The following is a 112,580-nucleotide window of genomic DNA, read 5'->3' as shown; positions in this document are numbered from 1 at the left end:
GCGGGATCCGGCTACCGGCGGTGGACGGGGTGGACGCCCTTCACGTACCCCTTCAACATGACGCAGCAGCCGGCCGCGACACTGCCCTGCGGGACGGATGCGCAGGGCCTGCCGATCGGGGCGCAGCTGGTGGCGGCGCGCCACGGCGACGCGCTGGTGCTGCGGGCGGCGCACGCGCTGCGCTGAGGATCCCGCGGCGCGCCGCGGGATCCTGTAAGCGGCTCAGGCGCGGCGGAAGTTCAGGGTCTCCCCGAGGGCGCCCGCGCGCCACAGGTCCTGGCAGGCCTCTGCCATCTCGTCGAGGCCCTCGACGATCGAGCCCCAGACGATGCCGGGGACCCAGCCCTGGTCGCCGTTGATGAGCAGGTTGTTGCGCTCGTAGAAGAGGGCCAGGTCGACCACCTGGGCGCGGCCCTGGTGGGCGGCCGACTGGTCGTAGCCGGCCGCCGCCTGCTCGTAGCCGTACGACTTCGTGCCCAGCTGGGTGTCCGTGAAGGTGAAATAGCAGAGGTCGCCCGGAATGGGAGTGATGGTGGGATTTTCGAGCGGGGGCTCAGAGGGCGCGAAAGTGGGGATGAGGGTGTAGATCTCGTTTCGGGCGTACTTTGCGTGGTAGACGTCACCACCCAGCGGAAGGGCGTTCCAGACGGCGTCGCAGGTGATCGGGGCGCGGTCCTGGAGCAGCTTCGCCGTACAGGTCACACCCCTCTTGGCCAGGGAAACTTCGATGAATCGGTCGGTCACAGCCGCTACCTCCCTCGACGGCCATGGTCACGAGCAGATCGCAGGCTGAAAACGCTCCGCATATCTTCAGCCAAGTCGGGTAGTCGCGCGGCCATGGCTCCACCACTGGACAACAACAAGGGAATCACACGGAGAGCACTGTCCCGGCGATCACTGCTTGCCGGAGCGGCGGCTGTCGGTGGGCTGGGCGCGCTGGGTGCGGCCGGCTGCAGCCGGGTGTCAACTGCGGGTGAGGAGGAACCGGGCGATCTGCTGGAACGGCTGCGCGCGCAAGGCGTGGCCCGCATCGGCATCGCGGGCGAGATTCCGTTCGGATACATCGACAAGGACGGCAATCTCACGGGCGAGGCCCCCGAGCTGGCCAAGATCATCTTCAAGCGGCTCGGCGTCGACAAAGTGCAGCCCGTGCCGCAGGAGTTCGGCTCGCTGATCCCGGCCCTGCAGAGTCAGCAGCTGGATGTCGTCTCCGCCGGCATGTACATCAACAAGGACCGCTGCTCGCAGGTCATCTTCTCCGACCCCGACTACCGGATGAAGGACGCCTTCATCGTCCCCAAGGGCAATCCGAAGGGGCTCCACAACTACAAGGATGTGGTGAAGGCGAAGGCGAAGCTGGCGACCGGCCCCGGGTATCTGGAGATCGGCTACGCGGCGGAGGCCGGGTACAAGGAGAGCGAGATCCTCATCGTCCAGGACCAGGTCGCGGGCCGTAACGCGGTCGAGGCCGGCCGTGCGGACGTGTTCACCGGCACCGCGCTGACCGTCCGCGAGGTCGTCAAGACGAGTCGCAAGGTCGAGGCCACCAAGCCGTTCGCGCCGACTGTCAACGGCAAGCCGCACGTGGACGGCGGGGGATTCGCGTTCCGCTCCGGGCAGACCAAGCTGCGTGACGCCTTCAACGAGGAGCTGCGGAAGATGCGGGAGAGCGGTGAGCTCTTCCGCGTCCTGAAGCCGTTCGGCTTCACCAAGGACGAGATGACCAAGATGACCGCGAAGGAGTTGTGCGAAGTATGACTTCCGGTCTGTGGGAAATTGTCCTGAAGGGCGCCTGGGTCACCATTCAGCTGCTCGTCTTCAGCTCGTTGATCGCCACCGCCGTCGCCTTCATCGCGGGCACCGGCCGTACGTCCCGGCTGCGGATCGTCCGCTTCCTCGCGGGTGCCTACACGGAGATCTTCCGCGGCACCTCGGCGCTGATCATGATCTTCTGGGTCTACTTCGTATTGCCGCAGCTGATCGGCTGGCAGCTGGTGCCGATGTGGGCCGGCAGCCTTGCGCTCGGCCTGACCTACGGCGCGTACGGCGCGGAAATCGTGCGCGGCGCACTGCAGTCGGTGGACCAGGCGCAGCAGGAGGGCGGCGTCGCGCTGTCCTTCTCGCCGGTGCAGCGGCTGCGGCTGATCCTGCTGCCGCAGGCGGTGCCGGAGATGATCCCGCCGTTCTCCAACCTGCTCGTGGAGCTGCTGAAGGGCACCGCACTGGTATCCATCATCGGCATGGCCGACCTTGCCTACAGCGGCAGCCTGGTCCGGCTCGCGCTGCAGGAGAGCAAGGAGATCTACGCCTACCTGCTGGTCATCTACTTCATCATCGCCTTCCTCCTCACCCGTCTGATGCGCGGCCTGGAGCGGAAGCTGAAGGCGGGCATCGGCAGGCCGGTGGAGAAGGGCTGGATCGCACGCAAGCTCAGCCCGCAGAGTGATGTGGACCAGGCGGCGCGGCGGACGCCGGTCGGCGGAGGTGTCTCATGAATCGCTGGGACTGGAACAACGTCAGTGACTTCATGCCGCACTTCTGGGACGGCGTGCTCGTCACCCTGCAGATGCTGGTCCTGGGCTCGCTGGTCTCCTTCGGCCTCGGCCTCGTATGGGCGCTGCTCATGCGCACCGGCACCCGCTGGGTGACCTGGCCGCTCGGCCTCGTCACGGAGTTCATCCGCAACACCCCGCTCCTGGTGCAGCTGTTCTTCGCGTTCTTCGTCTTCCCCGAGTGGAACATCACCTTCTCGGCGGAGACGACCGGCGTGCTGGTGCTCGGCCTGCACTACTCGACGTACACGATGCAGGTCTACCGGGCGGGCATCGAGGCCATCCCGGTCGGCCAGTGGGAAGCGGCCCGGGCGCTCAGCCTGCCGCTCTCCCGTACGTGGATGGCGGTCGTGCTCCCTCAGGCCATCCGGCGTGTGATCCCCGCGCTCGGCAACTACGTGATCTCCATGCTGAAGGACACCCCGATCCTGATGGCGATCACTGTGATGGAGATGCTCGGCGAGGCCAAGCAGTTCTCGCAGTCGAACTTCACGTTCGTCGAGCCCCTCACCATCATCGGCATCGCCTTCATCGTCATCTCTTACCCGGCATCTGTCCTCCTGCGAGCTCTGGAGCGTCGTCTTGTCTACAAGTAACAGCGAAACCGACAACCCCGCCGTCGACGGCAGCGAACTGATTCGCTTCGACAAGGTGACGAAGCGCTACGGCAGCAACACCGTGCTGGACGAGCTGGACTTCAGCGTGAAGTCCGGCAAGCACATCACCCTCATCGGCCCGTCCGGATCCGGCAAGACCACGATCCTGCGGGCGCTGATGACCCTGGTGACTCCCGAAGAGGGCACCATCAAGGTCGGTGGCGAGTACCTCTTCCACGAGGAGAAGAACGGCAAGCTCGTCAAGGCGGGCGAGAAGCACATCCGCGAGGTGCGCAAGAACATCGGCATGGTGTTCCAGCACTTCAACCTGTTCCCGAACATGCGGGTGCTGCGCAACATCACCGAGGCTCCGGTGCACGTACTCGGCATGTCCAAGGACGAGGCCGAGCAGCGGGCCAAGGAGCTGCTGGATCTGGTCGGTCTCACCGAGCACATCGACAAGTACCCGAACCAGCTCTCCGGCGGTCAGCAGCAGCGTGTCGCCATCGCCCGGGCGCTCGCCATGCGCCCGCAGGTCCTGCTCCTCGACGAGGTCACCTCCGCGCTCGACCCCGAGCTGGTGGCCGGCGTCCTCGACGTGCTCCGGGACATCGCACGGTCCACGGACATCACCATGCTCTGCGTCACCCATGAGATGGGATTCGCGCGCGACATCTCCGATGACGTACTCATGTTCAACGAGGGCAAGGTCATCGAGTCCGGGTCGCCGGAGAAGATCTTCAGTGAGCCGGAGCACGAGCGCACCAGGGAGTTCCTGAGCGCGGTCCTCTGAGTCGGGTCAAGCTCACGGCAAACCGGCTTATGGCCGGGGCATATGCCACCAGGCGCGCTTCCGTCAGCGGACGGGAGCGCGCCTGGTTTTGTGCGCAACTGCCGCCCGGCTTGGGCATATTCATCGCTATCGTGGTTGTGTCATCGCCGCGTCACGCTCGGTCAGGGGGATGCTGTGGCTGTCAAGCCGGAACCCACGGCGCCGTTCCACTCGGTGCAGCACGCCTTCCGCGTGCTCGAGTCCGTAGCCAGGCACGGCGACGGCGTCACCGACGCCCAGCTCGCCCGCGAGACCGGCCTGCCCGTCGGCCACCTCGCGCACATGATGCTGATGCTGCGCCGCGAGGGCTATGTCGAGCAGGTCGCCGACGGCGCCTACGTGGTCGGCGAGTCCCTCCTGCTCCTCGGCTCCTCCGCCGACCGCGAGCGGGCCCTGCGCGAGAAGCTGCAGCGGTCGCTGGACGAGCTGCGCTCCGCGGCCGGCGCGGCGGTGTACATGTGCCGGTACGACGACGGCGAGATCACCGTCCAGCAGTACGCCGACGGCCCCGCCACCCCGCGCGTCAACGAATGGGTCGACTTCCGCTCCGCCGCCCACGCCACCGCCATCGGCAAATGCCTCCTCGGCCAGCTCGACCACGACGCCCGCCGCGACCACCTCTCCCGGCACAAGGTGGCCCGCCTCACCTCCCGCACGATCACCGACGAGCGCGCGCTGCTCGCCTCCCTCGACCGGCATCCGGCCACCGTCCCGGCGCTCGACCTCCAGGAGTACGCCCTGGGCACGGTCTGCTCCGCCGTGCCGCTGACCGCCGGCGCGAAGGTTGGCTGCCTCGCGCTGTCCCTCCCGGTCGAGCACGCCCACCGGCTGCGCAGCGCGACTGACGCGCTGAGCAAGCAGGCGTCGCCGATGCTGCTGTCGCTGGCGCTGTGAGTGGTGCTGTGAGTGCCGCTGTGAGTGCCGCTGTGAGTGGTCAGTAGCACCCCTGCGGAGCAGGTACTATTGGTCGCGCAGGCGCCGTTAGCTCAGTTGGTTAGAGCAGCTGACTCTTAATCAGCGGGTCCGGGGTTCGAGTCCCTGACGGCGTACCAAAAGCAAAGGCCCCGGCCGGTGTGACCACACCAGCCGGGGCTTTTGCCATGCGGGGTTGCGGCCGCTGGGACAATGGTGGGTGGCCAGACACAGCAGGAGGACGCGCATGACCGAGCCGGAGGCTCACCGAAAGACGCCCCGCCGCCCCGCCTCGCTCATCTTCGAACCGCCCGAGGCCGTCACCGACCCCGAGCACTTCTTCGGCCTCGAGGCGCTGGAGGACCCCCGCGAGCTCCTCGCCCGCGCCACCGACCTCGCCCTCGCCTTCAGGGCCGCCACGGACCGGGCCCTGGAGTACCAGGCGGTAGCCGCCGCCCAGCTCGCCGACCCCCGCCGCTTCGACCGCCTGCCCCCGGCCGCCATCGCCGAGCGGGCCGACTGGTCGGTGGACTATGCGGAACGGATGATCGAGTTCGGCCGGGACCTGATCAAGAGCGGGGAGAATCCCGAGACGGACGGCTAGCCTCGCCGGCCGGAATAAACCGGAGCCCGTCTCCAGTTCTCCTCCTCGTAGAGGCCGAACCACCTGGAGGCGCACCCCATGACCGTCCCCCTCTCCGTCCTGGATCTCGCCACCGTCGGGACCGGGCGCACCGCCGCGCAGGCGCTGCAGACATCCGTCGAGCTGGCGAAGCTGGCGGATGACAGGGGGTTTACGCGGTTCTGGGTGGCTGAGCATCACTCCATGCCCGGTGTTGCCAGCTCCTCGCCTGCGGTGATCCTTTCGCATCTCGCCGCGCACACCGAGCGGATCCGGCTCGGGTCCGGGGGTGTGATGCTGCCGAATCATGCGCCGCTCGTGATCGCCGAGCAGTTCGGGACCCTCGAAGCGCTCGCGCCCGGCCGTATCGACCTCGGGCTCGGGCGGGCGCCCGGGACCGATGGCGCCACCGCCGCCGCGCTGCGGCGCACCGATCGGCTCAATCCGGGGGCCGACGACTTTCCCGAGCAGCTCGCCGAGCTGACCGCGTTCCTCGATGACGACTTCCCCGCGCGGCATCCGTACGCCGCCATCCACGCCGTCCCCGGCCCGGTCCAGGGCACCGCCGACGGCGGCGTGCAGAGCTCCGACCGGCCCGATATCTGGCTGCTCGGGTCCTCCGGGTTCTCCGCTCAGCTGGCCGGGCAGCTCGGGCTGCCCTTCGCCTTCGCGCATCATTTCTCCGCCGCCAATACGCTCCCGGCGCTCGAGCTGTACCGGGAGAGCTTCCGGCCCTCCAAGGCGCTCAGCGAGCCGTACGCGATGATCGGCGCCTCCGCGCTGGCCACCGACGACGCGAAGGAGGCGTACCGGCAGGTGCGCACGCACGCGCTGTCGATGGTGCGGCTGCGGACCGGGAAGCCGGGGCTCGTGCCGTCGCCCGAGGAGGCGGAGGCGCACTCCTGGAGCCCGATGGAGGAGGAGTTCGCCGGCAGCTGGCTGTCGAATGTCTCGTACGGGACGCAGGACGAGGTGCGCGCCAAGCTCGACGCGCTCGTCGCCCGTACCGGCGTCGACGAGCTCATGATCACGAGCAATGCGCACGACGGCGACGTCCGCCTGCGCTCGTACGAGCTGCTCGCCGACGCCTACGGCATGCCGACGGCCTCCTAAACCGTCGCCACGCCTTCCACCCCCAGCAGCTCCGACACCCGCTCCGGCGCCACCGCCCGCGAGTAGAACCAGCCCTGCGCCGTATCGCACCCGATGCGGCGCAGCCGCTGTGCCTGGTCCTCGCTCTCGACGCACTCCGCCGTCACCGAGATGCCGAGCTGGTGGGCGAGGTGGACGAGGGCCTCGACGATCGTTTCGTCGGCGGGGTTCGGGTGCTCCGCCGAGCGGAAGCCACGGACGAAGGAGCCGTCCAGTTTCAGCGTCGTCACCGGGAGCCGGCTCAGGTACGCGAGGTTCGAGTAGCCCGTACCGAAGTCGTCGATGGCGATCCCCACGCCCATCTCGTGCAGGTCCTGCAGCGCCTGCAGCGGGCGGCCGGCCGAGCCCATGACCGCCGATTCCGTCAGCTCCAGCTGCAGCAGCCCGGGCGGCAGGCCGGTCTCCGCGAGGATCGCCGCCACGTCCGCGACCAGGTCGGAGTCCCAGACCTGGCGTACGGCCACATTGACGCTCACGAAGACCGGCTCGTGCGGGCGCGCCCGCTGCCACTCGCGCGCCTGCCTGCACGCGGTCTGCAGGATCCAGCGGCCCAGCGGGACGATCGCGCCGTTCTCCTCGGCCAGTCCGATGAAACGATTTGGCGCCAGCGCGCCCAGCGTCGGATGCCGCCACCGTACGAGCGCCTCCACGCCCCGCACCGCGCCGTCGCCGAGGCCGACCAGCGGCTGGTACTCCAGCGCGAACTCGCCGCGCTCGACCGCGGGCCGCAGCGTGGAGGAGAGGGCCTGGCGGGTCATGCGGTGGGCGTTGCGTTCGGGGTCGAAGAGGGTCCAGCGGGCTTTGCCGTCGGCCTTGGCCCAGTAGAGCGTGGTGTCGGCGGCCTGCATCAGGGCGGTGGCCGTGGTGCCGGTGGCGGCGCGCTCGACGACGCCGATCGACGCGGACAGGGCGAGCCGCTGGCCGCCGATGTCGAAAGGCTTCTGCAGCGCGGCCAGGACGTCGCCCGCGAGGTCGCAGAGCTGGTCGGTGCCGGTGGAGTCCTCGACGAGGACGGCGAACTCGTCGCCGCCGAGGCGGGCCACGAGGTAGCTGCCTTCGGCGGCGAGGTCGGTGAGGCGGCGGCCGACGGCGGTGAGCAGCCGGTCGCCGACGCGGTGGCCGAGGGTGTCGTTGATCGCCTTGAAGCCGTCGAGGTCGAGGTAGGCGAGGCCGATGCGGCTGCTGCCGTGCTCGCGGGCGGCCTCCAGGGCGGCGGCAAGGCGCTCGAAGAACAGCGCCCGGTTGGGGAGCCGGGTGACCGGGTCGTGCATCTGCAGGTGGCGCAGCCGGGCGCGCAGCTCGCGGGGCTCGCTGACGTCGGCGACGGAGAGCAGCGCGCCGCCTTCGGTGAGCGGGGTGACGGTCACCTCGTACCACGCGGGATGGCCGGTGGCGGCTTTGAGGCGGCGGCTGACCCGGAGCTGCGGGCGGCGGCCCTGCAGCACGTCGAGGAAGCAGCCCCAGGTCCAGGAGTCCTCGCGGAGGGCGCAGAGCTCGGCGGCGGAGCTGCCGGCGAGGCCGTCGGGCCGGCCGGCGCCGAAGAGGGATAGGAGGCGTTCGTTCGCGGCGCGTACGAGGCCGTCGCTGCCGATGACCGCCATCGCTAGATGCGCGGTCTCGAATGCCGCGCGGAAGTCGGCCGCGCCTTCTCCGGGGTCCGCCGCCGCGAGATGACGCTCCGTGACCGTCTGGAGAGTGGTTCCGGGCCCGCAGACGGACCCGGGGGGAGTTCCGTTCACCGCTTGCTCCCGTCCGTGGGGAGTTCGTTTCGAGTCGCCACCGCCTACTTAAAGTAGGCCGATCATAGAGGCTTTGCGGCGGACCGTTCCAGCAACACGTCGCTGTGGCAGGCACCTTATCGGTGGACCATGCCCGAAGCGGTCCGAATCTGTCTGCGGCCGCACATCACCCGATCGATTGTGACGCAGCGTAGCCCCGCTTGGTTCCGCTTCTGGAAAACCTCGTCACCCTTCCGGTGCATCGGAACAGGACGAATCGCCCTATATAGACACAGGGTGGGCTTAATCCGTTCCGACGCGAAGCCTGCGAGGTCGATGTGGGGCACTCAGAGATATCCGGGACCCGGGCCACCCACCGGCGGCTGAAGCCGCGGCGGCTGCGCGCCGGTCTGGGCGTGGGCGGCGTCGTGGGCGCCGTCGTGGCCGGGTCCCTGATATCCGCGTCGGCCGACGCCGACGTGCCCCGCCCGTGCGCGCTCACCCGCACCGACGCGCACCACTCCGAGGGCGTCTCCACCTGGAACGCCGACTACCCCCGGCCGCACAAGACACTGCGCGCCGGGATGGTCTTCCTGTCCTTCCCGGACTCCGAGCCGGTCACCACGCCGCGCGAACTGGCCGCGGACCACTTCCCGGCCACCTCGAAGTTCTTCGAGCGCTCCAGCTACGGCCGCTTCAAGCTGCGCGCCGAGCCGCAGCGCAGCTGGATCAAGATGCCCCGCAAGTCCACCTCGTACGGCATCCAGCGGGACTGGGCCCCCGACAAGCGCGCCCGCTATCTGCGCGACGCGATATCGGCCGCCGACAAGAAGACCGACTTCAGCGACTACGACGTGGTCTACCTGGTCGCCGACCCGGACGCCCCGGGCGTCGACTCCGACGCCACCAAGGTCGTCAACTTCGACCAGCCGATGGTCGCCGACGGCACCGAGTTGCGCCGCATCGTCACGGTCTTCGAGCAGCATCCGCCGGACCGCAATGTCCTCGCCCACGAGACCGGCCACGTCTTCGACCTCCCCGACCTCTACCACCGCCCCGAGGACGGCAAGGGCGACTGGGACACCTACGTCGGCGACTGGGACCTCATGGGCAGCCAGTTCGGCCTGGCGCCCGAGCCCTTCGGCTGGCACAAGTGGCGGCTCGGCTGGATCGCCGACGGCCAGGTGGACTGCGTGCCCCAGCGCGGCTCCAGCACCCACGCCATAGCGCCGCTCTCCCGTACGGCCGACCGGTCCGCGCTGCGCGACACGCGGCTGGTGGTCGTACGGACCTCCAGGACGTCCGCGCTGGCCATCGAGGCCAGGGAGCGGTCCGGGAACGACACCCAGTCCTGCACCGAGGGCGTCCTCGTCTACCGGGTCCAGGCGCAGGCCGCCTCAGGCACCGGCCCGATCGAGGTCCTGGACGGCCATCCGGGCAAGGAGGCCTGCTGGGACACCTCGGTCTATCCCGATCTCGCGGACGCCCCGCTGGGCGTCGGCGAGAGCATGGACATCGAGGACGACGGGGCGCGGGTGACGGTGACGGGGCGGGGTGCGGGCGGCGCCTGGAACGTACGGGTGGACCGCCGCTAGCCCGGCCTGGGCCGGCCCCGCGCCGGCCCAGGCCGCCCCGCGGAAAGCTTGCTCCCGGGCCGTCTGCCCCTCGGCCCGGGAGCAACGGGAAAAGGCCCCTCGCTCTCGCGAGGGGCCTTTCCTGCACGTACGCCGTCAGGGACTCGAACCCCGGACCCGCTGATTAAGAGTCAGCTGCTCTAACCAACTGAGCTAACGGCGCCTGGTGACGTGAAAACTCTAGCACCCGGTCGGCCGAGATCGAAAATCGATTAGCGCGGGGGGTCGGGTCAGGGGCGGCCTCGGCCCCCTCCGCGACCTGCGTACGGGCCTTGGTGCAGGCCCACAGCAGCACCTGCGGCCCGGGCAGCCAGGGGTAGCGCACCTCCGGCGCCACCAGCCACCGCACCCGCGCCGCGCCCTTCTGCAGCGGCGGGATGGTGACGGCGTCGCCCTGGCCGTGGCACAGCGGCGCCGGCGCGGACCGCGCCTGGCCGTCGGCGGAGCCCGTACGACCCCACTCCTCCCAGCGCAGCAGGGCGGGCAGCCGGTCGGCGGTGCCAGGGGCGGCGAAGATCATGATGCGGTCGGGCAGCGCGGCCACGGGCCCGCTGCCGGGGCCCTCGGTCCACAGCAGGTCCAGGACCCGGCGGGCATAGAGGTCGGGGAGGCTGACGACGTCGAAGACGGTGCCGGTGGGGAGCACCGTCGGCGCGCTGGGCCGGGCGCTCCACAGGGCGCGGACGCTGCGCGGGAAGGGCGAGGCGGAGGTGAGCCAGGCGGCGCCGGACGGGGTGACGTCCGCGGCGGCTCGGGCGGCGGTGGTGGTCCCGTTCCCCCGGCGTGAATCGTTGGTCATGCCAATACGATTGCGAGGGCGCGCTTTCCGCCTTCCCGGATCGCCGGAAACCGGGACAGGACGGGGGTACGGGGCGTAATCTCCCCGCCCTGCTGGCGAAGCCGACGACACTTGCTGGTGCGGCCGGTGGGACTCGAACCCACATGGGATTTCTCCCACAGCATCCTAAGTGCTGCGCTTATACCAGTTCAGCAACGGCCGCCTGCTGCTGAAACATGCTACCTGGCCAGGCGCCCTCGATCAGGGGCTACCCGGGGCTGGCTCGCCGGCCCCGGCCCCGGCACCACGTGGCCGTGATCGCGTGGCAGTTCGGGCACAGCAGTCGAAGGTTCACCGGGCGGTTATCGCTCGGGTCGCCATTGATGTGGTCGATCTCCAGTGTGATGGGCTTTCCTCGCCAGCTCGGCGGGCAGCCGCACTCGGCGCACTGTTCGGGGACTCCGACCTGCGCGAGCGCCCGGCGGAGTAGATGGGTCTTAGTCCGCGAGCCAGTGCCGGCCCGAACGAGGATCTCGTCGGGGCGCTTGCGCCGCTCAATGATGATCTTTCCGCGCCCGTGAGCCTGCCCCAGGAATCGGGAGGTGCTGATGCCGGCCTCGTGTGTCCATTTCCTCAGGCTTGCCCGTTGGCTCGCGCTATCGGGTCGCTGCAGTCGGCGGAGAACCCCAGCGATGGATGTGGATTGCGCGACTGCCTCGCGGAGCTCGTCATCGCTTGGTCGCGGCAGCCGCCGGTTGGGACGCGGCAGCCAGTGGGAGGTGTCGATGCCGTAATGCGCGAAGCGGCGGAGAAGGTACTTGCGGAGCTGGGGTTGGGGACTGACCTCGAAGAAGATGAGGACGTCATCGATGGACCCGCAGGCTGAGGCCGCTGCCTGCAGGGACTCCTTGGTGTATCTGACTCCATTCCTCAAGCTGCCCTCCGGCGCTTTCCTCGGCCGCGGTACGTGTCGGTGGCCGCATGGCAGTTGGGGCAGAGCAGCCGCAAGTTCTCAGGCCGGTTGTTCCTCCAGTTGCCGTCGATGTGATCTACCTCGAGCGCGAGCGGCTCGCCGCGCCAGGCAGGGCCGATACCGCATCCTGCGCAGCGCTCGTCGGAGCCCAGGAGTAGCAGAGCACGCTTGAGTCGGTCGGGTTTCACCCGCCCCCTCGTGCCTGGCTCCACCTCCACCAGTAGCTCGTCGAGGCTGCGGTTCCGACTTGGTCTGCGCGACGTGGTGGTGAAGTGCGAGGTGTCGATGCCGAATGCTTGGATCTTGCGGCTGATGTGCGTGTGGTGGCCGCCGACCATATCCAGGCCCAGCCGCTGGAGCACTTCATTCACATTCTTCGACCCGGCGACGGCAGCGCTGAGGACCTCGCGGGTCCATCGCACGCCTTCCCGCTCGAAGTGATCTGTCGCCACTCCTAACCGGCGCATCCGCGCCTGGACGTACTTCCGTGTCGGACTCCGCGGATCCACCCCCAGCCGCTCCAGCGCCTCCGTCAGCGTCCGCGATGTCTGCGCCGCCGCCTCCAGCCGCTCACGCGTGTACGGGCTTGTCCTCATGCCGGTCTCCCCTCCGACTGTTCCGGTTTCGCACTGATCAACGAACCGGTTATCGGACAAGTCACGCTGAAGTGGGAGCGTCAGCGGATCGTGTGCGCCCCCAAGTGCGCCAGTACCGCCTGATTTGCCTCCCAGCCGTCTGGGAATTTGATCGGGGCGCCTAGGCGGACCGGCTCTGTGGAGGGGTGGGCGTCCAGGAGGGAGGGGATGCCGGCTCGCGAGATCACGATGCAGGCGTGGCGGTGGCGGGAGGTCAGGACGCAGAGGCGGCCGGTTTCCAGGTGGAAGGCGGTGGCGTCGGGGCGGCCTGACAAGGGGTGGAGGATGACTGTGGCGTCGTATTCGCGGCCTTGTAGGCGGTTGGCGGTGTCTACCGTTACGCCTTCGACCTCGCGGGCTGCCAGGGCGGTTCGTACCGCTGCTGCCTGGTCGCGGTGGGCTGTGCCTACTGCGATGCGGTCCGCCGTTAGCGGGGTTGGGCCGCCGCCTCGTTCGCTTCTTGTCTCGCCCTCGCGGGCCAGGAGGCGGTCGACCACGTCCGCTACCGCCGCGATTGCCTCCGGGTCCGTGCGGGGCGTGACCGCCTCCGGGAGTTCCAGCAGGGCCCAGCCCGAGGCTGCGGCCTCGTCCACCGCGCGGTCGGCTGGTGAGTCCGTGGAGGGCTCGTTGAAGGACAGGTGGCGGTCGTCCGGGCCCGTTCCGGCGCGGAAGGGGGTGTACGGGTAGAAGGCCTGCGACACCAGGGGGGCTGCGGATGCCGGGAGGCGCCAGGAGACCGGGAGGCGGTGTTGGGGGAGGTCCGGGTTGTGGGCCAGGAGGGTCGTGACCGCGCTCGTCGAAGGGTCGTACGACAGGCCTGCCCACTGTTCCGCGCCTACCACCGCGAAGGGGTCCAGCTGGCCCGGGTCGCCTACGAACAGGGCGCGTTCGAAGAGGCCGCCTACGGCCAGGAGGGCGTCCGAGCGCATCTGGTAGGCCTCGTCGATGATTGCGTGTGGCCAGCGTTCGTCCAGGTCGGCGGATTTTACGTACGCCCATTTTGCGGCCGTTGAGACCGTGACCGGGAGACCTGTCAGGTCTGCGAGGGACGAGGCCGGGCGGACCTGTTCGTGGGTGTCCAGGATGGGGTCGTACGGGCTCGGGTCGCTGCTGTGCAGGCGGCCGATGGGGAGGTTGGGGGCCGCTGTGGCGAGGCGGTCTACTAGGTCGTCCACCTGGGCGTTTGTTTGCGCGACGATCATTAGGCGGCGGTTGGTGGCGGCGATGCGCTGGGCGGCCGTGACGACGAGGGTGGTTTTGCCGGCGCCGGGTGGGGAGTCGACTACGACGCCTCGGTGGGTGCCGTCGAGGGTGTCGGCGAGGATCGCTTCGGTGGCGGCCTTGGCCGCTTGGGCGGCCGGGGTGGGCGCGGCGGGGCCGGTGGCGGTGGGGCCGTCGGCGGTGGTCGTCACAGGAAGTCCTCCGCGGTTGGGGTGTCCGCTGCCTCGGCGGTGAGTGCGCCCGGTGGGCCGCCGTGGGTCCAGGGGGTGTCCTCGGGGTCCGGGAGGCCGGGGCCGCCGCGGGGGGCGTGTTCGAAGAGCGTGAAGCAGAGGCGGTCGCCGGGGTCGGGGATGCTGCCCGGGTCGGGGTCCTTGCCTCGGCCCATGCGGTCGGTCAGGCGGACGGTGATCGTGTCGTCCGGGTCGTACGACACCACCTCCGCCGTCTGCGGCTTGCCTGCCGTCGTGTCGCGGTAGACGCGTGTGCCCTCCGCGAGGTGGGGGGTGTCTTCCGTACGGATCGTGAGCAGGGGGCGCGGGCGGGGGCGCTTGGCTTCTGAGTACGCCATGACGACCTCTGTCACCTCGCCTGCGAAGGCCTCGCCGGTGAGGCGGCGGCCTGCCATCACCAGGGGGTCGTCCAGGGCTTCCTGGGCGTCGAGTTCTGCTTGGGCGCGTTCGCGGGAGGCGAGTTTTCGGGCGGCTGTTACCGCGTCGTCGCGGCGGGGTTGTGGGGGTTCGCCGGCGCGGATGCGGTCGCGGTGGCCGGTGTAGGACCAGCGGTCGCCGCGCCAGCGGGCTTCGGCGCGGGGGGCTTCGGGGAGGGTGTGGAGCAGGTCGAGGCCGGTCCAGACGGCGTCCCAGGTGGGGCGGAGGACGCTGTGGAGGAGGTCGGCGATCTCCTTTGCGGCGGTGGGGACTTCGGCGTCGTAGCGGGCCATTGCGGGCGCTAGGAGGCGGTTGTCGAAGGCGGGGTCGGTGGCTGGGCCTGCGGGTGGGGTGAGGAGTTGGCCGCGGGGGTCGCGGGCGAGTTCGGCGTGGGTGGCGTCCTCGCCTTGGAGCCAGGCCAGGAGGGCGCCCAGGTGCTGGTCCTCCAGGTGGCTCTGGCCCGTCGTCCAGTGGCGGGTCAGGAGGCCGGTCATGGAGAGGAGGAGGCAGGAGCCGGGGACTCGGGCGCGCTCTGCGTAGTGCGTCAGCCAGCGGCCCAGGAGAGGGACGCGGGGTGGGGCGGGGTATGGGGTGTCCGGGTCGTCCTCGGCTGTGCGGCGGAAGCGCATGGAGCGGCCCAGGAGGCGGATGTAGTCGACGCCGGGGGAGTTGGGGACGATCAGCTGGGGGGCGTCCAGGCAGAGTTCGAAGTCTTCGCCCTTGCGGGTCTCTGTTTCGGTGTCGTCTGCGTACGAGTCGATGTGCGGGAGCACGATCTCCGCGAGCTCGGCCAGGAAGGCGAAGCGGAGGTCGCGGTCGCGGGGTTGGGGGACCGTGAGGAGGGTGGGGTGGTCGCGGTCGGTGCCGACGAGGGCGCCGAGCGGGGCGGCTGCCTCGCCGGCGGCGGTGAGGGGGATGAGGACGAGAGGGCGGTTGGAGAGGTGGCGGTGGCGGACGGTGGCCTGCGGCTGGGCGCGGCCGGTGGCGGCGGCTTCGGCGCGGGCGAGGGTGGTGAGGAGGGTCATTTGTGCCCACCCGCCCGCCCGATGCTCTCGCGGGCAGGGGGTGTGGTTCCTGCGGCGCCCAGGGCCTCCGCGCGGAGCGCGGCTGCACGGCGGAGGGCTTGCGCGGCTGGGTCGGTTGTGGCTGGGCTGGGCCCGGCTGGCCCGGTCGCCTCGGCTGGCCCGGCTGGTCCCGGCGCCCCGCCGGGTCCGGTCGGCTCCGCTGCTCCCGCCAGCCCAGCTGACCCTTGCTGCCCGGCTGCGAGTTCAGCGGGTGGGTGGGTGGGGGTGGCTGCCGAGAGGACCTCCGCGATTGTGCGCAGTGAGCCCAGCTCGCCTCGGATCGACCTGCCCAGCGCCACCACCTCGCCCGCCTCCCGCGCCCGGGACCTGCAGTGGAAGGCCAGTTCGCACGACGACAGGCACTCCGGGGCGTAGGCCGCGTGCACCGTCGACACCGACTCCGTCAGCTCCGCTGCCGGGCGCGACACATCGAAGGTCACGCCGTCCGGCAACCCCGCCGCGATCGACTCCAGTCGCGTCAGGCGGGCCAGTTGGCGGCGGGTGACGGCCAGTTGGGGGCGTACGTCCATGGACTCCGCCGCCGGGAGGTTGGAGAAGTCCTTCGGGCAGACCAGGAGCACGTCGCTGCGCACCGAGGCGTCCGGGAGCGCGTCCAGCGCCAGTACGTACACCGCCGACTGGCGCGCCGCCGCGCCCACCTTCGCCGCGTCCGCCGCGCCGTCCAGGATGGGGAAGGACTTGATCTCGATGACCGTCCAGGTGCCGTCGGGGGCGACGATCAGGGCGTCCGGCTCCAGGAAGACCCCCGAGCCCGCCACCTCCAGCCGCAGCAGCGGATGGTCCAGCAGCGTCCACCCGCCGTCGCCCGCCGCGGCCAGCGCCTGCCGGGTGCGCTCCGCGCGGCCCTCGGGGCCCGGTGCGGTCAGGTCGGGCGTACGGACCTCCTCCGCCGGAGGCGGCTCCGCGCCGCCGGCGATCCGGGCGCAGTACAGGCGCAGCAGCTCCGCGCCGCCGTCCGCCTTCACTCGCGCCTCGAAGGAATTGCCGCGGGCGAAGGCGAACTGGGACTGGCCGAAGGAGGACGGGCTGCCCAGGGCCTCTGCCAGCGCCGCCTTGTCGACGCCCGCGCCGTCGAGCAGCGCGCGGCGTTCGCAGCCGGGGTTCGCGGCGAGCGCGGCCAGCGCGCGGGCGTCGAGCGGGCGCGGGAGGACGCCCGGGCCGCGCAGGTCAGCGAGCCGCTGCCGGAGCGCTGCCGCCGTCGGGCGCGGTGGTGCCTGCGGGGCCGCCTGTGATCCTGCCTGCGGTGTCGCTGGTGATCCTGCCTGCGGCGCTCCCTCCGGAGCCGCCCGGTCCTGCTGCGCCGGAAGCGTCCGCGGGGGTACGCGGTCTGGGGATGTGCGTTCCACGCGCCGCAGTCTTCCATCCCCCACCGACAACGACGATGGAACCCTGCCGCACCGGCACCCGCCGCCGCCCCGGCGCCAGCCGCGTCCGCGCGAGCTGTCCCAGCGCCGGTCCCGCCTGCGCCTTCACCAGGTCCGCGGCCCGTACCAGCGGGCCGGCCGCCAGATAGCCGGCGCCCATGACCGCCACGCCCGCGACCGCGTCGAGCAGGTAGTGGTTGGCCGTGCCCATCACCACCAGCGCCGTCACCACCGGATACGCCAGCGCCAGCACCCGTACGGTCCGCGAGCGCGCATGCCGCCACACCACCAGGCCGCACCACAGCGCCCAGCCGACGTGCAGGCTCGGCATCGCCGCGTACTGGTTCGTCAGCCCGCCGAGGCCCCGGGGGGCGCTGGCCTCGCCGCCCCACCAGCCGTATGAGGAGTACTGGGCCATGGTGTCCACGAAGCCGTGCTCGCCGGCGAGGAGCCGCGGCGGCGCGGTCGGCAGCAGGACGAAGCCGACGAGGCCGATGAGGGTGGAGGCCATCAGCCAGCTGCGCAGCCGCCGGTAGTGCTCGTGGCGGCGGCGCCAGACCCAGATCAGGACGGCGGGCGTGACTATGTAGTGCAGCGTGGCGTACGCGAAGTCGGCGGGGACGCCGATCGCGGCGTGTGCGGTGAAGAGGTCGTTGAGGGGCGACTCGGCGTGGAGGTAGAGCGCCTTTTCGAGGTCGAGGATGGCGAGGCCGTGGTCGTTGGCCTGGGCCACGCTGCCGGTGGCGAGCAGCCGGCCGGCCGAGTAGAGCGCGTACACGATCGCGATGAGGATGAGCTCGGCCCACCACTTACGCCTCGGCTCGTACGCCGCTGGCACCGGCCCCTTCATCGCGTTCTCCTGTCGCCCCGGACCGCCCGTTCGTGCTCGGCCCGATCTTCCACTGTACGGCGTACAGCTGGCGGTGAGCACATCGTCTTGGCTGCAGGAGACGCACTTCACCGCACCTGGGTTGAGCGCGGGAGAGGAGGTGACAGGTCCGGTTGAGGAGATTCGGGTGTGGTGCCGGGCCTCAGGCGGGGCGCGGCGCGAGCGCGGCCGTCTGGTGCCGGTCGAGGAAGCCCGCCACGGAGGCGTTCGCGGAGTGCGGCCGCAATGCGTGCGCCGTGGACTTCAGCATCGCGCGGATACGGGACGACTTGACCTGGTCGAGCAGTCCGACGACCCGGGTGGCCGCCGCCGCCGCCTCGTCGGCGGCGCCGCTCGCGGCGAGGTCGGCGGCGAGCTGGGCGGTGTAGAGGGCGATGTTGCGGGTGAAGTGCGGGTCCTGGAGCGCGATGGCGCGGCGGGTGTGCCCGGCGGCGCGGGCGTGGTCGCCGAGCCTGGCCCAGCACTGCGCCTCCAGACCTGCCAGCTCGGCCTTGCTGAAGAACGACATCCACTCCGGATCGGCGTCCGAGGTCCCCTTGTCGAAGTACGTCTTCGCTCGGGTCAGCGCCTCCCGGCAGGCCGCCCGGTCGCCGACGCCGGCCCAGCCGCCCGCCTCCCGCAGCGCCAGCAGGGACAGCAGCCGGGCGGAGCCCAGGTGCCGGGCCGCCTGCTGCGCGGCCTGCGCGGCCCGTACCGCCTCGTGCGGACGCCCTGCGTCGCGGGCCAGGAAGGCCGTATTGCAGAAGGCGTGGGCTTCGAGAGCCGGGTCGGCGGCCATACGGGCCGTGGCCAGGGCCTCGGCGTAGTGCGAGCGGGCCTCGGCGAAGCGGCCCGAGTCGTGGGCGAGCCAGCCTACGGAGATGGCGAGCTCGCCGGCGCCGGCGTGCAGGCGGTCGTTGATGTGCCGGCTGCGGGCGCCCTCGTCCAGGAGGGAGAAGGCGGCGCGCAGCGAGTGGCCCGCCTTCTCGTACAGGGCGTCGGCGCCGTGCCGGTCGTCGAGCAGGCGGATGCGGCGGACGGCGTCCTCCAGGGCGGCGGCGTCGGCGCTGCCGGGGCGGCGGGCGCCGCCGGGGTGGGCCGCGGCCTGCGGGGTGGCGGTGGCGCCCACGGCCAGGGCGGCCACGGCGGCCGGGCCGCCGGTCATGAATGCGCGACGTTGCACGTCGCTCTCCTCGGTAGTGCTGTCGTTGCCAGGTGCCCCGTACGGCTGAGCCTCGGTGGGGCTCGCGGGAGCCGCCGGGGGCGTGCTGCTTGCCGCGCGCGCCCCGCGTCCGCGTACGGACTCGCGGGTCGCGAAGCCGAGATCGGTCAGCGAGTACCCCGGGAACATGTGCAGGAAGACTCGCTCGTAGGCGTAGTTCGGGCAGCGGATCTCGCCGGACTCGACCCGGCCGATGTAGCGCGCGTCGCAGGAGACCTGCTCCCCGATCTCCCGGCCGGCGCGGCGCACGGCCGCGGCGAACTCGCCTGGTGAGCGGTGTCCTCGCAGCCTTCTGAAGGCGGCGTTGGGCGTCACGTCGTCGGTCGCCACGTCGGTGCCCCTTGCAAGTGCTGTGCAGTATCGGTAATTCCCGGTGGCACCGTACTGGTTGTGACGGGGCGAACACGGTGGGTTTGCCGGTAAATCGCTGACAAACTGGATATCTCATCGCTGATTTGCCATGAAGTGCCATGCGTTGGAGCGGTGTTGTGCCGTAGCCGTTGACGCGGCCGTGCGTTGTTCAAGTTGACAGGGACGACGTGGCTGGACTGCGTAAGGAGGGGTTTCCCTTGGTGGAAACCGGCCTGGACGATGCCGCCCCCGCGACCGTGCGGCGGGACGGTGTGTACTCAGCGGACGCGGCGGCGCCCTGCGACCTCGTCACCGTGCCCGCGCGGCATGGCCTGGAGGCCGTCGACATCATGCGCCTGCGCACCTCGGTGGGGCCCGTACTGCACGATGGCGGCTTCGACACGCTCGGCTTCGTGGTGCCTGCGGGTACGGCCGAGGCGTGGGATGTGCCGGGCAGCGCGTGTACGCGGATCCTTGGGCGGGGGCCCGGCAGGGGTGCGGCTGGATGCTGCTGGCAGGCTTCGCCGCCGGTGTCCGGTACGCGGTGGCTGGTGGCTCCTGAGGAAGCCGCGCCGGTTACGGATCCGCAGGTGCTGCGGGAGGCGCTGGGGGAGGCCGTGAAGACGCTTGAGGCCGCGGATCGCTGAGCGCTTGGCTTGGGCGTGCGCGCCTGCGGCGCGGTTTCCTGCGCTTCGCGCGGAAGTCCTCAAGCGCCGGACGGGCTGAATGTGCGTTCGCCCGCCGCCGAAGGCGATACTGACTCCATGGCCAGCGGCAGGCGCACCCGGACCCGCGGCGCGCGGGAAGCCGTCGTCGCGGAGGTCGGCGGTGGGACCGCCGAGCTGCGGCCCGATCCTGATCGGGCTCGGGCCTGGACGCTTCTTGTCGACGGTGCGCCGCAGTCGCATGTGGATCTTGATGATCCCGGGTTTCTGCAGTTCGAGTATCAGCGGCGGCTCGGGCATGCCATCGATCTGGCGGCGCCCGCCGGGCGGCCGCTGCGGGTGGTGCACCTCGGGGGCGGGGCGCTGACGCTCGCGCGGTATGTGGCGGATACGCGGCCGCGGTCCGTGCAGCAGGTCGCCGAGATAGATGCCGAGCTGGTCGCCTTCGTACGGAGCCGGCTGCCGGTCGCCGACGGGGTGCGGATTCGCGTACGGAACGGGGATGCGCGCGCGGTGCTCGGGAAGGTGCCGGACGACTGGGCGGATGTGGTCGTGGGGGATGTCTTCCGGGTGGCGCGGACGCCGGCGCATCTGACGAGCGTGGAGTTCGCGGGGGAGGTGCGGCGGGTGCTGCGGGCCGGGGGGCTTTACGCGGCGAATCTGGCGGACGGGCCGCCGCTGACGTATCTGCGGGGGCAGATCGCCACCGTCAGGGAGCTCTTCCCCGAGCTGTGCCTGACCGCCGACCCGGCGGTGCTGCGGGGGAAGCGCTTCGGCAATGCGGTGCTGATCGCGTCGGACCGCGAGCTGCCGGTACGGGAGCTGACCCGGCGCGCGGCCACGGATCCGCATCCGGGGCGGGTGCTGGCGGGGCGGGACCTGACCGACTTCATGGCGGGGGCGCGGCCGGCGACGGATGCCACGGCGAGGGAGTCGCCGCTGCCGCCGCCCGGGGTCTTTCGCTGACAGCGTTTGATTACTGCGCGTTCTCGTCCGTCTCCACCGAGGGGGCGCCGCTTTCGTCCCACCGGCAGAAGACCATGTTGCGCCGGTCACCCTGGGTGAAGTCCACGCGGATCCAGCTCGGGTCCTTCCACGTCTGCATGGCCCACCCCGAGTTCGGCGTCGCCGACACGAGCTCGCACCGCTCCGAGTCGATCGCGAAGGACACCCGCCCCCCGGAGACCGAGTACGTCTTCACCTTCCCGCCGCTCGACTTCGTGGGGCCCGCGGCCGCGCTCGTAGCGGAGGGGCGCGGGGAATCCGACTTCTTCGAGGGCGACGGGGTCCGCCCGGCCGACGTGCCCGACGAGGGCTCGCGCGAGGACGCGGAGTCGTCCTGCGAGGGTGCGCGGGAGGTGCCCTCCGGCAGCTTCGAGCCCGCCCCGTCGCCGTCGCCCGGCTTCCGGCCCGCATCCGACAAAGGCAGCGTGCGCTGCGGATATGCCGTGTTGGACAGCACCGTGTGGACGCCGAACCAGGACAGCGTGACCGCTGCCAGAGTCGCCAGCGTCCAGGCCGCCGCGGTAACGAGTCGTCGATGCATCGGGCACATACTGTCGCACGTGCCACTTGCGTGTACCACCACGGGTAAGCGCGAGCCAATATGCGCCGCTTGCACTACCCTCCGCCACCTCCCCTCGTCAACAAGGAAGACTCCGGACGCTCATTTGGCGTACGTTGCCGCTCATGGCAAGTGTGCTCGTGGTCGAGGACGACCAGTTTGTGCGTTCGGCGCTGATCAGGCACCTGAGCGAGGCGTCCCATACGGTTCGTAGTGTCGGCACCGCGCTGGAGGCGCTGCGCGAGGTCGCGCATTACCCGTTCGACGTGGTCATTCTTGATCTCGGTCTGCCCGATTTGGATGGTTCCGAGGCGCTGAAGATGCTGCGCGGGATCACCGATGTGCCTGTGATCATTGCCACGGCCCGCGACGACGAAGCCGAGATCGTCCGCCTCCTGAACGACGGCGCCGACGACTACCTCGTCAAGCCCTTCTCCGTGGAGCACCTCTCCGCCCGCCTCTCCGCCGTCCTCCGCCGCTCCCGGGCCCGCGCCGACGCCGGGCCGCCCGAGCGGGTCCTGCGGGTCGGCGGCCTGACCGTCGACCCGCTCCGCCGCCAGGCCGAGCTGGACGGTACGGCGCTCGACCTCACCCGCCGCGAGTTCGACCTGCTGGCCTTCCTCGCCCAGCGGCCCGGCGTCGTCGTGCCGCGCAAGGAGCTGCTCGCCGAGGTCTGGCGGCAGTCGTACGGCGATGACCAGACCATCGACGTGCACCTGTCCTGGCTGCGCCGCAAGCTCGGCGAGACGGCCGCGAAGCCGCGCTATCTGCACACCCTGCGCGGTGTGGGAGTGAAGCTGGAGCCGCCCCAGTGAGATGGGCCCTGGTCAAGGTGTGCCTGGCGGTCACCGCCATGGTGGTGGTCGCCTTCGCCGTGCCGCTGGGGCTTGTGGTGAAGGAGATGGCCCGCGACCGCGCCCTGACCGCCGCCGAGCGGCAGGCCTCCGCGGTCGGCCCGGCGCTGGCGATCACCACCGACCCGGGCGAGCTGGAGCGGGCCGTGGGCGCCACGGAGGCGGGGGCCGAGGGCCGTATCGCCGTCTACGTACCCGGGGGCAAGAAGCGCGCCGACGCCGTCGACATCGGCCAGCCGCGGGCCAGCCGGGGCGATGTGAACGACGTCTCCAAGTCCGGCCGCGCCCGCCTGGTGGCGGCGGTCGGCGGCCACGCCTTCCTGCAGCCCACGGCGGTGGACTCGGGCCGGGTCGCGGTGGTCGAGGTCTTCGTGCCGGACGGCGAGCTGACCAAGGGCGTCGCCATGTCCTGGGCGGTCCTGGCCGGGGTCGGGCTCGGCCTGATCATCGGCTCGGTGGCGGTCGCGGACCGCCTCGGCACCCGCATGGTGCGCCCGGCGGAGCGCCTCGCCGGGGCCGCGCACGAGCTCGGCGAGGGCAAGCTGGAGGTCAGGGTCGAGGAGTCGGGCCCCGCCGAGCTCCGCTCCGCCGCCGCGGCCTTCAACTCCATGGCGGACCAGGTCGTCCAGCTCCTGGCCGGCGAACGCGAGCTCGCCGCCGACATCTCCCACCGCCTCCGCACCCCCCTCACGGTCCTCCGCCTGAACGCCGCCTCCCTCGGCGACACCCCCTCCGCCGACCAGACCCGGCAGGCGGTCGCGCAGCTGGAGCGCGAGGTGGACGAGATCATCTCGGCCGTACGGGAGCAGAAGAACGTGCGGTCGCGGCCGCCGGGCGAGGAGTCGGGATCCGGCTCCGGCCCGGGCCCGGCCGCCGCCGGGTGCGACATCAGCGAGGTGACGAAGGAGCGGATGGCCTTCTGGTCGGCGCTGGCCGAGGACGAGGTCCGGGAGGTGCGGATCGCCGGGGTGGAGCGCCCCGTGCGGGTGCCGGTGGCGCGGTCCGAGATGGCGGCGGCGCTGGACTCGATGATCGGGAACGTCTTCCGGCACACGCCGGAGGGGACGGCGTTCTCGGTGGACATCCACGATGCGGGGAACGCGGTGATCATGCTCGTATCGGACGCGGGCCCCGGGATCGCCGATCCCGACGCGGCGATGGAGCGGGGCCGGGGCCACGGCGGCCCGGGCTCGACGGGCCTCGGCCTGGACATCGTGCGCCGGGTCGCGGAGTCCACCGGCGGCGATGTGCGCATCGGCCGCTCGATCCTGGGCGGCGCGGAGATCCGCCTGTGGCTGGCGGCCGACGGGTCGGCGGCGGTGCCGGAGGCACGCAGACGGCGCCACCGGGTGCCGAGAAAGGCACCGAAGACGCCGTCCGCGTGAGGCATACGCGGCTACACCGCCGCCCGCCGCTTCCGCAGCAGCAGCCACCCGAGGAGCACCGCCAGCACTCCCACACCCGCCGCGGCCCCGCCCGCGGTCACCAGCTCCGTCTCCAGCGCCGGATGCTTGAACTTGCTCACGTCCGAGGGTGCCGCCATCGTCTTCTTCCCCTTGTACGCCACCGGCCCCGCGGCCACCTTCGGCGGGCTCCCGGCCGCCCGTACCGCGGCCGCCGCATTGACCTGACCGGCGCCGACCAGCGGATTGTGCCCGCCCGGCGGCCGCTTCGCCGTACGCATCAGAATCGACCGCACCTGGGCGGGGGTCAGCTCGGGGTTCTTCGCGCGCATCAGGGCGACGACCCCCGACGTCAGCGCGGCGGCCGGTGAGGTGCCGTCGATCGCGTAGTAGCCGCCGGTGTTCTTGGCGCTGGCGATCCGCACGCCCGGTGCGGCGACGGTGTTGTGCGTACGCATCGTGGAGAACTCGGCCCGGCCGCCGCCCGGGGTGGTCGCGGCGACGGAGATCACGCCCGCGTAACCCGCCGGGAAATTGCCGTCGTTGAGCCCGTACTTGCCACCGCTGTTGCCGGGCGCCGCGACCAGCGTGATGCCCGCCTGCAGGGCGCGGCCGATCGCGGCCGTCTCGTCCTCGTCCAGGTCGGGGAAGAGGACGCTGCCGAAGGACATCGAGATGACGTCGGCGCCGTTCTCCACCGCGAAGTCGATGCCCTGGGCGGCCGCGCTCTTGCCGCCCTTCTGCCGCTGGGGCCCGTCGCCCTTCTCCTCGCCCGCAGGGATGTCGTCGATGACGCGGGCCGAGATGATCTTTGCTTTGGGGGCCACCTTCAGCACGTCGGAGGCCATGGCGGTGCCGTGGATGCCGTACTTCGCATCGCCCTCCTTCAGCCCGTCCGAGTCGAAGATGTCGGGGCTGACCTTGGTGACCCGGCCCTTGAGTGCCGGATGGCTTCGGTTGACCCCGCTGTCGAGGACGGCGACGGTGACGCCCTCGCCCTGCGCGCCGCCGCGCTGCGCCGACGGCAGCCCGAGGGCGGCGGATTCCCAGCTGGGCGGGGCGTTCTCGGCCGCGGCGGCGGGGGCGGCGCCGAAGGCGAAGGCGGCGCCGAGGAAGCCGGACAGGGCGGTCGCGAGGATCCCGGCGGTGCGCGTACGGGAAGCGGTGCGCGTACGGGAAGTAGTCCGGGTCATCGCAGGTCTCCGTTGCGCAGTTCGAGCATGTGGGTGGCGAAGAGCTGGGTCAGGTCCTTGGCGTTGGCGTGCCAGGCGTCGCGGTCGGTGTCCTGGTCGCGCTCGCTGTTGACGTACTGCTTCGGGAGCTGACCCGCGATGTAGCCCTCGGCCGAGCCGATGCTGGCGCCGACGGTGTACGGCATGTACTCGCCGAGGACGGTCTCCATCCAGGCGCCGTTGCGGTTCTCGAACTTGGCGGCGACGGTGCCCGGCACCGCGTACGGGACGATCGCGCCGTCGATGAGCTTGTTGTCGTCCCAGGCCTTGTGGACCTTGTTCTTGGGGCCCTCGTCCTGCGGGCCCTCGGGGAGCACGACGATCGCGACGGTGGCGACCATGTTGCCGGTGGGGTCGGCGTACGTGGCGCGCAGCACCGCCTTGCAGCCGAGCTTCTTCGCGGCGGCGCGGACGTAGTCGGTGAGGGCCTTGTCGCAGGCGGTGCCGGAGTCGATGCCGACGCGGTTCCAGCGGGCGGTTTTACGGTCGTACAGCGACTCGCGGTCGTCGGGGGTGCCGCCGAGGCGGGCGGGGAAGAGCTTGTCGGCGGGCTCGTTGCGCCACATTTCGGCGCCGTACTCGTCGTTGGAGAATTCCTGGCGGCTGTTGCTGTAGGCGTGCTGGATCAGGAAGCCGCCGGCGAGGAGGCCGAGGACGCCGGCGATGACGAGCAGGGTGCCGAAGGCCTTGCGGGCGCCGCCGGGGCGGCTGGGGCCGCCCGGGCCACCCGGGCCGCCGGGTATGGGCGGCGGCGCCCCCGCGGGCATCTGCGGCGGTGCGCCGAAGCCCGGCTGCTGTGGGTGTGACATGAACTTCCCTTCCATGGACAACACATGGTGGGAGTAGCCACCCTCCCCCCGTACGCCACAGAGAACCCGATGGTCACAGCCGTTGCAACTCGCTTTCGGATCACGAGCGGCTGTGCAAGAATATTCCGTATGGCACATGACTATGCGGAGATCTCCTGGCCCGCCGGCTTCCGCGGCTACACCGCCCACGGCGGCATCCGCGACAGCGGGGACGACATATCGGTCGTCGTCTCCGACCTGCCCGCGGCGAGCGCGGCGATGTTCACCAAGAGCCACTTCGCGGGCCCCGCGGTGGTCCTCAGCCGCAAGCACGCCGCCGCCCGGCGGCTGCGTGCCGTCGTCACCCTGGCGCAGAACGCCAACGTCGCCACCGGCCGCGCGGGCCACGAGAACGCCGCCGAGGTCACCGCCCGGGTCGCCGGGCTGGCGGGCGTCGCCGCGGAGGAGGTGCTGATCGGCTCGACCGGAGTGATCGGCCGCCCGCTGCCCATGGGCGCCATCCGCGCCCACTTCGATACGGCCGGGGGCGCCGCCTTCACCGCCACCCCCCTCGACGTCGCCCGCGCCATGATGACCACCGACACCCGCCCCAAGACGGCCGAGCGGCAGGTCGGCGCGGCCCGTATCACCGGTGTCGCCAAGGGCGTCGGGATGCTGGAGCCGGACATGGCGACGATGCTCGCCTACGTCTTCACCGACGCCGAGGTGGCGCCCGCGGACCTCGACGACGCGCTGCGCAAGGCCGTAGAGCCCTCCTTCAACTCCCTCAGCGTCGACACCGACACCTCCACCTCCGACACGGTCGCCGTGCTCGCCAACGGGGCGGCGGGGCCGGTGGACCCGCAGGAGTTCGCCGCCGCCCTCGCCGACCTGTGCCTGGACCTCTGCCTCCAGCTCGCCCGCGACGGCGAGGGCGCGACCAAGCTGCTCACGGTGACGGTCACGGGCGCCGCGGACGACGCGCAGGCCAAGCGCATCGCGAAGAGCGTGGTCAACTCGCCGCTGGTGAAGACCGCCGTGCACGGCGCCGATCCCAACTGGGGGCGGGTGGCGATGGCGCTCGGCAAGAACACGGACGAGCAGGGGATCGACCCGGAGCGGATCGCGGTGCGGTTCGGGGATGTCGAGGTGTATCCGTCGGAGCCGGACGGGGGCACGCTGGAGCGGCTCACGGAGCTGATGCGCCGGGATGAGGTGACCATCGGCGTCGACCTTGGCAATGGCGGCCCGGCGGCGCCAGGCGGCGAAGCCACCGTCTACGGCTGCGACTTGTCGGCGGGGTACGTGCGGATCAACGCGGACTACACCAGCTAGCCATGGCTACGGCGACAGCGGCGCGGACTGCCGTACGGACGGAGCTGGTCAGCGGCCTCCAGGAGCGCGCGGCGCGGGCGCTCCCGGCCGAGCGGCTTCAGGTCGTGGACGGCTGGTGGCTGCGGGAGGCGCCCGGCTGCTCCTGGTGGCTCGAGTCGGTGCTGCCGCATGCGGACCACGGGCCAGCGGGGCTGGCGCGGCTGGTGGCGGCGGCGGAGCAGCACGCGGCGGTACGGGGACGTGCGGCCTGCTTCCAGGTGACGCCGGGAGTCTGCCCCGATGCGCTCGACGGGCTGCTGGCCGAGCGGGGGTACGGGCTGGAGTCGGCGGCGTCGCTGCGGGTCGCGCCCGCGGCGCGGGTGCGGGATTGGGGGGTCTTCCCACCCGCCCGCCCGTTGCTCCGTGCGGCATGGGGGAGGGCGGGCTCTCCTTCGGAGTCGGCCGAGGGGTGGGCGGGCTCTCCTGCTGAGCCGGCTGAGGCGTGGGCGGGCGGGAGTTGTGGCGCGGCCCTCGACGTCCGCGTCGATGCCCGCCCGCACCAGGCCTGGTTCGACGCCTGGGCGCAGGTCTCCGGGCGCGGATGTGATGCCGCCGCCGAGTGGGCGCTGCTGGAGCGCATCGAGCAGCCGACCGGGTACGCGTCCGTGCTGCTCGACGGCCAAGTGGCCGCCGTGGGCCGGGCGGTGGCGGACGGCGGGTGGGCGGGGCTGTTCGGGATCGCCACGCTGCCGCACGCGCGGCGTCGCGGTGCCGGGCGCGTGCTGCTGGGGGCGCTGGCGGGGTGGGCGCAGGACGCGGGGGCAGCAGATCTCTATCTGCAGGTTCAGCGCGCCAATGCCCCGGCGCTGCGGCTCTACGACAGCGCGGGCTTCAGCGAGGCGGCCGCGTATCACTACCGGCGGGCGGCGCACTGAAGTCCTGCGCGGCAATAATGTCCCGCATGATCTCCCCCGACATAGCCGGCGCCGTCTTCATCGACATCGACGGCACCCTCGTCCCGCACCCGGGATCCGCCGTCTACGTCTCCCGCTACCTCGGCTGCGAGCAGGCCATGGCGGCGGCGGAGGAGGCGTACGCCGCCGGGAAGCTGACCAACCCGGAGGTCGCCGAGGCCGACGCCCGCACCTGGGCCGGCTTCAGCGAGAAGGAGATCGACGCGTGGCTCGAAGGCGTGCCGCTCGTCGACGGCATCGCCGAGACCGTCCACTGGTGCCGTGCCAACCGCCTCGAACCCGTCCTCACCACCCTCGCCTGGCAGCACATCGGCGGCCACCTCGCCCGCCGCTTCGGCATCGACGCGTACTGCGGCCCCGAACTGGACACCGCCGACGGCCACTTCACCGGCCGGGTACGGGCCGCCTTCGACGAGTACGGCAAGCGCGACTTCGCCCTCCGCCACGCCGCGCGCCGCGGCCTCGCGCCCGGCCAGTGCGCGGCCATCGGGGACAGCCGCTCCGACCTGCCGCTCTTCGCGGAGGTTGGTCTGGCGGTCGCCTTCAACGCCGACCGGCAGGCCCGCGCGGCGGCCACCACCGCGGTCGACGGCCCGGATCTGCGGGCGGTGCTGCCCGCCGTCACGGGCTGGCTCGCCGGCGTCTGAGAACACCCGGCCGGGGCACGGCCCGTGGGGAGGCCGGCCCCGGCAGGATGCCATGGGGGATCAGCGGCCGGGCATCAGCCTTCGTAGGCCGCGAAGGCCTTCGTGAAGTCGTGCGCGCCCTGCTCGATCGAGCTGCACGTCGGCTGCGCCGAGTCGGCCGCGCCGCCCTCACAGGCCTTGTCGCGGTTGGCCGACCACATCGACAGGCCGCCGAGCTTCTTCTCCTTCGCGAAGGCGACCAGCTCCTTGGCGTCCGCGACGGTGAACTTCTCCACCACCACGTCGTTCACGCCGATCATCGGCGTCACCGCGACGGCCTGCCAGGCGGCGGTGTCCGACAGCCCGAAGGCCTCCTTGACCTGCTTCTGCGTGGCGGTGGCGGCCTGGGTCGCGTACTTCCCCATGTCGCCGTCGTAGGACGGGCCGTAGTCCATCGCCATGATGTTCACGGCCGAGACCTTCACGCCCTTGTCCTTGACCGTCTTCAGCAGATTCACGCCGTCCTGCGTCAGGCCCTCCGGCATGACCGGCAGCGTGAAGGTCACGTCCAGGCCCGGGTGCTCCTTCTGCAGCTGCGCGATCGCCTCGGCCCGGAGGGTGTTGGCGGCGGTGTCGGGCAGCGCGCCGCCCTCGATGTCGAAGTCGACCTTCTTGAGCTTGTATTCGTCGATGACCTTCCCGTACGCCTCGGCCAGCGCGCCCTTCGACTCGCATACGAGCCCGAGCTCGCTGCCCGCCGCGCCGCCGAAGGACACCCGGGCATCCGCGCCCGCGGCCCGCAGGTCGCCGATCTTCGCGGCCACCGGATCCTTGCCGAGCTCGGTGACGCCACCCCACTTGGGGTCACAGCCGCCGCCACCGGTGATAAAGGCGAGGTTGAACTCCTTGACGCCGTGGTCCTTCGCGGCGCCGACGACGTCGTACGAGGGAGCGAGCGAGGTGTCGACATAGGGGGCGAAGCCGGGGGCGGCCTCCTCCGCCGCCTTCGACTCCTGCCCGGCCTGTGCGCCACCGCTGAGCAGGAAGCCGCCGCCGGCGGCCAGTGCGGCCGCGGCGGCGGCGACGGTCAGCTTCACGGTGCGGGTGCGGTGGCGGCGGTGGGTGGTGGGGGGAGTGCTCACGTTCTCGCGTCCTTGCGTTGGGGGACTGGGACGGCGGGAACGCTAGCGGTGGAGAAACGGACAAAATGCCTGATCAGGGCCCTGTGGAGGAGGCTTAAGGCGCCCTTCAGGCCGAGATCGGCGGCGATTAAAGGGTCGCCGGCGTCGACGCCGTCTCCAGGTCCCGGGTCGCCGCGATGAGGGCGGCCAGCGACGTCCGGGTCTCCGCGAGGGCGTTGAGGCGGGAGTCCAGGCCCTCCAGATGCTCCTCCAGCGTCTCCAGCTTGCACTCCGCGACCGTGCCGTCCTGGCGTACGCATGGCAGCAGGTCGCGGATGACCCTGGTCGGCAGGCCGGCGTCCAGCAGGGCGCGGATGCGGGCGACCACGGCGGGGGCGCTCTCGCCGTAGCGGCGGTGGCCGCTGCTGAGGCGGTGGGAGTCCAGGAGGCCCTGCTCCTCGTAGTAGCGGAGCAGGCGGACGGACGTGCTCGTCGCCGCGGCGAGATCGCCGATCTTCATGTGACGCCCCTCACACACCCTTGAAACTCACATTGATGTCAGATTCTAGCCTGAGGTCATGACCAACACCGAACACCCCATCTCCCTCTACGGCTTCCTCCGCCCCCGCCCGGAGCGCGCCGACGAGGTCCGGCACATCCTCACCTCCCTCGTGGCACCGTCCCGGCAGGAGCCGGGCAACCTCCAGTACCACCTCCACGAGCACGAGGACGGCCGCTTCTTCCTGTACGAGATCTGGCGCAGCCAGGAAGACCTCGACCGGCACAACGAGACGCCGCCGCTGCGGGCCTTCCTGGAGAACCTGTCCACCTATCTGGTGGCGGACCCCGAGGGCTACTTCAAGACCATGATCAGCCCGTACCCGGCCGCGTAGCCGCGGACTTCACTCCTCCCCCAGCCCCGCCAGCCGCCCCGTCCGCGCCACCCTCGCATACCACCGCGCACTCGACTTCGGCGTCCGCTGCTGCGTCGCATAGTCCACGTACACCGCGCCGAACCGCTTCTCATACCCGTACGCCCACTCGAAGTTGTCGAGCAGCGACCAAAGGAAATACCCCCGCACATCCGCCCCGTCCCGCATCGCCGCATGCACCGCCGCCAAGTGCCCGTGCAGATACGCGATCCGCTCCGGATCATGCACGCTCCCGTCCGGCTCCGGCTTGTCGTCGTACGCCGCGCCGTTCTCCGTGATCAGCAGCGGCACGCCCGGCGCCTCGCGCGAGAAGCGCTGCAACAGGTCGTACAGGCCCGTCGGGTCCACCGACCACTCCATCGCGGTGCGGTCCCCCGGCGGCTGGTGGAAGGCGACGTGGTCGGCGGCGGGCCACGGGGAGTGGTCGCGGGCGCCGTGGCCGTCGCGGCGTTCGCGGCGGGCCGCGGGGCCGTCCACCGCGGAGACGAGGGAGGGGGTGTAGTAGTTCAGGCCGAGGAGGTCCAGGGGCTGCTTGACCGTCTCCAGGTCGCCGTCCCGGACGAAGGACCAGTCCGTCAGGCGGGCGGTGTCCGCGAGCAGGTCGTCGTCGTAACGGCCATGGAAGAGGGGGCTCGTGAAGACGCGCGTCGCCAGGGCGTCGATGCGGCGGGCCGCGTCCCGGTCCGCCTCCGAGGCGCTGCGGGGGCGGACGGTGGCCGGGTTGAGGCTGATGCCGACCTCCGCGCGGGCCGGCAGCACGCGGCGCAGCTCGCGGGCCGCGAGGCCGTGGGCGAGGTTGAGGTGGTGGGCGGCGCGGAGCGAGGCGGCCGGGTCCGTACGGCCCGGGGCGTGGACGCCTGCCGCGTAGCCGAGGAAGGCGCTGCACCACGGCTCGTTGAGGGTGATCCAGGTGCCGACCCGGTCGCCGAGCGCCTCGCCGACCAGGGCCGCGTATTCCGCGAAGCGGTACGCCGTGTCGCGGTGCGGCCAGCCGCCGGCGTCCTCCAGCTCCTGCGGCAGGTCCCAGTGGTAGAGGGTGAGCGCCGGGGTGATGCCCTTCTCCAGCAGCTCGTCGACCAGCGCGCGGTAGAAGTCGAGGCCGCGCTGGACCGCCGGGCCGCGGCCGGTGGGCTGCACCCGCGGCCAGGAGACCGAGAAGCGGTACGCGGCCAGGTCCAGGTCCGACATCAGCGCCACGTCGTCGCGGAAGCGGTGGTAGTGGTCGACGGCGACATCGCCGGTGTCGCCGCCCGCCGTTCTGCCGGGCGTGTGCGAGAAGGTGTCCCAGATCGACGGCGTGCGGCCGTCCTCGCTCGCCGCGCCCTCGATCTGGTACGCGGCGGTGGCGGCGCCCCAGATGAAGTCCGGGGGGAAGCTGAGCGTGACGTTTTCGGTCATTATGGGAGCGCTCCCAAATCAGTCGTTACGTAAGGAAGTCGTGCACTGCCGGGGAGGCAGGAGAGTTTGGTCAGCCCTTCACCGCGCCCTGCATGATGCCGCCGACGATCTGCTTGCCGAAGATCGTGAACGCCGCCAGCAGCGGCAGCGTCCCGAGCAGCGCGCCCGCCATGATCACGGACCGGTCGGTGGCGTAACCCTGCGGCAGGCCGGTCAGCGCGACCTGGACGGTCGGGTTCTCCTGGGTCAGCGCGATGATCGGCCAGAAGAACTCATTCCAGGCCATGACGAAGGTCAGCATCGCGAGCACGGCCATCGCGGGCCGGGCGATCGGGAAGACCACATGCCACACCACCCGCAGCGACGACGCCCCGTCCACCCGGGCCGCCTCGATCAGCTCGGTGGGCAGCGCCTCCACGAGGTACTGCCGCATGAAGAAGACCCCGAAGGCGCTGACCAGACCCGGCAGGATGACCGCCTGCAGCTGGTTGGTCCACTGCAGCTCGGCGATGGCCATGAACAGCGGCACCACGCTGAGCTGCGGCGGCACCATCATCGTGCCGATGACCAGCAGGAGCAGCAGCGTCTTGAAGCGGAATCTGAGCTTGGCGAAGGCGAAGCCGGCGATGGTGGAGAAGAGCACCGTGCCCAGGGTGATGGCCCCGGCGACGATGACCGTATTCCACAGCGCCAGGCCCATGTTGGCGCCGTCCCACGCCTCGCCGAGGTTGTCCATGAGATTCCCGCCGAACCAGAACGGCGGCGGCGTCTCGGACAGCCGGGTCGAGGTCCTGGAAGCCGCGATGGCGGTCCAGACCAGCGGGAGCAGCGAGCCGAGGGTGAAGACGGTCAGCACGGTGTACGTGATCCAGCCGCCGTGCAGCTGCTTGCCCGCTTTTCGTACGCCGCGTACGCGCGCAGCCATTTACGCTCCCTCGCTCTTCTTGAGCCGCCAAGAGATCAGCCAGTTGATCAGCCCGATCACGATGAGGATCAGGAACATCGTCCAGGCGATGGCCGAAGCCCGGCCCAGGTTGAGCTCGAACCAGCCCTTCTCGTACAGGAAAAGACCCAGCGTCTGGTACTGGTGATCAGCGCCGCCCGCCGCCCCCGAGGTGCCGCTGAAGAGCAGCGGCTCGCCGAAGAGCTGGGTGGCGCCGATGGTGGAGACCACCACCGTGAAGAGGATCGTCGGGCGCAGCGACGGGATGGTGACATGGATGAACTGCTGCCACCGCGAAGCCCCGTCGAGCGCCGCCGACTCGTACAGGTCGTGCGGCACGGCCTGCATGGCGGCGAGGTAGATGAGCGCGTTGTAGCCGGTCCAGCGCCAGATGACGATGGTGGAGATGGCGATCTGGGAGGTCCAGTCGCCGTTCTCCCAGTCGACGTTGTCGATGCCGACCAGGCCGAGCGCCCAGTTGATCATCCCGTAGTCGCGGCCGTAGAGCATCGCGAAGACGAGGGTGGCCGCGGCGACGCTGGTCGCGTACGGGGTGAGGGCGGCGACGCGGAAGAACATCGAGCCGCGCAGCCGGTAGTTGAGCATATGGGCGATGCCCAGGGCCATCAGCAGCTGCGGGACGGTGGAGATGATGCCGATGGTGAAGGTGTTCTGGAGGGCGTTCCAGAAGAACTCGTCGTCCAGCAGCCGGGTGAAGTTGTGCAGCCCGGCCCACTCCATGTGGTTGGGGTCGTTGAGGGAGACGCGGTGCAGGGAGGCCCAGCCCGTGTACAGCAGCGGGAAGAGCCCGAAGGCCCCGAAGAAGATGAAGAACGGGGCGATGAAGGCGTACGGGCTCCACTTGACGTCGCGCTGATAGCGCCGGCTGCGCCGGGCCGCGCGCCGCTCGTCGCGCTGTGCGCCGGCCGGGACCGCGCCCTCCTCCCCCTTGGAGGGCGCGGCTGTCTCGGTCAGTTCAGTCACGAACTCACTGCTCCAAGAGGTCGTCGATCTTCTTCTCGGCGGCCTCCCAGCCCTCTTCGGGCGACTTGCCCTGCTGCTCGACCTGGAGGATGCCGATGTCGGTGATCTGCTGGAGGATCGGCTGGTCCTTCGGGCCGAGCACCAGGGTCGGGATGGACTTGGCGGCGTCGGCGAAGATCTTCCCGATCGGGGCGTCGTCGAAGTAGGCGTGCTTGGCGTCCGCTACGGCCGGGAGGTCGAAGGCCGCCTGCGAGCTGGGGAAGCTGCCCTGCTTCTCGAAGAGCTTCGCCTGCTGCTCAGGTGCGGTCAGCCAGGCGGCGAGCTTGGCCGCCTCCTCCTTGTTCTTGCCCGCGCTCGGCACGGTGAGGAAGGAACCGCCCCAGTTGCCGGGCTTGGGGGCCGGGGCGACGTCCCACTGGTCCGCGGCCTTCTCGCCGGCCTTGTCCTTGATGTAGCCGAGCATCCAGGGCGGGCAGGCGACGGTGGCGAACTTGCCGTTCGCGTAGCCCTGGTCCCACTGCGGGGTGAACTGCTTGTACTTGGCCGTCATCTTGCCCTTGATGGCTTCCATGGCGAGGTCCCAGGAGGCCTGGACGCCCTTGCTCGTCTTGTAGATGACCTTGCCGGACTTGTCGTAGTAGCGGGTCGCGTAGCTGGAGCTGGAGCCGTTGTAGAGGCTGGCGCCCGAGTCGACGAAGGTGGTGCCGTCGGGTGCCTTCTTCATGAAGTCGGCGCCGGTGTCCACGTACTTCTGCCAGTCGCCGGCCCACAGCTTGCCGACCTCTTCGCGGTCGGTGGGCAGGCCCGCCTTCTTGAAGTGGTCCTTGCGGTAGCAGATGCCCATCGGGCCGATGTCGGTGCCGAGGCCGATGGTCTTGCCGTCCTTGGCGGTGGCCTGGTCCCACTTCCAGGGCAGGAAGCTGTCCTTCTCGACGCCGGGGGCCTTGCCGAGGTCCTCGAACTTCTGGGCGTGCTGGGTGACGACCTCGTTGATGTTGTTGACCTCGACGGCCTGGATGTCGGCTAGGCCGCTGCTGGACGCGAGGTGGGTGAGGAGCTGCGGGTAGTACTGGTCGACGCGTTCGATGGAGTTCTGCTTGATGACGATGTCCGGATTCGCCTTCATGTACTCCTTGTAGAGCCCGGCCTCCTTGAGGCCGAAGACGCCGAACACACCCACGGTGATCGTGGTCTTGCCCTTGCCGCCCTCGCCGGAGCTGCCGGGCTCGTCGTCGTCGCTGGCGCAGCCTGCGGTGAGTCCGGCGGCGAGAGTGAGTGCGGCCAGACAGGCTGCTGCTCTGTGGAAGGTACGGGGCGTACGGGTGCTGACGGCCATGCCTAACGCTCCTTGCGGCTTTCGACGGCTTGATGGGACGAGTACGTTGGGAGCGCTCCCAGTTGTGATGTGTTTAAGACTCTCGCTCCGTGGCGGAGTGTCAAGGGATCCGACAGATTTTGTCTTCGGAGGTGTCGATGGATCAGGCGCGGCGGATGGGCGGGAACGGCGGCCGGACACGCGGCGGTTCGGCCGGCAGGAGCGGCCGCCGAGGGGGCCGGCCGACCCTTGAGGAGGTGGCCGCGCGGGCGGGCGTCGGGCGCGGCACCGTATCCCGGGTGGTCAATGGATCGCAGCAGGTCAGTCCGGAGACGAAGGCGGCGGTGGAGCGCGCGATAGCCGAGCTCGGATACGTACCGGACCGCACCGCGCGGGCGCTGGCGGCGGGCCTGACGGACGCGGTGGCGCTGGTGATCCCGGAGCCGGAGGAGCGGCTGTTCTCGGAGCCGTACTTCGCGGCGATCATCAGCGGCGTGAGCGCGGAACTCGCCGCATCCGACAAGCAGTTGCTGCTGACGCTGAACCGGGACGCGCAGGAGCGGCGGCGGCTCGGCCAGTACCTGAGCGGCCACCGGGTCGACGGCGTGCTGCTGGTGTCCGTACACGAGAATGAGCCGCTCCCCGACCTGTTGCGGCAGCTCGAGCTGCCCGCTGTGCTGAGCGGGCGGCGGACGGCCGGGGAGGCGGTGCCGTACGTCGACTCGGACAACGTCGGGGGCGCGCGGGAGGCGGTGGCGCACCTGGCGGCGCGGGGGCGGCGGGCGATCGCGACGATCGCGGGGCCGCGGGACATGTACGTGGGGCAGGCGCGGCTCGCGGGCTACCGGGAGGCGCTAGGGGAGGCGGGGCTGCGGGCGCGCGAAGACCTCGTCGCGTACGGGGACTTCACCGAGGCGGGCGGGCGGGCGGCGGCGCGGGGGCTGCTGGGCAGGGCGCCGGAGCTCGATGCGGTCTTCGCCGCGTCGGACCTGATGGCGGCGGGTGCGCTGCGGGAGCTCCGGGCGGCCGGGCGGCGGGTGCCGGAGGACGTGGCGGTGGTGGGCTTCGACGACTCGGCGGTGGCGCGGCATACGGAGCCGGGGCTGACCAGCGTGCGGCAGCCGGCGATGGAGATGGGGCGGGCGATGGTGCGGCTGCTGCTGGCGGAGATCGCCGAACGGAGCGCGGAGCCACCGCATTTGGTGCTGCCCACGGAGCTGGTGGTGCGGGGGTCGTCGTGACGGGAGGGTCTGTGCAGTGCGTCGTGACCTGGGGGCGTAACCCTCAGGTATGAGGCGTGGACCGCGCGTTGGCGGACGCTTATCGTTGGCGTGCCCACGACACGGGCACATCCGTGGGCACACCCCCCACCCGTACCACGGCACCAGGAGGCCGTATGCGTACGAGACTTGTCCCGACCGCGATCGCCACCGCCCTGGCCGCGACCGCCGCCTGCGGCGTGCTCGCCTTCCCGGCCGCCGGGCTGGACGCGCAGGACACCAGGCCGCCGCGGGTCGAGGTGCTCGAACACGGCTCCGCGCCCGACACGGCCGTGGTCAGTGGCATGAACGAGCCCGGCACCAAGTTCCACGTCGAGGCCGCGGACACCGCGGCGGCGAAGACCCTGGAGATCGACTACCAGGTGCAGGAGACCGGCTACTGGTGCGGCCCCGCCGCCACCCGCATCGCCCTGTCCGCCCGCATCGCCGCGCCGAGCCAGGCGGACCTGGCGGCGCAGCTCGGCACGACGGAGGCGGGTACGGACCACATCAGCCAGGTCACGGGCGTGCTGAACGCGAACCTGGGCACCGGCTGGTACGAGACGAAGGAGATGCCGAACGACCCGCCCACGCAGGCCCAGAAGGACCTGCTCTGGCAGGACATCGTGACGGACATCGACAACAACTACCCGCTCGTCACCAACATCGTCGCCCCACCCGGCAACCAGCCGCCCGGCTACCCGCCGGACCAGACGATCTACCACTACTTCTCGGTCATCGGCTACGACGACGCCCAGCGCACGGTGCTGATCGCGGACCCGGCGTCCTTCGGCGGCAATCAGATCTATTGGCTGTCCTTCGACCAGTTGTCGACCCTGATCCCGCCGAAGGGGTACGCGGCGTAGGCAAATCCGATGGAGCGGTGCGATCGGGCGTCGGTACCGTCCCTGGGTGACGTATCTGAGCGGACTGGGGTATCTGCTGGGGCTGGAGGGTGTCGCCCTGCTGCGTGGGCTGCGGGAGGGGAGCGCCGACCGGGACTTCGTCGAGGCGCGGATCGCCGAGGTCCGCAAGCTGCTCGACACTCCCGGGCTCACCCGGGCCGCATCGGTGGAGGCGGCGACCGGAGCGGTCAGCACGGCCGAGGTCTACCGGGACTGGGCGGCGCACTACGACGCACCCGGCAACCAGATGATCGACGTCGAGCAGCCCGTCGTCCAACGCGTCCTCGACGGGCTGCCGGTCGGGAGGGCGCTGGACGCGGCCTGCGGCACCGGCCGGCACACCGCCCACCTGCACCGGCTCGGTCATGACGTGACCGGCGTCGACGCCTCGCCGGAGATGCTCGCCCAGGCCCGCCGGCGGCTGCCGGCCGAGATAGGCCTCTGCCGGGCCGACCTGGCCCGACTGCCGCTGGCCACCGACTCGGTCGATACGGTCGTCTGCGCGCTCGCTCTGACGCACGTGGCCGAGCTCGGCGAGGTGTTGGCCGAGTTCGCGCGGGTGCTGCGCCCCGGCGGCCACCTGGTGCTCTCGGACGCCCACCAGCTCGCCTCCTACCTCAGCCCGACCCTCGCCCGCGGCCTCGACGCGACCGGCCGCCCGGCCCTGCTCACGGAATACCACCGCCCGCTCAGCGCCTACCTGGCCGCCGCCCTCCCGCTCGGCTTCCAGGTCCGCCACTGCGAGGAACCCACCCGCCCGCGCCCGGGCATCGACGCCACGATCGACGCCACGGGCCCCCCGGACCCGCTCCCGACGGAGATGTCCTGGGACCTCCCGTATTGGTGCCCAGCGGCATCAGCAGCAGCCCTGGACGGCTCCCCGCTCGTGGTCGTCTGGCACTTCCAGCTCGCATGATCCTCACGCAGCGCCTCCGGCTGGAGCCGGTCGGCCCCGACAAGGTGGCTGACCTGTGGCTCGTACACAGCGACGACGCGGTATGGCCGTGGTACGGCAGCAAGCCGCCGACCTTTCAGGAGATGGAGCGGCGGGCCGCGTCCATGGGCGACTCATGGCGTCTCCACGGCGTCCACAAATGGATCGCCTACGACCGCGTGACCGGCGAGGTCGTAGGCCGCGGCGGCCTGTCACGCACGCCGATCGACGACGACTGGGGCCAGCTCTACGCCTTCCTCCCACCCGAGCCGTGGGTCCACACCGCGCACGAGAGCCGCCACCCCTTCCCCGCCCACGCCCACTGGGCCGAGCTCGGCTGGGCGGTCCGCCGCAAGTTCTGGGGCAGCGGCTACGCAGCCGAGATCGGCCGCGCCGGCCTGACCTACGCCTTCGACACGCTCGCCATGCACGCCGTGATCTCCTGCACCCTCCGCCACAACACCCGCTCGCGCGCCGTAATGGAACGCATCGGCATGCGCTACGCGGGCGAGATCCGCAGCCGCGGCCTCGTCAAAGGAGCCGAGGGCGAACAGGACGACGCCCCGTACGCAGTCTGCGTGCGCCACCGAGAGTGACGGCCAGCCGCTCCCCGCGCCTCGCGGACCACCTCGTCGTGGGGGACGGTGTCAGCATTGCCCATGACAGTCCGCGGTGGACCGCGGGTGGGAGGAAACGATCAAGGCCCCGCCCCGGATTTCCCGGGGTGGGGCCTTGATCACTAAGGGTGAGTGACGGGACTTGAACCCGCGGCCACCTGGACCACAACCAGGTGCTCTACCAACTGAGCTACACCCACCATGTCCGCCGCGACGTGCGCAGCGGCCGAGTAGAAGTGTACAGGGTCCGGATGGGTGCTCGCCTCCGGCTTTAGGCGTCGGGGGTGGGGGGTGTGGCCTGGCGGGCTGCGATGGAGCGGCAGGTTTCGGAGTCGGGTCCTGGCTGGGGGACGAAGATCGCCTCGCGGTAGTAGCGGAGCTCGGCGATGGATTCGCGGATGTCGGCGAGGGCGCGGTGGTTGCCCGCCTTGTCGGGGCTGTTGAAGTAGGCGCGCGGGTACCAGCGGCGGGCCAGCTCCTTGATCGACGAGACGTCCACGATCCGGTAGTGGAGGTAGTCCTCCAGCGTCGGCATGTCCCGGAAGAGGAAGCCGCGGTCGGTGCCGACCGAGTTTCCGCACAGCGGGGCCTTGCCGCGGTCCGGGACGTGCTTGCGGATGTACGCCAGCACCTGCTCCTCGGCGTCCGCCAGCGTCGTACCGCCGTCGAGCTCCTCCAGCAGCCCGGACGCGGTGTGCATCTGGCGCACCACGTCCGGCATCGTCGCCAGCGACTCGGCGGGCGGGCGGATCACGATGTCCACGCCCTCGCCGAGCACATTCAGCTCCGAGTCCGTGACCAGCGCCGCCACCTCGATGAGCGCGTCCGTGGTCAGGGAGAGCCCGGTCATCTCGCAGTCGATCCACACCATCCGGTCGTTCATGAACTTCACCTTATGCCGCGGTCGCGCTGCGCGGGGACCGTCGGGCGCGCGGGACCGCCGCCGGAGGGGCCTCCGGCGGCACTTCCGGTGTGGCTTCCGTAGCCGCCCCCGACGCCTCCTCCGCCGCCTTCGTACGTGTCCTTGTCCGGCTTCTCGCCGGAGCCGGCCCCCGACCCGCCCCCCGACTCCCCGGAGCCCGGATTGCGCGCCCTGAAGGCCGCCCGGTACGCCGCCGGCGACGACCCGAGCTGCCGCCGGAAGTGCCCGCGCAGTGCCACCGGCGAGCGGAAGCCGCAGCGGCCCGCGACCTCGTCCACCGAGAAGTCCGACGTCTCCAGCAGCCGCTGCGCCTGCAGCACCCGCTGGGTGATCAGCCACTGCAGCGGCGCCGAGCCGGTGAGCGTACGGAACCGGCGGTCGAAGGTGCGCCGGGACATGTACGCGCGGGCCGCGAGCGCCTCCACGTCGAACTGCTCGTGGAGGTGCTCAAGCGCCCAGGCGACCACCTCGGCCAGCGGATCGCCGCCGATCTCCTCCGGTAAAGACCTGTCCAGGTGCCGGTCGGGCGCCGCGCCGGCGCCCGAGCCCGCGGTCGCGGCGGCACCGGGCGCGGTGCGGCGCCCGGGGACCACGAGGCGGCGGGCGAGCGTGGCCGCGGCCTCGGGGCCGTGGTCCGTACGCACGATGTGCAGGCAGAGGTCTATCCCGGCGGCCGTGCCCGCCGAGGTGAGGATGTCGCCGTCGTCGACGTAGAGCTCGCGCGGGTCCACGTGCACCGACGGATAGCGCTTGGCCAGCGTCGGGGCGTACATCCAGTGCGTGGTCGCGGGGCGGCCGTCCAGCAGCCCGGCGGCGGCCAGGGCGAAGGCTCCGGTGCACAGGCCCGCGATCCGCGCGCCCTCGTCGTGCGCCCGGCGCAGCCCCTCCAGGGCCGCGGCGGGCGGCGGCTCGGTGATCGAGCGCCAGGCCGGTACGACGATGGTGCCGGCCTTGGAGAGCGCCTCCAGGCCGTGCGGGGTGGCCAGCTCCAGGCCGCCGGTCGTATGCAGTGGCGGCTCCTCGCCCGCGCAGACCAGCAGGCGGTAACGGGGCCCGGCGGCGTCGTGGCGGCCGTCGCCGAAGATCGAGAGGGGTATGGAACTCTCAAAGATCGGACCGCCGCTGAACAGCAGCACCGCTACCACCTCGCGTCGCCGGCGTTCGCGTACCGCCGTGGTGGTGCTGGTGGTTCCCGGTGCAGACGCTGCCGCCCGCCCGCCGTGCGGCGCGGCGGTGGAGTCCTGGCTCATTCCGCAAAGCCCCCCTCGGTTGTCCCGTCCGACGCGATCGGCCTGCAAGATCAAATCTACTGTGTCCCCAGGGGCCACCGGGACCAGTTGACCATCGCGTGCTTAGTCGACATGGAAACTTGGCGCGAAGCATTCGATCACGAAGCGTTGCACCACTCGCGCTCGGTGTGAAGTGCGCCTTTCATAGCGGGCGACCCTTGCGGGCTTCGTGCGCCCGCAGCGCGCCGGTACGACCAGGTGGCAGCACTCTTGACGACTTTGGGCATCAACTTCCGTAAGTAGAAGGGAAGTTGGCCGAAAAATGCGGGTCGCAGGGGTACTTTGGGCCGCTTCTCGACCGCTTCTCTGCACAGGTGGCATTCTCAGGCCGCCGAAATGGACCCGCCGGCAAGCCCGCGGACCAGCCGGGGGGCGCGGCGAAGGCGCACGGGAGCGCGGGGGGCGACCGGGCGGACCGCCCCCGACGGGACCCGGGGCATTGCGCGAACCGCCTGAGTCGGGCATGCTCCCGTAAACCCCTCGCCGGGGCGTCAGGCAGCACGCAGGTTTGAAGCTCTGTGCAGGCGGGGAGTGTCGCCGTACCCTTGGGGTAAGGGCTTGGGAAGATGCTTCCCGGACACTGCGGCCGTTGTCGTACGTCAGGAGAGCAGACCCCCTCCATCAAGCCACCAGCACGCTAGGAAGAGTCAACAGCCCTTTCCTTCCGCTCGCATGAGGACTCCCTTCGCAGAGACGACGATGGCCGGTCACGAAATTCCCGAACCCGCGGACCGCAAGCAGTTTGCCGACCTGACGGCGGACTTCGATGCGGTGATCGAAGCTGAAGCCGAACCGCGCCGGACCTGCGATCCGGCCTTCAAGCACGGAGTGGTGGTGGGCTTTGACGGCTCCACCTCCAGCGAGCGCGCGCTGGCGTACGCGATCGGCATGACGCGGCGGTCCGGCTGCGGCCTGATCATCGTGCATGTGGCGAACCGCCTGCCGACCACGGTCTGGGCCGGCTGCGAGCCGCCCGTCTTCGTGGACGTACCCGACCACCGGACCGAGGTGCTGGGCCTGGAGCTGGCCTGCGCGGACTATTTGTCCGAAGTGTCCTGGATTCTGGTGGAACGTGGCGGTGACATCTGCCACGAACTTGAGGAAGTCGGGCGGGAGTACGAGGCCGACGCGATCGTCGTCGGCTCCACGCACGGCGTCGTCGGCCGGATCTTCGGCTCGGTCTCCGGGCGGCTGGCTCGGCGCGCCAAGCGGCCGGTCGTCGTCATTCCCTGACGGGCGGCCCTGCCCTCTTCTCCCGTACGTCAAGCATCCGTTGACCGGACGAAAAATACCGACGCGTAGATGTTGTTTGTGAATTTGTGAGGGGCATATAGGGGGAAGCACAACAGCACAGCACGGAAGGGAGCCCGCCGTGGACAAAGACGTCTCTGCGGGAAGCACCACCTCATCGCTCGGCTACCTCCTACTGGGCCTGACGCTGCTGTCGTTCGGCCTGGTGCACACCGATGTGATCAGCGGCACCGGCGCCGCTGACGTGACGGATCTCGCGCTGTACGTGGGGGGCGTCGCCCTCTTCGTCACCGGACTGCTGGAGCTGCGCTCCGGACAGTCCTTCACGGGTACGGCCTTCGCGGGCCTCGGGGCGTTCTGGTTCACGTGGGCCAGCGCCGCCGACGCCTCACTGTCGGCCAACGCCGCCGGACTGTTCCTGCTGATGTGGGCGGTCCTGGCGCTGAGTCTGGCCTTCGCCTCGGCCTCGGCCGGGCGACTGACCGAAGTCGTCTACGGGCTCCTCTTCATCAGCCTGCTGCTGATGGCCATCGGAAGCCTCGCCGACGCGGGTGACCTTTCGAAGATCGGCGGGTGGGCCGCCGCGGTGTCAGGCGCGACGTCTTGGTACGTCGCGACCTCGGCGCTCGCGGGCTGGCCGGCCTCGCTGCCACGACGTGCTGCCGACCGGGAGGTGACGGTCCCCGGATAGGCAGCCGCACTGCCGGCGTAATGGGCGACGCCGGCACAGGGGAGGCGACCCCTCGCGCGCTCTTGGTGGCTGCGCGTGAGGGGTCGCTCGCCGTTTGCGGGACCGGCTCCGGCCCTACTCCACCGTCACCGACTTGGCCAGGTTCCGCGGCTTGTCGATGTCCCGGCCCAGGGCGAGGGCCGTGTGGTACGCCAGCAGCTGGAGCGGGATGCCCATCAGGATCGGGTCCAGCTCGTCCTCGTTCTTCGGGACGATGATGGTGTCGTCGGCCTTCTCCTGGTCCTGGTGCGCGACCGCGAGGATCCTGCCGCTGCGGGCCTTGATCTCCTCCAGGGCGGCGCGGTTCTTCTCCAGCAGGTCGTCGTCGGGGACGATCGCGACCGTCGGCATCGCCGGCTCGATGAGGGCGAGGGGGCCGTGCTTGAGCTCCGAGGCCGGGTAGGCCTCGGCGTGGATGTACGAGACCTCCTTCAGCTTCAGCGAGGCCTCGCGGGCCACCGGATAGCCGCGCACCCGGCCGATGAAGAGCATCGAGCGGGCGTCGGTGTACTGCTGCGCCAGCTTGGCGATCTCGTCCTCACGGGCGAGGATCTCGGTGATCTGCTCGGGCAGCTTGCGCAGCCCCGCGATGATCCGCTTGCCGTCGGCGACCGAGAGGTCGCGGATCCGGCCGAGGTGGAGGGCGAGCAGCGCGAAGGCGACGACCGTGTTGGTGAAGCACTTCGTCGATACGACACAGACCTCGGGCCCCGCGTGCACGTACACGCCGCCGTCCGTCTCGCGGGCGATCGCCGAGCCGACCACGTTCACGACGCCCAGGACGCGCGCTCCCTTGCGCTTCAGCTCCTGCACGGCGGCGAGGACGTCGTAGGTCTCGCCGGACTGGGAGACGGCGACGTAGAGGGTGTCGGGGTCCACCACCGGGTTGCGGTAGCGGAATTCGGAGGCGGGCTCGGAGTCGGCCGGGATCCGCGCCAGCTCCTCGATCAGCCCGGCGCCGATCTGCCCCGCGTGGTACGACGTACCGCAGCCGAGGATCTTGACCCGGCGGATCTTGCGGGCCTCGCGCGGGTCCAGGTTCAGGCCGCCCAGGTGGACGGTGGAGAAGCGGTCGTCGATGCGGCCGCGCAGCACGCGGTCGACGGCGTCGGCCTGCTCGCTGATCTCCTTGTGCATGTACGTGTCGTGGGCGCCCATGTCGTACGACGCCGCCTCGTACTCCACCGTCTCCGGCGAGGCGGCCGTGCGGGAGCCCTCGCGGGTGGTGTAGGTGCGGTAGTCGTCGGCCTTGATGGTGGCCATCTCGCCGTCGTCGAGGGTGACGACCTGGCGGGTGTGGGAGACGAGCGCGGCGACGTCCGAGGCGACGAACATCTCCTTCTCGCCGATGCCGAGGACGACCGGGGAGCCGTTACGGGCGACCACGATCCGGTCCGGGAAGGCGGCGTGCAGGATGGCGATGCCGTACGTGCCCTCGATGTGCCGCAGCGCGTCGCGGACCTTCTCCTCCAGCTTGTCCGCCTGGGAGCGGCCGATGAGGTGGGCGAGGACCTCGGAGTCGGTCTCGGAGGCGAACTCGACGCCGTCCGCCTCCAGCTTGGCGCGCAGCTCGGAGGCGTTGTCGATGATGCCGTTGTGGACGACGGCGACCTGGCCCTCGGCGTCCAGGTGCGGGTGGGCGTTGACGTCGTTGGGGGCGCCGTGGGTGGCCCAGCGGGTGTGCGCGATGCCGGTGGTGCCGGCGAAGCGCTTCGGCAGCCGGGAGTCGAGGTCGCGGACGCGGCCCTTGGCCTTGGCCGTCTTCAGGGTCGCCGCCTTGCCGGAGGAGGGCTTCGAGGTGATGGCGATGCCCGCCGAGTCGTAGCCGCGGTACTCCAGGCGCTGCAGGCCTTCGAGGAGCAGGGGCGCTACGTCGCGCTTACCGATATACCCAACGATTCCGCACATACCGTTCCTTGTTTGTAGATGGAGTGGCTTAGGTGGCGAGGGTCAGCCGTACACGATGCGACGCAGCTGCCGCTGCGACAGTTCCGGTGCCGCGACCGCCCGGTGGGGCAGCTCCTGTGCGATGCGGCGGAAGATCTCGTCGTTGACGAAACCCTGCGCCTTCAGCTCGCGGTGGCGCCTGCGGACGTACTCCTCGGCCGGCTCGTCGAAGTACGCGAGCACGTCCTGGATCACCCGGGCGGCCTCGCCGCGCTGCAGGGGCGCGCTGCGCACCAGGTGATCGATGAGGTCGTCGTGCATTCGTCGATACTGCGCGAGGATCTCGGGCTTTCGCAAGAATCCTGCCCGATATCGGGCAGGAACGTGTCCATTCCGCTTCCGGGGTGGGGTTCATGGAATGGTCTACACCTTGACGGCATCGGTGCGCGGGAGTACGCATATGGATGCTCCGTCGTGCTCCATGCCCATGACAGTCACGCAAGTTCACGCACCGCGGCTCCCCTCGGAAGGGATTCCCTGTGAGACGTCGTACTGCCCGTACTCGCTTGCGCCACCTGCTCTGCGCCCTCCTGCTGACCACCGGCACCGCCGTAGGCGCCACCGGAGCCTCCGTCGACGCGGCGGCACCCGCCGCCTCCGCCGCCGCGCCGCCCTCGCTGGGGAACGTGATCCCGGCGCCCACATCCGCCAAGCCCGGCGGCAGCCCGTACGAGATCAGCGCGAAGACCGTCATCCGCACCGACCGCACCGGGGCCCCGGTCGCGCGGCAGCTGGCCGAGCTGCTGCGGCCGTCGACCGGCTACGAGCTGCCGGTCACGACGAAGTCCGGCGACAGCGGCATTCAGCTGCGTACGTCGGCCAAGGAGCGCCCGCTTGGTGCGGAGGGGTACCGGCTGAAGTCCGGCCGGGCGGGTGTGGTCATCTCCGCGTACAAGGCCGCCGGGCTCTTCCACGGCATCCAGACGCTGCGGCAACTGCTGCCCGCGGCGGTGGAGTCGGGCTCCGTCCAGGCCGGTCCGTGGAAGGTCGCGGGCGGGACCATCAGCGACAAGCCCCGTTATGGGTACCGCGGCACGCATCTGGACGTGTCCCGGCACTTCTTCAGCGTCGACAAGGTGAAGAAGTACATCGACCAGATGTCGCTGTACAAGATCAACCGACTGCACCTGCACCTCTCCGACGACCAGGGCTGGCGGATCGCGATCGACTCGTGGCCGCGGCTGGCTACTTACGGCGGGTCGACGCAGGTGGGCGGCGGAGCTGGTGGTTACTACACCAAGGCCGACTACAAGGAGATCGTGCGGTACGCGGCCAGTAAGTACCTGACCGTGGTGCCGGAGATCGACATGCCGGGGCACACGAACGCGGCGCTGGCCTCGTACGCCGAGCTGAACTGCGACGGCGTCGCCCCGCCGCTGTACACGGGGACGGACGTCGGCTTCTCGTCCCTGTGCGTGCCGAAGGAGATCACGTACGACTTCGTGGACGACGTCATCGGCGAGCTGGCGGCGCTCACGCCCGGCGAGTACATCCACATCGGCGGGGACGAGGCGCATTCGACCAGCCATGAGGACTACGTGAAGTTCATGAACCGGGTGACTCCGATCGTGGCCGAGCACGGCAAGAAGGTCATGGGCTGGCACCAGATCGCTGCCGCGGATCCGGTCAAGGGTGAGTTGGCGCAGTACTGGGACACGACGGGGGCGGCGAGTGCGGATGTCGTCGCGGCGGCGAAGGCGGGTACGAAGTTTGTGCTGTCGCCGGCTAACAAGCTGTATCTCGACATGAAGTACAACAAGGACACTCCGCTGGGGCTGAGTTGGGCCGGGTATGTGGAGGTCCAGGACTCGTACTCCTGGGATCCCGGCAACTATCTGCAGGGTGTGCCGGGTGACGCGGTGGCGGGGGTTGAGGCGCCGCTGTGGTCGGAGACGCTGTGGGAGAGCGACCAGGTGGAGTTCATGGCGTTCCCGCGGCTGGCGGGGGCGGCTGAGCTGGGGTGGTCGCAGGCGTCGGCGCTGAGTTGGGACTCGTACAAGGCGCGGGTCGGGACGCATGGGCCGCGATGGACGGCGATGGGGATCGACTTCTACCGGTCGCCTCAGGTGCCTTGGTCTTGATGATTGGTGCCCACCCGCCCACCCACCCGCCCGTTGCTCCGTGCGGCGCTGCCGCGGGGGCTTTGGGTGGGTGGGCCGGGGTGGGGTTCCACGACACCACCGAAAAAACGCTGTGGTCGGCTGCCGCTGGGGACGCTGGGTTTTTTCGGCGGCGTCGTTCCACCCCACCCCTCCTACCGCTGCCGGCAACGGGCGGGCGGGTGGGTACAGCCCCGGCGCGAAGCGCCGAAGGGTTTTACGCGGCCTCGGCGCGCAGGTCGTCCTCCGAGGCTCCGCGGCGCCAGTAGCCGGTGAACGAGACCGCGCGGCGGTCCACGCCGCACTCTCCGACCAGGTGGCGCCGTAGCGTCTTCACCATCCCGGCCTCGCCTGCCAGCCAGGCGTACGGGCCGGGGCCGCCCGGCAGGGCGGACTCCCGGAAGGCGGTCGTCAGGGCGGCCTGGCCGCCCTCCGTGAGCCAGGTGATCTCCGCCTTCGCGGGCGCGGTGAGGGGCAGGCGGTCGTCCGGGTGCGGGACCGTGAGCCAGGCCCGTACCGGGATGTCGTCCGGCAGCGACTCCAGGATGGCCGCCGCGGCCGGGAGGGCCGTCTCGTCCGCCGCAAGCAGCACCTCCGAGGCGCCATCCGGCAGGCGGAAGCGGACGCCCGCGTTGTCCGGGACCGCCGGGCCCAGGAAGATCAGCCGGTCGCCGGGCCGGGCCGCCGCGGCCCACGTCGCCGCCGGCCCTGCCGGCTCCGCGTGGAGCACGAAGTCGATGTCGACCTCGGTCGCGCCGCCCGCGGCGGATCGCTGGGCGCGCACCGTGTATGAGCGGAGGATCGCGCGCAGCGCGGGGTCCATGGCCCGGTACGCGTCGAACCAGCCCTCGCCGGTCGGCATCACCGGCGCCTGCTGCCCGGGGTGGGGCAGGAAGAGCGACAGGCTCTGGTCGCGGCCGCCGGCGGCGAAGCCTGTCAGGCCCGGGCCGCCGAAGGTGACCCGGACCAGCGACGGGCTCAGCTGCTGTGTCCGTATGACATCGGCGTCGAAGAAACGGAAGGGCTCCGTCATCCTCAGCTGACCTTCTTCGCCGACTCGATCGCCTTCGCCAGGTCCTCGAGGATCGGGGCGCACGCCTCGTACGAGTAGATCGGCTCGGTCACGCGCGGGATGACCTGGCCGGCCTTCACCGCGGCCAGCTTCTTCCAGGTCGGCTTGGCCTCCAGGGCCTTCGGCTGGAGGGCCTGGGTGCGGTTGTCGAGGAGGATGATGTCGGCGTCGTACTTGTCCGCGTTCTCCCAGCTGAGCTCCTCGAAGAAGCCGTCGGCGGAGAGCTTCTTCGGGACGACGATGTTGACGCCGAGCTCCTGGAAGTAGCGCAGGTCGGCGGAGGGCTTGGGGGCGGAGACGTAGAAGAGGTCGTCGCTGCCGGAGCCGACGAGGACCTTGATGTCCTTGTTGGCCTTGGCGACCTTGCGGAGGCGCTCGGCGGCGTCCTCGAAGCGCTTCTTGGCCTTGGTGACCTTTTCCGCCTTGAGGTCCGCGCCCAGCGACTCGGCGAGCTGCTCGTGGCGGCGCAGCGGCTCGGTGAGGGTGGTCTCGGCGACCATGAGGCCGACGCTCGGGGCGAGGGAGTAGATCTTGTCCTTGCTGTCGTCCGGGACGGACCACAGGGTGTCCTTGAGGAACATCGAGCTGACCAGCAGGTCGGGGGAGAGGGCGGCGTACTTCTCGATGTTGAACTTGCCCCAGGCGTTGCCGAGGATCTCCACCTTGTCGACGGGCAGGTTGCCCGCCTGGACGTCGGGCTTGCCGCCCTTGGTGGTGGTCGGGCCGAAGACCGCCTTGCAGAGGATGCCGTAGTCGTAGAGCGCGGCGGCGGTGCCGGTGAAGGCGACGATGTTCTTCGGCGTGGAGTCCGCCTTCGCGGTCTTGCCGCGGTCGTCCTTGAAGGACCAGGGGCCGGACTCCTTGCCGCCGCCCGAGCCGCCCTCTCCCTTCGAGCCCTTGTCGTCGCCGCAGGCGGCGAGCAGGGACGTCAGGCCGAGTGCGCCGCCGGCGGCGAGGATGCCGCGGCGGGAGAGGGGGCTGCGGGGGGCGTTGGGCATGGCTGCGCTGCTTTCGCTCGGACGGGTGCAAGTTAGGGGAGCCTAACCTATGTGCCCGGTCCGTCAGAAGGGGAGCCCGAGATCGCAGCGCACCGGAGCGGGGTGGGCGGGGTCGAGGGCGTTCTCGACCATGGTCCGCACCCCCGCGTCAAAGGCGAGCCCGACGTGTCCCACGCGATCCCAGGGGCAGACGTCCTGGACGGTGATGTTGCGCACGCCCGGTTCGTTGATCGCGGCCGAGGCATTCGGGGTGATGGCCTCGTCGTAGCGGCTGATGATCGTCGTGTAGTCGATGCCGGGCTGGGCGATCGGCCCGGTGTTGAGCTCCTTGACGATCGGGGAGTCCTTCATGACGTCCGTACAGGCCTGGCCGCAGGTGTCGGAGATCTTGTCCCGCAGGTTCAGCAGATCGACGATCGAGATGACGCCGAACAGGTCCGTTCCGTGCGTGGGCGGGGCGAGGGCGACCACCTTGCCGACCTTGCCGGAGGCGCCGGGGATCGCCTTGGGGACGTACTCCACCAGGAAGCCGCCCTCGGAGTGCCCCACGAGGTCCACCTTCGCGGCCCCGGTCTGCGTGCGTACGGTGTCGATGAACTTCGCGACCTGCTGCGCGGAGTCGGCGATCGGCGCGAGGCCGTTCGCGAAGCTGTCCGGGGCGGTGCCGCCGTAGTTCAGTGAGTAGACGCAGTAGCCCTTGTTCGCCAGGCTGGGGCCGAGGTAGGACCAGCCGTTGTACTGGTTGCCGCTGAGCCCGTGCAGCAGGATGACGGGTTCCGGATGCGCGGCGGACGGGCGGCAGCCGGGCACGTTGACCCCGTTGGCGGGGCGGGCGGCGTTCTGGCCGCTCAGCAGCCAGGCGGTCTCGTTCGCGCTCATGGTGACGAAGCCCTCGACGCGGTACGGGGGTGGGCCCTCCGCGGCGGCCGTCGCGTCGCCGGCGTTCAGGGCGAGGACGGCCGCCGCCGCGACGGCAAGCGAGATCAGCTTTCTGTTCACGCGTACTCCTCTCAGGCCGGCGGCGCTTCGCCGACCTTGCGGATGACGGGGAGGTAGAACAGGTAGGTCGGGGCGGGCTTGGGGGAGCCCCAGGTCTGCTGGGACATCGTCCGGAGCCGGTGGTCCAGGGCGCGCTCGGCCCGGGGCTCGCTCCAGGACGGGTCGTTGAACCAGAGGGAGATCTTGGAGCCGAGGTTGCCGCCGGGCTGGGTGACGCGGCTGCCGTCGACGAAGACCGACGGATCCCAGCCGTCGTAGAGCGCTGCCTCCGGCGCCGTCAGCAGCTGCCCGAGCGCGTCCGTCGTGTAGTACGTCGGGGTGTAGGCGGCGTTGAGGACCCGGTGGCCGCGGGCGGCCAACTGCGGTGCTGTATAGGCGGGGCCGGTCCAGGGGAGCGCGCCCAGGCCGTGCTGGGACCAGTGCTCGACGACGACGTCCGGGTTGACGGTTACGGTGCCGCCGGGCCGGAGGCCGTCGTTCCAGACCCGCGTCGTCTTACCCGCCGTCTGGACCAGGCCGTCGGCCCAGTTGATGTAGCGGCGCAGCGCGTCCTGGGAGGCCGTGTCCTGCAGGTATTCGTCCGCGCCGACGTGGAAGTAGCGGCCGGGGAACAGCGGCAGGAACTCCGTGAAGAGGTCCCTCAGGAGGTCGTACGTCGCGGGCTTGCTCAGGTCGAGCATGCCCGGGGCGAGCTTCAGTTCGGGGTGCGCCGCCACGACCGGATCGGCGTGGGCGGGGAAGTCCAGCTCCGGGATGATCTCGACGTTGTAGTCGGCGGCGTACGTGATGAGGTCGCGGATCTCCCGCTTGGTGTAGTGCTGGTCCGCGACGATCTCGGGGTGGGTGCCGCTCTCCAGGCGGAAGCCGCCCGAGTCCGACAGGTGCAGGTGGAGGACGTTCAGCTTCAGATAGGAGAGTTCGCGGATACGGGCCCGGAGGAAGTCCGTCGACAGGTACTTGCGGCCGAGGTCCAGCATCAGCCCGCGCTCCGGGTACGCCGGCCAGTCCACGATGGTCCCGGCGGCGATCGCCGGGTTCTGGTGGATGAGCTGGAGGACCGTGCGGGTGCCGTTGAAGACGCCGTGGTCCGTGGCCGCACGGATGGCCAGGACCGATCCGATGTCGGCCCGGTACGCCTCGCGGCCGGCGTGGCCGGGGTCGGCCGTCCGGAGGCTGATGTCGCCGGGCGATGCGCTTCCGACAGCCGTACGGACCCGTACCCCGGTCATCGACGCCAGATCACCGGCCAGCCGGTCCGCCGTACGCCCGAGGACCGGCGCGTCGGCAGCGGACAGGACGACGCGGGTGTCCTGGCCGAACCGGTAGGAGGCCCCCTGCCCGGCGAACCACTCCTGCACCGCCGGGATGGTGACCGGCGGCGCGGAGGCAGCCGCCGCCGGGGCGGGGAAGACGGCGGGTGACAGCAGTGCCAGCGCGGCACCGACGCCGATAAGTAAACGTCTCATAGCCACCATCCATGCTCGGGGAAGGTTTCAGCGCGCCGAAGTAAAGCACTGATGGCTATTGATTGCCAGTATGTGAATAAGCATTAGGTGGATGGTTGCGGATTAAGATGTCATCGATGACCACCGAGGAGGCACGCCGCCGGCCCCGTGACCGCAGGGCGAGCATCGTCGCGGCCGCGGCGGCGCAGTTCCACGACCGCGGCTACGCGGCCGTGACGATGGGCGGCCTCGCCGCGGAGGTCGGGATCACCGCGGCCGCGCTGTACCGGCACTTCCGGGGCAAGCAGGAGCTCCTCCAGCAAACGGTCCTCGACGGGCTCGGGGGCTTCCTCGGACCCGCCGACGCCGCCGCCGACCTCGACACGCTGATCGAGGCGTTCGCGCTCGCGTCGCTGGACCGGCGGCGCCTTGCGGCGCTATGGCTGCGCGAGGCAAGGCACTTGACCCACGATCAGCGGGCAGAGGTCAAGCAGCGGTTCAGCGCCGTCGCGTCGCGCGTGGCCGCTTTGCTGGCCGAGCGCCGCTCCGACCTGTCAGCGGCCGACATCGACCTTCTGGGCAACGCCGCGCTGGCCGTGCTCTCCAGCCCGGCGCAGCACGGCATTGAGCCGCCGCGAGCGCAGTACGCCCGGCTGCTCGCCGCCATGGCCGCGGACGTTATGGAGGCGCCGGCGCCCGGGATCGGGCCGGGTGAGCGGGCAGCGGCGCCGGTGCGGGTGCCGGTCCCGGAGTGGCGCCGGACCTCGCGGCGCGAGGAGTTGCTCGCCGTAGCCGCCCACCTCTTCGCCGAATGCGGCTACCCGGCCGTGTCGATGGAGGACATCGGCGCGGGCGCGGGCATGGCAGGCCCCAGCGTCTACAAGCACTACCCCGGCGGCAAGGCCGAGATCCTCGTAGCCGCCTTCCAGCGCGGCCACCAAGTGCTGCAGTACGAGATGGCCCGCGCGCTTGCCGCCGCGGAATCGGCCCGCGACGGCCTCGAACGGATCATGCACTCCTACGCCCGGCTGGCTGTGGAGAGCGTCGACCTGGTCGGCGTCCTGACCACGGAGGCCGGGCACCTGCCGGCCGACGCCCGGCAGCAATTCCTGCGCGACCGCCGCGACTACCTCGACGCCTGGGTACGGCTGCTGACCTCATCCTGGCCCGGCCTGGACACCGTCGACGCACGGCTCCGCGTCCATGCCGGCCTGGCCATCGTCAACGACTGCGTCCGCACGCCGCACCTGCTCCCCATCGCCGGACTGGACGTGGCGCTGGCGCGCCTCGGGCTGGCGGTCCTTACGCCGTAATGGTCCTTCCGCATTCAGATGACTACACAGAGTTGCGGAAGCGTAATTCCGGGAAGTATAATTCCGTAAATGCGAAGCAGTGTGCGGTTGGCCAAGCCGGAGGACATGTTCGATCGCGAGTGGGAGTGGAGCGAGCTCACCGCTTTCGCCGCCGACACTGCCCCGGGGGCGACGCTGGGTGTCATCTCCGGTCGCAGGCGACAGGGGAAGTCCTTCCTGCTGGACGCTCTCGCGCGAGCGGCCGGAGGCTTCTACTTCTGCGCGTACGAGGGCACCCAGGCGGAGTCCTTGCGCCGCTTCGGTGATGAGCTCGGGCGCTATCTGGGGAGCGTCGCACCCATGCGGTTCGAAAGCTGGGAGCAGGCGGTGGATGCGCTGCTGGCCCTGGGGCGGGACCGGCCGCTCCCCGTAGTGCTCGACGAATTCCCCTACCTGGCCCGGCACACCCCCGCCCTCCCCTCCATCATTCAGGTGGCCTATGGGCCGCGGCGGCCTGAGCGGATTGAGTCGCGCACCCGCCTGCTGCTCTGCGGCAGTTCGATGTCGTTCATGGGCGGGCTGCTGAGCGGCACCGCGCCACTACGTGGCAGGGCGGGTCTGGAACTCGTCGTGCAGCCTCTGGACTACCGGCAGGCGGCGGCGTTCTGGGGCCTCGAGGACGACCCACGGCTCTCCTTTCTGGTGCACGCTGTCGTGGGCGGCACGCCCGCCTATCGCCGGGAGTTCGTACGCGATGACGCCCCGTCCGGCATGGATGACTTCGATGCGTGGGTGTGCCGGACCGTTCTGTCGCCGAGCTGTCCCCTCTTTCGCGAAGTGCGCTACCTGCTCGCCGATGACGCTGATATCCGGGACCGCGCGCTCTACCACTCCGTACTGGCCGCATTGGCGAACGGCAACGCCACATCGGGACGCGTCGCCAGCTACCTTGAGCGGCCGGCGAGTGACATCACGCACCCGCTCACGGTGCTGCGCGACTGCGGGCTCGTGGTGAAGGAAGCCGATGCCTTCCGGCGCAACCGCCAGACGTATCGCGCGGCCGATCCGCTGATCACCTTTGACCACGCCATGGTTCGCCCGAAACTCCCCGCGCTGGAGCGGGGAGCGGCGGATCAGGTGTGGCGAGAGGGGCAGGCGAAGTTCCGCTCGGCGGTCGTCGGGCCGCACTTCGAGCAGTTGTGCCGCGACTGGGTGGCGCACTTCGCGGCCACGGATACGTTCGGCGGCATGCCGATCGACGTCACCCACGGGATGGTCCCTGATCAGGCGCGGAAGATGTCCCACGAGGTGGACGTGGTGGTGCGCGGCGCCGTAGGACAGGACAGCGGGCTGCTGCTGTCGGTGGGCGAGTGCAAGTGGGACACGGTGATGGGCACCGGACATCTGGAGCGGCTGCAGCACATCGTCGGCCTGCTCGACAGGCGTGGTGAGAACATCTCCCATCTCCGCCCCGCCTGCTACAGCGGCGCGGGCTTTACGCCGGAACTGTGGGCGGCGGAGCGGAGGGGTGAGGTGGTGCTCGTTGATCTGGAGCGGCTGTACAGGGGTGAGTGAAGTCCGCGGATCGGCTACGCCGAGACCCCCAGCTCACGGGCGATGAGCATCCGCTGCACCTCGCTCGTCCCCTCCCCGATCTCCAGGATCTTGGAGTCGCGCCACATGCGGGCGACCGGGTATTCGTTCATGAAGCCGTAGCCGCCGTGGATCTGGGTGGCGTCGCGGGCGTTGTCGACCGCGATCGTGGAGGAGTAGAGCTTGGCCAGCGCCGCCTCCTTCTTGAAGGGCTCGCCGTGGACCAGGCGGGAGGCGGCGTCGCGCCAGGAGACGCGGGCCGTGTGGGCGCGCATTTCCATGTCGGCCAGCTTGAACTGGATCGCCTGGTTGGCGCCGATCGGCTTTCCGAAGGCGTGGCGCTGTTTGGCGTACGTCACTGACTCGTCCACGCAGCCCTGGGCCAGCCCTGTCGCCAGCGCCGAGATGGCGATGCGGCCCTCGTCCAGGATGCGGAGGAACTGCGCGTAGCCGCGGCCCTCCTCGCCGAGCAGGTTCGCCGCCGGGACGCGGACGTCGGAGAAGGACAGCTCGCGGGTGTCCGAGGCGTTCCAGCCGACCTTCGAGTACGGGGCCGCGACCGTGAAGCCGGGGGTGCCGGACGGGACGATGATCGTGGAGATGCGGGGGCTGCCGTCCTCCTTGCGGCCCGTCACCGCGGTGACCGTGACCAGGCCCGTGATGTCCGTGCCGGAGTTGGTGATGAAGCACTTGCTGCCGTTGATCACCCACTCGTCGCCGTCGCGGACGGCGGTGGTGCGGGTGCCGCCGGCGTCCGAGCCGCACTCGGGTTCCGTAAGGCCGAAGGCGCCGAGCATTTCGCCGGAGCAGAGCTTCGGGAGCCACTCCTGCTTCTGGGCGTCGGTGCCGTAACGGAAGATCGGCATCGCGCCCAGCGAGACGCCGGCCTCCAGGGTGATGGCCACGGACGAGTCGACACGCGCCAGCTCCTCCAGCGCCAGGCCGAGGGCGAGATAGTCGCCGCCCATGCCGCCGTACTCCTCCGGGAAGGGCAGGCCGAAGAGGCCCATCCGGCCCATCTCGCGGATGATCTCGTACGGGAACTGGTGGTTCTCGTAGTACTCGCCGATCTTCGGCGCGACGACGTCGTGCGCGAACTGCTCGACCGTGCCGCGGAGTTCTTCGAGCTCGGCGGGGAGGCGGTGATCGAAAGTCATGGCGGTCAGGACTCCTTGTGGGGCTGTGTTTGCTGCACCGAGAGTGCCGTTACGGTGCGCGACGGGCTCGGGCGGCCGAGGTGGGCCGCCATCCACGTGCTGGTGGCGACGAGCTGGTCGAGGTCGACGCCGGTCTCGATGCCGAGGCCGTGCAGCATCCAGACGAGGTCTTCGGTGGCGAGATTGCCGGTGGCGCTCTTCGCGTACGGGCAGCCGCCGAGGCCGCCCGCGGAGGCGTCGACGACGGCGACGCCGTGCTGGAGGGCGGCGAGGGTGTTGGAGAGGGCCTGGCCGTATGTGTCGTGGAAGTGCACGGCGAGGTGGTCGGTGGGGACGCCTTCCTGGTTGAGCTGGGAGAGGAGCTCCTGGACGTGGCCGGGGGTCGCCACCCCGATGGTGTCGCCGAGGCTGAGCTCGTCGCAGCCCATGTCGGCGAGGGCCTTGGCGACGGTGACGACCCCGTGGAGCGGGACCGGGCCCTCCCAGGGGTCGCCGAAGCACATGGAGAGATAGCCGCGGACGTGCAACCGCTCCTCCTTCGCCTTGGCCACGACCGGCTCGAACATGGCCAAGGACTCGGCGACCGTGCGGTTGAGGTTGCGCTTGGCGAAGGTCTCGGTGGCGCTGGCGAAGACCGCGACACCGCGGGCGCCGAGAGCCTGGGCGCGGTCCAGGCCGCGGGAGTTGGGGACGAGGACGGGGAGATGGGCGTCGATGTCGGCGAGCTGCGGGAACAGCTCCTCGGCGTCGGCGAGCTGCGGGATCCACTCCGGGCGGACGAAGCTGGTGGCCTCGATGGTGGTGAGGCCGGCGGCCGCGAGGCGGTGGATGAACTCGGCCTTTACGGGGGTGGGGATGGCCTGCTTCTCGTTCTGCAGGCCGTCGCGGGGGCCGACCTCGTGGATACGGACCCGGGCCGGGAGGCCCGGCGCCGGGAACTGCATGGGGAGTGCGCGGTCGGTCATGCGCCGGGCTCCTTCTCGTCGAGCTCATCGGGCTGTACGACGGCCAGGACCTGATCCATGGCGACCGTGCTGCCGGGGGTCACGTCGAGTTCGGTGACGGTGCCGGCGTGGGGCGCGGCGATAACGTGCTCCATCTTCATCGCCTCCACGACGACGAGGCTCTGCCCGGCTTCGACGTGGTCGCCCACGGCGGCCTTGACGACGGTGACCGTGCCGGGCATGGGCGCGGTGAGGGCGTCGGCGCCCTCGGCCACGGCCCCCTGCAGGGAGGCTGTCACCGGGTCGTGGTCCTGGAGCTGCCAGGTGTCGCCGTCGCGGGCGATCCAGACGCCGTCGCGGTCGGGGACGACGGTCCGCAGGGGCCGGTCGGAGCGCACCGCGACCCCGTCGACCTGCGCCTCCTGGCCGCGAAGGCGGACCTCGACGGGCTCGTGCCCGGGGACCCGGAAGTGCCGTACCGTCCACGCCGGTTCGCCGCCCAGCCGCCAGCCGTCCGGCACCGAGAACGGGTCGACCCAGCCCTCGCCCGCGGGCGCCTGGGGAACGCGCGCCCGCGCGGCCGCCACGTACACCTCCTCCGGGACCTCCCCCGGAATCAGCCCCGCCGCGACCCGGTCCACCAGCCCCGTATCCAGGTCCCCGGCCACCACATCGCCCTGCGCCAGCAGCCGCCGCACGAAGCCGACGTTCGTATCGACCCCGAGGATCACCGTCTCCGCCAGCGCCGCCCGCAGCCGCCGCAGCGCCGTCGCGCGGTCCGGGCCGTGGGCGATCACCTTCGCGAGCATCGGGTCGTACGAGGTCCCGACCTCCGAGCCCTCGTAGAGCCCGGAGTCGACGCGTACGCCCTCGCCGGACGGCTCCCGCAGCATGCGGATAGTGCCCGCCGACGGGAGGAAGTCCACTCGCCCGTCCGCCGACACCCGCGCGACCTCCGCGCACACCCGCGCCTCGATCGCATGGCCGGTCAGCTCGATGTCGTCCTGCCCGAACGGCAGCCGCTCGCCCGAGGCGACCCGCAGCTGCCATTCCACCAGGTCGAGGCCCGTCACCAGCTCCGTCACCGGGTGCTCGACCTGGAGCCGCGTATTCATCTCCATGAAGTAGTACGAGGCGGGGTCGTCGCCCGGCACGATGAACTCCACCGTGCCCGCGCCCACATACCCGCACGAGCGCGCCGCCTCCACCGCCGCCGCGCCCATCGCCGCGCGCGTGGCGCCGTCGAGGAGCACCGACGGCGCCTCCTCCACGATCTTCTGGTGCCGCCGCTGCAGCGAGCACTCGCGCTCGCCGAGGTGGATCACGCCGCCGTGGGCGTCCGCCAGCACCTGGATCTCGATGTGCCGGGGGCGGTCGACCCAGCGCTCGACCAGGAGGGTGTCGTCGCCGAAGGACGATCGCGCCTCGCGCCGGGCCGCCGCGATCTCCTCCGCGAGCGCGGCCTCGTCCCGTACGAGCCGCATGCCCTTGCCGCCGCCGCCAGCCGAGGGCTTCAGCAGCACCGGCATGCCGATCTCGCGGGCCGCGGCGGCCAGTTCGGCGTCGGTGAGGCCGCTGCCGGAGGAGCCGGGGACCACCGGGACGCCGGCGGCCTTGACCGTCTCCTTGGCGCGGATCTTGTCGCCCATGAGCTCGATCGCCTTGGCCGGCGGGCCGATGAAGGTCAGCCCCGCGTCCTCGCAGGCCTGGGCGAAGGCCGCGTTCTCGGCGAGGAAGCCGTAGCCGGGGTGCACCCCCTGCGCGCCGGCTTCCGCTGCCGCCCGTACCAACTCATCGGCCGACAGATACGACTCGATCCGTACCGCCGTGTCGGCCTCCGCCACATGCCGGGCCGAGGCGTCCGCGGCTGTGAAGACCGCCGCCGAGCGCACGCCGAGGTCGCGGAGGGTGCGCATGACGCGGACGGCGATTTCGCCTCTGTTGGCGACCAGAACTGTCTCGAACATCCTCATCACATCCGGAAGACGCCGAAGGCCGGGTCGCCCAAGGGGGCGTTGGCGCAGGCGGTCAGGGCCAGGCCGACGGCCTGGCGGGTGTCCAGCGGGTCGATGACGCCGTCGTCCCAGAGGCGGGCGGTGGCGTAGTAGGCGTTGCCCTGCGATTCGTACTGCTCGCGGACCGGGGCCTTGAAGGCCTCCTCGGCCTCCGTCGGCCAGTCCTCGCCGCGGGCCTCCAGCTGGTCGCGCTTGACCGTGGCCAGTACGGAGGCGGCCTGCTCGCCGCCCATGACCGAGATCTTCGCGTTCGGCCACATCCACAGGAAGCGGGGGGAGTACGCGCGGCCGCACATCGAGTAATTCCCCGCGCCGTACGAGCCGCCGATCACGACCGTCAGCTTCGGGACCCGGGTGCAGGCCACCGCCGTCACCATCTTGGCGCCGTGCTTGGCGATGCCGCCCGCCTCGTAGTCGCGGCCGACCATGAAGCCGGAGATGTTCTGGAGGAAGAGGAGGGGGATGCCGCGCTGGTCGCAGAGCTCGATGAAGTGGGCGCCCTTCTGGGCCGACTCCGAGAAGAGGATGCCGTTGTTGGCGACGATGCCCACCGGGTGGCCGTGGATCCGGGCGAAGCCGGTGACCAGGGTCTGGCCGTACTCCGCCTTGAACTCCTGGAAGCGGGAGCCGTCCGTGATCCGGGCGATGACCTCGCGGACGTCGTACGGGGTGCGGGAGTCCACCGGGACCACGCCGTACAGCCCGGCCGGGTCGTGCTTCGGCGGCGTCGCCGGGCGTACGGACCAGGGGAGCGGGCCGCGCTCCGGGAGCGTGGCGACGATGTTCCGTACGATCCGCAGCGCGTGCGCGTCGTCCTCGGCGAGGTGGTCGGTGACGCCGGAGGTGCGGGAGTGCACCTCGCCGCCGCCCAGCTCCTCGGCGGTGACGACCTCGCCCGTGGCGGCCTTCACCAGGGGCGGGCCGCCGAGGAAGATCGTGCCCTGGTTGCGGACGATGACGGCCTCGTCGGACATCGCGGGGACGTACGCGCCGCCGGCCGTGCAGGAGCCGAGGACGGCGGCGATCTGGGGGATGCCGGCGCCGGACATGCGGGCCTGGTTGTAGAAGATCCGGCCGAAGTGCTCGCGGTCGGGGAAGACCTCGTCCTGCATGGGGAGGAAGGCGCCGCCGGAGTCGACGAGATAGAGACACGGCAGCCGGTTCTCCAGGGCCACCTCCTGGGCGCGCAGGTGCTTCTTCACTGTCATCGGGTAGTACGTGCCGCCCTTGACCGTCGCGTCATTGGCGACGATCACGCATTCGCGGCCGCTGACCCGGCCGATGCCGGCGATCACGCCCGCGGCCGGGGCGGCGTCGTCGTACATCCCGTTCGCCGCCAGGGGGGCCAGCTCCAGGAACGGGGAGCCGGGGTCGAGGAGCCCGTCCACCCGGTCGCGCGGGAGCAGCTTGCCGCGGTCGGTGTGGCGCTTTCGGGCCTTCTCGCCGCCGCCCTCGCGTGCTTTGCTCAGCTTGGTGCGCAGCTCGTCGACGAGGGTGTGGTGCGCCGCCTCGTTGGCCTGCCACGCCTCGCTCGCCGGATCGGCGGTCCCGGCCAGCACCGGTGCGTCGTCCACTTCGGCCCCTTCAAGTTAGTCGCCGTTAACCAACCGGCTTCAGGTTAACGCTCACTAACGCGCGTGTCTACAATGGCCTTCATGACCACGAACGCCGCACCCGCCGGCTCCGGCCTCAGCCGCCGCGAGCAGATCCTCGGCGAGGCCGCCCGGCTCTTCGCCGAGCGCGGCTTCCACGGCGTCGGCGTGGACGAGATAGGCGCGGCCGTCGGCATCAGCGGCCCCGGGCTCTACCGCCACTTCGCGGGCAAGGACGCGATGCTCGCGGAGCTCCTGGTCGGCATCAGCGAGCGGCTGCTGGCGGCGGGCAAGCAGCGCACGGCGGCGGCCGAGGGCGACGCCCTCCTCGACTCCCTCATCGAGGGTCACATCGACTTCGCCCTGGACGACCGCTCGCTGATCACCCTCCACGACCGCGAGCTCGACCGCCTGCGGGACGAGGACCGCAAGCTGGTGCGGCAGCTGCAGCGGCAGTACGTGGAGCTGTGGGTGGACGCGGTCCGCAAGGTCCACCCGCGCCTGGCCGACCCGGAGGCCCGCACGGCCGTGCACGCGGTCTTCGGCCTCCTGAACTCGACGCCGCACCTGAGCCCGCGAGCCTCGCTCCCGGGCCGGACGGAGACGGCAGCGCTGCTGTACCGAATGGCGAGAGGCGCATTCGCCTGCGCGACCGGTGGGTCAACGTCGAGCTGATGTGCAGGAACCGGACCCGCTGAGGCCGCAACGGCCTCACGCGCAGCCGCCCTCCATCTTCGGCCAGGCCTCCACGCCGTCCGGCGTGCGGATGTATGCCGTCTGCTTGTCGGCGGCGAGCCAGAGCTTCCAGTGCTTGTAGCGATAGCCCGTGTTGCGTGCGTCGGGCGGCAGGGTGGCGTCGCCGTCGTACGGAGAGCTGAGGGCGTCCTTGCCCAGGACGCCCTTCGGGTCGCGGGCGTAGTGGGTGTCGTTGCTCATTGCGATGAAGTGGGCGCTCTGCCAGTCGCAGTGCTCCGGGCCCGGGTTACTCTCGATCTTTGTGGTCGGCACCCGGTGGCCCTCCCGGTCCACCCAGATCTCCAGCCCCATCTTCTTCGTCACCGCCGGCGCGAACTCCGCCGGATCGCACTGTGCCGCCGTCTCCGGACCCCAGCCCGGCCGCTGCGACTGGTCCTCGGCGACCACCACCGCGTGCTTGGTGCGGCCTCGCACGTCGTACGAGAAGAGGACCCGGCCGTCGCGGCGGGCCTCGATGCGGAAGGCGTAGGGCGGCTCGTCGCCGCCCTCGTGGTCGAAGTAGTTCGCCAGGCCCTCCTCGGGGGAGCTGCCGCCGTCCTGCTTGCTCCAAGGGTCGGATTCGCCGCCTGAGTAGAGCTTGCCGTCGCACTCCAGCGCCTTGCCCGCGGAGCCGGCCATGATCAGCATCTCCTCGGGGTTCGGCTCCTCGCCCTTGGGGTCGACTTCCCGGCCCTTGTCGTCGAGCCGCCCGGCGTACGGCGCCTTTGGCGCCTTCCCCTTCGCTACCAGCGGCGGGCCGTCGTCCCCGCAGCCGGCCAGCGCCACCGTCAGCAGCCCCGCCGCCAGCACCGCCCCGTAAGCTCTCGTCCGCATCCGCCCCTCCCGCCCGTCCCGCTGCCGGTCGGACGTGGGGCGCGCCACGCTGGTTCCCCCTGGACAGCCGGGATAACCCACGGGTAGCTTCGGCTGAGCAAGCGCTTAGGTGGGCGCGTCGTCAGCATGGCCGGAGGTAGACGTGAAGCGGACCGTATTCAATGAGGACCACGAGGCGTTCCGGGAGACCATCCGGGCCTTTATCGAGGCCGAGGTCGTGCCGGTTTACGAAGAGTGGTTCGCCGCTGGTCAGGCTCCGCGGGACTTCTACTACAAGCTGGGTGAGCTGGGGATCTTCGGCATCAATGTGCCGGAGGAGTTCGGGGGTGCCGGGCTCGACACGCACAAGTTCGAGGCCGTCCTGTACGAGGAGACCGCCCGCGCCGGCGTCCAGTTCGGCGGCTCCGGCGTGCACGTCCTCCTTGCCCTCCCGTACATCAAGATGCTCGCTGACGACGAGCAGAAGAAGCGCTTCCTGCCGAAGTTCGTCTCCGGCGAGGAGATGTGGGCGCTCGCCATGACCGAGCCGGGCACCGGCTCCGACCTCGCGGGCATGAAGACCACCGCCAAGCTCTCCGAGGATGGCACGCACTACGTCCTCAACGGCTCCAAGACCTTCATCACCGGCGGCGTGCACGCCGACCGCGTGATCGTCTGCGCCCGCACCGCCGCGCCCCGAGAGGACGACCGGCGCTACGGCATCTCGCTCTTCGCCGTCGACACCAAGGCCGAGGGCTACTCCATCGGCCGCAAGCTCGACAAGCTCGGGCTGCGCACCTCCGACACGGCCGAGCTGGCCTTCGTGGACGTGAAGGTCCCGGTCGAGGACCTGCTCGGCGAGGAGAACAAGGGCTTCTACTACCTCGGCCAGAACCTGCCGTCCGAGCGCTGGGGCATCGCCTTCGGCGCGTACGCCCAGGCCGCCGCCGCGGTGCGATTCGCGCAGGAGTACGTCACGGACCGGACCGTCTTCGGCAAGACTGTCGCGTCCTTCCAGAACACCAAGTTCGAGCTCGCCGCCTGCCAGGCCGAGGTGGACGCGGCCCAGGCCGTCGCCGACCGCGCGCTGGAGGCCCTTGACGAGGGCGAGCTCACCGCCGCCGAGGCCGCCTCCGCCAAGCTCTTCAACACCGAGGTCGCGCACCGGGTCATCGACCGCTGCCTGCAGCTGCACGGCGGCTACGGCTACATGAACGAGTACCCGATCGCCCGCCTGTACGCCGACAACCGCGTCAACCGGATCTACGGCGGTACCAGCGAGGTCATGAAGTCCATCATCGCGAAGTCGATGGGCCTGTGATCCTTCCTTCATGAGCGAAGCACTGAACGACCTGCTCGATCTGCTCGACCTGGAGCGGATCGAGCAGGATATTTACCGGGGCCAGTCCCGTTCCGCCGTCGTCCCCCGCGTCTTCGGCGGCCAGGTCGCCGCGCAGGCGCTGGTCGCCGCCGGACGCACCGTGCCGGACGGCCGCCCCGCACACTCCCTGCACGCGTACTTCCTGCGCCCCGGCGACCCGGGCGCGCCGATCGTCTACACCGTCGACCGGATCCGCGACGGCCGGTCCTTCACCACCCGCCGGGTGGTCGCGGTCCAGCACGGCAAGCCGATCTTCCACCTCTCCGCCTCCTTCCAGGCGGCCGAGGAGGGCATGGAGCACCAGGAGCCGATGCCGGCCGCGCCCGACCCGGACACGCTGCCGACGGCCGAGGAGTCGCTGCCGCGGTACGCGCATCTCTTCGCGGACCCCGGCATCGTCGACAAGATCCTCGAGGTGCGCGGCGCCGTCGACCTGCGGTACGCGGAGCCGCCGCCGTTCGTCACCGCCGGGCAGCCGCGCGAGCCGCGACTGCAAGTCTGGTTCCGTACGAACGGCAAGCTGCCGGACGACGCCGACTCGATGCTGCACATCTGCCTCGCCACGTACGTCTCCGACATGACGCTGCTCGACTCGGTGCTGCTCGCGCACGGCCGCGGCGGCTGGGCGATCGGCGACGTGGTCGGCGCGAGCCTGGACCATGCGATGTGGTTCCACCGGCCCTTCCGGGCCGACGAATGGCTGCTGTACGACCAGGAGTCGCCGACCTCGCAGGGTGGGCGCGGGCTCGGCAAGGGGCGGATCTTCAGCCGGGACGGGCGGCTGGTGGCGTCCGTGATCCAGGAGGGTGTGGTGCGGGTGCCGCGGGGCGCGTAGCCCCGCGGGCCTCAGCTCGCGTAGCCGTGCAGAAAGGCCCGCACGCCCTGGCGCACCGCATCCGTGAGCTGCTGGTCCGTCACCTTCTGCACCCGGAATGACGGGCTCGTCGGCGACGTGAGCAGCGCCAGGTGCAGCGACGCGCGCTCCGGGTCCGTAATGCGCAGCAGGCCGCGGTCGGCCAGCTCGGCCAGCCGGTCCGCGAGGGCGCGGTGGACGCGCAGCGGGCCGGCCTCCTGCCAGGCGTCGATGGCGGCGCGGGGGATGTGGTCGGCGTCCGCGTTGATGTGCTGGACGAGCCGGAAGTGGCGGGACTGGGCCGGGTCCGGGCGGTGCCAGTCCAGGCCGAAGTCGATCAGGTCCGGCTCGAGGTCGGTGACCTTGCGCAGATGCCGGTCGATGATCGCCAGCTGGGCTTCGGCGACCCGGGTCGCGCTGTAGAGGATCACGTCCCCGAAGAGCGTCGCCTTGTCGGTGAAGTGGTTGTAGATCGTGCGGGTGGAGACGCCCGCCTCCTTGGCGATGGTGTCGATGCCGGCGCGCGTATAGCCGTCGCGGGCGAAGACCGTGAGCGCGCCCTCCAGCACCGCCTGGCGTTTTTCCGTGCCGCGTCGCGGCGTATCCGTGCTGGTCATGGCGGCTCCCTGGCTTCTAAGTACAACGCTCGTTGCATTAAGTGCAATGTTCGTTGTACTTTACCTGAGGAAGGCACTTCGACACGACTGCCAGGAGCTACTCATGTCCCGTAACCCCCTCCGCATCGCCCTCGTCATCGGCAGCACCCGCCCCGGCCGCCGCGGCACGCTCGTGGCCGACTGGGTCGCGGACGTGGCGCGGCGGCATCCGTCCGCGGAGGCCGGCGAGGCCGTCTTCGAGACCCTGGATCTGGCCGCGTACGAGCTGCCGCTGCTGGACGAGGCGATCCCCGGCATCTTCGGCGACTACCAGAACCCGCACACCCGCAAGTGGGCCGAGATCATTGCCGGTTACGACGGCTTCGTCTTCATCACCCCCGAGTACAACCACTCGGTGCCGGCCGCCCTGAAGAACGCCATCGACTACCTCTTCGCCGAGTGGAACGACAAGGCGGCGGGCTTCGTCAGCTACGGCATCAACGGCGGCGTGCGGGCCGTGGAGCACCTGCGGCTGACGCTCGGCGAGCTGAAGGTGGCCGATGTGCGTACGCAGGTGGCGCTGTCGATGTTCACCGACTTCGTGATCAGCGACCCGCTGGAGGCCGGGGTCTGCGCGCCCGGCGAGCACCAGGAGCCGACGCTGAACGAGATGCTGGCCGAGGTCGTCGCCTGGTCCGGCGCGCTGCGCCCGCTGCGCGAGCGCGCCCGGGAGACCGCGGGGTCCGTGTCATGACGGCCGGGCGGCGCAGGCGCAGCTCCGCCGCGACGCTCACCGTCGTCCTGCTGGGCTTTCTCACCCTCCCCATGTCGATGTCCGGGACCACGGTCGCCGTCCCCGGCATCGGCCGGGACCTGGACGCGTCCGGCGGCTCGCTGCAATGGGTGGTCACCGGCTACTTCCTGATGGCCTCGTCCTTCATGCTCGTGGCCGGCTCGCTCGGCGACCTCCTCGGCCGCCGCCGGGTCTACCGGGCCGGGGCGCTGCTCTACGGCGCGGGCACCCTCGCCAGCGCGGCGGCGCCCGGCGTCCTCTTCCTCGACGTGGCCCGGTCGGTGACCGGCATCGGGGCCGCCGGGGTGATGGCGGGCGGCGGCGCCATCCTCGCCGCGACCTTCGAAGGCCCGGCCCGCACGCGGGCGTTCGCCGCCGTCGGCACGACCGCCGGGGTCGGGCTGGCCGCCGGGCCGACGTTCGCGGGCTGGCTGGTCGGCGGGGTCGGGTGGCGCGCCACCTTCGCCGTCTTCGCGGTGGTCGCGGCGCTGCTGCTCGCCGGTACGTTCGCGATGCCGGAGTCGCGGGCGGGGGAGCGGCCGAAGGTGGACTGGGCCGGTGCGGCGCTGTTCATCGGCGGTCTCGGCGCGGTGTTGTATGCCGTGACGCGGGGTGCGGATGCCGGGTGGGCGAGCCCCGGCGTGGTCGGCCCGCTGGCCGCGGGGGTGGCGCTGCTCGCGGTGTTCCCGCTGGTGGAGCGGCGGGCGGTGCGCCCGGTGCTTGATCTGAGCCTGCTCGGCAACCGCCGCTTCATGGGCTGGATCCTCGCGGCTGTCGTGATGGCGCTGGGGATGGCGGGCGTGATCGCGTACCTGCCGAGCTATCTCCAGGGCGCGAGCGGCCTTACGGCCGGGGGCGCGGGGCTGGTGATGCTGATGCCGTCGGCGCCGATGCTGCTCGTGCCGCCGCTCGCAGGGCGGATGATCAACAAGGGTGCACCGCCGCGGCTCCTGATCACGATCGCCCTCGCGGCGATCGCCGCGGGGAACGCGTGGCTGACGGTGCTCGACCCCGACCTCGGTCCGTACGGACTGCTCGGCCCGCTGGCGACGATCGGCGCGGGAGCGGGGCTGGCCGCGGGCATCATCGACGCGCAGGCGATGAGCCATGTGCCGGAGGAGCGGGTGGGGATGGCGTCGGGGCTGCTGAACACGGTCCGCGGGGGCGTGAACGCCCTGGCGATGGCGGTGTTCGGGGCGGTCCTGGTCGGCCTGCTGAGCGGTCGGCTCGGGTCGGGATCGCTCGCGGGCGAGGTGGCGGCGGGGGCCCTCCCGGGCCAGGGCGCGCGACAGGACGAGCTGGCCGGCCAGCTCACGGGCGCCTGGCAGACCGCACTCTGGGGCGTGGCGGGCCTGGCGGCCCTGGGCGCAGTGGCAGCGTGGATGCTGCTGTCTCCCGCCGGGCCGCCGCGAGTGGCGGCCGGTGCGAGCCGCATCGGCGGCCGCCGGAAACGTCCGGGCCCACCCGTCCCGCCCAGCGGGACGCCTGCCCCCGGTGAGGCCGTCCGCTAGTCCGCCAGCCCCGCTGCCTGCAGCAGGTATGCCGTCATCGGCGCGTAGAAGCGCGGGTCGACCACGTGGTCGTCCAGCGGGACCGTCACCGACACCGTGCCCTCCGCCTCGCCGCAGAACAGCGCCGGGTCGTTGCTGTCCGCGAAGGACACCGTGTCGAGGCCGCGGCGGCCCGCGCAGCCGGCCCAGCCGTGGTCGGCGACGACCAGGTCCGGCAGCGGGGAGCCCGCCGCCTCCAGGCCGTCGAGGATCGCCGTCATCGGCTCTGGGGCGTGGGTGTGCCACAGCGAGGCGCCGCGCTCCAGCACCGCCACGTCGCAGAACTGCTGCACGTACCCGAACGACTCATCGCTGCCCGGCCCGACCTGCAGCCCGACCGGGATCTGCACGATCTCGCACCCGGCCGCCGCCAGCGCCGCGGCGATCGACCGGTGCACGTCGAGCAGCCCGCCGGGGTGCCCCGTCGCCACCAGCACCCGCTGCTGCGCCGCGGCGGCCTTGCGCAGCGACGTGGCCATGCGGTGCAGGCCGTCGACCGTGAGCTCGGGGTCGATGGTGTCGGCGCCGGTCTCGTGTGCGGGGTCGGGGTTCACGCCGACCCGTTCGGCCATGAGCGCCAGGACCTGGGCTTCGGACCAGCGCTCGGGCAGGTCCTCCAGGCCCAGCAGGTAGCGGCGGTTGCCGCGGGACAGCTCCAGGTAGTTGTTGCGGTTGTGCTGGCGGGTTGTGGCCACGTCGCCCGCGATGCGGGTGCGGACCAGGTGGTCGATGAGCTCGGTGCGGCTGGGGGCGGGAGCGGCGTTTATCGGCATGCCGCCATTCTTGCCGATACTGACGCCGATCCCGCGGCCAACCTCGACGCCGACCCGGCCGCCGCCATCCGCCGTACGCCCCACACCGCCAGCCCCGCCGCCAGCACCGGCGCGACCCGCCGCGCGAGGATCCCGTTGCCGTCCTTGCTCATGCCCTGTCCCGGCAGCATGCCGACCCGCACCGTCAGCTCCCGGTTCGCGAGGTCGCGGAGCACCGTGCGGAGCTGGTCCACCGTCGAGTTCCCGGCGATCATCAGCTCAAGCGTGCGCCGCGCCACCTGCTCCTTGGACGCCAGGTCGCGGACGAGCTCCATCATGACGTCGCCGAGCGCGTCCTCGAAGACCTCCAGCGCCGAGAGCTCGGGAGCCACGCATCGCACCGAACCCTCGATGTTCGCGACCGACTTCCCGAGCATGCCGATCATCGGGCTCGTACGGATCCCGCGCTGGGCGGCCGAGCGCAGCACGGTGGTGAGGGTGACGCCGAAGTTCAGCTCCTCCAGCGTGGCGGAGCTCACCAGCGGCACCAGCCGCGTCATGTCCTCCTGGAAGCCCGCCAGATCGGCCCAGGGCGTCGCCCGGCCCAGCTCCGTCCAGGCCGAGACCAGTCAGCGCGCGTCGTTCTGGGCCAGGCTGGTCAGCGCCATAACGCCCAGCGAGCCGAGGTTGCGGTCGACGCGGCCGACCATGCCCCAGTCGATGAGGGTGGCGCCGTGCTCCGCGTCGACGAAGACGTTGCCCGGGTGCGGGTCGGCGTGGAACATGCGCTCCACGAAGTAGCCCCGGTACATGAAGGCCAGCAGGTCGCGGCCGAGCTTCCGGCGCTCTTTCTCCGGCATGTCCGACAGGTCGGCCTGCCGCAGCGACTCGCCCGGAGCCAGGCTCTGCAGCAGCACCCGCGGCGTCGCCAGATGCACATCGGGTACGTGGATGCGCTTGAAGCCGCGGGCCATCCGCCGCCCCTGCCGCATGTGCGCGGCCTCGGCGGTGAAGTCCAGCTCCGGCTCCATACAGTCGAAGACGCTCTGCAGCGTCGCCTCCACGTCCAGCACCGAGTCGATCCTGGGCACCGCCTTCCCCGCGATACGGGCGGCCCGGCGCAGGGCCGCCATATCCGCGTACACCCGCTGCCGGGTGCCGGGCCGCTGCACCTTCAGCACGGCCGTCCGCCCGTCGGGCAGCACCACCCGGTACACCTGCGCCAGCGACGCCGACCCCATCGGCGCATCGGTGTCGATGTCCTTGAACTCGCCGCGCCAGCGCGGCCCCAGCTCCTCCTTCAGCACCGGCTCGAAGAGCCGGAACGGGTCGACGTGCACCGCGTCGTGCAGGTGCCCCAGCTCCCGCAGCACGGTGTCGGACACGACATCCGGCCGAGTAGCCAGCACCTGGCCGACCTTCACCCAGAAAGGCCCGAGCCCCTCGATCTCCTCCCGGATGCGGCGCGCCCGCCGCGCCCGCCCCGCGAGCCGGGCGGCGTCGACGTCGATGCGCTCCCGCGAGGAGAGCACGTCGGCGACGAGCAGGGCCGTGAGCCGGGCCACCCGGCGGTTGCGGCTCACCGGCTCACCGGCCGAACAGCCGGGTGCCCGCGGTGGCTTCGCTGCGCGCGGTGAAGAACTGCACCAGGGCGTCGGTGAACTCCGGCTTGGTGAGCTGCCCGTCGCCGTCCGCGTCGATCTCCGTGAAGCCCTGGTTGAGATCGGCCGGATGCAGCTTCGGCCCGAACACCTGCCGGTACTCGGCCATGTCCATCCGCCCGCTGCCGTCGCTGTCCGCGGCGTCGAAGACCGCGCCCATGGCCCGTACCAGACCGTCCCTGAGCCGCCCCGGATCCGCATCGGCCGACGCCACGGCGCCCGCCACGAACTCGGCCCTGGAGATCCGGCCGTCCCCGTCGCCGTCCAGCGCCAGCAGCCCCTCCCACCAGGCGTCGAAGGCCTCGTAGACGCGCTGCTCCCGCTCCGCGGTCAGCTCCAGCTGCCAGCACACCGTCCGTACCATCGCCCGCAGGTCCTCCCGGCCGATGAAGCCGTCGCCGGTCTGGTCGAGGACATCGTCGAAGAACCGGCCGGCGCGCACCGGGCGCGGGTCGCGCGAGCGCGCGCGGCGCGGGGCGGGGAGCCGGCGGCGGGCGGCGCGCGGCTCCAGCGGGCCGCCGGCCAGCGCGGCGGCGGCGAGCGGGAGATAGCGGCGCCGCCGCGGGAGTACGGACATGAGCAGCCGGGCGCCGCGGTGCAGCAGCCAGGACAGGGCGCGGTCCCGGCGGCTTGCGGTGAGCCCCAGGCGCGTGCGGTACGGCCCCGGCAGGTCGGCGCGCAGGACGGCGCCCATCGCCGCGCCCGCGACCTTGCGCAGCACGCGCCACAGCAGGGCCGGGCAGCGGGCGAGGGCGGGTGGGCGCGGCATGTCGGCGTAGAGGGCGCCCATGAGGTGGCGGACTTCGGCGTTGTCCTCCAGTACGTGCTCCACCACCTGCTCGAAGCGGGCGTGGCAGGCCGCGAGGTCCGCCGGGACCGCCTGCTCGGCCATGCCGAAGCCCACCATGACCGGCCGCCACTCCGCGTACAGCTCCGCCTCCGCCTCCGGCGTGAGCGGCCGGCCGCCGAGCCGCTCCATCGTCACCATCGCGTCGAAGAGGGTCAGGACGATCCAGGTGCGGCTGTCGTCGTCGAGCCCGTCGTAGCGGCGGCCCTGCTCGTCCGTGCCGTTGATGTGCCGGTGCGCGCGGCGGACGCGGGCGAACTCGCGCTCGCGGGTGTCCGCATCGCCGTACGTCACGCGCTGCAGGCTCTCCAGGGTGATCTCGAGGCGGCGCAGCGGGCGGGTCCGGTACGTCGAGTGCTGCGCGAGTGCCGCGCCGCCGGCGGGCAGCGCGGCCTCCAGGACGAGGGCCCGGCCGGCGACGAGCAGCATGCGCACTTGGCCGAATAATTTCCAGCAGTGGGATTCAGGGTCTGGCAGCGGTGGAGTGGTCACGCATTCCATGCTCCCTGGGGGAGCGGGCCCGTAAACATATTCCATGGAAAGCGTTAGGGCGGCGTACGGCGATTGACGGCCGCGAGGCCTGGGCAGGCAATGTCCTGTGTCCGCAGAAATGGTCGAAATCCTCAGGCAGAACAGCCGGACCTTCTTCCTTCCCATCATGCGGCTCGACGGGCCGCTCCGGGACACGGTCGCGGCCTACTACCTCGCCAACCGCGCCCTCGACGAGATCGAGGACCATCCCCGTATCGCCGCAGGTGACAAGGCAGCTCTGCTGCGCGGCATCAGCCGCCTGCTGCAGCAGGGGAGCTTCAGCGGGGCCGACACCGAGCGCCTCTTCCGCCCGTACGCGACGGACCTGGCGCCGGTCACCCACCGCTTCCACGACTGGGCGGTGACATTTCCCCCGAACGAAATTGCGCCCCGCCTCTGGGATTCACTGGCCGCGCTCGCGGACAGAATGGCTGACTGGGTCGCCGCGGATTTCCGTATTCACGACGAGAAAGACCTTGATCGCTATACGTTCGCGGTGGCCAGCGCCATTGGATTAACCCTGTCCGACCTCTGGAACAGGCATGCGGGAATCGTCACTCCGCAGCCCGAGGCGGTGGCTTTCGGCCGTGCCGTGCAGGCCGCGAACATCACCTGGAACCGCGCCGACGACCTCGCGCGCGGCGTGGACTTCTTCCCCGCCGGGTGGAGCACGCGGGACATGTGCGGCTACGTGCGGCGGCAGCTGCCCGGCGCGTGGGCGTACGTCGAGGCCGTCCCGGCCGGCCATCAGGTCCGGGACTTCTGCGGGATCACCCTCGACATCTGCACCACCACCCTGGCCGCCATGGAGCAGGGCACCCAGGTCGACCGGGCCGCGATCACCGCGATCGCCGCCCGCTACGCCGGGCGGGACTGAGGGCGGGGCTCAGAGCGGGACTGACCCCCGGGACGTCGTACCCTCGAACGCATGAGCAGCAGCAATGACGCCGCCACTCGCGGCCCCGTCGGACCCGTCGACTCCTCCCGCATACCGCGCTACGCGGGCCCGGCCACCTTCGCCCGGCTGCCGCGCGCCGACGAGGTGCCGGCCGCGGACGTCGCCGTCGTCGGCGTCCCCTTCGACTCCGGCGTCTCCTACCGGCCCGGCGCCCGCTTCGGCGGCAACGCCATCCGCGAGGCCTCCCGGCTGCTGCGCCCGTACAACCCGGCCCAGGACGCGTCGCCCTTCGCGCTGGCGCAGGTGGCGGACGCGGGCGATATCGCGGTGAACCCGTTCAACATCAACGAGGCCGTGGAGACCGTCGAGGCCGCCGCGGACGAGCTGCTCGGCGCCGGGTCGCGGCTGATGACGCTCGGCGGCGACCACACCATCGCGCTGCCGCTGCTCAGGTCCGTAGCCAAGAAGCACGGCCCGGTCGCGCTGCTGCACTTCGACGCGCACCTGGATACCTGGGACACGTACTTCGGCGCGGAGTACACCCACGGCACGCCCTTCCGGCGGGCGGTCGAGGAGGGGATTCTCGACACCTCGGCGCTGTCGCACGTCGGCATCCGCGGGCCGCTGTACGGCAAGCAGGACCTGACGGACGACGAGAAGATGGGCTTCGGCATCGTGACCTCGGCCGATGTCATGCGCCGCGGCGTGGACGAGGTCGCGGACCAGCTGCGGCAGCGGATCGGGGACCGGCCGCTGTATGTGTCGATCGACATCGACTGCCTGGACCCGGCACATGCGCCCGGCACGGGGACGCCGGAGGCGGGCGGTCTGACGTCCCGCGAGCTGCTGGAGATCCTGCGCGGGCTGGCCGGCTGCCATCTGGTCTCGGCGGATGTGGTCGAGGTGGCGCCCGCGTACGACCATGCGGAGATGACGACGGTGGCGGCTTCGCACACGGCGTACGAGCTGACGACGCTGATGGCGCGGCAGATCGCGGCTTCTCGCGAGGGGCAGAGCTGGACCTAGAGCTCCTCGAGCAGCTGCTCCAGGAAGCGGACCGTCTCCTCGTGGGTGTCCGCCTCGGCGGACAGGCGGTCCATGACCACCATGTAGTGCTCCACGTCGTCCCGCTTGTCCAGGTAGAGCGCGCTGGTCAGCTGCTCCAGATAGACGATGTCCGGGAGGTCCGGCTCCTCGAAGCGGAGCATGGTCAGCGGGCCGCCCGCCGCGGCGAGGCCGCCGATGTTGAACGGGGCGACCTGCAGGGTGATGTTGGGCCGCTGGGCCATCGTGAGCAGATGCTGGATCTGCTCGCGCATCACCTCGGGGCCGCCCAGCGGCCGCCGCAGCGCGCCCTCGTCCACCACGGCCCACAGCCGCGGCCCGTCCGCCCCGTCCAGCATCTGCTGGCGGCGGATCCGCAGGTCCACCCGGCGCTCGAGCTCACGCTCGCTGGCGCGCGGGTGGCCGAGCAGGGTGACCGCGCGGGCGTACTCGGCGGTCTGCAGCAGGCCGGGGACGAACTGCACCTGGTAGGTACGGATCACCTTGGCGGCCTCTTCGAGGCCGAGGAGCGTCTCCAGCCAGCTGGGCAGCACATCGCTGTACTTGTGCCACCAGCCGGGGTTGGACGCCCGGCGCGCCAGCTCCAGGAACTCGGCGCGCTGCTGCTCGTCGGTGACGCCGTAGAGCGTGAGCAGGTCGGAAACGTCCCGCTCCTTGTAGCCCACCCGGCCGAGCTCGAGCCTGCTGATCTTGGCGTGCGAGGCACGGATCGCGTCGCCCGCCGCCTCGCGGGTGATTCCGCTCGCCTCGCGCAGCCGCCGCAGGTGCGTGCCCAGCACGATGCGCAGCACGGTGGGTCCGCCACGCGTCCGCGTCGCGCCCAGCGCACCCACCGAGGACTCTCCATCCGCCCTGGCCGACATCACAACTGGCCTGCTCCCCATGTCCCTTGTGCTTGTCGAATGTGTCTGTCGATGACGTTCCAGCGCGTGCAGTCTCGCACCAAGTAGCCGGTCGTGTACAGGTGTGCAGCTCAGCGCTCGAGTCGCCGCACGAGGCGCGGGTGGTTCAGTGTGCGAGGTCGAGGAGATCGTCGAAGTCGCCGTCCTTCGCGCCTTGTATGAAGGCTGCAAGCTCCGACTGGGTGTAGACCAGCGCGGGGCCGGAGGGATGTCGGGAGTTGCGCACGGCGACGTCGCCGCCTGGGAGCCCGGCCACTTCGACGCAGTCTCCCGAGGGGTTCGACGCACGGGCCTTGCGCCAGGGAACGTTGCCCAACTGGGGCGCCGGAATGCCGTTGTCGTACCGCTCCTGGTGCATATGTCGCCTCTTTCTCACGCAGCGCACGGGTGTGCTTGCATTCGGTATTTGCATCCGTGCTTGCATCTGTACTTGCAGCGGTAAGTGCACATGCTTCAAGATGTCTACGCAAGCCTGTTCGCTCAACAACCAGACTTTCCTGGGGAGTTCGGCATGACGGCATTAGCGCAACTGGCGGCGGGAGCGGTCCAGGACTGGACCGCTGCAGCGGAGTTCGCCGCCTGCACGCTGGAGGCCGAGCCCCGGTCCATCGGTGCGGCCCGCGAGTTCACCCGCTCCACGCTGGACTGCTGGGACCGAGCGGATCTGGCGGACGGGATCGAAGTCGCCGTCTCCGAGATGGTGACGAACGCGCTCCGGCACGGGCTGAGCCTCGCCCCTGTCGAGCCCCCGCCCCACCCCGTCGTCCTGAGCCTGCTGCGCCAGGGTGACGACGTTGTCATCGCCGTCTTCGACCCCGGCGGCGGTGTGCCGCAGGTGCGCGAGAGCGGTCCATTCGCCGAGTCGGGGCGCGGCCTGCACGTGGTCAGCTGCCTGAGCGACGCCTGGGGCTGGTCCGCTCCCGGCCCGTACGGCAAGGCGGTCTGGGCACGCTTCTCGCCCGTGGGTCCCGGTGCCGAGGTGGCTGCGGCATCGGGACCCGTACGGACCCGCGGCGAGCGGGCGGGCGCGCACGAAGATCCACTGGACCGGCTGCTGGTGCTGGTGGAGATCCTCACCGGATCCACCCCGGCCCGGCTCTCACAAGCGGAGGCAGCATGACCTGCGATCCGTCCTGGTAGGCAGGACGTCCTAGGCCCACGGGCCTGCTTCATATTGCGTACGCACTCCTGAAACAAAACCCGGCCGGTTGTGGTTGTCGATCGTGGCGTAAGGCGACGATCGGAGGCTGACGGGTGAGTGCGACACACGACGGGTGGGGGCGGCGGCTGCTGCGGCAGTGCCTGCGCTACCGGCGCAACGTCCTCCTTTCCCTCGGGGCCTCCCTCGCCGGCATGGGGATCATGGCGCTGGTCCCGCTCATCCCGAAGCTGATCATCGACGACGTGATCGTCGACGGCAGCCGCCCGCTGGCCCCCTGGGCCACGCTGATGATCATCGCGGGCATCGCGGTCTACGCCCTCACCTATGTCCGCCGCTATTACGGCGGCCGGCTCGCCCTCGACGTCCAGCACGACCTCCGTACGGAGATGTACGACGCCATCACCCGCCTCGACGGCCGCCGCCAGGACGAGCTGTCGACCGGACAGGTCGTGGGGCGCGGCACCACCGACCTGCAGCTGATCCAGGGCCTGCTCTTCATGATCCCGATGATGATCGGGAACGTGCTGCTCTTCGCGGTCTCGCTCGTCGTGATGTTCGTGCTCTCCCCGCTGCTCACAGTCGTGGCGCTAGCCGTCGCCCCGCTGCTGTGGTGGATAGCCTCGCGCAGCCGCGTCCGCCTCTTCCCCGCCACCTGGTACGCCCAGCAGCAGGCCGCCGCCGTCGCCTCGGTCGTGGACGGGGCCGTGGGCGGCGTGCGCGTGGTGAAGGGCTTCGGGCAGGAGGAGCAGGAGACCGGAAAGCTCCGCAAGATCAGCCGGGAGCTCTTCGCGGCCCGGCTGCGCACGGTCAAGCTGAACGCCCGCTACACCCCCGCCCTCCAGGCCGTCCCCTCGCTCGGCCAGGTCGGGATGCTGGCGCTCGGCGGCTGGATGGCCACCCGCGGGCAGGTCACGCTGGGCACCTTCGTCGCCTTCTCCACCTATCTGGCGCAGCTCGTCGGGCCCGTACGGATGCTCGCCATGATGCTGACCGTCGGCCAGCAGGCGCGGGCCGGCGTCGAGCGGGTCTACGAGCTGATCGACACCGAGCCCGAGGTCGAGCAGCGTCCCGACGCTCAGGCGCTGCCCGCGGATGCGGAGCCGGTGGTCGAGTTCGAGGACGTGACCTTCGGGTACGACGCCGAGCACCCGGTGCTGCGGGACTTCTCGCTGACGATCGAGCCCGGCGAGACGGTGGCGGTGGTCGGGGCTTCGGGCAGCGGGAAGTCGACGCTGTCGCTGCTGATCCCGCGGTATTACGACGTGAGCGCGGGTGCGGTGCGGGTCGGCGGCCATGATGTGCGGTCGCTGACGCTGGAGTCGCTGCGTGGTGCGATCGGGCTGGTGCCCGAGAATTCGTTTTTGTTCTCGGAGTCGATCCGCGACAACATCGCGTACGGGCGGCCGGACGCCTCGGACGAGGAGATCCGGGCGGCGGCGCGGGCCGCGCAGGCCGATGGCTTCATCGGGGAGATGGCCGAGGGCTACGAGACCGTGGTCGGTGAGCAGGGGCTGACGCTGTCGGGTGGGCAGCGGCAGCGGATCGCGCTGGCGCGGGCGATATTGACGGATCCGCGGGTGCTGCTGCTGGACGATGCGACGTCGGCGGTGGATGCACGGGTCGAGCATGAGATCCATGAGGCGCTGCGGGGGGTGATGGCGGGGCGTACGACGCTGCTGATCGCGCATCGGCAGTCGACGCTGGCGTTGGCGGACCGGATTGCGGTGGTCGAAGCGGGGCGGTTGGTCGATGTCGGCACGCATGAGGAGCTCGAGGGTCGGTGCGAGCTGTACCGACGGCTGCTGACGCACCCGGACGAGCTGGCAAACGTGGAGGCCGACCCGGCCGGCCTTTCAGCCCGGCCGGCGCTTGAGGTCACCGCGCGCAGCGCGGTTCGGGGGTCCGGGGCGAATTCCCTCCCGGAGCCCACGCCCGAGCTCTGGATCCGCCCGGACCGCACGAAGACGAAGCCCGGCGCCGAAGGCGCCCCCGCGGCGGAAGGCTTTGCCGGGATGCTCGCCTCCGCCCCCGCCAGCGAGGACCTCCTCGCCAAGGTCGCGGCCCTGCCACCAGCCACCGAAAAGCCCGGCATCGACGAGGACCAGGCCGCCCGCCCCGAGAAGTCCTACGGCCTCCGCCGCCTCCTGAACGGCTTCGGCGCGCCCCTGGCCATCGCCCTCCTCTTCGTCGCCCTCGACGCCGTCGCCGGCCTGGCCCTCCCCATCCTCATCCGCCACGGCATCGACGAAGGCGTGCAGCAACTCGCCCTCGGCGCGGTCTGGGCGGCAGCCGGCCTCGCCCTCGTCATCGTCACCGCCCAGTGGGGCGCCCAGGTCGCCGCCGCCCGCCTCACCGGCCGCACCGGCGAGCGCGTCCTCTACGCCCTCCGCGTCAAGATCTTCGCGCAGCTCCAGCGCCTCGGCCTGGACTATTACGAGCACAACCTCACCGGCAAGATCATGACCCGGATGACGACGGACGTGGACGCGCTCTCGTCCTTCCTCCAGACCGGCCTGGTCACCGCCGTCGTCTCCCTCCTCACCTTCTTCGGCATCCTGGTCGCGCTCCTCGTCATCGACGTCCAGCTCGCCCTGGTCGTCTTCGCGACCCTCCCGCCGCTGATCATCGGCACGTACTTCTTCCGCAAGCAGAGCGTGAAGGCCTACGAGCTCGCCCGCGAGCGCGTCAGCGTCGTCAACGGCGACCTGCAGGAGTCGGTCGCCGGGCTGCGCATCGTGCAGGCGTTCCGGCGGGAGACCGGCGGCGCGGAGCGGTTCGCGGAGCGCAGCGACGGCTACCGCCAGGCGCGTACCCGCGGGCAGTGGCTGATCTCCATCTACTTCCCGTTCGTGCAGCTGCTCGCCACCATCGCCGCCACCGGCGTGCTGATCGTCGGCGCGGGCCGGGTCGGCGACGGCACCCTGACCGCGGGCGCCCTGGTCGCGTATCTCCTCTACATCGACCTCTTCTTCGCCCCGGTCCAGCAGCTCTCCCAGGTCTTCGACGGCTACCAGCAGGCGGCGGTGTCGTTGAAGCGGATCCAGGAGCTGCTGCGGGAGGAGACCTCGACGCCGGCCCCCGCCGACCCCAAGCCGGTCGGCGACCGCCTCCGCGGCGAGGTGACCTTCGACGGCGTGGACTTCGCGTACGGCGACGGCACCGACGCGCTCGTCGGCGTCGACCTGCACATCCCGGCCGGCCAGACGGTCGCCTTCGTCGGTGAGACCGGCGCGGGCAAGTCCACGCTGGTCAAGCTCGCCGCCCGGTTCTACGACCCGACCGCGGGCGCGGTCCGCGCCGACGGCACGGATCTGCGCGAGCTGGATCTGACGGGCTACCGGCACCGGCTCGGCGTCGTACCGCAGGAGTCGTACCTCTTCGCGGGGACGGTGCGGGATGCCATCGCGTACGGCCGGCCGGACGCGACCGACGCCGAAGTCGAGGCCGCCGCGCGGGCGGTGGGCGCGCACGACATGGTCGCCTCACTGTCGGACGGCTACCTCCACGAGGTCGCCGAGCGCGGCCGCAACCTCTCCGCGGGCCAGCGCCAGCTCATCGCGCTCGCCCGCGCCGAGCTGACGGACCCCGACATCCTCCTCCTGGACGAGGCCACAGCAGCCCTCGACCTGGCCACGGAGGCCCTGGTCAACCAGGCCACCGACCGCCTGGCCGGCCGCCGCACCACCCTCGTGGTCGCCCACCGCCTCACCACGGCCGCCCGCGCCGACCGCGTCGTGGTCCTCGACCACGGCCGCGTGGCGGAGGACGGCAGCCACGACGAACTCCTCGCCCACAACGGCCGCTACGCCGAGCTGTGGCGCACCTTCATGGGCGAGACGGAGCCGGCGGCGGCGTAAGCGCACCACTCATGCATGCACTATGGCAGCAGTGCTGCCATAGTGCATGCATGAGTGCTGTGACGATTCGCGACGTACCGGATGAGAGCCTGCGCGCCCTCAAAATCCGAGCCGCGAAGGAAGGCAAGTCCCTGCAGGGGCTGCTGCACGACCTGATAGTGCGCGAAGCGGCTATCCCTGCCATGGACGAGATCATCGCCCGCATCCGCGAACACGCCTCCGCCGATCTCACCGGCGTCGACACCGCCGCTCTCGCCGATGAGGCTTACCGTTGATCGTCGTCGACTCCTGCGCCGTGGTCGATCTCCCATCGACACCGGACGGCGTGGCCAGTCCGCGGCCCGCCTGCTGGCCGACGAAAGCGTACTGGCCGCGCCGCACCTGATCGATGCCGAGGTCTCCTCGGTGCTGCTGCGCCTGCTCCCGGCAGTCACCGTCACTCAGGCCATCGCCGACTCTCGCAGCCTGCCCATCCGGCTGTACGAGCACCGCCTACGACGCCTTCTACGTCGCCCTGGCCGAAGGCCTGGACGTCCCCCTGCTCACCTCGGACAGCAAGCTTGCCAAGGCCCCCGGCCCACGGTGCCGGGTCATCAACCTGCGCGACATCTGAGCGGCCAAGGCGAGCTCACTGGCGCTCCATGTGCATGTCGCCGGAGGCCACGTTGGCGTCGTGGTTCAGGCCGCCCTGGGAGATGTAGAACGCGGATGCCTGGAAGGTCTGGCACTGGCCGCCGGCGTTGTCTGCCACCACCGGGGCGGAGGAGAGGTTGATGCGGGAGCCGGCGTCCGTGACGGATGTCAGGCGGGCTGCGTAGGTGCAGGTGCCGAAGCCCATGTTGTAGTAGAGGCGCACCACTTGGTCGCCGACCGAGCCGCGGGAGATCGTCGCCTTTTGCGGGGTCGGGCTGTAGCCGCCGCCGGGAATCTGCCATTTGCCGACGAAGTACGAGGGCACGGCGCTGCTGCTCCCGCCACCGCCGCCGGAGCTGCCCCCGGATCCTGAGCCGCCGCTGGAACCGGAGCCGCCGGTCGAGGTGCCGCCCGAGCCGCCCCCGTCCGTACCGCCGTCGCCGTCGCCGTCGCCGTCGCCGTCGCCGGAGCCCGCACCCGCGCCCGCCGCGTCGTCGTCCGGGTCCGCCGTGCCGGCCTTGTCTCCCTTGCCGTCGGCGCCGGGTGCCGCGTCGGCGTCCTTCCCCTTCTTCTCGTCCTTGCCGTCCCCGTCTCCCTTCGAGGGCGAACCGCCCTCCGCGGCGGGCTGCCCCGCCGAGGGGTCGCCGCCGCCCTGCTCCTGCGCTTGGCTGCCGCCACCGCCGCCGCCGAACGGCTGGAGCAGCGCGACCGTGCCGCCGCCGGCGGCGAGGACGAGCACGACGGGTATGGCGATGAGCCGGTTCCGGCGGCGCGGCCGCCGCTCGCGCTCGGTCTCGGCTTCCTGTGCCTGCCCGACGGCGGGCGTCTCCTCGGGCGTGGCCTCGCCGCCCTCCGCGGACCCGGCCGCGTCCGCGTCTGTGTCAGCGTCCGCGCCCGCGGACACCCGTACCGGCTGCGAATCCGCCTCCAGCAGCCGCGCCGACTGCTGCGCCAGCCGCGCCATCACCTCGGCCGGCAGCCAAGAGCCGGACGCGGCGACCGGCTTCGTACGATCCGGGTCGGCCAACAGCTCGTCGACGCCGGGCCGTTCCGCCGCGTCCTTGGTCAGGCAGCGGCTTATCAGCGTACGCAGCCCGGCGTCCTCGACCGCCGACAGATCCGGCTCGTCCTGGACGATCTGGAACATCACCGCATGCTGGTTCTCCGCCCCCTGCCCGAACGGCAGCGCCCCCGTCGCCGCGTAGGTGAGGATGTGCCCGAGCGTGAAGACGTCGCTCTTCGGCCCCGCCCCCTGGCCGCGGATCTGCTCGGGTGACATGAAGCCGGGCGAGCCGAGCACGACCCCGGTCGACGTCAGCAGGGACTCCACCGACGACGTGTCGAGCGCCCGCGCGATGCCGAAGTCGATGACCTTGGTGCCGGACGCCGTCAGCATCACATTCGACGGCTTCAGGTCGCGGTGCACGATCCCCGCCGCGTGGATGTCGCGCAGGGCGCGCAGCAGATGGTCGGCGAGGGCGTGCACGGAGGCGTCGGGCAGCGGGCCGTGCCGCCGCACCACCTGCTCCAGCGTCAGCCCCGGTACGTAACCCGTGGCCACCCACGGCGGCTCGGCATCCGGATCGGCGTCGAGTACGGGCGCGGTGTAGCGCTCGCCGACCCGCCGCGCCGAGTCGATCTCGCGCCGGAAACGGGACCGGAAGCGGTCGTCCTCGACATGCGCCTCGTGCACCACCTTCACCGCGACGGTGCGGCCGCCGCCGGAGCGGGCGAGGAAGACCCGGCCCATGCCGCCCGCGCCCAGCCGCCCGAGCAGCCGGTACGGGCCGATGTGCTCCGGGTCGTCGGTCGCCAGCGGCTCGACGGAGCCGTCGCCGCCGTCCTTGCTCACCATCGTCGTACGGCCCCCGTTCCTGCATAACAATGTGATTCCCCGGGAGAGCTTAGACAACGAGCGACACCACTGCACCCTGGCGGGGAACATGAGCAACGGCTAAGTTCCCCAAGGTCATTGCGAACCTAGGGGAGGGTGTATGCGCAAGACGCTCAGATGGCTGCTGGCGCTCATGGTGCTCATCGGCACCGTCGGCGCGGCGGCCCCGGCGACGGCCGCCACCGCGGCGCCCGCCGACATCAAGGACCGGCTCCTGGCGATCCCGGGGATGAAGCTCATCGAGGAGAAGCCGGCCGAGGGCTACCGCTACTTCGTCCTCGGCTACGAGCAGCCGGTCGACCACCGCCATCCGCAGCGGGGCACCTTCACCCAGCGGATCTCCGTCCTGCACAAGGACACCGACCGCCCGACGGTCTTCTCCACCAGCGGCTACGGCCTCTCCACCACCCCGGGCCGCAGCGAGCCGACCCGGATCATCGACGGGAACCAGGTCTCCCTCGAATACCGCTTCTTCACCCCGTCCCGCCCGCAGCCCGCCGACTGGTCCAAGCTCGACATCTGGCAGGCGGCCGGCGACCAGCACCGCGTCTTCAAGGCGCTGAAGCCGATTTACGGCAAGAAGTGGCTGTCCACCGGCGCCAGCAAGGGCGGCATGACGGCGACGTACTACGAGCGCTTCTACCCGCGCGACATGGACGGCGTCGTCGCGTACGTGGCGCCCAACGACGTGGTCAACAAGGAGGATTCGGCGTACGACCGCTTCCTCGCGACGGTCGGCACCGCCGAGTGCCGGGACAGGCTCAACGCCGTGCAGAAGGAGGCGCTGACCCGCCGCGAGCCGCTGTCGAAGATGTACGCCGCCGAACACTCCGGCTTCACCACGGTCGGCACCCTCGACAAGGCCTTCGAGGCGGTCGTCCTCGACTTCACCTGGGCGTTCTGGCAGTACAGCCCGGAGGCCGACTGCGCGAAGATCCCGGCCGCGGCCGGCGCCTCCGATAAGGAGCTCTACGACGTCATCGACGGAATCGTCGGCTGGGCCGCCTACACGGACGCGGGCCTGGAGCCGTACACCCCGTACTACTACCAGGCGGGCACCGAGCTCGGCGCCCCGACGATCAAGCAGCCGCACCTCAACGGCCTGTCCCGCTACGGCTACCAGCCGCCGCGGAACTTCGTGCCCCGCGACATCCCGATGAAGTTCCGGCCGCAGGCGATGCACGACGTCGACTCCTGGGTGCGGCACAACGCCCAGCGGATGCTCTTCGTCTACGGCGCCAACGACCCCTGGGGCGCCGAGCCCTTCCGCGTCGGCAAGCACGCCCGCGACTCGTACGTCTACTACGCGCCGGGCGCCAACCACAGCGCGCAGGTGGGTGCGCTGCCCGCCGAGCAGAAGGCGAAGGCGACCGCGGCGATTCTGCGGTGGGCCGGGGTCGAGGCCAAGACGACCGAGGCGGCGCCGCTTTCGGCGTACGACTCGAAGCTCGACAAGCGCGACAAGGCCGAGCTGCGGCGGGAGTCGCTGCGGCCGTAATTACGACCGGGTGTCCACCGACACCCACCCGCCCTTAGGAGCGGCGGCGAACAGCACGCCCCCGGCCACCAGCGGCACGGCCGGGGGCGTCTCGCGCTCCGGGCCGCCGCCGGTCTCGCTCTTCCAGGCCACCTTGCCCGCCGCCGGGTCGACGGCATACAGGCCGCGGTGGGTGCCGAAGTACACCCGGCCGCCCGCCGCCACGATCGCCATCCGGTCGGCAAGCGCCTTGTCCGGCAGCTTGACCCGGTCCACCACGTGCTTGTCGGCGCCGTCCACCGCCAGCAGCTCGCTCCCGGCCACCACATACGCCCGGCCGCCCCGGACCGCCAGGCCCGAGCGGGCATCGGCCTTGAGCGGGGTGACGGTGTGCTTGCGGGTGGCGAACGCGTAGTGCAGCAGCGACGGTTCGCCGTCCTCGTACGAGAGGCAGTCGAGGACCGGGCTGCCGTTCAGCAGCGACACCGCCGCCGTGTCGGGCGCGCAGCCGCCGGCCGGCAGCTTGTGCTCGGCGCTGATCTTCCCACGCCGGTCCACCACCCGCACCGCGCCCTCGGAGTCCTCGCCGCTGGTGGAGCCGATGAGGTATCCCGTCGTGCCGAGGGCGCGCACGCGCGGTCCGGTGGCGAAGCTGGTGTTGCCGCCGTTGAGTTGCTGGGCCCAGAGCTTGTGGCCCGACTTGGCGTCGATGGCGTAGACGCTGCCGGTCTGGGTGGAGGCGTAGGCGATGCCGGCCGAGACCGTGAAGGACTTCGCGGCCGACGGCAGCGAGAAGGACCAGCGCTCGCGGCCGCCCGCGGTGGTCAGGCCGCGCAGGCCCTCGCCGTCGCTGACCACCAGCGTCTTCCCGGAGACGGCGGGCGGTTGTACGGGCCCGGTCAGCGGCCGCGTCCAGAGTTCGGCGCCGGTGCCCGCGGCCAGCCGCAGCACGGCGGCGTCGGTGGCGCAGTAGAGGGAGCCGCCCGCGTACGCGCAGCCGTTGAGGTCGCGGCCGCCCTCCCAGGGCTCCCAGCCGGCGGGCTTGCGGGTGCGGGAGTCGGCGTAGCCGGCCGAGCCGCCGGGGCTGCCGCCGCTGACCGGCTGGTAGCCGTCGCCGAGCTTGCGGGCGCCGTCCGCGGGGGCCGTGCCGGTCGCGCCCTTGCCCTTGCCGCCCGAGTCGTCGTTGTTCAGCAGCGCGAAGGCGCCCGCGGCGGCGAGTACGGCCGTGGCGGTGACCGCGCCCGCGGCCGCGAGCATCCGGCGCGAGCGGCCGGATCTCGCTCGGCCGCGGGCGCCCCGCGCTGGTGGCGGTGGAGTGCGCGGGCCGCCGGTCCGCACCACCTGCTCGGGGGGCGGGGCCGGGGCGGGCTCATCCGGGACGTCCACGCCCAGGTGGGCGAGGAGCTGCTCGGGGGAGGGGCGCAGCGCAGGATCCTTCTGCAGGCAGTGGTGCAGGACCGTCTGCAGCCAGTCGGGCACCCCGGCCAGATCCGGGTGCTCGTGCACCAGGCGGTACGCGACCGCGTACACGTCCGCCGCCTCGAACGGCGCCCGGCCGGTGGCGGCGAAGGCCAGCACGGATCCGTACGAGAAGATGTCGCTCTCCGGCCCGGTGTAGCGCTGGGCGCGGACCTGCTCGGGGGACATGTACGGCGGGGTGCCGACGGCGACGCCGGTGCGGGTGAGGACGGCGGAGTTGGCGCCGGGCCGTACGACGCCGAAGTCGATGACGCGCGGGCCGTCGTCGGCGAGCAGCACATTCGCGGGCGTGAGGTCGCGGTGCACGATGCCGGCGCGGTGCAGGTCGAGCAGCGCCTCGGCGAGACCGGCGGCGAGGCGGAGCAAGTCCTGGCCCGCTAAGGGGCCTTCGCGCCGGACCCGTACATCAAGGGAGGGGCCGGGGATGTACAGCGTGGCCATCCACGGCGGCTCGGCGTCCGGATCGGCGTCCACCACCGGCGCGGTGAAGGCGCCGCCCACCCGCCTGGCCGCGGTGATCTCGCGGCGGAACCGCTCGCGGAAGTCCGGCTGATGGGCGATGTCCTCGCGGATCACCTTCACCGCGACCCGCCGCCCGGACGATGAACGTCCCAGGTAGACCCGCCCCATCCCGCCGGATCCGAGCAGGCTCTCCAGTCTGTAGCCGGGTATGACCGGCCACTCCCCTGTGCCCCGCGCCATACCAGACCCCCGCCAGTGCGTTCGACAGCGCGACGCATGATAGCGGATGGGTTTGCGGAGCCGCCGCCGGCGCTGTGAGGGGGTCGCGCCGGCGGCGGCGGGCTGCCCAGTCGCGGGCGGTGGAGAGGGAAAGTCGGCAGCGCAGCCAGCAGCGACGCCGACCCCGCCCGCGGTTCTCCCACCGGCAGCCGCCGATGGGACGTGGCCGGGCGGGAGTTGGTTCCCTCCAGGTCAGGCCCGCTCTCCCCAGGCCGACTTGAGCAGCCGTACCGCCTCGGTGATCGCCGGGCGGCGGGCGGCGCCGGGGCGCCACAGCGCGTAGACGTGCCGGGTGGGCGGCGGATCGAGCGGTACGGCCGTGACGCCGTCGGGGAGCGGGCCGCGGCCCAGGCGCGGGACGAGGGCGATGCCGAGGCCCGCGGCGACCAGGGCGAGCTGGGTCTCGTATTCCGCGACTTGATACGCCAGATCCGGCGGGCCCGAGGCGCGCAGCGTCCGCACCAGCCAGTCGTAGCAGACGGAGCCGGGCGGCTGGCAGATCCAGCGCTGGCCGACGAGGTCGGCGCGGGTGAGGGCGGCGCGGGCGTCGTACGGATGGCCGGAGGGGACGCAGATGTCGCAGTAGTCCTCGCCGATGGCCGTATGCGCGAGGCCCTCGGGGGAGGTCATCGGCGCGATGTCCCAGTCGTGCGTCACCGCCAGGTCGACGACGCCCTGCGCCACCAGGCCCGGCGAGAGGTGCGGATCGGCCTCCATGATCCGGGTGTCGAGCCCCGGGTGCTCGGCGGCGAGCGCGGCCAGGACGGAGGGGAGCAGCCCGCGGGCGCCGGTGGCGAAGGACGCGACGGTCAGCCGCCCGGCCGGGTGGCCGCGGCGCTCCTCCAGGTCGGTCTCCGCCCGCTCCACCATGGCGAGCAGCTCCTCGGCGGTGGCGGCGAGCTGCTGCGCGGCATCGGTGAGCGCGATGCCGCGGCCCTGCCGCTCCAGCAGCGGCGTGCGGGTCTCCCGCTCCAGCTTCGCGATCTGCTGCGATACGGCGGACGGGGTGTACCCGAGCGCGGTCGCGGCGGCGCCGACCGAGCCGTGCACGGCGACGGCGTGCAGGGCGCGCAGCCGGGAGAGATCGAGCACGACAGAGCCCCCTCACATCCGCGGATTAAGCATCGCTGCATTCAACCATGAAGAGATGTGTGCTGGTGCTTCACGGTTACGGGAGCTGATGCTGGTGCCCATGCGACCAGCTCACCTCGGCCTAGCCGTCCTCGTCTCCGCCCTGTGGGGCGTCAATTTCGTCGTGATCGACGTCGGCCTCGACCACTTCCCGCCGCTGCTCTTCTCCGCGCTGCGGTTCCTCGTCGCAGCGGTGCCCGCGGTGTTCTTCGTGGGGCGCCCGAAGGTGGCCTGGAAGTGGATCATCGGGGTCGGGCTGGTCCTCGGGGTGGGGAAGTTCGGGCTGCTGTTCATCGGCATGGACCAGGGGATGCCGGCCGGGCTCTCCTCGCTGGTGCTGCAGATCCAGGCGGTGTTCACGGCCGTCATCGCGGCGGTGGTGCTGCGGGAGCGGCCCGGTCCCGTACGGGTGGCCGGGATGGCGGTGGCGGTGGGCGGTGTCACGGTGGCGGCGGTCGACGAGGGGGCGTCGGGGCCGCTGTTCGCCTTCGGGCTGCTGATGCTGGCCGCGGTGCTGTGGGGCGTCTCCAACGTCCTCACCCGCAAGGCGGCCCCCGCCGACGCGCTCAACTGGATGGTGTGGGTCAGCGTCGTACCCCCGCTGCCGCTGCTCGCCCTCTCGCTGCTCTTCGAGGGCCCGGAGCGGGACTTGGCGGCGCTGCGGGCCCTCGACTGGACGGGGGCGGGCACGATCGTCTACGTGGCCTGGGTGGTGACCGTCTTCGGCTTCGGGGCGTGGGGCTTCCTGCTGCGTACGTACCCCGCCTCGACGGTGGCGCCGTTCTCGCTGCTGGTGCCGGTCTTCGGGATGTCGTCCTCGGCCGTGCTGCTGGGGGAGGGCATGACGGGGCTGCGGTGGTGTGCGGCGCTGCTGCTGGTCGGCGGGGTGGCGCTGGCGACGCTGCCGGGGGCGGGGCGGCTGCGGCTCAGGATGCGTACGACAGCAGCTGCAGCAGATGCTCCCGGCCCGGCACCAGCAGCTTCGACAGCTCCTCCGCCTGCGGATACCAGCGCTTCTCGTACTCCCAGCACAGCCACCCGTCCCAGCCTGCCTCGGTGAGCAGGACGAGCGTCTCGGCGAGCGGCAGCGCACCGGCGCCGAGGGTGAGCGGGGTGGTCTCGTCGGGCGAGGAGATGTCCTTGACCTGCACATAGCCGAGATACGGGGTCAGCGCGGCGAGCGTGTCCGCGGGCTCCTCGCCGCCGACCCAGGGGTGCATGAGATCCCAGATGGCGCCGGTGGAGCGGGGCTGGCCGACCTGCTCCAGGATGCGGGCGACGTCCTTGCCGGTGCGGTGCGAGTCGTGGGTCTCCAGCAGGACGCGGACGCCGAGGTCGGCGGCGTACGGGGCGATGGCGGCGAGGCGGCGTACGGCGGTGGGGTCGGACTCGACCTGCGGCACGTCGCGCGCGCCCGGGAAGACGCGCACGTGTGCGGCGCCGAGGTCGCGGGCGAGCGCGAGGTGTTCGCGCAGCTCGGCGAGCACGGGCTCGTCGTCGCCGGGGGCGGCGACCTTCACGTACGAGGCGAGGGTGAGGATCTCGATGCCGCCCTTGGCGAACTCCTCGACCACATCGGTCCGCTCCAGCCGGCCGAGCCCCGGATGCACCGGCTCCTCCGGGTGACAGCGCAGCTCCACACCCTGATAGCCGGAGGTGCGGGCGAGGGCGACCAGGTCGGGGACGGGGAGTCCGGGCAGGCCGAGAGTGGAGAAGGCGAGGCGCATGCGCCCACCCGACCAGACGGCGGGGCGCGGAGCAAGACCCCGTTGGGCTTGGAGCCGGTCTTAGAGATCGAGTCGCCAGTCCTGGCCCACCAGGTCGGCGCCGAAGCTGTGGTGCGGCTTTTCGGCGACGAGTTCGAAGCCTGCGCGCTGGTAGATGCTGCGGGCGGAGGCCAGGACGCTGTTCGTCCACAGGACGATCCGGCGATAGCCCGTCTCGTGGGCGAACTCGATGCAGGCGTCGACCAGTTTGCTGCCCACCTTGTGGCCGCGGGCGTCGGGCTCGACGAGCAGCAGCCGCAGCCGGGCGGCATCCGGGTCGTCCTGGTCCTGCACGCACATCACCGCGCCGACGGGGCGGCCGCCGAGCTCGGCGATCCACACCCGCTCGCGGGCGGGGTCGTGGTCGCGGGCGTAGTCGGCGACGATGCGGGCGACGAGGGCTTCGTAGTCGCCGTTCCAGCCGAACTCCTGGGTGTACAGCGCGGCATTGCGGTGGATCATCCAGCCGAGGTCGCCGGCGGCCGGGTGGCGCAGGAGGAGCTGGGGCTCGTCGCCATTGGCTCCGGCGCCGCTGAGGAGCTGCTCGATGGTCGACATCGCGTGCGCGAGGCGCGGCCGGTCCGCGGCCGGTACGTGGCTGAGCAGGATGCCGACGCTCTCCTGCGACCGCTCCTCCAGCAGCCGGGAGGCCTCGCGGCCGTGCCCGGTGAGGGTGACGCGGCGGCGTCGGGCGTCGGCGGCGGAGGTGTCCCGGGTGGCGAGCCCCTCCTTCTCGAACTTGGCGAGCAGCCTGCTCAGATACCCGGCGTCGAGATTCAGCGCGGCCCGCAGCTCGGCGGCGTCGGTGGCGCCTTCGCGGTGCGCGAGCTCGTAGAGGAGGCGGGCTTCGGTGAGCGTGTACGGCGTGTAGAGGTGGCGGCTGAAGTCCAGGGCGCCGATGAGGTTGGTGTAGAAGCGGTTGAACGAGCGGATGTCCTGGATGGTCATGCGGGCGCCTCCGGCGGGGGCGGGCGTAAATACTTGACTGAGTCAGATAATACTCCGGCTCCGGGGAAACCGGGATGCCGCGGCCGTGATCGTTCGGGTAGCGTGCGCGGCATGGTGAACCCCAAGGCAGACGAGGTGGGGGCTTTCGGCCACGCCGTCAGCCCCCTGAACCACTGATTCAGTAGCGCCCTGTCGCCAGGCTGACCGCGGCGGTCGAGATGACGTTCCCGTCCATCTCCCACCCCGGAGCCACGCAATGCCATTCCCCCTCTATCTGCTTGCCATGGCCGTCTTCGCCATGGGCACCTCGGAATTCATGCTCGCCGGCCTGCTGCCGGACATCGCCGACGACCTTGACGTCACCGTCGGGGCCGCGGGCGTGCTCACCTCGGCCTTCGCCGTCGGCATGGTCGTCGGCGCCCCGCTGGTCGCCGCGCTGGCCCGCCGGTGGCCCCGGCGCGCGAGCCTGCTCGGCTTCGTGGCCGCCTTCGCGGCGGCGCACGCGCTCGGCGCCGTGACTACGAGCTTCCCGGTGCTGCTCGGCACCCGTATCGTCGCCGCGCTCGCCAACGCCGGATTCCTCGCTGTCGCCCTGACCGCCGCCGCCGCGCTGGTCCCGCCGGACAAGAAGGGGCGGGCGCTGGCCGTGCTGCTGTCCGGCACGACGGTGGCCACCGTCGTCGGCGTCCCCGGCGGCGCGCTGCTCGGCACGACGCTGGGCTGGCGGGCCGCCTTCTGGGCCGTTGCCGCACTCTGCCTGCCCGCCGCGCTCGGCGTCCTGAAGGGGATTCCCGCGGGGCGCGCCGAGCGGCAAGAGGCGGCCGGTGGGCCGGACTTGCGTACGGAGCCCGGCGGCCCCGGCTTGCGTACGGAGCTCGCCCAGCTCACGGGTCGGCGGCTGATCCTGGTGATGCTGCTCGGCGCGCTGGTGAACGCCGCCACCTTCGGCAGCTTCACCTTCCTCGCCCCGGTGGTGACCGACACGGCCGGTCTGGGCGACCTGTGGATCCCGGTGGCGCTGGTGATCTTCGGCGCCGGTTCCCTCGCCGGGGTCACCGCCGCGGGCCGGCTGTCCGACCGGCGCCCCGGCGCGGTCATCGCCGTCGGCGGCCCGCTGCTGCTCATCGGATGGCCGCTGCTGGCGCTGCTCGCCGAGCGGCCGGTCGCGCTGTTCCCGCTGGTGTTCGTCCAGGGGGCGCTGTCGTTCGCCCTGGGCAGCACGCTGATCGCCCGGGTTCTTTACGAGGCCGGGGGCGCGCCCACCATGGCCGGCTCGTATGCGACCGCGGCGTTCAATATCGGCGCCGTCATCGGCCCCCTCGTCGCCGCCGCCACCCTCGGCACCGCGGCCGGTGACCTGGGGCCGCTCTGGGCGAGCGCCCTGCTCGTCGCGGTCGCCCTGCTCATCGCGCTCCGCTTCCGCGGCACGCTGACGGGTGACGAGCCGGCCGCGGCCGAGGTGCGGGTGTGATCGGCGGCCGCGGCAGCCTGACTCAGCGCCCGTCCCGCGGCTTGCCCGTAGAGCCGCGGAGGACCACCTCGGCCGGGATCATCGCCGCGCCCCCGGCCGGGGCCTCCTCATGGCCGAGGGCGAGCCGGCCCGCCCTGGCCGCGGCCTCCTGCAGCGGCAGCCGCACCGTGGTCAGGGCCGGGTTCAGGTCCGCGCTGTACGGCAGGTCGTCATAGCCCGCCACCGACACGTCCGCGGGGATCCGCAGCCCGCGCTCGCGCAGCGCCGCGCACACGCCCAGCGCGACCGCGTCGTTCGCGCCGATCACCGCCGTGAGGTCGGGGGCGCGGCGGAGCAGCTCCAGCGTGGCGGCGTGGCCCGACTGCCGGTCGTACGGGCCGTGCACGACCAGGTCGTCGTCGGCGGTCAGGCCGCGCGCCTTGAGCGCGCTGAGGTGGCCCTCCAGGCGGTGCCGGGTGGTGGTGCGGTCGGCGGGGCCCGCCACGTATCCGATACGGCGGTGGCCCAGGTCCAGCAGGTGCTCGGTGAGCCGCTGGGCGCCGCCGCGGTTGTCGAACTCCAGCGCCACGGCGGCGCCTTCCGGCGCGGCGGAGGCGGGGCGGCCGCACAGGACGATGCGGGTGCCGTTCGCCGCGAGGCGGGCGAGGCGGGCCGCGGCGGCCTCGGCGTGCTCCGGGGCCTCGACCGCGCTGCCGGTGATCACCACCGCGTCGGCGCGCTGACGCAACAGCAGCGTGAGGTAGGTGAGTTCGCGCTCCGGGGAGCCGCCCGTATTGCAGACGACGGCGAGCTTGCCACTGCCCAGCTCCGACTGGACCGCGCTCGCCATGATGCCGAAGAACGGGTCGGCCACATCGTTGACCAGCACGCCGATCAGGTCGGACGAGGCGGCTGCCAGGGAGCTCGCCGGGCCGTTGACGACATAGTCGAGCTCTTCGACCGCGCGCATCACGCGGGCGCGGGTGGACTCGGAGACCGGGTAGTTCCCGCTGAGCACGCGGGAGACGGTGGCGGCGGACACGCTCGCGCGTGCCGCTACGTCTGCGAGGGTCACGGCCATGCCCGAAGTCTTGCACGAGTGCCGCACCTTGTGCGGAGGCCTGTGGAGAGGCTAGTTTTCCGAAGGGAAGAAAGCGCTTACCATCGGAGGGCAAATGGCTCGCAAAACCCTGCGGATAGCCATGAACGGCGTAACCGGCCGCATGGGATACCGCCAGCACCTGATCCGCTCGCTCCTCGCCATCCGCGAGGAAGGCGGCCTCGACCTCGGCGGCGGGGACGTGCTGTGGCCGGAGCCGGTCCTGGTGGGGCGCAGGGAGCATGCGCTCAGGGAGATCGCCGACCGGCACGGTCTGACGGAGATCGCCACCGACCTCGACGCCGTCCTGGCCGACGACAGCATCGACATCTACTTCGACGCCCAGGTCACCGCCGCCCGCGAGGAGGCGCTGAAGAAGGCCATCGCCGCCGGCAAGGACATCTACACCGAGAAGCCCACCGCCACCGGCCTCAGCGCCGCCGTCGAGCTGGCCCAGGCCGCCCGCGCGGCGGGCATCAAGCACGGCGTCGTACAGGACAAGATCTTCCTGCCGGGCCTGCTGAAGCTGAAGCGGCTCATCGACGGCGGCTTCTTCGGGCAGATCCTGTCCGTGCGCGGCGAGTTCGGCTACTGGGTCTTCGAGGGCGACTGGCAGGAGGCGCAGCGCCCCTCGTGGAACTACCGCGAGCAGGACGGCGGCGGCATCACCGTCGACATGTTCCCGCACTGGGAGTACGTGCTGCACGAGCTCTTCGGCCCGGTCAAGACCGTGCAGGCGCACATCACCACCCACATCCCGCGGCGCTGGGACGAGAAGGGCAAGGCGTACGAGGCGACGGCCGACGACGCGGCGTACGGGATCTTCGAGCTCGACGGCGGCGTCATCGCGCAGATCAACTCCTCCTGGGCGACCCGGGTCAACCGGGACGAGCTGGTTGAATTCCACGTCGACGGCACCGAGGGCTCCGCGGTCGCCGGGCTGCGCAACTGCCGCATCCAGCACCGCGCCACCACCCCGAAGCCGGTCTGGAATCCCGACCTGCCCGCCACCGAGTCCTTCCGCGACCAGTGGCAGGAGGTCCCCGACAACGCCGACTTCACCAACGGCTTCCGCGCCCAGTGGGAGCTGTTCCTGCGCCACGTGGCCCTCGACGAGCCGTACCACTGGGACCTCGCCGCGGGCGCCCGCGGCGTGCAGCTCGCCGAGCTGGGGCTGAAGGCCGCGGCCGAGGGGCGGCGGGTCGAGGTGCCGGAGCTGGCACTGTGATCCGGCTGCCACAGGCCGGCGGGGAGCTGCGCCCGTACGAGCCGCGCACCGCGCCCGCGCCGCTGGACACCGCGGGCGGCCCGCCGTCCTCGCGGATCGTCTTCTCCGCCGCGCATGTCGTCGCCGACCCGTTCGCGGACGTGGGCCCGGACGGGCCCGCCGCCGTCGACTGGGACGCCACCCTCGCCTTCCGCCGCCACCTGTGGTCGCACGGCCTCGCCGTCGCCGAGGCGATGGACACCGCCCAGCGCGGCATGGGCCTCGACTGGGGCGGCGCCGCCGAGCTCATCCGCCGCTCGGCCGCGGAGGCGCGGGCCGTCGGCGGCCGGATCGCGTGCGGCGCCGGTACGGACCAGCTCACCGGGCCCGCGGACCTCAAGGAGGTGCGGGCCGCGTACGAGGAACAGCTCGCGCTCGTGGAGGGGACGGGCGCGCAGGTCATCCTCATGGCCTCGCGGGCGCTCGCCGCGGCCGCCCGCGGGCCCGAGGACTACCTGGACATCTACGGCACCCTGCTCCGGCAGGCCCGCGAGCCGGTGATCCTGCACTGGCTCGGCGACATGTTCGACCCGGCGCTGCGCGGCTACTGGGGCAGCACCGACCTCGACGCCGCCACCGACACCTTCCTGCAGGTCATCGCCGACCACCCGGACAAGGTCGACGGCGTGAAGGTGTCGCTGCTCGACGCGGGGCGCGAGGTGGCGCTGCGGCGGCGCCTCCCGAACGGGGTCCGCTGCTACACGGGCGACGACTTCAACTACCCCGAGCTGATCGCCGGCGACGACCGCGGCTTCAGCCACGCGCTGCTCGGCATCTTCGACCCGCTCGGCCCGCTGGCGGCGCAGGCGGTACGGATCCTGGACACGGGCGACACGGCGGGCTTCCGCTCGCTGCTCGACCCGACCGTGGAGCTCTCCCGGCACCTCTTCCAGACCCCCACCCGCTACTACAAGACCGGCGTGGTGCTGCTCGCCTGGCTGGCCGGGCACCAGGAGCACTTCACCATGGTCGGCGGCCTGCAGTCGGCCCGCTCGCTGCCGCACCTGGCGCGGGCGTACGAACTGGCCGACGGCCTCGGCCTCTTCCCCGACCCGGCGCTTGCCGAGCGGCGGATGCGGTCGCTGCTGGCGGTGCACGGAGTGGAGGACGCGTGAGTGGGCTGAGCCTGAACCAGGAAACCATCAAGCAGTGGTCGCTGCCCGAGCTGGCGAAGGGCTGCGTCGATGCCGGAGTGCGCGGCGTCGGGCTGTGGCGGGCGCCGGTGCAGGAGTACGGGCCCGAGGCCGCGGGGCAGCTGCTGCGCGACGCGGGCCTGACGGTCACCAGCCTCTGCCGGGGCGGGTTCTTCACGGCGTCCGACGCGGGGGAGCGGGCGGCGGCGCTGGAGGACAACCGGCGGGCGCTCGACGAGGCGGCGGCGGTCGGCACGGACACGCTGGTGCTGGTGTCGGGCGGGCTCCCGGAAGGGAGCCGGGACCTGCACGGCGCCCGCGAGCGGATCGCCGACGCGCTGGCGGAGCTGGCGCCGTACGCCGTCGAGCGTGGCGTGCGGCTGGCGATCGAGCCGCTGCATCCGATGTACGCGTCCGACCGCTGCGTGGTCTCCACGCTGGCCCAGGCGCTGGACCTCGCCGAGCGCTTCCCCGCGGCGGCGGTGGGCGTCGTAGTGGACACGTACCACCTGTGGTGGGACGACACGATCGCCGCGCAGATCGCGCGGGCGGGCGAGGGCGGGCGGATCGCGGCCTTCCAGCTCGCGGACTGGGTGACGCCGCTGCCGGAGGGGGTGCTGCTGGGGCGCGGGCAGATCGGCGACGGCAGTGTCGACTTCCGGTGGTTCCGCGAGCGGGTGGAGGCCGCGGGGTACGCAGGGTGGACGGAGGTGGAGATCTTCAACCCGAAGCTGTGGGAGCGGGATGGGGGCGAGGTCTTGCGGGAGATCGTGGAGCGATACGGCACGCACTTCTAGCCGCACTCACCTAGAGTCGGCATCCGCCACCTATAGCCCCGTACCAGCCACCGCGTGAAGCTCAGGCCGCCACGTTCGGGCGCTGGCCGCCCAAGAGCTTGCCGAGCATGCCCAGCAGGCCGCCGCCGCCCTGCTGGGCCTGCTGCTGCTCCTCGCTGAGCATGTCCGTCAGGCCGCTCGCGCTCACGTTCTTCTTCTTCGCCACCTGCGACAGCACGGTCATCGCGATCGGCAGGATCACCCGCATCGCGTTGTTGACCTGCGTCACCGGCAGCCCCGTACGGGCGGAAACGGCCTTCGCCACGGGCAGGGTGACCCGCCCCAGGACGGAGGCGAGGATGCCGCCCTTGATGCCGCCCATGCCGCCGCCCGCGAACTGGGCGACGCCCGTCAGCGGCCGGGCATTGGCCTGCCCCGCCGGGTCCGGCGCCTCGCTGAACGCCTGGGCCACCTCCCGGGCGCCCTCGGGCGAACGGGTCTCGTCGGCCAGCGTCCCGGTGAGGGACTCCACCGCCGTGCCGACCAGCTTCTTCGCCGCCCGGTCCGTGGTGCCGAGCTCGGTCGCGAGCTCGTGCATCTGCTCCGGACCGAGCTCCTGGAGTATGGCGTTTTGCAGAGAATTAGCTCTCATGCGTAAAACGCTACGTCCGTTCCGCTACGACGGCATTTCGAGGTGTCGTAAAAAATCTCCGGGAAGCCGTGCAACCCTTCCCGGGGGTCGTGGGTCCTACTGGGCATCAGCGCTTCCTTGGGGGGGATCCGTGGGGGGTACGGGGGCGCTGTCCCGAGGGGGGGAAGCAGAGGGGCCCGGTCGACGGACCGGGCCCCTTAGCTATGCGGTGCTCTCGCTGAGAGCTGTCAGCGCTCTTCCACGGGGACGAAGTCGCGCAGCACCTCGCCCGTGTAGATCTGCCGCGGGCGGCCGATCCGGGAGCCCGGCTCCTTGATCATCTCGTGCCACTGGGCGATCCAGCCCGGCAGCCGGCCGAGGGCGAAGAGGACCGTGAACATCTCGGTCGGGAAGCCCATGGCCCGGTAGATCAGGCCGGTGTAGAAGTCGACGTTCGGGTAGAGCTTGCGCTCGACGAAGTAGTCGTCGGCGAGCGCGTGCTCCTCGAGCTTCAGGGCGATGTCGAGGAGCTCGTCCTCCTTGCCCAGCGCGGACAGGACATCGTGGGCCGCGGCCTTGATGATCTGTGCCCGCGGGTCGAAGTTCTTGTAGACGCGATGCCCGAAGCCCATGAGCTTCACGCCGTCTTCCTTGTTCTTCACCTTGCGGATGAAGGTGTCGACATCGCCGCCGGACTGCTTGATGCCCTCCAGCATCTCCAGCACGGACTGGTTGGCGCCGCCGTGCAGCGGGCCCCACAGCGCGTTGATGCCGGCCGAGATCGAGGCGAAGAGGTTCGCCTGCGAGGAGCCGACGAGGCGGACCGTCGACGTGGAGCAGTTCTGCTCGTGGTCGGCGTGCAGGATGAGCAGCTTGTCCAGGGCGTTGACCACGACCGGGTCGAGGTCGAACTCCTGGGCCGGCACCGAGAAGGTCATGCGCAGGAAATTCTCGACATAGCCGAGGTCATTGCGCGGGTAGACGACCGGGTGGCCGGTGGATTTCTTGTACGCGTACGCCGCGATGGTCGGCAGCTTGGCGAGCAGCCGGATCGTGGAGAGGTGGCGCTGCTTCTCATCGAAGGGGTTGTGGCTGTCCTGGTAGAACGTGGACAGGGCGCTGACCACCGACGACAGCATCGCCATCGGGTGGGCGTCGCGCGGGAAGCCGTCGTAGAAGCGCTTGACGTCCTCGTGCAGCATCGTGTGCCGCGTGATCTCGTCCCGGAAGACCGAGAGCTCGTCGACGGTCGGCAGCTCGCCGTTGATCAGGAGGTAGGACACCTCGAGGAAGGTGCTCCGCTCCGCGAGCTGCTCGATCGGGTAGCCGCGATAGCGCAGGATGCCCGCTTCGCCGTCGAGATAGGTGATCGCGGACTTGTACGCCGCGGTGTTGCCGTAGCCGCTGTCCAGGGTCACCAGACCGGTCTGGGAACGGAGCTTGCCGATGTCGACGCCGGTATCACCGACGGAACTCTCGACGATCGGGTAGTTGTATTCGTCGTCCCCGTACCGCAGTACTACAGAGTTGTCGCTCACGTCTTTCCTCACCCGGCGTATCGTGCCTCTTCTTTGAGGTGCCCTGACTGCCTTCCAGCTTCCCTCATGCCGCGTCGGTTCGCTGCACTGGGGGTCGCCGTGAAGGTCATTGAGCGGCACTGCGTGCCACTTGTTGACCATCCTGCCCTGCCCGGAGGCAAAGGGGGAGTCATCCCGCGCCGCGGAGTCGATGATCCAGGGCGGTAAAGCGCCGACCAGCGGAAACGGTGCGTACGGCCTGACCAAGGGCCTTGCGTGAACCTACCAGGACCACCAGTTTCCTGGCCCGCGTCACCGCTGTGTAGAGCAGATTCCGCTGGAGCATCATCCAGGCGCCGGTGGTGACAGGGATCACTACCGCCGGATATTCACTCCCCTGAGAGCGGTGGATGGTGACTGCGTAGGCATGCGCCAATTCGTCCAGTTCTGAGAAGTCGTAGCCGACCTCCTCGTCCTCGTCCGTACGGATGGTGAGCTGCTGCTCGTCCGGGTCAAGACCGGTGACCACGCCGAGGGTGCCGTTGAAGACGCCGTTCTGGCCTTTGTCGTAGTTGTTTCGTATCTGGGTGATCTTGTCGCCGACCCGGAAGGTGCGGCCGCCGAAGCGCTTCTCCGCGAGCCCGGGGCGGGCCGGGGTGATCGCCTCCTGGAGCAGCCCGTTCAGCGCCCCTGCCCCCGCGGGTCCCCGGTGCATCGGGGCCAACACCTGCACATCGCGGCGCGGATCGAGGCCGAATTTCGCCGGGATGCGGCGGGCGGCCACGTCCACGGTCAGCCGGCCTGCGGCCTCGGTGTCATCTTCTACGAAGAGGAAGAAGTCGGACAGCCCCTGGGTGAGCGGGTGGGAGCCGCCGTTGATCCGGTGGGCGTTGGTGACCACCCCGGACTGCTGGGCCTGCCGGAAGATCCGGGTCAGCCGGACGGCCGGGACCGGGCTGCCGCCGGCCAGTAGGTCGCGCAGCACCTCGCCCGCGCCGACGGACGGCAGCTGGTCGACATCCCCGACCAGCAGCAGATGCGCGCCCGGCGCGACCGCCTTGACCAGCTTGTTCGCCAGCAGCAGGTCCAGCATCGAGGCCTCGTCGACCACGACCAGGTCGGCGTCCAGGGGGCGGTCCGTGTCGTACGCGGCGTCGCCGCCGGGCTTCAGCTCCAGCAGCCGGTGGACGGTCGAGGCCTCGGCCCCGGTCAGCTCCGCCAGCCGCTTCGCGGCCCGCCCGGTCGGGGCGGCGAGCACCACCTTCGCCTTCTTGGCGAGCGCCAGCTCCACGATCGAGCGGACCGTGAAGGACTTCCCGCAGCCGGGCCCGCCGGTCAGCACCGCCACCCGCTCGGTCAGCGCCAGCCGCACCGCCTGCTCCTGCTCGGGCGCGAGATCCGCCCCGGTCTTCGTACGCAGCCAGCCCAGCGCCTTGTCCCAGTCGACGCCACGGAACGACGGCAGCCGCTCCTCCTCGGCCTGCAGCAGCCGCCGCAGCTTCCCGGAGAGGGAGAGCTCGGCGCGGTGGAAGGGGACGAGATAGATGGCGGTGACGGGCTCGGGGTCGCCGTCGGGGCCGGGCACGGTCTCCTTGATGACCCCCTCCTCCGCCGCCAGCTCGGCGAGGCAGTCGATCACCAGGCCCGTATCGACCTGGAGGAGCTTCACCGCCTCGGCGATCAGCTGCTGCTCGGGCAGGAAGCAGTGGCCCTGGTCGGAGGACTGCGACAGCGCGTACTGCAGCCCGGCCTTCACCCGCTCCGGGCTGTCGTGCGGGATGCCGACGGCCTGCGCGATGCGGTCGGCGGTGAGGAAGCCGATGCCCCAGACGTCGGCAGCGAGGCGGTAGGGCTGGTTTTTCACCACCGAGATCGAGGCGTCGCCGTACTTCTTGAAGATCCGTACGGCGATGGAGGTGGTCACATTCACCGACTGCAGGAAGACCATCACCTCCTTGATGGCCTTCTGCTCCTCCCAGGCGTCGGCGATCTTCTTGGTGCGCTTGGGGCCGAGGCCCGGGACCTCGATGAGGCGCTTCGGCTCGTGCTCGATGATGTCGAGGGTGTCCAGGCCGAAGTGCTCCGTGATCCGGTCGGCGAAGACCGGCCCGATGCCCTTGACCAGGCCGGATCCGAGATAGCGGCGGATGCCCTGGATGGTGGCGGGGAGGACCGTCGTGTAGTTCTCGACCGTGAACTGCTTGCCGTACTGCGGATGCGAGCCCCAGCGCCCCTCCATCCGCAGCGCCTCGCCGGGCTGCGCGCCGAGCAGCGAGCCGACGACGGTGAGCAGGTCGCCGGCGCCGCGCCCGGTGTCGACGCGGGCGACCGTATAGCCGGTCTCCTCATTGGCGTACGTGATCCGCTCGAGGACTCCCTCGAGCGTGGAGAGCTTCGGGCCGGCGGCGGTCTGCTGGGCCATGCAAGGACGTTATCGCCAGGCGCCGACAGTCAGGGAGCGCCCGCCCCAGAAATGCGAATGCGCCCCGCCGGTCCCCCCACGGACCGGACGAGGCGCTTCGCTTTCCCGGACAGGACTCCCCCCACGGGGTCCTGCTCGGGCGTATCGAGGCCGGGACGGCGGGCAGGGAGGGCCGCTCAAAGCTCCCCTGACCAAGCCGTCCTGGACAACGTGACACCAACTCCGCCGGGTGCCGGTGTCATGTGGTTAGACCCCCGACCCCCGCAAAGGGTTACCCCCCAATTGCTGTGATCTGAATCACTGCAGGTCGGGGCCGTTAGGCCCTAGCGGAAACGGCGCAACCGCAAGCTGTTCAGCACCACGAAGACCGATGAGAAGGCCATCGCGGCCCCCGCGATCATCGGGCTCAGCAGCCCGGCCGCGGCCAGCGGCAGCGCGGCGACGTTGTAGCCGAAGGCCCAGAAGAGGTTGCCCTTGATCGTGGCGAGGGTCTTCCGCGCCAGCCGGATCGCATCCGCCGCGACCCGCAGGTCGCCCCGTACCAGCGTCAGGTCACTCGCCTCGATCGCCGCGTCGGTACCGGTGCCCATCGCGAGACCCAAGTCCGCAGTGGCCAGCGCCGCCGCGTCATTCACCCCGTCACCGACCATCGCGACCGTACGGCCCTCGCCCCGCAGCCGCTTCACGACGGCCACCTTGTCCGCCGGCAGCACCTCCGCCCACACCTCGGCGATGCCCACCTCCCGGGCCACGGCATCCGCCACCGCCTGGTTGTCGCCGGTGAGCAGCACGGGCGTCAGCCCGAGCCGCTTGAATTCGGCGACCGCCTCCGCGCTGGTGTCCTTGATTGCGTCGGCGACGGTCAGCACGCCGCGCGCTTCTCCGTCCCAGGCGACGGCCACGGCCGTACGGCCCTCTTCCTCCGCCGCCCGCTTCGCCGCGGCCAGCTCATCCGGCAGCCGCACCGACCACTCGGCCAGCAGCTTCTCCCGCCCGACCAGCACCGCGTGCCCGTCGACAACCCCCCGCACGCCGAGCCCCGCGACATTCTCGAAGCCCTCCGGCACCGGCAGCTCGGCCCCGCGCTCGATCGCCCCGTCCGCGATGGCCCGGGCGATCGGATGCTCAGACGCATGCTCCAGCGCACCCGCGAGCCGCAGCAGCTCCGCAGGGTCAGTGCCGGGCGCGGGGATGATCTCCTGCAGCCGCATCGTCCCCGTGGTCACGGTCCCGGTCTTGTCGAGCACGACGGTGTCGACCCGGCGCGTCGACTCCAGCACCTCGGGCCCGCGGATCAGGATGCCGAGCTGGGCGCCCCGGCCCGTGCCGACCATCAACGCGGTCGGCGTGGCCAGCCCCAGCGCGCACGGGCAGGCGATGATCAGCACCGCGACGGCCGCGGTGAAGGCGCCCGCCGCGCCCGCCCCGGTGGCCAGCCACCAGCCGAGCGTCCCGGCGGCCAGCAGCATCACGACGGGCACGAAGATCCCGGCGACGCGGTCGGCGAGCCGCTGCACCTCCGCCTTGCCGTTCTGCGCGTCCTCGACCAGCTGCGCCATCCGCGCCAGCTGCGTATCGGCGCCGACCCGGGTGGCCTCGACCACGAGGCGGCCGGCGACATTGACGGTGGCGCCGGTGACGGCATCGCCCGGGGCGACGTCCACGGGCACGGACTCGCCGGTGAGCATCGAGGCGTCGACGGCGGAGGCGCCCTCGGCCACCGTCCCGTCCGTGGCGATCTTCTCGCCCGGCCGGACCACGAAGCGGTCGCCGACGGCCAGCTCGGCGACCGGGATACGGACCTCCGCCCCCCCCCGCAGCACGGCCACGTCCTTCGCGCCGAGCTCCAGCAGCGCCCGCAGCGCCGCGCCCGCCTTTCGCTTGGAGCGGGCCTCCAGATAGCGGCCGAGCAGGATGAACGCCGTCACCCCGGCCGCCGCCTCCAGATAGATCAGCGATGACCCCTCGCCCCGCCGCACGGTGAGCTCGAAGCCATGCCGCATCCCGGGCATCCCGGCATCGCCGAAGAACAGCGCCCACACCGACCAGCCGAGCGCGGCGAGCGTGCCGATGGAGATGAGCGTGTCCATGGTGGCCGCGCCATGCCGGGCGCCCACGAACGCGGCCCGGTGGAACTGCCAGCCGCCCCAGACCACCACCGGCGCGGCGAGGGTGAGGGACAGCCACTGCCAGTTGTCGAACTGCCAGGCCGGGACCATGGCGAGCATGATGACCGGGACGGCGAGGGCGATCGAGACGAGCAGGCGGTGCCGGAGCCGGTGCAGGGAATCGTCGTCCGCGGCGGCCGGCTCGTCGACGGCGGCCGCGGCCGGGGGCGCCGGCGGCTCCGCGGTATAGCCGGTCCTGACGACGGTCGCGATGAGATCGTCCACGGACACGTCATCGCCGTACGACACCCGCGCCTTCTCGGTGGCGTAATTGACGGTGGCGCTGACGCCGTCCATGCGGTTGAGCTTCTTCTCGATGCGGGCGGCGCACGAGGCGCAGGTCATGCCGCCGATGGTGAGCTCGACCTGCGCCGGCTCCGGCGCCGTGTCGACGCCGGTCATCAGACCGCCGCGGCCGCCAGCTCGTAACCGGCCTCGTCCACGGCGGCGCGGACGTCGGCCTCGTCGAGCGGGGCCTCGGAGGTGACGGTGACCTCTCCCGTGGCGGCGACGGCCTTCACGTCGGTCACGCCCGCGAGCTCGCGGAGCTCGGAGCTGACCGCCCCCTCGCAGTGGCCGCAGGACATGCCCTTCACCTGGTAGGTGGTGGTGGTGCTCATGGTGGCTCCTCACGCCGGAGTGGTGTGCGTGCCCACCATCGTACCCCCAGGGGGTATGACTTTGAAGCCGCCCCCCGGGAGCGCGAGCCCCCGGGATCTCTGCGGCGGCGGACGAGCCGGCGGACGAGCGGCTCATCGGTGGCCGTGACGGCCGCGGTTGCTGGGACGGTTGGCGACCCAGTGGCGGATGGTGTCCGCGTACCAGAGTGGCTTGCCGTTCTCGACGCGGTCCGGCGGGGGCATCAGCCCGTGCTTCCGGTACGAGCGGACGGTGTCCGTCTGCACGCCGATGTGCGCGGCGATCTCCCGGTAGGACCAGAGAACTCGGTTGGACATTCAGCACCTCCCAGCGGGGCGCCGGGGGGCGCCCGCGATGATCAGTCAGCCTGTGCCCGGCCAACGACGCTGGGTGACAGGGGGAGAGGGGCTGTCGAGCGGCTGTTACGGGGAACCCGCGTAACAGTGACAGTCGTGACGGCTGTGTCGCGTCTTGCGCAGGAGTTCGACCGGTGTTGACCGTATGTCCTGACAAACCATTGACATGCGTCGGCAGCGACGGCTAAACCGGAGCCCATGACGCAGGCGCACGACCTGATCACCATGGGCCGTATCGGAGTCGACATCTACCCGCTGCAGATCGGCGTGGGTCTGGAGGATGTGGAGACCTTCGGGAAGTTCCTCGGCGGTTCGCCGTCCAATGTGGCCGTCGCCGCCGCGCGACTCGGGCGGCGGGCGGCCGTCGTCACGAAGACCGGGGCGGATCCCTTCGGCAGCTATCTGCGGCGGGAGCTGCGGCAGTTCGGGGTGGACGACACCTTCGTGGGTACGGAGCCGGGGCTGCCCACGCCCGTCACCTTCTGCGAGATCTTTCCGCCCGACGACTTTCCCCTGTACTTCTACCGGCAGCCGAAGGCCCCCGACCTGGAGCTGCGCGCGGACGAGCTGGACCTCGACGCGATCCGCGCCGCCCGGGTGTTCTGGATGTCCGGCACCGGCCTCAGCGAGGAGCCGTCGCGGGCGGCGACCATGGCCGCGCTGGCCGCGCGCTCGCGGCAGGAGGTGACCGTCTTCGACCTCGACTGGCGGCCGATGTTCTGGCGCGAGAAGGTCACCGCCCGCCCGGCGTACGCGGACGCGCTGGCGCACGCCACCGTCGCCGTCGGCAACCTGGAGGAGTGCGAGGTCGCCACCGGCGCGACCGAGCCGCGCGCCGCCGCCGACGCACTGCTCGCCGCCGGCGTGACCCTCGCCGTGGTGAAGCAGGGCCCGAAGGGGGTACTCGCCGTGCACCGGGACGGCACCGTCGCCGAACTCCCGCCCGTCCCGGTCCAGGTCGTCAACGGCCTCGGCGCCGGCGACGCCTTCGGCGGCGCGCTGGTGCACGGGCTGCTGGCGGGCTGGGAGCTCGCCCGCACCATCGCGTTCGCCAATGCCGCGGGCGCCCATGTGGCCGGAGAGCTGGCCTGTTCCGCCGCCATGCCGGACGCCGCTACGGTCGAAGAGCTGCTCGCCAGGGGAGGCTTCAGCACGTGACACCTGAACCGCACCGCCCGACCGCGGACCCGTACCACCTCCACTCCGGCGCCGACACCGGCCCGTACGACCTCGACATCGACCCCAAGCGCGCCGGCTGGGGCTACTCCTCGCTGCGCATCCTCACCCTCCCGCCCGGCGGTGTGCACACCCTCGCGGCCGGGGACAGCGAGTGGATCGTGCTGCCGCTGAGCGGCGGGTGCAGCGTGCATGTGGAGGGGCGGGTCTTCGACCTGGGCGGGCGGGAGAGCCCGTTCACGGCCGTCACCGACTTCGCGTACGTGCCGCGCGACGCGCACGCGCAGATCGCCAGCGGCGCGGGCGGCCGCTTCGCGCTCGCGGGGGCGCGCTGCGAGCGGCGGCTGCCGGCGCGTTACGGGCCCGCGGGGGCGGTCCCGGTGGAGCTGCGCGGGGCTGGGAACTGCTCGCGGCAGGTGAACAACTTCGGGGCGGCGGGGGTTTTCGAGTGCGACCGCCTGATCGCCGTCGAGGTCCTCACCCCCGGCGGCAACTGGTCCTCGTACCCGCCCCACAAGCACGACGAGCACCGCCCGGGCGCGGAGTCCGAGCTCGAGGAGATCTACTACTTCGAGATCGCGGACGGTCCTGATCAGGCCCCGGGCCTCGGCTATCACCGCGTCTCGCCCTCCGGCCGCGGCCGGAATACGGACGTCCTCGCCGAGGTCCGCGGCGGCGACGCCGTGCTCATCCCGGACGGCTGGCACGGCCCCTCGATCGCCGCGCCCGGCAATGCCATGTACTACCTCAACGTCATGGCCGGGCCGGGGGTGGACCGGGAATGGCTGATCTGCGATCATCCGGAGCACGCGTGGATCCGCAGTGAATGGGGCGATCAACAAGTGGATCCGCGTCTGCCCATGACCAAAGCTGCTGATTCCGCAGAAGGGGGCGAGGTCGCATGAGGCTCACCACCGCTCAGGCGCTCGTCCGTTTCCTCGCCGCGCAGCACACCGAGCGCGACGGCGAGCGGCACCGCCTCATCGCCGCGACCTGGGGCATCTTCGGGCACGGGAATGTCGCCGGGCTCGGCCAGGCGCTCGTCGAGTACGGGCCCGACGCCATGCCCTTCCACCAGGGCCGTAACGAGCAGGCGATGGTGCACGCGGCAGTGGGCTATGCGCGGCAGTCCGGCCGCCTCTCCGCCCACGCCGTGACCACCTCCATCGGCCCCGGCGCGACGAACCTCGTCACCGGCGCCGCCCTCGCCACCATCAACCGCCTCCCGGTCCTGCTTCTCCCCGGCGACACCTTCGCCGCCCGCCCCGCCGACCCGGTGCTGCAGCAGCTCGAAGTCCCGTACGCGGGCGATGTGTCGGTGAACGACACCCTCCGCCCCGTCTCCCGCTACTTCGACCGCATCACCCGCCCCGAAGCGCTCATCCCGGCCGCGCTGCAGGCCATGCGGGTCCTCGCCGACCCGGCCGAGACCGGCGCGGTCACGCTCGCGCTGCCGCAGGACGTGCAGGCGGAGAGCTATGACTGGCCGGAGGAGTTCTTCGCCGAGCGGGTGTGGCGGATCGACCGGCCGGTGCCGGACGCGCGGGCGGTGGCCGATGCGGTGGAGCTCGTACGGGGCGCGCGGCGGCCGCTCATCGTGGCCGGCGGCGGCGTCCACCACAGCGGTGCCGAGGCGGCGCTCGCCGTCTTCGCCGAGGCCACCGGCATCCCGGTCGCCTGCACGCAGGCGGGCAAGGGGGCGCTGCGATACGACCATCCGGCGGAGGTCGGCGCGATCGGGCACACGGGGACCGCGGTGGCGGATGAACTCGCCCGTACCGCCGATGTGGTGCTCGGGATCGGGACTCGCTACAGCGACTTCACCACCGCTTCGAACACCCTCTTCGCGGCGCCGGACGTCCGCTTCGCGAGCCTCAACATCACCTCGTACGACTCCCACAAGATGGCGTCGCTGCCGCTGACCGGGGATGCGCGGGCGGGGCTTGAGGCGCTGACGGCGGGGCTGGCCGGTTATCGGGTCCCCGGTGAGTATGCGGAGGAGTACGCGGCCGGGAAGGCGGCGTGGGAGCGGGTGACGGATGCGGCGTACGCGGGTGCGGACGCCTCCGCGCGGCCGACGCAGACGCAGGTGCTGGGCGCGCTGGAGGCGCTCGCCGATGAGAGCGACATCGTCATCAATGCGGCCGGGTCGATGCCCGGTGACCTGCACAAGCTGTGGCGCGCGCGGGCGGCGGACCAGTATCACGTCGAGTACGGGTACTCGTGCATGGGATATGAGATCCCGGCGGCGATCGGGGTCCAACTCGCCGCGCCCGAGCGGCCCGTGTGGGCGCTGGTCGGCGACGGCACGTATCTGATGCTGCCGGGCGAGCTGGTCACGGCCGTACAGGAGCGGCTGCCGGTCAAGGTGCTGCTGGTGGACAACCACGGATACGCCTCGATCGGCGGTCTCTCGGAGCAGACGGGCGCGGAGGCCTTCGCCACGCAATACCGCTATCGCGGGGGCGCCGGCTACGAGGGCGACCCGCTGCCGGTCGACCTGGCCGCGAATGCGGCGAGCCTGGGCCTGGAGGTGCACCCGGCGGACACCCTGGCCGAGCTGCACGATGCCCTGCGGGTGGCGCGAGCGGCTTCGGGCCCGGTGTGCGTGTACGTCCGCACGGCGCCGCCGGACAAGAACGCGCCCACGGCGCAGGCCTGGTGGGACGTGCCGGTCGCGTCGGTGTCGGAGCGGGCTGCGGCACAGGCCGCGTATGCGGACTACGTCCGCGCTGCGGCGGCCAGGCGGAGGCACTTGTGACGAGTCCGGGGGCAGGCGTCCCGCATGGCGGGACGGGTGGGCCCGGACGGACCGGCGGCCGCGAGCGCGACCCGCACCGGACGGGGGCCGTGCGCCTCCCGCAGCTACTAGCGAGAAAGGCCTGACCTCATGAAGCACATCGGCCACTGGATCGGCGGCAAGGCCGCCGAGGGCACCTCCGGGCGCCACGGCCCCGTCTTCAACCCCGCCACCGGCGCGCAGGCCGCGGAGGTCGCCTTCGCGTCCGAGAGCGAGGTCGACCAGGCCGTCGCGGCAGCGAAAGGCGCGCTCGCCGGCTGGGGGACCTCCTCGCTGGCCGCCCGCACGGCAGTGCTCTTCCGCTTCCGCGAGCTGCTCAACGCCAACCGCGACGAGATCGCCTCGCTCATCACCGCCGAGCACGGCAAGGTGCACTCCGACGCGCTCGGCGAGCTCGCCCGCGGGATGGAGATCGTCGAGGTCGCCTGCGGCATTCCGCAGCTACTGAAGGGAGAGCTGTCCACGCAGGTCAGCAGCCGCATCGACGTGGCCGCCATCCGGCAGCCGGTCGGCGTGGTCGCGGGCATCACGCCCTTCAACTTCCCGGCCATGGTGCCGATGTGGATGTTCCCGCTCGCCATCGCCTGCGGGAACACCTTCGTGCTGAAGCCGAGCGAGAAGGACCCGTCCCCGTCGCTCCGTATCGCCGAGCTGCTCGCCGAGGCGGGCCTCCCCGACGGCGTCTTCAACGTCGTGAACGGCGACAAGACCGCCGTCGACCGCCTCCTCACCCACCCGGACGTCGACGCGGTCAGCTTCGTCGGCTCCACCCCCATCGCGCAGTACGTGCACGCCACCGGCACCGCGGCCGGCAAGCGCGTCCAGGCACTGGGCGGCGCCAAGAACCACATGCTCGTGCTCCCGGACGCCGACCTCGACGCCGCCGCGGACGCCGCGGTGTCGGCCGCGTACGGGTCCGCGGGCGAGCGGTGCATGGCGGTGTCCGCGGTGGTCGCGGTGGGGCAGGCCGGGGACGACCTCGTCGAGAAGATCCGCGAGCGGGCGGCGAAGATCCGTATCGGACCCGGCGACGACCCCGCCTCCGAGATGGGGCCGCTGATCACCAAGCAGCACCGCGACAAGGTCGCGTCGTATGTGGAAGGCGCCGCCGGGCAGGGCGCCGAGGTGGTCCTCGACGGCACCGGCTTCACCGTCGACGGGCACGCCGACGGGCACTGGATCGGGATCAGCCTGCTCGACAAGGTCCGTACCGACTCCGATGCGTACCGCGATGAGATTTTTGGCCCCGTCCTATGTGTCGTACGGGCCGATTCTTACGACGAGGGCATCAAACTCATCAACTCCTCGCCCTGGGGCAACGGCACCGCCATCTTCACCCGCGACGGCGGCGCCGCCCGCCGCTTCCAGCTGGAGGCGGAGGCCGGGATGGTCGGCGTGAATGTGCCGATCCCGGTGCCGGTCGGCTACCACTCCTTCGGCGGCTGGAAGGAATCGCTCTTCGGCGACCACCACATCTACGGCGCGGAGGGCGTGCGCTTCTACACCAAGGCGAAGGTCGTCACCACTCGGTGGCCCGACCCGGCCGACAGCGGCGTTGACCTGGGCTTTCCCACGTCCCGGTAGGCACCGCCCGGCGCTCGAGCTGCGGGGCGCGCCCGGTGGAGTTAGCGTTCGAATATCGGTGCACTGTCTGCTGCCTCTCGCACCACCCGGTACGGGAGGTCCGCGCCGAACCACCATCCGCGCCATCCATCGAGGGGACCCCGCATGGGACTCATGGACGAGATCAAGAAGAAGGCCGAGGAGGCCAAGAGCGCCATCACCGGCCACTCCGACAAGGCCGACCAGGGCAGCTCGGTCAAGGACAAGATGGGGCAGGGCATCGACACGGTCGCCGAAGAGGTCGACGAGAAGACCGGCGGCAAGCACACCGAGAAGATCGAGTCCACCGCCGACAAGGCGAAGGACGCCCTCGGCATCGAGGACACGAACAAGGACGGCAAGTAGGGCGTCGGCGCTTCGCGCTTCGCCCTCAAGCGCCGGACGGGCTGTACAGCCCGTCCGGCGTCTGCCGTTGATTACGATCCGGGCACGTCCGAAACCGATCCCCCGCCTCCCCCGTCCCAGCGACGCCCGGCTCACCGAGGGGGAGGACCATGCGAAGACTCATATTGGCCGTGGCGGCCGCGCTCGCCGCCATCCTGCTGGCCGCCTGCACGGGAGGGGACGACGGCGGCATCGCCAAGGACGCCTCCGGGAAGGGCAGCGGGGGCGCCGCTCCGCCGCCGCCCGCGAAGGGCTTCGAGGGCGGGCAGCCCGAGCAGGAGGGCGGCGCCGCCCAGGACCAGAAGGGCATCGCCCCCACCCAGAAGCCCGACCTGCTGTCCACCTTCGGCCTCGACGTCGACACGGCCTCGTACAGCTACGCCCGCCGCACCATCGACAGCGGCCGGCTGCCGGCGCCGGACACGGTGCGGCACGAGGAGTTCGTCAACAGCTTCCGGCACAACTACCCCCAGCCCGAGGGCAACGGCTTCAACCTGGCCACCGACGGCGCGCAGACCGGCCAGGACGGCTGGTCCCTGATGCGCGTCGGCCTGGCGACCAAGGACGTCGAGCCGACCCGGCGGCCGCCCGCCTCGCTCACCTTCGTCGTGGACGTATCCGGCTCGATGGCGGACCCCGGCCGGCTCGATCTCGTACGGGACGCGCTGCACACCGCCGCGGGCGAGCTGCGCGGGGACGACTCCGTCGCCATCGTCGCCTTCTCCGACGAGGCCCGCACCGTCCTGCCCATGGCCCGGGTCGGCGACGGCGGCCGGGACCGGATGCGCGACGCGGTGAAGGAGCTGCAGCCCACCGACAGCACCAATGTCGAGGCGGGCATCCGCCGCGGCTACGACGTCGCCGTCGACGCCGCCCGCGAGGGCAGCACCAACCGCGTCGTGCTGCTCTCCGACGCCCTCGCCAACACCGGCGCCACCGACGCCGACACCATCCTCGACCGCATCGCCGACGCCCGCCGCGCGCACGGCATCACCCTCTTCGGCGTCGGCGTCGGCAGCGACTACGGCGACGCGTTCATGGAGCGGCTCACCAACCGCGGCGACGGCCACACCAGTTACGTATCCGACCGGACGGCCGCCCGCCGCGTCTTCACCGAGGAGCTGCCGCGCCACGTCGAGCTGCGCGCGCGGGACGCCAAGGCGCAGGTGGAGTTCGACGGGCAGACCGTCGCCGACTACCGGCTCATCGGCTACGACAACCGCCAGGTCGCCGACAAGGACTTCCGCAACGACGCCGTCGACGGCGGCGAGATCGGCCCGGGGCACACCGTCACCGCGCTGTACGCCGTCCGCCTGAAGGAGGGCGCCGCCGGGCACGTGGCCACCGCGACCGTGCGCTGGCTGGACCCGAAGACCCGGGCGCCGCACGAGAAGTCCAGCGAGATCGAGGCGGCGGCGCTCGGCGGCAGGCTGTGGGGTGCGGCGGAGACGTCGCTGCAGGTGGACGCGCTCGCCGCGTACTTCGCCGACGCGCTGCGCGGCCGGTCCACGTCCTCGGACGGGTCGGATCCGAGCGCGGTGCCGGAGTCCGCGGGCCCGCGGACCCGGTCGGATGCGGAGCCCGGGACCGTACCGGACGGCGGGACCCCGCTGCCGCTGCCGGGCGCGCCGACGGTCGACGAGCTCGTCGAACGCTCCGCCGCCCTCGCCGGCCAGACCGAGTCCCGGCAGGTCGACGAGTTGGCCGAGACCGTACGTAAGGCGGCGGAAGTGGCGGGATGATGCGCAAGTGACCGTACGCCCCGATCAAATCCCGCCCGCCCGGCCGCCGCTGCCCTCGGGCCACCTCGTGGTCTGCGGCGACGACGCCCTCGCCGAGGCCGTCGCCGACGAGCTGCGCAGCGCCTACCGCACGCAACCGCACCTGCTGCAGGAGCCGCCCGACGACCGCGCCTTCGCGGGGGCGGGCCTGCGGCGGGCGGCCGCGCTCGCGCTGGTCTACGACGACGACAAGACCAATGTGCACGCGGCCCTGCGCGCCCGCCGCCTCAACCCGGAGCTGCGGCTGGTCATCCGCCTGTACAACCGGAAACTCGGCGAGTATCTGCAGGAGTTGCTGGACCCGCCGCCCGGCTCGGAAGGCCCGGGCGCCGAGGCGTACACCACCGTCCTCTCCGACGCCGACACCGCCACCCCGGCGCTGGTCGCCGCCGCGGTCACCGGCGCCACGAAGGTGATCAGCGCGGCGGGCGTGCTGCTGCGCGCCGCCGAGCGGGCCCCGGTCGCGGTCGGCCCGCACCGGGAGCCGCCGCTGTGCACCCTCGCGCTGCTGCCGGTGCCGGGCCGGGAGGCGGAGGGGCCGCGGCTGCTGCCGGACGAGCAGGAGGCGGCGGAGGCCGCGGACGTGGGGCGGCGGACGGTGGTGCTGGAGGCGGTGGCGCCCGCGGAGGGCGAGCCGGTGGCGCGCTCCTGGCGGCTCGGCCGACTGGGGCTGCCGCTGCGGTCGCTGATGTCGCGGCGGCTTGCCTGGACGGTGGCGGCGCTGGTGGGCGCGGTGGCGGCGCTGACGGTGATCTCGTCGGTGGTGGTCGGCGACTCGCCGCGGCACTCGGCGTACCTGTCCATCCTGGACCTCTTCGCGATCAACGAACCGGCGATCGGCGATCCCACCTCCCGCCAGGCGCTGCAGCTGCTCTCCGGCCTCGTCGGCCTGCTCCTGCTCCCGGTCCTGGTCGCGGCCGCGCTGGAGGCCCTCGGCACCTTCCGTACGGCCACCACCCTCCGCCGCCCGCCGCGCGGCATCGCTGGGCATGTGGTGCTGCTCGGCCTCGGCAAGATCGGCACGCGGGTGCTGACCGGGCTGCACGACCTGGGCATTCCGGTGGTGTGCGTGGAGGCCGACCCGGCGGCGCGCGGGGTGGCGGTGGCCCGGCGGCTCCATGTGCCTACCGTGATCGGCGACGTCACGGACGACGAGGTGATGGCGGCGACCAGGGCCCGGCACGCGCAGGCGCTGCTGGCGGTCACCAGCGACGACACGACGAACCTGGAGGCGGTCCTGGGCGCCCGCGCCCAGAATCCTTCGCTGCGGGCGGTGCTGCGCATCCGCGACGACGCCTTCGCGACCGCGGTCTACCGCACCCTCCGCGACCGCCACCCGCAGGGCCTGACCCGCAGCCGCTCGGTGTCGGCGCTGGCGGCGTCGTCCTTCGCCGGGGCGATGATGGGCCGGCAGATCATCGGCGCGATCGGCGTCGACCGGCGGGTGCTGCTGCTGGCGTCGGTGGAGGTCGCGGGCAATCCGGCGTTCGAGGACCGGACGGTGGCGGAGGCCTTCCGCCCCGGGGCGTGGCGGGTGGTGGCGCTGAACCTGGCCTCGGGCGAGAAGGACCTGGTGTGGGCCCCGCACCCCGGGTACGTACTGCAGGCGGGTGACGGGGTGGTGCTGGCGGCTACGCGGCAGGGGCTCGGCGACCTGCTGGGCGAGCGGGAGCCGCACCGGTAGATGTCTCTCCGGGGGAGAGCGGGATCTCTCCGGGGGAGGGCGTCCCGCAAGGCGGGACGGGCTGGCCCGGGACGTTTCGCAAGCCGCCCGCCCAGCCCGCACCGGGGTCAGGCCCGGCGTTCCCCGGCGCGACCTCAGAAGTCCCCGCCGAAGCCACCCCCGCCGCCGAAGTCCCCGCCGCCACCGAACCCGCCCCCGAAGTCGCCGCTGTCGAAGTCCGAGCCCGTGTAGTCGCCGCCCTCGGCGCCACCGGCCCCGTAATCGCCGCCCCCGGCGGCCCACGCACCGGGCGCGAACATCATCTGCCCCAGCATCGTGCCCATGAGCAGCCCCGGCAGCATCCCGCCGCCGAAGTACCCGCCCGCCCACGGCGCATACGCGGGCCCCGCGTTCCAGTACGGCTGCCGCCCGTGTTCCGTCTCCACCGTCCGGGAGTCGGGCATCCCGCCCTGCGCCACCACCGCGGCGTCCGCCGCGCAGGCGGGCACCATGCGCGCCGAACCACCCGGCGGCGCCCACTCCACGTCCTCGGCCGAAGGCCCGTGCCGCGGGTCGAAGAAGCAGGGCGCCCGCCGCTCGGGCAGCGGTGCCCCGTTGCGCCGGGCATCGAGGGTGGCGAGGGCGAAGCGGCCCTCCTCCAGGGACTTGGTCACGCCCTGCACGTCGGCCGGCTTGCGGGCGTTGTCCATCCGGGACTTGGCGGTTTCGTACGCGTCGAGGGCGGTCGCGTAGTCGGTGCGGGAGGCGTTGTCCGCGTCCGGCTTCGCGGGGTCGTAGTTGATGCGGTTGAGCTCCTCGCCGAAGGCGGTGATGTCCTCGTCGACGACCACCCGCAGCCGCTCCAGCTCGGCCCGCTCCTGCGCCGCCTTGCGCT

The 112,580-nt window shown here is 71.4% G+C and carries 99 protein-coding genes, 4 tRNA genes and 2 pseudogenes (2 of these 105 running past the window's edge); 50 read left to right on the top strand and 55 right to left on the bottom strand.

Annotated features, from left to right (window positions below):
- Positions 1-186: the end of an amidase gene (locus tag ACNNMR_RS16055; RefSeq protein ID WP_419995291.1), read on the top strand. It extends 1,182 nt beyond the left edge of the window; only the last 186 of its 1,368 coding nucleotides appear in the window; the start codon falls outside the window, past its left edge; its stop codon occupies positions 184-186.
- 36 nt (positions 187-222) lie between these two features.
- On the opposite strand, the gene ACNNMR_RS16050 is transcribed toward ACNNMR_RS16055, so the two are convergent.
- A complete protein-coding gene (locus ACNNMR_RS16050) occupies positions 223-744 on the bottom strand; it encodes a DUF3830 family protein (protein WP_419995290.1) in 522 nt (173 codons plus the stop codon).
- A gap of 93 nt (positions 745-837) precedes the next feature.
- Here ACNNMR_RS16050 and ehuB point away from each other — a divergent pair, with 93 nt between their 5' ends.
- The 8 genes from ehuB (at position 838) to ACNNMR_RS16010 (ending at position 6,627) form a co-directional block, all read left to right on the top strand.
- Positions 838-1,758 (top strand): ectoine/hydroxyectoine ABC transporter substrate-binding protein EhuB, encoded by a 921-nt coding sequence (ehuB, locus tag ACNNMR_RS16045; protein WP_419995289.1) that lies wholly within the window; start codon positions 838-840, stop codon positions 1,756-1,758.
- Entirely contained in the window at positions 1,755-2,495 is a 741-nt protein-coding gene (gene ehuC, locus ACNNMR_RS16040) for an ectoine/hydroxyectoine ABC transporter permease subunit EhuC (RefSeq protein ID WP_419995288.1), read from the top strand. Before ehuB ends, ehuC begins: the two co-directional genes overlap by 4 nt.
- Positions 2,492-3,148 (top strand): ectoine/hydroxyectoine ABC transporter permease subunit EhuD, encoded by a 657-nt coding sequence (gene ehuD / locus ACNNMR_RS16035; RefSeq protein ID WP_419995287.1) that lies wholly within the window; start codon positions 2,492-2,494, stop codon positions 3,146-3,148. Before ehuC ends, ehuD begins: the two co-directional genes overlap by 4 nt.
- Complete coding sequence (ehuA, locus tag ACNNMR_RS16030) at positions 3,135-3,941, top strand: ectoine/hydroxyectoine ABC transporter ATP-binding protein EhuA (protein WP_419995286.1); 807 nt, start codon at positions 3,135-3,137, stop codon at positions 3,939-3,941. The genes ehuD and ehuA overlap by 14 nt, the downstream gene beginning before the upstream one ends.
- 174 nt (positions 3,942-4,115) lie before the next feature.
- Complete coding sequence (locus ACNNMR_RS16025) at positions 4,116-4,874, top strand: IclR family transcriptional regulator (protein ID WP_419995285.1); 759 nt, start codon at positions 4,116-4,118, stop codon at positions 4,872-4,874.
- Positions 4,875-4,955: 81 nt separating this feature from the next.
- Positions 4,956-5,032 (top strand) — tRNA-Lys (locus ACNNMR_RS16020).
- A 107-nt stretch (positions 5,033-5,139) separates the two neighbouring features.
- On the top strand, positions 5,140-5,496 hold the full coding sequence (locus ACNNMR_RS16015) for a hypothetical protein (protein WP_419995284.1): 357 nt from the start codon (positions 5,140-5,142) through the stop codon (positions 5,494-5,496).
- 78 nt (positions 5,497-5,574) lie between these two features.
- Complete coding sequence (locus ACNNMR_RS16010) at positions 5,575-6,627, top strand: LLM class flavin-dependent oxidoreductase (RefSeq protein ID WP_419995283.1); 1,053 nt, start codon at positions 5,575-5,577, stop codon at positions 6,625-6,627.
- Here ACNNMR_RS16010 and ACNNMR_RS16005 read toward each other — a convergent pair.
- The gene (locus tag ACNNMR_RS16005; protein WP_419995282.1) at positions 6,624-8,405 is read right to left on the bottom strand and encodes a putative bifunctional diguanylate cyclase/phosphodiesterase; all 1,782 of its coding nucleotides are present in this window, start codon (positions 8,403-8,405) and stop codon (positions 6,624-6,626) included. The two genes, ACNNMR_RS16010 and ACNNMR_RS16005, sit on opposite strands and share 4 nt — an antisense overlap.
- Before the next feature lie 317 nt (positions 8,406-8,722).
- Between ACNNMR_RS16005 and ACNNMR_RS16000 the strand changes: the two genes are divergently transcribed.
- On the top strand, positions 8,723-9,979 hold the full coding sequence (locus tag ACNNMR_RS16000) for a M6 family metalloprotease domain-containing protein (RefSeq protein WP_419995281.1): 1,257 nt from the start codon (positions 8,723-8,725) through the stop codon (positions 9,977-9,979).
- A 128-nt stretch (positions 9,980-10,107) separates the two neighbouring features.
- Here ACNNMR_RS16000 and ACNNMR_RS15995 read toward each other — a convergent pair.
- The 10 genes from ACNNMR_RS15995 to ACNNMR_RS15950 all read right to left on the bottom strand — a co-directional run bounded on the left by ACNNMR_RS15995 (position 10,108) and on the right by ACNNMR_RS15950 (position 19,141).
- Positions 10,108-10,181, bottom strand: a tRNA-Lys gene (locus tag ACNNMR_RS15995).
- Positions 10,143-10,817 carry a bifunctional DNA primase/polymerase gene (locus ACNNMR_RS15990; RefSeq protein WP_420000375.1) on the bottom strand — a complete coding sequence of 225 codons (675 nt, stop codon included), beginning with the start codon at positions 10,815-10,817 and terminating at the stop codon, positions 10,143-10,145. Before ACNNMR_RS15990 ends, ACNNMR_RS15995 begins: the two co-directional genes overlap by 39 nt.
- 115 nt (positions 10,818-10,932) lie before the next feature.
- A tRNA-Leu gene (locus ACNNMR_RS15985) sits at positions 10,933-11,019 on the bottom strand.
- A gap of 45 nt (positions 11,020-11,064) precedes the next feature.
- A complete protein-coding gene (locus tag ACNNMR_RS15980) occupies positions 11,065-11,730 on the bottom strand; it encodes an HNH endonuclease signature motif containing protein (protein ID WP_419995280.1) in 666 nt (221 codons plus the stop codon).
- Positions 11,727-12,365 carry an HNH endonuclease signature motif containing protein gene (locus tag ACNNMR_RS15975; protein WP_419995279.1) on the bottom strand — a complete coding sequence of 213 codons (639 nt, stop codon included), beginning with the start codon at positions 12,363-12,365 and terminating at the stop codon, positions 11,727-11,729. The genes ACNNMR_RS15980 and ACNNMR_RS15975 overlap by 4 nt, the downstream gene beginning before the upstream one ends.
- 80 nt (positions 12,366-12,445) lie before the next feature.
- Positions 12,446-13,816 carry an AAA domain-containing protein gene (locus ACNNMR_RS15970; protein ID WP_419995278.1) on the bottom strand — a complete coding sequence of 457 codons (1,371 nt, stop codon included), beginning with the start codon at positions 13,814-13,816 and terminating at the stop codon, positions 12,446-12,448.
- Complete coding sequence (locus tag ACNNMR_RS15965; RefSeq protein WP_419995277.1) at positions 13,813-15,297, bottom strand: hypothetical protein; 1,485 nt, start codon at positions 15,295-15,297, stop codon at positions 13,813-13,815. The genes ACNNMR_RS15970 and ACNNMR_RS15965 overlap by 4 nt, the downstream gene beginning before the upstream one ends.
- On the bottom strand, positions 15,294-16,523 hold the full coding sequence (locus tag ACNNMR_RS15960) for a hypothetical protein (protein WP_420000374.1): 1,230 nt from the start codon (positions 16,521-16,523) through the stop codon (positions 15,294-15,296). Before ACNNMR_RS15960 ends, ACNNMR_RS15965 begins: the two co-directional genes overlap by 4 nt.
- A 1-nt stretch (position 16,524) precedes the next feature.
- Positions 16,525-17,571 (bottom strand): phosphatase PAP2 family protein, encoded by a 1,047-nt coding sequence (locus ACNNMR_RS15955; RefSeq protein ID WP_419995276.1) that lies wholly within the window; start codon positions 17,569-17,571, stop codon positions 16,525-16,527.
- 181 nt (positions 17,572-17,752) lie between these two features.
- Entirely contained in the window at positions 17,753-19,141 is a 1,389-nt protein-coding gene (locus ACNNMR_RS15950) for a hypothetical protein (RefSeq protein WP_419995275.1), read from the bottom strand.
- A 254-nt stretch (positions 19,142-19,395) separates the two neighbouring features.
- On the opposite strand from ACNNMR_RS15950, the gene ACNNMR_RS15945 reads away from it, so the two are divergent.
- Complete coding sequence (locus tag ACNNMR_RS15945) at positions 19,396-19,809, top strand: hypothetical protein (protein ID WP_420000373.1); 414 nt, start codon at positions 19,396-19,398, stop codon at positions 19,807-19,809.
- 117 nt (positions 19,810-19,926) lie between these two features.
- Complete coding sequence (locus ACNNMR_RS15940; protein WP_419995274.1) at positions 19,927-20,793, top strand: spermidine synthase; 867 nt, start codon at positions 19,927-19,929, stop codon at positions 20,791-20,793.
- Positions 20,794-20,803: 10 nt separating this feature from the next.
- On the opposite strand, the gene ACNNMR_RS15935 is transcribed toward ACNNMR_RS15940, so the two are convergent.
- Positions 20,804-21,373, bottom strand: a complete 570-nt coding sequence (locus ACNNMR_RS15935; protein WP_419995273.1) for a hypothetical protein — start codon at positions 21,371-21,373, stop codon at positions 20,804-20,806.
- A 143-nt stretch (positions 21,374-21,516) separates the two neighbouring features.
- Between ACNNMR_RS15935 and ACNNMR_RS15930 the strand changes: the two genes are divergently transcribed.
- Positions 21,517-22,206, top strand: coding sequence for a response regulator transcription factor (locus tag ACNNMR_RS15930; RefSeq protein WP_419995272.1), 690 nt, complete (start codon positions 21,517-21,519; stop codon positions 22,204-22,206).
- On the top strand, positions 22,203-23,630 hold the full coding sequence (locus ACNNMR_RS15925) for a sensor histidine kinase (RefSeq protein WP_419995271.1): 1,428 nt from the start codon (positions 22,203-22,205) through the stop codon (positions 23,628-23,630). Before ACNNMR_RS15930 ends, ACNNMR_RS15925 begins: the two co-directional genes overlap by 4 nt.
- A gap of 11 nt (positions 23,631-23,641) precedes the next feature.
- On the opposite strand, the gene ACNNMR_RS15920 is transcribed toward ACNNMR_RS15925, so the two are convergent.
- Both ACNNMR_RS15920 and ACNNMR_RS15915 read right to left on the bottom strand, forming a co-directional pair.
- Positions 23,642-24,841 carry a S8 family peptidase gene (locus ACNNMR_RS15920; RefSeq protein WP_419995270.1) on the bottom strand — a complete coding sequence of 400 codons (1,200 nt, stop codon included), beginning with the start codon at positions 24,839-24,841 and terminating at the stop codon, positions 23,642-23,644.
- Positions 24,838-25,689: a hypothetical protein gene (locus ACNNMR_RS15915; RefSeq protein ID WP_419995269.1), complete on the bottom strand. Its 852-nt coding sequence runs from the start codon at positions 25,687-25,689 to the stop codon at positions 24,838-24,840. The genes ACNNMR_RS15920 and ACNNMR_RS15915 overlap by 4 nt, the downstream gene beginning before the upstream one ends.
- A 129-nt stretch (positions 25,690-25,818) precedes the next feature.
- Between ACNNMR_RS15915 and argJ the strand changes: the two genes are divergently transcribed.
- The 3 genes from argJ to ACNNMR_RS15900 are packed head-to-tail and all read left to right on the top strand — an operon-like array spanning position 25,819 to position 28,603.
- Positions 25,819-27,003 (top strand): bifunctional glutamate N-acetyltransferase/amino-acid acetyltransferase ArgJ, encoded by a 1,185-nt coding sequence (argJ, locus tag ACNNMR_RS15910; protein ID WP_419995268.1) that lies wholly within the window; start codon positions 25,819-25,821, stop codon positions 27,001-27,003.
- Between the two features lie 2 nt (positions 27,004-27,005).
- A complete protein-coding gene (locus ACNNMR_RS15905; protein ID WP_419995267.1) occupies positions 27,006-27,917 on the top strand; it encodes a GNAT family N-acetyltransferase in 912 nt (303 codons plus the stop codon).
- Positions 27,918-27,943: 26 nt separating this feature from the next.
- Complete coding sequence (locus ACNNMR_RS15900) at positions 27,944-28,603, top strand: HAD family hydrolase (RefSeq protein WP_419995266.1); 660 nt, start codon at positions 27,944-27,946, stop codon at positions 28,601-28,603.
- Between the two features lie 74 nt (positions 28,604-28,677).
- On the opposite strand, the pseudogene ACNNMR_RS15895 reads toward ACNNMR_RS15900, so the two are convergent.
- Both ACNNMR_RS15895 and ACNNMR_RS15890 read right to left on the bottom strand, forming a co-directional pair.
- Positions 28,678-29,574, bottom strand: a pseudogene (locus ACNNMR_RS15895) (chitinase); the annotation flags it as partial.
- A gap of 277 nt (positions 29,575-29,851) precedes the next feature.
- Positions 29,852-30,223 carry a MerR family transcriptional regulator gene (locus ACNNMR_RS15890; RefSeq protein WP_419995265.1) on the bottom strand — a complete coding sequence of 124 codons (372 nt, stop codon included), beginning with the start codon at positions 30,221-30,223 and terminating at the stop codon, positions 29,852-29,854.
- Between the two features lie 58 nt (positions 30,224-30,281).
- Between ACNNMR_RS15890 and ACNNMR_RS15885 the strand changes: the two genes are divergently transcribed.
- Positions 30,282-30,596, top strand: a complete 315-nt coding sequence (locus ACNNMR_RS15885; protein ID WP_419995264.1) for a putative quinol monooxygenase — start codon at positions 30,282-30,284, stop codon at positions 30,594-30,596.
- Between the two features lie 9 nt (positions 30,597-30,605).
- Here the strand turns inward: ACNNMR_RS15885 and ACNNMR_RS15880 are convergent, their stop codons facing one another.
- The 4 genes from ACNNMR_RS15880 to ACNNMR_RS15865 form a co-directional block, all read right to left on the bottom strand.
- Positions 30,606-32,033, bottom strand: coding sequence for a GH1 family beta-glucosidase (locus ACNNMR_RS15880; RefSeq protein ID WP_419995263.1), 1,428 nt, complete (start codon positions 32,031-32,033; stop codon positions 30,606-30,608).
- 70 nt (positions 32,034-32,103) lie between these two features.
- The gene (locus tag ACNNMR_RS15875; RefSeq protein ID WP_419995262.1) at positions 32,104-32,958 is read right to left on the bottom strand and encodes a carbohydrate ABC transporter permease; all 855 of its coding nucleotides are present in this window, start codon (positions 32,956-32,958) and stop codon (positions 32,104-32,106) included.
- The gene (locus ACNNMR_RS15870; protein WP_419995261.1) at positions 32,959-33,960 is read right to left on the bottom strand and encodes a carbohydrate ABC transporter permease; all 1,002 of its coding nucleotides are present in this window, start codon (positions 33,958-33,960) and stop codon (positions 32,959-32,961) included.
- A gap of 4 nt (positions 33,961-33,964) precedes the next feature.
- A complete protein-coding gene (locus ACNNMR_RS15865; RefSeq protein ID WP_419995260.1) occupies positions 33,965-35,296 on the bottom strand; it encodes an extracellular solute-binding protein in 1,332 nt (443 codons plus the stop codon).
- A gap of 155 nt (positions 35,297-35,451) precedes the next feature.
- Here ACNNMR_RS15865 and ACNNMR_RS15860 point away from each other — a divergent pair, with 155 nt between their 5' ends.
- The 4 genes from ACNNMR_RS15860 to ACNNMR_RS15845 all read left to right on the top strand — a co-directional run bounded on the left by ACNNMR_RS15860 (position 35,452) and on the right by ACNNMR_RS15845 (position 38,969).
- Positions 35,452-36,516: a LacI family DNA-binding transcriptional regulator gene (locus ACNNMR_RS15860; protein WP_420000372.1), complete on the top strand. Its 1,065-nt coding sequence runs from the start codon at positions 35,452-35,454 to the stop codon at positions 36,514-36,516.
- Between the two features lie 155 nt (positions 36,517-36,671).
- Positions 36,672-37,400, top strand: coding sequence for a C39 family peptidase (locus ACNNMR_RS15855; RefSeq protein ID WP_419995259.1), 729 nt, complete (start codon positions 36,672-36,674; stop codon positions 37,398-37,400).
- A gap of 46 nt (positions 37,401-37,446) precedes the next feature.
- Positions 37,447-38,355: a class I SAM-dependent methyltransferase gene (locus ACNNMR_RS15850; RefSeq protein WP_419995258.1), complete on the top strand. Its 909-nt coding sequence runs from the start codon at positions 37,447-37,449 to the stop codon at positions 38,353-38,355.
- Entirely contained in the window at positions 38,352-38,969 is a 618-nt protein-coding gene (locus ACNNMR_RS15845; RefSeq protein ID WP_419995257.1) for a GNAT family N-acetyltransferase, read from the top strand. Before ACNNMR_RS15850 ends, ACNNMR_RS15845 begins: the two co-directional genes overlap by 4 nt.
- 148 nt (positions 38,970-39,117) lie before the next feature.
- On the opposite strand, the gene ACNNMR_RS15840 is transcribed toward ACNNMR_RS15845, so the two are convergent.
- The 3 genes from ACNNMR_RS15840 to ACNNMR_RS15830 form a co-directional block, all read right to left on the bottom strand.
- Positions 39,118-39,190, bottom strand: a tRNA-His gene (locus ACNNMR_RS15840).
- A 71-nt stretch (positions 39,191-39,261) separates the two neighbouring features.
- Positions 39,262-39,873 (bottom strand): oligoribonuclease, encoded by a 612-nt coding sequence (orn, locus tag ACNNMR_RS15835; RefSeq protein WP_419995256.1) that lies wholly within the window; start codon positions 39,871-39,873, stop codon positions 39,262-39,264.
- Positions 39,874-39,878: 5 nt separating this feature from the next.
- Entirely contained in the window at positions 39,879-41,162 is a 1,284-nt protein-coding gene (locus ACNNMR_RS15830; protein WP_419995255.1) for a helix-turn-helix domain-containing protein, read from the bottom strand.
- A 738-nt stretch (positions 41,163-41,900) separates the two neighbouring features.
- Here ACNNMR_RS15830 and ACNNMR_RS15825 point away from each other — a divergent pair.
- Both ACNNMR_RS15825 and ACNNMR_RS15820 read left to right on the top strand, forming a co-directional pair.
- Positions 41,901-42,434 carry a universal stress protein gene (locus ACNNMR_RS15825; protein ID WP_420000371.1) on the top strand — a complete coding sequence of 178 codons (534 nt, stop codon included), beginning with the start codon at positions 41,901-41,903 and terminating at the stop codon, positions 42,432-42,434.
- Between the two features lie 139 nt (positions 42,435-42,573).
- A complete protein-coding gene (locus ACNNMR_RS15820) occupies positions 42,574-43,143 on the top strand; it encodes an acetate uptake transporter (protein WP_419995254.1) in 570 nt (189 codons plus the stop codon).
- 114 nt (positions 43,144-43,257) lie between these two features.
- Here the strand turns inward: ACNNMR_RS15820 and glmS are convergent, their stop codons facing one another.
- Positions 43,258-45,090 carry a glutamine--fructose-6-phosphate transaminase (isomerizing) gene (glmS, locus tag ACNNMR_RS15815; RefSeq protein ID WP_419995253.1) on the bottom strand — a complete coding sequence of 611 codons (1,833 nt, stop codon included), beginning with the start codon at positions 45,088-45,090 and terminating at the stop codon, positions 43,258-43,260.
- A 42-nt stretch (positions 45,091-45,132) separates the two neighbouring features.
- Complete coding sequence (locus ACNNMR_RS15810; RefSeq protein WP_419995252.1) at positions 45,133-45,390, bottom strand: hypothetical protein; 258 nt, start codon at positions 45,388-45,390, stop codon at positions 45,133-45,135.
- A 218-nt stretch (positions 45,391-45,608) separates the two neighbouring features.
- Here ACNNMR_RS15810 and ACNNMR_RS15805 point away from each other — a divergent pair, with 218 nt between their 5' ends.
- Entirely contained in the window at positions 45,609-47,210 is a 1,602-nt protein-coding gene (locus ACNNMR_RS15805; RefSeq protein WP_419995251.1) for a beta-N-acetylhexosaminidase, read from the top strand.
- A 235-nt stretch (positions 47,211-47,445) separates the two neighbouring features.
- Here ACNNMR_RS15805 and ACNNMR_RS15800 read toward each other — a convergent pair whose 3' ends face one another.
- The 4 genes from ACNNMR_RS15800 to ACNNMR_RS15785 form a co-directional block, all read right to left on the bottom strand.
- Positions 47,446-48,261, bottom strand: coding sequence for a siderophore-interacting protein (locus ACNNMR_RS15800; protein WP_419995250.1), 816 nt, complete (start codon positions 48,259-48,261; stop codon positions 47,446-47,448).
- 2 nt (positions 48,262-48,263) lie between these two features.
- The gene (locus ACNNMR_RS15795) at positions 48,264-49,298 is read right to left on the bottom strand and encodes an ABC transporter substrate-binding protein (RefSeq protein ID WP_419995249.1); all 1,035 of its coding nucleotides are present in this window, start codon (positions 49,296-49,298) and stop codon (positions 48,264-48,266) included.
- Positions 49,299-49,361: 63 nt separating this feature from the next.
- Positions 49,362-50,297, bottom strand: coding sequence for an esterase/lipase family protein (locus tag ACNNMR_RS15790; RefSeq protein WP_419995248.1), 936 nt, complete (start codon positions 50,295-50,297; stop codon positions 49,362-49,364).
- Between the two features lie 11 nt (positions 50,298-50,308).
- Positions 50,309-51,763, bottom strand: coding sequence for a family 20 glycosylhydrolase (locus ACNNMR_RS15785; RefSeq protein ID WP_419995247.1), 1,455 nt, complete (start codon positions 51,761-51,763; stop codon positions 50,309-50,311).
- Positions 51,764-51,879: 116 nt separating this feature from the next.
- On the opposite strand from ACNNMR_RS15785, the gene ACNNMR_RS15780 reads away from it, so the two are divergent.
- The gene (locus ACNNMR_RS15780; protein ID WP_419995246.1) at positions 51,880-53,055 is read left to right on the top strand and encodes a TetR/AcrR family transcriptional regulator; all 1,176 of its coding nucleotides are present in this window, start codon (positions 51,880-51,882) and stop codon (positions 53,053-53,055) included.
- An 87-nt stretch (positions 53,056-53,142) separates the two neighbouring features.
- Positions 53,143-54,609, top strand: coding sequence for an ATP-binding protein (locus tag ACNNMR_RS15775; RefSeq protein WP_419995245.1), 1,467 nt, complete (start codon positions 53,143-53,145; stop codon positions 54,607-54,609).
- 14 nt (positions 54,610-54,623) lie between these two features.
- On the opposite strand, the gene ACNNMR_RS15770 is transcribed toward ACNNMR_RS15775, so the two are convergent.
- From ACNNMR_RS15770 to ACNNMR_RS15755, 4 genes are read right to left on the bottom strand one after another with little or no spacing between them, the layout of a single operon-like run.
- A complete protein-coding gene (locus ACNNMR_RS15770; protein WP_419995244.1) occupies positions 54,624-55,784 on the bottom strand; it encodes an acyl-CoA dehydrogenase family protein in 1,161 nt (386 codons plus the stop codon).
- Positions 55,785-55,789: 5 nt separating this feature from the next.
- Positions 55,790-56,749, bottom strand: a complete 960-nt coding sequence (locus ACNNMR_RS15765) for a hydroxymethylglutaryl-CoA lyase (RefSeq protein ID WP_419995243.1) — start codon at positions 56,747-56,749, stop codon at positions 55,790-55,792.
- Positions 56,746-58,695, bottom strand: coding sequence for an acetyl/propionyl/methylcrotonyl-CoA carboxylase subunit alpha (locus ACNNMR_RS15760; protein WP_419995242.1), 1,950 nt, complete (start codon positions 58,693-58,695; stop codon positions 56,746-56,748). Before ACNNMR_RS15760 ends, ACNNMR_RS15765 begins: the two co-directional genes overlap by 4 nt.
- Before the next feature lie 5 nt (positions 58,696-58,700).
- A complete protein-coding gene (locus ACNNMR_RS15755) occupies positions 58,701-60,317 on the bottom strand; it encodes a carboxyl transferase domain-containing protein (protein ID WP_419995241.1) in 1,617 nt (538 codons plus the stop codon).
- Between the two features lie 81 nt (positions 60,318-60,398).
- On the opposite strand from ACNNMR_RS15755, the gene ACNNMR_RS15750 reads away from it, so the two are divergent.
- Positions 60,399-61,010, top strand: a complete 612-nt coding sequence (locus ACNNMR_RS15750; protein ID WP_419995240.1) for a TetR/AcrR family transcriptional regulator — start codon at positions 60,399-60,401, stop codon at positions 61,008-61,010.
- A 36-nt stretch (positions 61,011-61,046) separates the two neighbouring features.
- Here the strand turns inward: ACNNMR_RS15750 and ACNNMR_RS15745 are convergent, their stop codons facing one another.
- A complete protein-coding gene (locus tag ACNNMR_RS15745) occupies positions 61,047-61,904 on the bottom strand; it encodes a hypothetical protein (RefSeq protein WP_419995239.1) in 858 nt (285 codons plus the stop codon).
- Positions 61,905-62,046: 142 nt separating this feature from the next.
- Between ACNNMR_RS15745 and ACNNMR_RS15740 the strand changes: the two genes are divergently transcribed.
- The gene (locus ACNNMR_RS15740; RefSeq protein WP_419995238.1) at positions 62,047-63,204 is read left to right on the top strand and encodes an acyl-CoA dehydrogenase family protein; all 1,158 of its coding nucleotides are present in this window, start codon (positions 62,047-62,049) and stop codon (positions 63,202-63,204) included.
- Between the two features lie 10 nt (positions 63,205-63,214).
- A complete protein-coding gene (tesB, locus tag ACNNMR_RS15735) occupies positions 63,215-64,099 on the top strand; it encodes an acyl-CoA thioesterase II (RefSeq protein WP_419995237.1) in 885 nt (294 codons plus the stop codon).
- An 11-nt stretch (positions 64,100-64,110) separates the two neighbouring features.
- On the opposite strand, the gene ACNNMR_RS15730 is transcribed toward tesB, so the two are convergent.
- Positions 64,111-64,734 (bottom strand): TetR/AcrR family transcriptional regulator, encoded by a 624-nt coding sequence (locus tag ACNNMR_RS15730; RefSeq protein WP_419995236.1) that lies wholly within the window; start codon positions 64,732-64,734, stop codon positions 64,111-64,113.
- A 103-nt stretch (positions 64,735-64,837) separates the two neighbouring features.
- Here ACNNMR_RS15730 and ACNNMR_RS15725 point away from each other — a divergent pair, with 103 nt between their 5' ends.
- Together ACNNMR_RS15725 and ACNNMR_RS15720 are read left to right on the top strand one after the other, a co-directional pair.
- Positions 64,838-65,467, top strand: a complete 630-nt coding sequence (locus ACNNMR_RS15725) for an NADPH-dependent FMN reductase (protein ID WP_419995235.1) — start codon at positions 64,838-64,840, stop codon at positions 65,465-65,467.
- On the top strand, positions 65,464-67,017 hold the full coding sequence (locus ACNNMR_RS15720; RefSeq protein WP_419995234.1) for an MFS transporter: 1,554 nt from the start codon (positions 65,464-65,466) through the stop codon (positions 67,015-67,017). The genes ACNNMR_RS15725 and ACNNMR_RS15720 overlap by 4 nt, the downstream gene beginning before the upstream one ends.
- On the opposite strand, the gene ACNNMR_RS15715 is transcribed toward ACNNMR_RS15720, so the two are convergent.
- The 4 genes from ACNNMR_RS15715 to ACNNMR_RS15700 form a co-directional block, all read right to left on the bottom strand.
- Positions 67,014-67,829, bottom strand: a complete 816-nt coding sequence (locus ACNNMR_RS15715) for a phosphatase (RefSeq protein WP_419995233.1) — start codon at positions 67,827-67,829, stop codon at positions 67,014-67,016. The two genes, ACNNMR_RS15720 and ACNNMR_RS15715, sit on opposite strands and share 4 nt — an antisense overlap.
- Positions 67,820-68,368 carry a hypothetical protein gene (locus ACNNMR_RS15710; RefSeq protein ID WP_419995232.1) on the bottom strand — a complete coding sequence of 183 codons (549 nt, stop codon included), beginning with the start codon at positions 68,366-68,368 and terminating at the stop codon, positions 67,820-67,822. Before ACNNMR_RS15710 ends, ACNNMR_RS15715 begins: the two co-directional genes overlap by 10 nt.
- Before the next feature lie 69 nt (positions 68,369-68,437).
- The gene (locus tag ACNNMR_RS15705) at positions 68,438-69,391 is read right to left on the bottom strand and encodes an ABC1 kinase family protein (protein ID WP_419995231.1); all 954 of its coding nucleotides are present in this window, start codon (positions 69,389-69,391) and stop codon (positions 68,438-68,440) included.
- Between the two features lie 4 nt (positions 69,392-69,395).
- Entirely contained in the window at positions 69,396-70,817 is a 1,422-nt protein-coding gene (locus tag ACNNMR_RS15700; protein WP_419995230.1) for an oxygenase MpaB family protein, read from the bottom strand.
- A 97-nt stretch (positions 70,818-70,914) separates the two neighbouring features.
- Between ACNNMR_RS15700 and ACNNMR_RS15695 the strand changes: the two genes are divergently transcribed.
- Both ACNNMR_RS15695 and speB read left to right on the top strand, forming a co-directional pair.
- Positions 70,915-71,724 (top strand): squalene/phytoene synthase family protein, encoded by an 810-nt coding sequence (locus ACNNMR_RS15695; protein ID WP_419995229.1) that lies wholly within the window; start codon positions 70,915-70,917, stop codon positions 71,722-71,724.
- Between the two features lie 51 nt (positions 71,725-71,775).
- Entirely contained in the window at positions 71,776-72,771 is a 996-nt protein-coding gene (gene speB, locus ACNNMR_RS15690) for an agmatinase (RefSeq protein WP_419995228.1), read from the top strand.
- On the opposite strand, the gene ACNNMR_RS15685 is transcribed toward speB, so the two are convergent.
- A complete protein-coding gene (locus tag ACNNMR_RS15685) occupies positions 72,768-73,673 on the bottom strand; it encodes a helix-turn-helix domain-containing protein (RefSeq protein WP_419995227.1) in 906 nt (301 codons plus the stop codon). The genes speB and ACNNMR_RS15685 overlap by 4 nt on opposite strands.
- Positions 73,674-73,818: 145 nt before the next feature.
- Positions 73,819-74,070 (bottom strand): DUF397 domain-containing protein, encoded by a 252-nt coding sequence (locus ACNNMR_RS15680; RefSeq protein WP_419995226.1) that lies wholly within the window; start codon positions 74,068-74,070, stop codon positions 73,819-73,821.
- Between the two features lie 153 nt (positions 74,071-74,223).
- Here ACNNMR_RS15680 and ACNNMR_RS15675 point away from each other — a divergent pair, with 153 nt between their 5' ends.
- From ACNNMR_RS15675 to ACNNMR_RS15665, 3 genes are all read left to right on the top strand, one after another.
- Positions 74,224-74,832 (top strand): ATP-binding protein, encoded by a 609-nt coding sequence (locus ACNNMR_RS15675; RefSeq protein WP_419995225.1) that lies wholly within the window; start codon positions 74,224-74,226, stop codon positions 74,830-74,832.
- A gap of 134 nt (positions 74,833-74,966) precedes the next feature.
- Complete coding sequence (locus ACNNMR_RS15670; protein ID WP_419995224.1) at positions 74,967-78,731, top strand: ABC transporter ATP-binding protein; 3,765 nt, start codon at positions 74,967-74,969, stop codon at positions 78,729-78,731.
- A 50-nt stretch (positions 78,732-78,781) separates the two neighbouring features.
- Entirely contained in the window at positions 78,782-79,006 is a 225-nt protein-coding gene (locus tag ACNNMR_RS15665) for a FitA-like ribbon-helix-helix domain-containing protein (protein WP_419995223.1), read from the top strand.
- Between the two features lie 353 nt (positions 79,007-79,359).
- Here ACNNMR_RS15665 and ACNNMR_RS15660 read toward each other — a convergent pair whose 3' ends face one another.
- On the bottom strand, positions 79,360-81,219 hold the full coding sequence (locus ACNNMR_RS15660; protein WP_419995222.1) for a serine/threonine-protein kinase: 1,860 nt from the start codon (positions 81,217-81,219) through the stop codon (positions 79,360-79,362).
- A gap of 139 nt (positions 81,220-81,358) precedes the next feature.
- Between ACNNMR_RS15660 and ACNNMR_RS15655 the strand changes: the two genes are divergently transcribed.
- Positions 81,359-82,756 carry an aminopeptidase gene (locus ACNNMR_RS15655; protein ID WP_419995221.1) on the top strand — a complete coding sequence of 466 codons (1,398 nt, stop codon included), beginning with the start codon at positions 81,359-81,361 and terminating at the stop codon, positions 82,754-82,756.
- Here the strand turns inward: ACNNMR_RS15655 and ACNNMR_RS15650 are convergent, their stop codons facing one another.
- Complete coding sequence (locus ACNNMR_RS15650) at positions 82,757-84,916, bottom strand: serine/threonine-protein kinase (protein WP_419995220.1); 2,160 nt, start codon at positions 84,914-84,916, stop codon at positions 82,757-82,759.
- Positions 84,917-85,147: 231 nt separating this feature from the next.
- Positions 85,148-86,047, bottom strand: a complete 900-nt coding sequence (locus tag ACNNMR_RS15645; RefSeq protein WP_419995219.1) for a LysR family transcriptional regulator — start codon at positions 86,045-86,047, stop codon at positions 85,148-85,150.
- 100 nt (positions 86,048-86,147) lie between these two features.
- On the opposite strand from ACNNMR_RS15645, the gene ACNNMR_RS15640 reads away from it, so the two are divergent.
- Positions 86,148-87,146, top strand: a complete 999-nt coding sequence (locus tag ACNNMR_RS15640) for an EamA family transporter (RefSeq protein ID WP_419995218.1) — start codon at positions 86,148-86,150, stop codon at positions 87,144-87,146.
- Here ACNNMR_RS15640 and ACNNMR_RS15635 read toward each other — a convergent pair.
- Positions 87,139-87,813 (bottom strand): annotated as a pseudogene (locus ACNNMR_RS15635) (sugar phosphate isomerase/epimerase family protein); the annotation flags it as partial. The gene ACNNMR_RS15640 and the pseudogene ACNNMR_RS15635 sit on opposite strands and share 8 nt — an antisense overlap.
- 60 nt (positions 87,814-87,873) lie before the next feature.
- On the bottom strand, positions 87,874-88,800 hold the full coding sequence (locus ACNNMR_RS15630; protein WP_419995217.1) for a bifunctional helix-turn-helix transcriptional regulator/GNAT family N-acetyltransferase: 927 nt from the start codon (positions 88,798-88,800) through the stop codon (positions 87,874-87,876).
- A gap of 256 nt (positions 88,801-89,056) precedes the next feature.
- Between ACNNMR_RS15630 and ACNNMR_RS15625 the strand changes: the two genes are divergently transcribed.
- Entirely contained in the window at positions 89,057-90,271 is a 1,215-nt protein-coding gene (locus tag ACNNMR_RS15625; protein WP_419995216.1) for a Cmx/CmrA family chloramphenicol efflux MFS transporter, read from the top strand.
- A gap of 22 nt (positions 90,272-90,293) precedes the next feature.
- Here the strand turns inward: ACNNMR_RS15625 and ACNNMR_RS15620 are convergent, their stop codons facing one another.
- Complete coding sequence (locus ACNNMR_RS15620) at positions 90,294-91,331, bottom strand: LacI family DNA-binding transcriptional regulator (protein ID WP_419995215.1); 1,038 nt, start codon at positions 91,329-91,331, stop codon at positions 90,294-90,296.
- A gap of 94 nt (positions 91,332-91,425) precedes the next feature.
- Between ACNNMR_RS15620 and ACNNMR_RS15615 the strand changes: the two genes are divergently transcribed.
- From ACNNMR_RS15615 to ACNNMR_RS15605, 3 genes are read left to right on the top strand one after another with little or no spacing between them, the layout of a single operon-like run.
- Positions 91,426-92,577: a Gfo/Idh/MocA family protein gene (locus ACNNMR_RS15615; RefSeq protein WP_419995214.1), complete on the top strand. Its 1,152-nt coding sequence runs from the start codon at positions 91,426-91,428 to the stop codon at positions 92,575-92,577.
- Positions 92,574-93,731, top strand: coding sequence for a dihydrodipicolinate synthase family protein (locus ACNNMR_RS15610; RefSeq protein ID WP_419995213.1), 1,158 nt, complete (start codon positions 92,574-92,576; stop codon positions 93,729-93,731). Before ACNNMR_RS15615 ends, ACNNMR_RS15610 begins: the two co-directional genes overlap by 4 nt.
- Complete coding sequence (locus ACNNMR_RS15605; protein ID WP_419995212.1) at positions 93,728-94,546, top strand: sugar phosphate isomerase/epimerase family protein; 819 nt, start codon at positions 93,728-93,730, stop codon at positions 94,544-94,546. The genes ACNNMR_RS15610 and ACNNMR_RS15605 overlap by 4 nt, the downstream gene beginning before the upstream one ends.
- Before the next feature lie 61 nt (positions 94,547-94,607).
- Here ACNNMR_RS15605 and ACNNMR_RS15600 read toward each other — a convergent pair whose 3' ends face one another.
- From ACNNMR_RS15600 to ACNNMR_RS15575, 6 genes are all read right to left on the bottom strand, one after another.
- Positions 94,608-95,177 carry a DUF937 domain-containing protein gene (locus ACNNMR_RS15600; protein ID WP_419995211.1) on the bottom strand — a complete coding sequence of 190 codons (570 nt, stop codon included), beginning with the start codon at positions 95,175-95,177 and terminating at the stop codon, positions 94,608-94,610.
- 227 nt (positions 95,178-95,404) lie between these two features.
- Entirely contained in the window at positions 95,405-96,694 is a 1,290-nt protein-coding gene (locus tag ACNNMR_RS15595; protein WP_419995210.1) for a citrate synthase, read from the bottom strand.
- Between the two features lie 169 nt (positions 96,695-96,863).
- On the bottom strand, positions 96,864-99,095 hold the full coding sequence (locus ACNNMR_RS15590; protein ID WP_419995209.1) for an ATP-dependent RecD-like DNA helicase: 2,232 nt from the start codon (positions 99,093-99,095) through the stop codon (positions 96,864-96,866).
- A gap of 323 nt (positions 99,096-99,418) precedes the next feature.
- On the bottom strand, positions 99,419-101,665 hold the full coding sequence (locus ACNNMR_RS15585) for a heavy metal translocating P-type ATPase (RefSeq protein WP_419995208.1): 2,247 nt from the start codon (positions 101,663-101,665) through the stop codon (positions 99,419-99,421).
- A complete protein-coding gene (locus tag ACNNMR_RS15580; RefSeq protein ID WP_419995207.1) occupies positions 101,665-101,883 on the bottom strand; it encodes a heavy-metal-associated domain-containing protein in 219 nt (72 codons plus the stop codon). Before ACNNMR_RS15580 ends, ACNNMR_RS15585 begins: the two co-directional genes overlap by 1 nt.
- A gap of 132 nt (positions 101,884-102,015) precedes the next feature.
- The gene (locus ACNNMR_RS15575) at positions 102,016-102,219 is read right to left on the bottom strand and encodes a MerR family DNA-binding transcriptional regulator (protein WP_419995206.1); all 204 of its coding nucleotides are present in this window, start codon (positions 102,217-102,219) and stop codon (positions 102,016-102,018) included.
- Between the two features lie 237 nt (positions 102,220-102,456).
- Here ACNNMR_RS15575 and iolC point away from each other — a divergent pair, with 237 nt between their 5' ends.
- The 7 genes from iolC (at position 102,457) to ACNNMR_RS15540 (ending at position 111,706) form a co-directional block, all read left to right on the top strand.
- Positions 102,457-103,416, top strand: coding sequence for a 5-dehydro-2-deoxygluconokinase (iolC, locus tag ACNNMR_RS15570; protein WP_419995205.1), 960 nt, complete (start codon positions 102,457-102,459; stop codon positions 103,414-103,416).
- Entirely contained in the window at positions 103,413-104,339 is a 927-nt protein-coding gene (iolB, locus tag ACNNMR_RS15565; RefSeq protein ID WP_419995204.1) for a 5-deoxy-glucuronate isomerase, read from the top strand. Before iolC ends, iolB begins: the two co-directional genes overlap by 4 nt.
- On the top strand, positions 104,336-106,195 hold the full coding sequence (gene iolD / locus ACNNMR_RS15560) for a 3D-(3,5/4)-trihydroxycyclohexane-1,2-dione acylhydrolase (decyclizing) (RefSeq protein ID WP_419995203.1): 1,860 nt from the start codon (positions 104,336-104,338) through the stop codon (positions 106,193-106,195). The genes iolB and iolD overlap by 4 nt, the downstream gene beginning before the upstream one ends.
- A gap of 129 nt (positions 106,196-106,324) precedes the next feature.
- On the top strand, positions 106,325-107,818 hold the full coding sequence (locus ACNNMR_RS15555; protein ID WP_419995202.1) for a CoA-acylating methylmalonate-semialdehyde dehydrogenase: 1,494 nt from the start codon (positions 106,325-106,327) through the stop codon (positions 107,816-107,818).
- Between the two features lie 144 nt (positions 107,819-107,962).
- A complete protein-coding gene (locus ACNNMR_RS15550) occupies positions 107,963-108,202 on the top strand; it encodes an antitoxin (protein WP_419995201.1) in 240 nt (79 codons plus the stop codon).
- Between the two features lie 149 nt (positions 108,203-108,351).
- Entirely contained in the window at positions 108,352-109,983 is a 1,632-nt protein-coding gene (locus ACNNMR_RS15545; protein ID WP_419995200.1) for a vWA domain-containing protein, read from the top strand.
- Between the two features lie 7 nt (positions 109,984-109,990).
- Positions 109,991-111,706, top strand: coding sequence for a potassium channel family protein (locus ACNNMR_RS15540; RefSeq protein WP_419995199.1), 1,716 nt, complete (start codon positions 109,991-109,993; stop codon positions 111,704-111,706).
- Positions 111,707-111,840: 134 nt separating this feature from the next.
- On the opposite strand, the gene ACNNMR_RS15535 is transcribed toward ACNNMR_RS15540, so the two are convergent.
- Positions 111,841-112,580, bottom strand: partial view of a hypothetical protein gene (locus ACNNMR_RS15535; protein ID WP_419995198.1) — the 3' portion only. It continues 604 nt past the right edge of the window; the window shows 740 of its 1,344 coding nt (coding positions 605-1,344); its start codon lies beyond the right edge, outside the window — the gene reads right to left on this strand; the stop codon is at positions 111,841-111,843.

This window comes from Streptomyces boninensis (assembly GCF_048572725.1).
In the GTDB taxonomy this organism is placed as follows: domain Bacteria; phylum Actinomycetota; class Actinomycetes; order Streptomycetales; family Streptomycetaceae; genus Streptomyces; species Streptomyces boninensis.
The sequence above is the reverse complement of the archived record's forward strand: the minus strand, read 5'-3'. Positions and strand labels throughout refer to the sequence as shown.

Excerpts from the sequence above, each read along its gene's own strand:
- argJ (WP_419995268.1), top strand. The coding sequence starts at position 25,819 with ATGGCACATGACTATGCGGAGATCTCCTGGCCCGCCGGCTTCCGCGGC.
- ACNNMR_RS15725 (WP_419995235.1), top strand. The coding sequence starts at position 64,838 with ATGTCCCGTAACCCCCTCCGCATCGCCCTCGTCATCGGCAGCACCCGC.
- ACNNMR_RS15770 (WP_419995244.1), bottom strand. The coding sequence starts at position 55,784 with ATGACTTTCGATCACCGCCTCCCCGCCGAGCTCGAAGAACTCCGCGGC.
- ACNNMR_RS15855 (WP_419995259.1), top strand. The coding sequence starts at position 36,672 with ATGCGTACGAGACTTGTCCCGACCGCGATCGCCACCGCCCTGGCCGCG.
- ACNNMR_RS15710 (WP_419995232.1), bottom strand. The coding sequence starts at position 68,368 with ATGACGCGGCTGGTGCCGCTGGTGAGCTCCGCCACGCTGGAGGAGCTG.
- ACNNMR_RS15955 (WP_419995276.1), bottom strand. The coding sequence starts at position 17,571 with ATGAAGGGGCCGGTGCCAGCGGCGTACGAGCCGAGGCGTAAGTGGTGG.
- ACNNMR_RS15880 (WP_419995263.1), bottom strand. The coding sequence starts at position 32,033 with ATGACCGAAAACGTCACGCTCAGCTTCCCCCCGGACTTCATCTGGGGC.
- speB (WP_419995228.1), top strand. The coding sequence starts at position 71,776 with ATGAGCAGCAGCAATGACGCCGCCACTCGCGGCCCCGTCGGACCCGTC.
- ACNNMR_RS15730 (WP_419995236.1), bottom strand. The coding sequence starts at position 64,734 with ATGACCAGCACGGATACGCCGCGACGCGGCACGGAAAAACGCCAGGCG.
- ehuD (WP_419995287.1), top strand. The coding sequence starts at position 2,492 with ATGAATCGCTGGGACTGGAACAACGTCAGTGACTTCATGCCGCACTTC.
- ACNNMR_RS16010 (WP_419995283.1), top strand. The coding sequence starts at position 5,575 with ATGACCGTCCCCCTCTCCGTCCTGGATCTCGCCACCGTCGGGACCGGG.
- ACNNMR_RS15795 (WP_419995249.1), bottom strand. The coding sequence starts at position 49,298 with ATGCCCAACGCCCCCCGCAGCCCCCTCTCCCGCCGCGGCATCCTCGCC.
- ACNNMR_RS15680 (WP_419995226.1), bottom strand. The coding sequence starts at position 74,070 with ATGCACCAGGAGCGGTACGACAACGGCATTCCGGCGCCCCAGTTGGGC.
- ACNNMR_RS15780 (WP_419995246.1), top strand. The coding sequence starts at position 51,880 with ATGACCACCGAGGAGGCACGCCGCCGGCCCCGTGACCGCAGGGCGAGC.
- ACNNMR_RS15845 (WP_419995257.1), top strand. The coding sequence starts at position 38,352 with ATGATCCTCACGCAGCGCCTCCGGCTGGAGCCGGTCGGCCCCGACAAG.
- ACNNMR_RS15550 (WP_419995201.1), top strand. The coding sequence starts at position 107,963 with ATGGGACTCATGGACGAGATCAAGAAGAAGGCCGAGGAGGCCAAGAGC.
- ACNNMR_RS15745 (WP_419995239.1), bottom strand. The coding sequence starts at position 61,904 with ATGCGGACGAGAGCTTACGGGGCGGTGCTGGCGGCGGGGCTGCTGACG.
- orn (WP_419995256.1), bottom strand. The coding sequence starts at position 39,873 with ATGAACGACCGGATGGTGTGGATCGACTGCGAGATGACCGGGCTCTCC.
- ACNNMR_RS15675 (WP_419995225.1), top strand. The coding sequence starts at position 74,224 with ATGACGGCATTAGCGCAACTGGCGGCGGGAGCGGTCCAGGACTGGACC.
- ACNNMR_RS15825 (WP_420000371.1), top strand. The coding sequence starts at position 41,901 with ATGGCCGGTCACGAAATTCCCGAACCCGCGGACCGCAAGCAGTTTGCC.
- ACNNMR_RS15940 (WP_419995274.1), top strand. The coding sequence starts at position 19,927 with ATGGCCAGCGGCAGGCGCACCCGGACCCGCGGCGCGCGGGAAGCCGTC.
- ACNNMR_RS15630 (WP_419995217.1), bottom strand. The coding sequence starts at position 88,800 with ATGACCATCCAGGACATCCGCTCGTTCAACCGCTTCTACACCAACCTC.
- ACNNMR_RS15655 (WP_419995221.1), top strand. The coding sequence starts at position 81,359 with ATGCGCAAGACGCTCAGATGGCTGCTGGCGCTCATGGTGCTCATCGGC.
- ACNNMR_RS15760 (WP_419995242.1), bottom strand. The coding sequence starts at position 58,695 with ATGTTCGAGACAGTTCTGGTCGCCAACAGAGGCGAAATCGCCGTCCGC.
- ACNNMR_RS15830 (WP_419995255.1), bottom strand. The coding sequence starts at position 41,162 with ATGAGCCAGGACTCCACCGCCGCGCCGCACGGCGGGCGGGCGGCAGCG.
- ACNNMR_RS15885 (WP_419995264.1), top strand. The coding sequence starts at position 30,282 with ATGACCAACACCGAACACCCCATCTCCCTCTACGGCTTCCTCCGCCCC.
- ACNNMR_RS15700 (WP_419995230.1), bottom strand. The coding sequence starts at position 70,817 with ATGGAATGCGTGACCACTCCACCGCTGCCAGACCCTGAATCCCACTGC.
- ACNNMR_RS15990 (WP_420000375.1), bottom strand. The coding sequence starts at position 10,817 with ATGACCAACGATTCACGCCGGGGGAACGGGACCACCACCGCCGCCCGA.
- ACNNMR_RS15590 (WP_419995209.1), bottom strand. The coding sequence starts at position 99,095 with ATGGCCCAGCAGACCGCCGCCGGCCCGAAGCTCTCCACGCTCGAGGGA.
- iolD (WP_419995203.1), top strand. The coding sequence starts at position 104,336 with ATGAGGCTCACCACCGCTCAGGCGCTCGTCCGTTTCCTCGCCGCGCAG.
- ehuB (WP_419995289.1), top strand. The coding sequence starts at position 838 with ATGGCTCCACCACTGGACAACAACAAGGGAATCACACGGAGAGCACTG.
- ACNNMR_RS15715 (WP_419995233.1), bottom strand. The coding sequence starts at position 67,829 with ATGCCGATAAACGCCGCTCCCGCCCCCAGCCGCACCGAGCTCATCGAC.
- ehuC (WP_419995288.1), top strand. The coding sequence starts at position 1,755 with ATGACTTCCGGTCTGTGGGAAATTGTCCTGAAGGGCGCCTGGGTCACC.
- ACNNMR_RS15890 (WP_419995265.1), bottom strand. The coding sequence starts at position 30,223 with ATGAAGATCGGCGATCTCGCCGCGGCGACGAGCACGTCCGTCCGCCTG.
- iolC (WP_419995205.1), top strand. The coding sequence starts at position 102,457 with ATGACGCAGGCGCACGACCTGATCACCATGGGCCGTATCGGAGTCGAC.
- ACNNMR_RS15580 (WP_419995207.1), bottom strand. The coding sequence starts at position 101,883 with ATGAGCACCACCACCACCTACCAGGTGAAGGGCATGTCCTGCGGCCAC.
- ACNNMR_RS15620 (WP_419995215.1), bottom strand. The coding sequence starts at position 91,331 with ATGGCCGTGACCCTCGCAGACGTAGCGGCACGCGCGAGCGTGTCCGCC.
- ACNNMR_RS15555 (WP_419995202.1), top strand. The coding sequence starts at position 106,325 with ATGAAGCACATCGGCCACTGGATCGGCGGCAAGGCCGCCGAGGGCACC.
- ACNNMR_RS15615 (WP_419995214.1), top strand. The coding sequence starts at position 91,426 with ATGGCTCGCAAAACCCTGCGGATAGCCATGAACGGCGTAACCGGCCGC.
- ACNNMR_RS15545 (WP_419995200.1), top strand. The coding sequence starts at position 108,352 with ATGCGAAGACTCATATTGGCCGTGGCGGCCGCGCTCGCCGCCATCCTG.
- ACNNMR_RS15575 (WP_419995206.1), bottom strand. The coding sequence starts at position 102,219 with ATGTCCAACCGAGTTCTCTGGTCCTACCGGGAGATCGCCGCGCACATC.
- glmS (WP_419995253.1), bottom strand. The coding sequence starts at position 45,090 with ATGTGCGGAATCGTTGGGTATATCGGTAAGCGCGACGTAGCGCCCCTG.
- ACNNMR_RS16015 (WP_419995284.1), top strand. The coding sequence starts at position 5,140 with ATGACCGAGCCGGAGGCTCACCGAAAGACGCCCCGCCGCCCCGCCTCG.
- ACNNMR_RS15915 (WP_419995269.1), bottom strand. The coding sequence starts at position 25,689 with ATGTCACACCCACAGCAGCCGGGCTTCGGCGCACCGCCGCAGATGCCC.
- ACNNMR_RS15935 (WP_419995273.1), bottom strand. The coding sequence starts at position 21,373 with ATGCATCGACGACTCGTTACCGCGGCGGCCTGGACGCTGGCGACTCTG.
- ACNNMR_RS15660 (WP_419995222.1), bottom strand. The coding sequence starts at position 81,219 with ATGGTGAGCAAGGACGGCGGCGACGGCTCCGTCGAGCCGCTGGCGACC.
- ACNNMR_RS15965 (WP_419995277.1), bottom strand. The coding sequence starts at position 15,297 with ATGACCCTCCTCACCACCCTCGCCCGCGCCGAAGCCGCCGCCACCGGC.
- ACNNMR_RS15785 (WP_419995247.1), bottom strand. The coding sequence starts at position 51,763 with ATGAGACGTTTACTTATCGGCGTCGGTGCCGCGCTGGCACTGCTGTCA.
- ACNNMR_RS15685 (WP_419995227.1), bottom strand. The coding sequence starts at position 73,673 with ATGTCGGCCAGGGCGGATGGAGAGTCCTCGGTGGGTGCGCTGGGCGCG.
- ACNNMR_RS15640 (WP_419995218.1), top strand. The coding sequence starts at position 86,148 with ATGCGACCAGCTCACCTCGGCCTAGCCGTCCTCGTCTCCGCCCTGTGG.
- ACNNMR_RS15860 (WP_420000372.1), top strand. The coding sequence starts at position 35,452 with ATGGGCGGGAACGGCGGCCGGACACGCGGCGGTTCGGCCGGCAGGAGC.
- ACNNMR_RS15905 (WP_419995267.1), top strand. The coding sequence starts at position 27,006 with ATGGCTACGGCGACAGCGGCGCGGACTGCCGTACGGACGGAGCTGGTC.
- ACNNMR_RS15875 (WP_419995262.1), bottom strand. The coding sequence starts at position 32,958 with ATGGCTGCGCGCGTACGCGGCGTACGAAAAGCGGGCAAGCAGCTGCAC.
- ACNNMR_RS15800 (WP_419995250.1), bottom strand. The coding sequence starts at position 48,261 with ATGACGGAGCCCTTCCGTTTCTTCGACGCCGATGTCATACGGACACAG.
- ACNNMR_RS15750 (WP_419995240.1), top strand. The coding sequence starts at position 60,399 with ATGACCACGAACGCCGCACCCGCCGGCTCCGGCCTCAGCCGCCGCGAG.
- ACNNMR_RS15650 (WP_419995220.1), bottom strand. The coding sequence starts at position 84,916 with ATGGCGCGGGGCACAGGGGAGTGGCCGGTCATACCCGGCTACAGACTG.
- ACNNMR_RS15765 (WP_419995243.1), bottom strand. The coding sequence starts at position 56,749 with ATGACCGACCGCGCACTCCCCATGCAGTTCCCGGCGCCGGGCCTCCCG.
- ACNNMR_RS15900 (WP_419995266.1), top strand. The coding sequence starts at position 27,944 with ATGATCTCCCCCGACATAGCCGGCGCCGTCTTCATCGACATCGACGGC.
- tesB (WP_419995237.1), top strand. The coding sequence starts at position 63,215 with ATGAGCGAAGCACTGAACGACCTGCTCGATCTGCTCGACCTGGAGCGG.
- ACNNMR_RS15865 (WP_419995260.1), bottom strand. The coding sequence starts at position 35,296 with ATGGCCGTCAGCACCCGTACGCCCCGTACCTTCCACAGAGCAGCAGCC.
- ACNNMR_RS15600 (WP_419995211.1), bottom strand. The coding sequence starts at position 95,177 with ATGAGAGCTAATTCTCTGCAAAACGCCATACTCCAGGAGCTCGGTCCG.
- ACNNMR_RS15930 (WP_419995272.1), top strand. The coding sequence starts at position 21,517 with ATGGCAAGTGTGCTCGTGGTCGAGGACGACCAGTTTGTGCGTTCGGCG.
- ACNNMR_RS15625 (WP_419995216.1), top strand. The coding sequence starts at position 89,057 with ATGCCATTCCCCCTCTATCTGCTTGCCATGGCCGTCTTCGCCATGGGC.
- ACNNMR_RS15720 (WP_419995234.1), top strand. The coding sequence starts at position 65,464 with ATGACGGCCGGGCGGCGCAGGCGCAGCTCCGCCGCGACGCTCACCGTC.
- ACNNMR_RS15665 (WP_419995223.1), top strand. The coding sequence starts at position 78,782 with ATGAGTGCTGTGACGATTCGCGACGTACCGGATGAGAGCCTGCGCGCC.
- ACNNMR_RS15920 (WP_419995270.1), bottom strand. The coding sequence starts at position 24,841 with ATGACCCGGACTACTTCCCGTACGCGCACCGCTTCCCGTACGCGCACC.
- ACNNMR_RS15810 (WP_419995252.1), bottom strand. The coding sequence starts at position 45,390 with ATGCACGACGACCTCATCGATCACCTGGTGCGCAGCGCGCCCCTGCAG.
- ACNNMR_RS15975 (WP_419995279.1), bottom strand. The coding sequence starts at position 12,365 with ATGAGGACAAGCCCGTACACGCGTGAGCGGCTGGAGGCGGCGGCGCAG.
- ACNNMR_RS15585 (WP_419995208.1), bottom strand. The coding sequence starts at position 101,665 with ATGACCGGCGTCGACACGGCGCCGGAGCCGGCGCAGGTCGAGCTCACC.